Source organism: Jannaschia sp. Os4 (genome assembly GCF_016820245.1).
Lineage (GTDB): Bacteria > Pseudomonadota > Alphaproteobacteria > Rhodobacterales > Rhodobacteraceae > Jannaschia.
The window spans coordinates 54,952-165,421 of the sequence record NZ_JAFCAR010000004.1 but is presented as its reverse complement, the minus strand read 5'-3'; the positions used below and the strand labels follow the sequence as shown (position 1 = coordinate 165,421).

103 protein-coding genes and 5 tRNA genes (2 of these 108 running past the window's edge) are annotated in these 110,470 nt (G+C 72.2%); 64 read left to right on the top strand and 44 right to left on the bottom strand.

Going from position 1 to position 110,470, the window contains the following annotated elements; genetic code table 11:
• Positions 1 to 3,154, top strand: the 3' portion of a protein-coding gene (putA, locus tag JQC91_RS09705) for a bifunctional proline dehydrogenase/L-glutamate gamma-semialdehyde dehydrogenase PutA (protein ID WP_203286632.1). 173 nt of this gene lie to the left of the window's left edge; only the last 3,154 of its 3,327 coding nucleotides appear in the window; its start codon lies beyond the left edge, outside the window; its stop codon occupies positions 3,152 to 3,154.
• Between the two features lie 38 nt (positions 3,155 to 3,192).
• Here the strand turns inward: putA and JQC91_RS09700 are convergent.
• Positions 3,193 to 3,282: transfer RNA gene (locus JQC91_RS09700), tRNA-Ser, on the bottom strand.
• Positions 3,283 to 3,417: 135 nt separating this feature from the next.
• On the opposite strand from JQC91_RS09700, the gene JQC91_RS09695 reads away from it, so the two are divergent.
• The 7 genes from JQC91_RS09695 (at position 3,418) to mdoH (ending at position 12,741) form a co-directional block, all read left to right on the top strand.
• Positions 3,418 to 3,900, top strand: a complete 483-nt coding sequence (locus JQC91_RS09695; RefSeq protein ID WP_203286631.1) for a DUF302 domain-containing protein — start codon at positions 3,418 to 3,420, stop codon at positions 3,898 to 3,900.
• A 25-nt stretch (positions 3,901 to 3,925) separates the two neighbouring features.
• Positions 3,926 to 5,521 (top strand): thiamine pyrophosphate-binding protein, encoded by a 1,596-nt coding sequence (locus tag JQC91_RS09690; RefSeq protein ID WP_203286630.1) that lies wholly within the window; start codon positions 3,926 to 3,928, stop codon positions 5,519 to 5,521.
• Positions 5,508 to 6,686: a CaiB/BaiF CoA-transferase family protein gene (locus tag JQC91_RS09685; protein ID WP_203286629.1), complete on the top strand. Its 1,179-nt coding sequence runs from the start codon at positions 5,508 to 5,510 to the stop codon at positions 6,684 to 6,686. The genes JQC91_RS09690 and JQC91_RS09685 overlap by 14 nt, the downstream gene beginning before the upstream one ends.
• A 170-nt stretch (positions 6,687 to 6,856) precedes the next feature.
• Positions 6,857 to 8,212 carry a tetratricopeptide repeat protein gene (locus tag JQC91_RS09680; protein WP_203286628.1) on the top strand — a complete coding sequence of 452 codons (1,356 nt, stop codon included), beginning with the start codon at positions 6,857 to 6,859 and terminating at the stop codon, positions 8,210 to 8,212.
• Positions 8,213 to 8,219: 7 nt separating this feature from the next.
• The gene (locus JQC91_RS09675) at positions 8,220 to 9,443 is read left to right on the top strand and encodes an OpgC domain-containing protein (RefSeq protein WP_203286627.1); all 1,224 of its coding nucleotides are present in this window, start codon (positions 8,220 to 8,222) and stop codon (positions 9,441 to 9,443) included.
• Positions 9,440 to 10,933: a glucan biosynthesis protein G gene (locus JQC91_RS09670; RefSeq protein WP_203286626.1), complete on the top strand. Its 1,494-nt coding sequence runs from the start codon at positions 9,440 to 9,442 to the stop codon at positions 10,931 to 10,933. The genes JQC91_RS09675 and JQC91_RS09670 overlap by 4 nt, the downstream gene beginning before the upstream one ends.
• Positions 10,921 to 12,741, top strand: a complete 1,821-nt coding sequence (gene mdoH, locus JQC91_RS09665) for a glucans biosynthesis glucosyltransferase MdoH (RefSeq protein ID WP_343069945.1) — start codon at positions 10,921 to 10,923, stop codon at positions 12,739 to 12,741. The genes JQC91_RS09670 and mdoH overlap by 13 nt, the downstream gene beginning before the upstream one ends.
• Position 12,742: 1 nt before the next feature.
• On the opposite strand, the gene JQC91_RS09660 is transcribed toward mdoH, so the two are convergent.
• Both JQC91_RS09660 and JQC91_RS09655 read right to left on the bottom strand, forming a co-directional pair.
• On the bottom strand, positions 12,743 to 13,384 hold the full coding sequence (locus JQC91_RS09660; RefSeq protein WP_275296999.1) for a response regulator transcription factor: 642 nt from the start codon (positions 13,382 to 13,384) through the stop codon (positions 12,743 to 12,745).
• Positions 13,371 to 14,762 (bottom strand): cache domain-containing protein, encoded by a 1,392-nt coding sequence (locus tag JQC91_RS09655; protein WP_203286625.1) that lies wholly within the window; start codon positions 14,760 to 14,762, stop codon positions 13,371 to 13,373. The genes JQC91_RS09660 and JQC91_RS09655 overlap by 14 nt, the downstream gene beginning before the upstream one ends.
• 172 nt (positions 14,763 to 14,934) lie before the next feature.
• Here JQC91_RS09655 and JQC91_RS09650 point away from each other — a divergent pair, with 172 nt between their 5' ends.
• From JQC91_RS09650 to JQC91_RS09620, 7 genes are all read left to right on the top strand, one after another.
• Entirely contained in the window at positions 14,935 to 16,020 is a 1,086-nt protein-coding gene (locus tag JQC91_RS09650; RefSeq protein ID WP_203286624.1) for a TRAP transporter substrate-binding protein, read from the top strand.
• 102 nt (positions 16,021 to 16,122) lie between these two features.
• A complete protein-coding gene (locus JQC91_RS09645) occupies positions 16,123 to 17,058 on the top strand; it encodes a TRAP transporter small permease subunit (protein ID WP_203286623.1) in 936 nt (311 codons plus the stop codon).
• Between the two features lie 42 nt (positions 17,059 to 17,100).
• The gene (locus tag JQC91_RS09640) at positions 17,101 to 19,458 is read left to right on the top strand and encodes a TRAP transporter large permease subunit (protein WP_203286622.1); all 2,358 of its coding nucleotides are present in this window, start codon (positions 17,101 to 17,103) and stop codon (positions 19,456 to 19,458) included.
• Positions 19,459 to 19,588: 130 nt separating this feature from the next.
• Positions 19,589 to 19,951: a hypothetical protein gene (locus JQC91_RS09635; protein ID WP_203286621.1), complete on the top strand. Its 363-nt coding sequence runs from the start codon at positions 19,589 to 19,591 to the stop codon at positions 19,949 to 19,951.
• Positions 19,952 to 19,983: 32 nt separating this feature from the next.
• Positions 19,984 to 20,742 carry a DUF533 domain-containing protein gene (locus JQC91_RS09630; RefSeq protein ID WP_203286620.1) on the top strand — a complete coding sequence of 253 codons (759 nt, stop codon included), beginning with the start codon at positions 19,984 to 19,986 and terminating at the stop codon, positions 20,740 to 20,742.
• Between the two features lie 61 nt (positions 20,743 to 20,803).
• Complete coding sequence (locus tag JQC91_RS09625) at positions 20,804 to 21,307, top strand: peptidylprolyl isomerase (protein WP_203286619.1); 504 nt, start codon at positions 20,804 to 20,806, stop codon at positions 21,305 to 21,307.
• The gene (locus JQC91_RS09620) at positions 21,300 to 21,851 is read left to right on the top strand and encodes a peptidylprolyl isomerase (protein ID WP_203286618.1); all 552 of its coding nucleotides are present in this window, start codon (positions 21,300 to 21,302) and stop codon (positions 21,849 to 21,851) included. Before JQC91_RS09625 ends, JQC91_RS09620 begins: the two co-directional genes overlap by 8 nt.
• A gap of 33 nt (positions 21,852 to 21,884) precedes the next feature.
• Here the strand turns inward: JQC91_RS09620 and JQC91_RS09615 are convergent, their stop codons facing one another.
• Together JQC91_RS09615 and tyrS are read right to left on the bottom strand one after the other, a co-directional pair.
• Positions 21,885 to 22,085: a hypothetical protein gene (locus JQC91_RS09615; RefSeq protein ID WP_203286617.1), complete on the bottom strand. Its 201-nt coding sequence runs from the start codon at positions 22,083 to 22,085 to the stop codon at positions 21,885 to 21,887.
• 64 nt (positions 22,086 to 22,149) lie between these two features.
• On the bottom strand, positions 22,150 to 23,403 hold the full coding sequence (gene tyrS / locus JQC91_RS09610; RefSeq protein WP_203286616.1) for a tyrosine--tRNA ligase: 1,254 nt from the start codon (positions 23,401 to 23,403) through the stop codon (positions 22,150 to 22,152).
• Positions 23,404 to 23,459: 56 nt separating this feature from the next.
• Between tyrS and JQC91_RS09605 the strand changes: the two genes are divergently transcribed.
• The 4 genes from JQC91_RS09605 to pgi are packed head-to-tail and all read left to right on the top strand — an operon-like array spanning position 23,460 to position 28,386.
• Positions 23,460 to 24,629, top strand: a complete 1,170-nt coding sequence (locus JQC91_RS09605; protein WP_203286615.1) for an anhydro-N-acetylmuramic acid kinase — start codon at positions 23,460 to 23,462, stop codon at positions 24,627 to 24,629.
• A gap of 39 nt (positions 24,630 to 24,668) precedes the next feature.
• Positions 24,669 to 26,117, top strand: coding sequence for a glucose-6-phosphate dehydrogenase (gene zwf / locus JQC91_RS09600; RefSeq protein WP_203286614.1), 1,449 nt, complete (start codon positions 24,669 to 24,671; stop codon positions 26,115 to 26,117).
• Positions 26,114 to 26,782 (top strand): 6-phosphogluconolactonase, encoded by a 669-nt coding sequence (pgl, locus tag JQC91_RS09595; protein ID WP_203286613.1) that lies wholly within the window; start codon positions 26,114 to 26,116, stop codon positions 26,780 to 26,782. Before zwf ends, pgl begins: the two co-directional genes overlap by 4 nt.
• A complete protein-coding gene (gene pgi, locus JQC91_RS09590; protein ID WP_203286612.1) occupies positions 26,779 to 28,386 on the top strand; it encodes a glucose-6-phosphate isomerase in 1,608 nt (535 codons plus the stop codon). Before pgl ends, pgi begins: the two co-directional genes overlap by 4 nt.
• Positions 28,387 to 28,438: 52 nt before the next feature.
• Here pgi and JQC91_RS09585 read toward each other — a convergent pair whose 3' ends face one another.
• Positions 28,439 to 28,918 carry a thioesterase family protein gene (locus JQC91_RS09585; RefSeq protein ID WP_203286611.1) on the bottom strand — a complete coding sequence of 160 codons (480 nt, stop codon included), beginning with the start codon at positions 28,916 to 28,918 and terminating at the stop codon, positions 28,439 to 28,441.
• Positions 28,919 to 28,957: 39 nt separating this feature from the next.
• A tRNA-Gly gene (locus tag JQC91_RS09580) sits at positions 28,958 to 29,031 on the bottom strand.
• 114 nt (positions 29,032 to 29,145) lie between these two features.
• Between JQC91_RS09580 and JQC91_RS09575 the strand changes: the two genes are divergently transcribed.
• Positions 29,146 to 30,093: a L,D-transpeptidase gene (locus tag JQC91_RS09575; protein ID WP_203286610.1), complete on the top strand. Its 948-nt coding sequence runs from the start codon at positions 29,146 to 29,148 to the stop codon at positions 30,091 to 30,093.
• The gene (locus JQC91_RS09570; protein WP_203286609.1) at positions 30,090 to 30,896 is read left to right on the top strand and encodes an extensin family protein; all 807 of its coding nucleotides are present in this window, start codon (positions 30,090 to 30,092) and stop codon (positions 30,894 to 30,896) included. The genes JQC91_RS09575 and JQC91_RS09570 overlap by 4 nt, the downstream gene beginning before the upstream one ends.
• Before the next feature lie 17 nt (positions 30,897 to 30,913).
• On the opposite strand, the gene JQC91_RS09565 is transcribed toward JQC91_RS09570, so the two are convergent.
• Together JQC91_RS09565 and JQC91_RS09560 are read right to left on the bottom strand one after the other, a co-directional pair.
• A tRNA-Asn gene (locus tag JQC91_RS09565) sits at positions 30,914 to 30,988 on the bottom strand.
• A gap of 61 nt (positions 30,989 to 31,049) precedes the next feature.
• On the bottom strand, positions 31,050 to 31,937 hold the full coding sequence (locus tag JQC91_RS09560) for an MBL fold metallo-hydrolase (protein WP_203286608.1): 888 nt from the start codon (positions 31,935 to 31,937) through the stop codon (positions 31,050 to 31,052).
• Between JQC91_RS09560 and JQC91_RS09555 the strand changes: the two genes are divergently transcribed.
• Entirely contained in the window at positions 31,936 to 33,174 is a 1,239-nt protein-coding gene (locus JQC91_RS09555) for an ATP-binding protein (protein WP_203286607.1), read from the top strand. The two genes, JQC91_RS09560 and JQC91_RS09555, sit on opposite strands and share 2 nt — an antisense overlap.
• Before the next feature lie 4 nt (positions 33,175 to 33,178).
• On the opposite strand, the gene JQC91_RS09550 is transcribed toward JQC91_RS09555, so the two are convergent.
• Positions 33,179 to 33,254, bottom strand: a tRNA-Ile gene (locus JQC91_RS09550).
• Positions 33,255 to 33,388: 134 nt separating this feature from the next.
• Between JQC91_RS09550 and purM the strand changes: the two genes are divergently transcribed.
• From purM to rnd, 3 genes are all read left to right on the top strand, one after another.
• Positions 33,389 to 34,450, top strand: a complete 1,062-nt coding sequence (gene purM / locus JQC91_RS09545; protein WP_203286606.1) for a phosphoribosylformylglycinamidine cyclo-ligase — start codon at positions 33,389 to 33,391, stop codon at positions 34,448 to 34,450.
• Positions 34,447 to 35,028: a phosphoribosylglycinamide formyltransferase gene (gene purN / locus JQC91_RS09540; RefSeq protein WP_343069942.1), complete on the top strand. Its 582-nt coding sequence runs from the start codon at positions 34,447 to 34,449 to the stop codon at positions 35,026 to 35,028. Before purM ends, purN begins: the two co-directional genes overlap by 4 nt.
• Before the next feature lie 72 nt (positions 35,029 to 35,100).
• Positions 35,101 to 36,258 (top strand): ribonuclease D, encoded by a 1,158-nt coding sequence (gene rnd / locus JQC91_RS09535; RefSeq protein WP_203287498.1) that lies wholly within the window; start codon positions 35,101 to 35,103, stop codon positions 36,256 to 36,258.
• Between the two features lie 18 nt (positions 36,259 to 36,276).
• Here the strand turns inward: rnd and JQC91_RS09530 are convergent, their stop codons facing one another.
• Positions 36,277 to 36,723 (bottom strand): hypothetical protein, encoded by a 447-nt coding sequence (locus JQC91_RS09530; RefSeq protein ID WP_203286605.1) that lies wholly within the window; start codon positions 36,721 to 36,723, stop codon positions 36,277 to 36,279.
• 108 nt (positions 36,724 to 36,831) lie between these two features.
• On the opposite strand from JQC91_RS09530, the gene JQC91_RS09525 reads away from it, so the two are divergent.
• A complete protein-coding gene (locus JQC91_RS09525) occupies positions 36,832 to 37,239 on the top strand; it encodes a SufE family protein (RefSeq protein ID WP_203286604.1) in 408 nt (135 codons plus the stop codon).
• Between the two features lie 163 nt (positions 37,240 to 37,402).
• On the opposite strand, the gene JQC91_RS09520 is transcribed toward JQC91_RS09525, so the two are convergent.
• Positions 37,403 to 38,299 carry a LysR family transcriptional regulator gene (locus tag JQC91_RS09520; protein ID WP_203286603.1) on the bottom strand — a complete coding sequence of 299 codons (897 nt, stop codon included), beginning with the start codon at positions 38,297 to 38,299 and terminating at the stop codon, positions 37,403 to 37,405.
• Between the two features lie 126 nt (positions 38,300 to 38,425).
• On the opposite strand from JQC91_RS09520, the gene JQC91_RS09515 reads away from it, so the two are divergent.
• Positions 38,426 to 41,833: an indolepyruvate ferredoxin oxidoreductase family protein gene (locus JQC91_RS09515; RefSeq protein ID WP_203286602.1), complete on the top strand. Its 3,408-nt coding sequence runs from the start codon at positions 38,426 to 38,428 to the stop codon at positions 41,831 to 41,833.
• 65 nt (positions 41,834 to 41,898) lie between these two features.
• Here the strand turns inward: JQC91_RS09515 and JQC91_RS09510 are convergent, their stop codons facing one another.
• The gene (locus JQC91_RS09510; RefSeq protein WP_203286601.1) at positions 41,899 to 42,135 is read right to left on the bottom strand and encodes a sulfurtransferase TusA family protein; all 237 of its coding nucleotides are present in this window, start codon (positions 42,133 to 42,135) and stop codon (positions 41,899 to 41,901) included.
• A gap of 35 nt (positions 42,136 to 42,170) precedes the next feature.
• On the opposite strand from JQC91_RS09510, the gene JQC91_RS09505 reads away from it, so the two are divergent.
• The gene (locus JQC91_RS09505) at positions 42,171 to 43,400 is read left to right on the top strand and encodes a hypothetical protein (RefSeq protein WP_203286600.1); all 1,230 of its coding nucleotides are present in this window, start codon (positions 42,171 to 42,173) and stop codon (positions 43,398 to 43,400) included.
• Positions 43,397 to 44,785: a cytochrome P450 gene (locus tag JQC91_RS09500; RefSeq protein ID WP_203286599.1), complete on the top strand. Its 1,389-nt coding sequence runs from the start codon at positions 43,397 to 43,399 to the stop codon at positions 44,783 to 44,785. The genes JQC91_RS09505 and JQC91_RS09500 overlap by 4 nt, the downstream gene beginning before the upstream one ends.
• Here the strand turns inward: JQC91_RS09500 and JQC91_RS09495 are convergent.
• From JQC91_RS09495 to JQC91_RS09485, 3 genes are all read right to left on the bottom strand, one after another.
• Positions 44,770 to 45,948: an ammonium transporter gene (locus JQC91_RS09495; protein ID WP_203286598.1), complete on the bottom strand. Its 1,179-nt coding sequence runs from the start codon at positions 45,946 to 45,948 to the stop codon at positions 44,770 to 44,772. The genes JQC91_RS09500 and JQC91_RS09495 overlap by 16 nt on opposite strands.
• 149 nt (positions 45,949 to 46,097) lie before the next feature.
• Entirely contained in the window at positions 46,098 to 46,700 is a 603-nt protein-coding gene (locus JQC91_RS09490; RefSeq protein WP_203286597.1) for a nucleotidyltransferase family protein, read from the bottom strand.
• A 45-nt stretch (positions 46,701 to 46,745) separates the two neighbouring features.
• The gene (locus tag JQC91_RS09485; protein ID WP_203286596.1) at positions 46,746 to 49,172 is read right to left on the bottom strand and encodes an FAD-dependent oxidoreductase; all 2,427 of its coding nucleotides are present in this window, start codon (positions 49,170 to 49,172) and stop codon (positions 46,746 to 46,748) included.
• 153 nt (positions 49,173 to 49,325) lie between these two features.
• On the opposite strand from JQC91_RS09485, the gene JQC91_RS09480 reads away from it, so the two are divergent.
• Positions 49,326 to 49,799, top strand: a complete 474-nt coding sequence (locus JQC91_RS09480) for a DUF1203 domain-containing protein (protein ID WP_203286595.1) — start codon at positions 49,326 to 49,328, stop codon at positions 49,797 to 49,799.
• Positions 49,796 to 50,611 (top strand): PfkB family carbohydrate kinase, encoded by an 816-nt coding sequence (locus tag JQC91_RS09475; RefSeq protein WP_203286594.1) that lies wholly within the window; start codon positions 49,796 to 49,798, stop codon positions 50,609 to 50,611. Before JQC91_RS09480 ends, JQC91_RS09475 begins: the two co-directional genes overlap by 4 nt.
• A 1-nt stretch (position 50,612) precedes the next feature.
• Here JQC91_RS09475 and JQC91_RS09470 read toward each other — a convergent pair whose 3' ends face one another.
• Complete coding sequence (locus tag JQC91_RS09470) at positions 50,613 to 51,218, bottom strand: 3'-5' exonuclease (protein WP_343069940.1); 606 nt, start codon at positions 51,216 to 51,218, stop codon at positions 50,613 to 50,615.
• 322 nt (positions 51,219 to 51,540) lie between these two features.
• Positions 51,541 to 51,630: transfer RNA gene (locus tag JQC91_RS09465), tRNA-Ser, on the bottom strand.
• A 152-nt stretch (positions 51,631 to 51,782) separates the two neighbouring features.
• Between JQC91_RS09465 and JQC91_RS09460 the strand changes: the two genes are divergently transcribed.
• The 9 genes from JQC91_RS09460 (at position 51,783) to JQC91_RS09420 (ending at position 59,154) form a co-directional block, all read left to right on the top strand.
• The gene (locus JQC91_RS09460) at positions 51,783 to 52,655 is read left to right on the top strand and encodes a DUF2059 domain-containing protein (protein ID WP_203286593.1); all 873 of its coding nucleotides are present in this window, start codon (positions 51,783 to 51,785) and stop codon (positions 52,653 to 52,655) included.
• Between the two features lie 175 nt (positions 52,656 to 52,830).
• Positions 52,831 to 53,616 (top strand): 50S ribosomal protein L21, encoded by a 786-nt coding sequence (locus JQC91_RS09455; protein WP_238941464.1) that lies wholly within the window; start codon positions 52,831 to 52,833, stop codon positions 53,614 to 53,616.
• A gap of 21 nt (positions 53,617 to 53,637) precedes the next feature.
• Entirely contained in the window at positions 53,638 to 53,907 is a 270-nt protein-coding gene (gene rpmA / locus JQC91_RS09450) for a 50S ribosomal protein L27 (RefSeq protein ID WP_203286592.1), read from the top strand.
• Between the two features lie 100 nt (positions 53,908 to 54,007).
• Positions 54,008 to 54,511 carry a GNAT family N-acetyltransferase gene (locus tag JQC91_RS09445; protein ID WP_203286591.1) on the top strand — a complete coding sequence of 168 codons (504 nt, stop codon included), beginning with the start codon at positions 54,008 to 54,010 and terminating at the stop codon, positions 54,509 to 54,511.
• Complete coding sequence (locus JQC91_RS09440; protein WP_203286590.1) at positions 54,508 to 55,107, top strand: LysE family translocator; 600 nt, start codon at positions 54,508 to 54,510, stop codon at positions 55,105 to 55,107. The genes JQC91_RS09445 and JQC91_RS09440 overlap by 4 nt, the downstream gene beginning before the upstream one ends.
• Positions 55,104 to 55,667: a GNAT family N-acetyltransferase gene (locus JQC91_RS09435; protein WP_203286589.1), complete on the top strand. Its 564-nt coding sequence runs from the start codon at positions 55,104 to 55,106 to the stop codon at positions 55,665 to 55,667. Before JQC91_RS09440 ends, JQC91_RS09435 begins: the two co-directional genes overlap by 4 nt.
• 118 nt (positions 55,668 to 55,785) lie before the next feature.
• A complete protein-coding gene (gene obgE, locus JQC91_RS09430; RefSeq protein WP_203286588.1) occupies positions 55,786 to 56,814 on the top strand; it encodes a GTPase ObgE in 1,029 nt (342 codons plus the stop codon).
• Positions 56,799 to 57,896, top strand: coding sequence for a glutamate 5-kinase (proB, locus tag JQC91_RS09425; RefSeq protein WP_203286587.1), 1,098 nt, complete (start codon positions 56,799 to 56,801; stop codon positions 57,894 to 57,896). Before obgE ends, proB begins: the two co-directional genes overlap by 16 nt.
• Positions 57,897 to 57,900: 4 nt before the next feature.
• Positions 57,901 to 59,154: a glutamate-5-semialdehyde dehydrogenase gene (locus tag JQC91_RS09420; protein ID WP_203286586.1), complete on the top strand. Its 1,254-nt coding sequence runs from the start codon at positions 57,901 to 57,903 to the stop codon at positions 59,152 to 59,154.
• 2 nt (positions 59,155 to 59,156) lie between these two features.
• On the opposite strand, the gene JQC91_RS09415 is transcribed toward JQC91_RS09420, so the two are convergent.
• On the bottom strand, positions 59,157 to 59,537 hold the full coding sequence (locus JQC91_RS09415; protein WP_203286585.1) for a hypothetical protein: 381 nt from the start codon (positions 59,535 to 59,537) through the stop codon (positions 59,157 to 59,159).
• A 176-nt stretch (positions 59,538 to 59,713) separates the two neighbouring features.
• Here JQC91_RS09415 and JQC91_RS09410 point away from each other — a divergent pair, with 176 nt between their 5' ends.
• The 11 genes from JQC91_RS09410 to JQC91_RS09360 all read left to right on the top strand — a co-directional run bounded on the left by JQC91_RS09410 (position 59,714) and on the right by JQC91_RS09360 (position 70,190).
• Positions 59,714 to 60,733, top strand: coding sequence for an ATP-binding protein (locus tag JQC91_RS09410; protein ID WP_203286584.1), 1,020 nt, complete (start codon positions 59,714 to 59,716; stop codon positions 60,731 to 60,733).
• Positions 60,734 to 60,873: 140 nt separating this feature from the next.
• On the top strand, positions 60,874 to 61,908 hold the full coding sequence (locus JQC91_RS09405) for a substrate-binding domain-containing protein (RefSeq protein ID WP_203286583.1): 1,035 nt from the start codon (positions 60,874 to 60,876) through the stop codon (positions 61,906 to 61,908).
• A 70-nt stretch (positions 61,909 to 61,978) separates the two neighbouring features.
• Positions 61,979 to 63,445 (top strand): phosphate ABC transporter permease subunit PstC, encoded by a 1,467-nt coding sequence (gene pstC / locus JQC91_RS09400; RefSeq protein WP_203286582.1) that lies wholly within the window; start codon positions 61,979 to 61,981, stop codon positions 63,443 to 63,445.
• Positions 63,442 to 64,767, top strand: a complete 1,326-nt coding sequence (gene pstA / locus JQC91_RS09395) for a phosphate ABC transporter permease PstA (RefSeq protein WP_203286581.1) — start codon at positions 63,442 to 63,444, stop codon at positions 64,765 to 64,767. The genes pstC and pstA overlap by 4 nt, the downstream gene beginning before the upstream one ends.
• A 4-nt stretch (positions 64,768 to 64,771) precedes the next feature.
• Positions 64,772 to 65,569, top strand: coding sequence for a phosphate ABC transporter ATP-binding protein PstB (pstB, locus tag JQC91_RS09390; RefSeq protein ID WP_203286580.1), 798 nt, complete (start codon positions 64,772 to 64,774; stop codon positions 65,567 to 65,569).
• A 5-nt stretch (positions 65,570 to 65,574) separates the two neighbouring features.
• Positions 65,575 to 66,294, top strand: coding sequence for a phosphate signaling complex protein PhoU (gene phoU, locus JQC91_RS09385; RefSeq protein WP_203287492.1), 720 nt, complete (start codon positions 65,575 to 65,577; stop codon positions 66,292 to 66,294).
• Positions 66,291 to 66,977: a phosphate regulon transcriptional regulator PhoB gene (phoB, locus tag JQC91_RS09380; protein ID WP_203286579.1), complete on the top strand. Its 687-nt coding sequence runs from the start codon at positions 66,291 to 66,293 to the stop codon at positions 66,975 to 66,977. Before phoU ends, phoB begins: the two co-directional genes overlap by 4 nt.
• A gap of 118 nt (positions 66,978 to 67,095) precedes the next feature.
• A complete protein-coding gene (gene ltnD, locus JQC91_RS09375) occupies positions 67,096 to 67,974 on the top strand; it encodes an L-threonate dehydrogenase (RefSeq protein WP_238941463.1) in 879 nt (292 codons plus the stop codon).
• Positions 67,971 to 68,609: an aldolase gene (locus JQC91_RS09370; protein WP_203286577.1), complete on the top strand. Its 639-nt coding sequence runs from the start codon at positions 67,971 to 67,973 to the stop codon at positions 68,607 to 68,609. The genes ltnD and JQC91_RS09370 overlap by 4 nt, the downstream gene beginning before the upstream one ends.
• A 12-nt stretch (positions 68,610 to 68,621) precedes the next feature.
• Positions 68,622 to 69,350 carry a TIM barrel protein gene (locus JQC91_RS09365; protein ID WP_203286576.1) on the top strand — a complete coding sequence of 243 codons (729 nt, stop codon included), beginning with the start codon at positions 68,622 to 68,624 and terminating at the stop codon, positions 69,348 to 69,350.
• Positions 69,351 to 69,422: 72 nt separating this feature from the next.
• On the top strand, positions 69,423 to 70,190 hold the full coding sequence (locus JQC91_RS09360) for a LuxR family transcriptional regulator (RefSeq protein WP_203286575.1): 768 nt from the start codon (positions 69,423 to 69,425) through the stop codon (positions 70,188 to 70,190).
• 229 nt (positions 70,191 to 70,419) lie between these two features.
• Here JQC91_RS09360 and tsf read toward each other — a convergent pair whose 3' ends face one another.
• Positions 70,420 to 71,295 carry a translation elongation factor Ts gene (gene tsf / locus JQC91_RS09355; RefSeq protein ID WP_203286574.1) on the bottom strand — a complete coding sequence of 292 codons (876 nt, stop codon included), beginning with the start codon at positions 71,293 to 71,295 and terminating at the stop codon, positions 70,420 to 70,422.
• A 75-nt stretch (positions 71,296 to 71,370) separates the two neighbouring features.
• Entirely contained in the window at positions 71,371 to 72,273 is a 903-nt protein-coding gene (gene rpsB, locus JQC91_RS09350; RefSeq protein ID WP_203286573.1) for a 30S ribosomal protein S2, read from the bottom strand.
• A 209-nt stretch (positions 72,274 to 72,482) separates the two neighbouring features.
• Between rpsB and yghX the strand changes: the two genes are divergently transcribed.
• Positions 72,483 to 73,385: a YghX family hydrolase gene (gene yghX / locus JQC91_RS09345; RefSeq protein WP_203286572.1), complete on the top strand. Its 903-nt coding sequence runs from the start codon at positions 72,483 to 72,485 to the stop codon at positions 73,383 to 73,385.
• A 53-nt stretch (positions 73,386 to 73,438) separates the two neighbouring features.
• Here the strand turns inward: yghX and JQC91_RS09340 are convergent, their stop codons facing one another.
• From JQC91_RS09340 to trkA, 5 genes are all read right to left on the bottom strand, one after another.
• Entirely contained in the window at positions 73,439 to 74,005 is a 567-nt protein-coding gene (locus tag JQC91_RS09340; protein ID WP_203286571.1) for a YSC84-related protein, read from the bottom strand.
• Between the two features lie 152 nt (positions 74,006 to 74,157).
• The gene (gene hflX / locus JQC91_RS09335) at positions 74,158 to 75,531 is read right to left on the bottom strand and encodes a GTPase HflX (protein ID WP_203286570.1); all 1,374 of its coding nucleotides are present in this window, start codon (positions 75,529 to 75,531) and stop codon (positions 74,158 to 74,160) included.
• A 34-nt stretch (positions 75,532 to 75,565) separates the two neighbouring features.
• A complete protein-coding gene (gene hfq / locus JQC91_RS09330) occupies positions 75,566 to 75,829 on the bottom strand; it encodes an RNA chaperone Hfq (RefSeq protein ID WP_203286569.1) in 264 nt (87 codons plus the stop codon).
• Positions 75,830 to 75,978: 149 nt separating this feature from the next.
• Positions 75,979 to 77,505, bottom strand: coding sequence for a potassium transporter TrkG (locus tag JQC91_RS09325; RefSeq protein WP_203286568.1), 1,527 nt, complete (start codon positions 77,503 to 77,505; stop codon positions 75,979 to 75,981).
• Positions 77,505 to 78,887 (bottom strand): Trk system potassium transporter TrkA, encoded by a 1,383-nt coding sequence (gene trkA, locus JQC91_RS09320; protein WP_203286567.1) that lies wholly within the window; start codon positions 78,885 to 78,887, stop codon positions 77,505 to 77,507. Before trkA ends, JQC91_RS09325 begins: the two co-directional genes overlap by 1 nt.
• A 232-nt stretch (positions 78,888 to 79,119) precedes the next feature.
• Between trkA and JQC91_RS09315 the strand changes: the two genes are divergently transcribed.
• Entirely contained in the window at positions 79,120 to 79,524 is a 405-nt protein-coding gene (locus JQC91_RS09315) for a hypothetical protein (protein WP_203286566.1), read from the top strand.
• Between the two features lie 41 nt (positions 79,525 to 79,565).
• On the opposite strand, the gene JQC91_RS09310 is transcribed toward JQC91_RS09315, so the two are convergent.
• The 5 genes from JQC91_RS09310 to dusB form a co-directional block, all read right to left on the bottom strand.
• The gene (locus tag JQC91_RS09310; protein ID WP_203286565.1) at positions 79,566 to 80,969 is read right to left on the bottom strand and encodes a sigma-54 dependent transcriptional regulator; all 1,404 of its coding nucleotides are present in this window, start codon (positions 80,967 to 80,969) and stop codon (positions 79,566 to 79,568) included.
• A gap of 21 nt (positions 80,970 to 80,990) precedes the next feature.
• The gene (locus JQC91_RS09305) at positions 80,991 to 83,225 is read right to left on the bottom strand and encodes a PAS domain-containing sensor histidine kinase (RefSeq protein WP_203286564.1); all 2,235 of its coding nucleotides are present in this window, start codon (positions 83,223 to 83,225) and stop codon (positions 80,991 to 80,993) included.
• Positions 83,226 to 83,313: 88 nt separating this feature from the next.
• Positions 83,314 to 84,666, bottom strand: a complete 1,353-nt coding sequence (locus JQC91_RS09300; protein WP_203286563.1) for a response regulator — start codon at positions 84,664 to 84,666, stop codon at positions 83,314 to 83,316.
• Entirely contained in the window at positions 84,667 to 85,731 is a 1,065-nt protein-coding gene (locus JQC91_RS09295; RefSeq protein WP_203286562.1) for an ATP-binding protein, read from the bottom strand. It abuts the gene before it with no gap.
• A complete protein-coding gene (gene dusB / locus JQC91_RS09290) occupies positions 85,728 to 86,714 on the bottom strand; it encodes a tRNA dihydrouridine synthase DusB (RefSeq protein ID WP_203286561.1) in 987 nt (328 codons plus the stop codon). The genes JQC91_RS09295 and dusB overlap by 4 nt, the downstream gene beginning before the upstream one ends.
• A 169-nt stretch (positions 86,715 to 86,883) precedes the next feature.
• On the opposite strand from dusB, the gene JQC91_RS09285 reads away from it, so the two are divergent.
• Genes JQC91_RS09285 through JQC91_RS09275 form a run of 3 tightly spaced genes read left to right on the top strand, consistent with a single transcriptional unit; the run spans position 86,884 to position 88,945 of the window.
• Entirely contained in the window at positions 86,884 to 87,996 is a 1,113-nt protein-coding gene (locus JQC91_RS09285; protein WP_203286560.1) for a bifunctional 2-C-methyl-D-erythritol 4-phosphate cytidylyltransferase/2-C-methyl-D-erythritol 2,4-cyclodiphosphate synthase, read from the top strand.
• Entirely contained in the window at positions 87,996 to 88,478 is a 483-nt protein-coding gene (locus tag JQC91_RS09280; protein WP_203287490.1) for a phosphatidylglycerophosphatase A, read from the top strand. The genes JQC91_RS09285 and JQC91_RS09280 overlap by 1 nt, the downstream gene beginning before the upstream one ends.
• A complete protein-coding gene (locus tag JQC91_RS09275; RefSeq protein WP_203286559.1) occupies positions 88,475 to 88,945 on the top strand; it encodes a CinA family protein in 471 nt (156 codons plus the stop codon). The genes JQC91_RS09280 and JQC91_RS09275 overlap by 4 nt, the downstream gene beginning before the upstream one ends.
• Here the strand turns inward: JQC91_RS09275 and JQC91_RS09270 are convergent.
• Positions 88,918 to 90,165 (bottom strand): MmgE/PrpD family protein, encoded by a 1,248-nt coding sequence (locus JQC91_RS09270; RefSeq protein ID WP_203286558.1) that lies wholly within the window; start codon positions 90,163 to 90,165, stop codon positions 88,918 to 88,920. The genes JQC91_RS09275 and JQC91_RS09270 overlap by 28 nt on opposite strands.
• Positions 90,162 to 90,617, bottom strand: a complete 456-nt coding sequence (locus tag JQC91_RS09265) for a type II toxin-antitoxin system RatA family toxin (protein ID WP_203286557.1) — start codon at positions 90,615 to 90,617, stop codon at positions 90,162 to 90,164. The genes JQC91_RS09270 and JQC91_RS09265 overlap by 4 nt, the downstream gene beginning before the upstream one ends.
• 83 nt (positions 90,618 to 90,700) lie before the next feature.
• Between JQC91_RS09265 and hpt the strand changes: the two genes are divergently transcribed.
• Positions 90,701 to 91,240: a hypoxanthine phosphoribosyltransferase gene (gene hpt / locus JQC91_RS09260; RefSeq protein ID WP_203286556.1), complete on the top strand. Its 540-nt coding sequence runs from the start codon at positions 90,701 to 90,703 to the stop codon at positions 91,238 to 91,240.
• Between the two features lie 9 nt (positions 91,241 to 91,249).
• On the opposite strand, the gene JQC91_RS09255 is transcribed toward hpt, so the two are convergent.
• From JQC91_RS09255 to JQC91_RS09230, 6 genes are all read right to left on the bottom strand, one after another.
• On the bottom strand, positions 91,250 to 92,878 hold the full coding sequence (locus JQC91_RS09255) for a hypothetical protein (protein ID WP_203286555.1): 1,629 nt from the start codon (positions 92,876 to 92,878) through the stop codon (positions 91,250 to 91,252).
• Positions 92,879 to 92,958: 80 nt separating this feature from the next.
• Positions 92,959 to 94,077, bottom strand: a complete 1,119-nt coding sequence (gene ugpC / locus JQC91_RS09250) for a sn-glycerol-3-phosphate ABC transporter ATP-binding protein UgpC (protein ID WP_203286554.1) — start codon at positions 94,075 to 94,077, stop codon at positions 92,959 to 92,961.
• Between the two features lie 75 nt (positions 94,078 to 94,152).
• Complete coding sequence (locus JQC91_RS09245; RefSeq protein WP_203286553.1) at positions 94,153 to 95,802, bottom strand: alpha-glucosidase; 1,650 nt, start codon at positions 95,800 to 95,802, stop codon at positions 94,153 to 94,155.
• A 9-nt stretch (positions 95,803 to 95,811) separates the two neighbouring features.
• Entirely contained in the window at positions 95,812 to 97,014 is a 1,203-nt protein-coding gene (locus JQC91_RS09240; RefSeq protein ID WP_203286552.1) for a carbohydrate ABC transporter permease, read from the bottom strand.
• Positions 97,014 to 97,994 (bottom strand): sugar ABC transporter permease, encoded by a 981-nt coding sequence (locus tag JQC91_RS09235; RefSeq protein WP_203286551.1) that lies wholly within the window; start codon positions 97,992 to 97,994, stop codon positions 97,014 to 97,016. Before JQC91_RS09235 ends, JQC91_RS09240 begins: the two co-directional genes overlap by 1 nt.
• Positions 97,995 to 98,125: 131 nt before the next feature.
• Positions 98,126 to 99,481, bottom strand: a complete 1,356-nt coding sequence (locus JQC91_RS09230; RefSeq protein ID WP_238941461.1) for an ABC transporter substrate-binding protein — start codon at positions 99,479 to 99,481, stop codon at positions 98,126 to 98,128.
• 238 nt (positions 99,482 to 99,719) lie between these two features.
• Between JQC91_RS09230 and JQC91_RS09225 the strand changes: the two genes are divergently transcribed.
• The 7 genes from JQC91_RS09225 to JQC91_RS09195 all read left to right on the top strand — a co-directional run bounded on the left by JQC91_RS09225 (position 99,720) and on the right by JQC91_RS09195 (position 105,867).
• Positions 99,720 to 100,757 carry a substrate-binding domain-containing protein gene (locus JQC91_RS09225; protein WP_343069939.1) on the top strand — a complete coding sequence of 346 codons (1,038 nt, stop codon included), beginning with the start codon at positions 99,720 to 99,722 and terminating at the stop codon, positions 100,755 to 100,757.
• 101 nt (positions 100,758 to 100,858) lie between these two features.
• Positions 100,859 to 102,226, top strand: coding sequence for a GH1 family beta-glucosidase (locus JQC91_RS09220; RefSeq protein WP_203286550.1), 1,368 nt, complete (start codon positions 100,859 to 100,861; stop codon positions 102,224 to 102,226).
• Positions 102,227 to 102,240: 14 nt separating this feature from the next.
• Positions 102,241 to 103,215: a glucokinase gene (locus tag JQC91_RS09215; protein ID WP_203286549.1), complete on the top strand. Its 975-nt coding sequence runs from the start codon at positions 102,241 to 102,243 to the stop codon at positions 103,213 to 103,215.
• A 51-nt stretch (positions 103,216 to 103,266) separates the two neighbouring features.
• Entirely contained in the window at positions 103,267 to 103,650 is a 384-nt protein-coding gene (locus JQC91_RS09210; RefSeq protein ID WP_203286548.1) for a response regulator, read from the top strand.
• Entirely contained in the window at positions 103,647 to 105,071 is a 1,425-nt protein-coding gene (locus tag JQC91_RS09205; protein WP_203286547.1) for an ATP-binding protein, read from the top strand. The genes JQC91_RS09210 and JQC91_RS09205 overlap by 4 nt, the downstream gene beginning before the upstream one ends.
• Positions 105,068 to 105,502, top strand: coding sequence for a hypothetical protein (locus JQC91_RS09200; RefSeq protein ID WP_203286546.1), 435 nt, complete (start codon positions 105,068 to 105,070; stop codon positions 105,500 to 105,502). The genes JQC91_RS09205 and JQC91_RS09200 overlap by 4 nt, the downstream gene beginning before the upstream one ends.
• The gene (locus JQC91_RS09195) at positions 105,499 to 105,867 is read left to right on the top strand and encodes a hypothetical protein (protein WP_203286545.1); all 369 of its coding nucleotides are present in this window, start codon (positions 105,499 to 105,501) and stop codon (positions 105,865 to 105,867) included. The genes JQC91_RS09200 and JQC91_RS09195 overlap by 4 nt, the downstream gene beginning before the upstream one ends.
• Here JQC91_RS09195 and JQC91_RS09190 read toward each other — a convergent pair.
• From JQC91_RS09190 to JQC91_RS09170, 5 genes are all read right to left on the bottom strand, one after another.
• Positions 105,840 to 107,657, bottom strand: coding sequence for an ABC transporter ATP-binding protein/permease (locus JQC91_RS09190; protein WP_203286544.1), 1,818 nt, complete (start codon positions 107,655 to 107,657; stop codon positions 105,840 to 105,842). The genes JQC91_RS09195 and JQC91_RS09190 overlap by 28 nt on opposite strands.
• 7 nt (positions 107,658 to 107,664) lie before the next feature.
• Complete coding sequence (locus JQC91_RS09185; protein ID WP_203286543.1) at positions 107,665 to 108,936, bottom strand: LysM peptidoglycan-binding domain-containing protein; 1,272 nt, start codon at positions 108,934 to 108,936, stop codon at positions 107,665 to 107,667.
• Between the two features lie 121 nt (positions 108,937 to 109,057).
• On the bottom strand, positions 109,058 to 109,525 hold the full coding sequence (locus JQC91_RS09180) for a host attachment family protein (protein ID WP_203286542.1): 468 nt from the start codon (positions 109,523 to 109,525) through the stop codon (positions 109,058 to 109,060).
• Positions 109,522 to 109,863 carry a hypothetical protein gene (locus JQC91_RS09175; RefSeq protein WP_203286541.1) on the bottom strand — a complete coding sequence of 114 codons (342 nt, stop codon included), beginning with the start codon at positions 109,861 to 109,863 and terminating at the stop codon, positions 109,522 to 109,524. The genes JQC91_RS09180 and JQC91_RS09175 overlap by 4 nt, the downstream gene beginning before the upstream one ends.
• A gap of 107 nt (positions 109,864 to 109,970) precedes the next feature.
• Positions 109,971 to 110,470, bottom strand: the 3' portion of a protein-coding gene (locus JQC91_RS09170; RefSeq protein ID WP_203286540.1) for a superoxide dismutase. 100 nt of this gene lie beyond the right edge of the window; 500 of the gene's 600 nt are visible here — the last part of the coding sequence; its start codon lies beyond the right edge, outside the window; the stop codon is at positions 109,971 to 109,973.

Below are 110,470 nucleotides of genomic sequence, written 5' to 3'. Positions count from 1 at the left end.
GACCGGGTTGATGGAGTCCTTCCTCGCCGAGTACGGCCTCTCCACCTCCGAGGGGCTCGCGCTGATGTGCCTCGCGGAGGCGCTGCTGCGCGTCCCGGACGCGCCGACGGTGGACGCGCTGATCGCCGACAAGGTGGCCGGCGGCGACTGGGCCGCGCATTTCGGGCACTCCGCCTCGCGGCTGGTGAACGCCTCGACCCTGGGCCTCGCGCTCACGGGCCGCGTGCTCGGCACGGAGGAGGCGAGGGGCACGCTGAACGGCGCGGCGCGGCGGCTCGGGCAGCCGGTGATCCGCGCCGCGACCCGGCGCGCGATGCGCGAGATGGGGACCCAGTTCGTGCTGGGCGAGGACATCGGCGCCGCGCTTCGGCGCGCGCGCCCGGACGTGGCGAGGGGCGTGACCCACAGCTACGACATGCTGGGCGAGGCGGCGATGACGCAGGCCGACGCCGACGCCTTCCGCGCGGCCTACGAGGCGGCGATCGACGCGCTGGCGGACGAGGGAGAGGGCGAGGTCGACCGCCGCCCCGGCATTTCGGTCAAGCTCTCCGCACTCCACCCCCGCTACGAGGCGTCCCAGCGCGACCGCGTGATGGCGGAGCTCGCGCCGATCCTCGCCGACCTCGCCGCGCGCGCCGCGGCCGCGAAGATCGGGCTGATGGTCGACGCGGAGGAGGCGGATCGCCTCGACCTGTCGCTCGACGTGATCGACGCGGCGCTGAGCGATCCCCGCCTCGCCGGATGGGCGGGGTTCGGCGTGGTGGTGCAGGCCTACGGCAAGCGCGCCCTGCCGGTGATCGACTGGCTCGAGGCGCGGGCGAAGGGCCGCCGCATCTGCGTGCGCCTCGTGAAGGGCGCCTACTGGGACGCGGAGATCAAGCGCGCCCAGGTCGAGGGCCTGCCGGGCTTCCCCGTGTTCACGCGGAAGGCCGCGACGGACGTGTCCTACCTCGCCTGCGCGCGCCGCCTCTTGGCCGCCCCGGGCCTCTATCCGCAATTCGCCACCCACAACGCGCACAGCATGGTCGCGATCCATCGCATGGCGCGGGAGGCCGGGCGGACCGACTGGGAGTTCCAGCGCCTCCACGGGATGGGCGAGGCGATGCACGCCACCGCCCGCGCGCGGTGGGGCACCCGCCTGCGGGTCTACGCCCCCGTGGGCCGCCACCGCGACCTGCTCGCCTACCTCGTGCGGCGGCTGCTCGAGAACGGGGCCAACTCGTCCTTCGTGAACAAGGTCTCGGACCCGGACGTCCCGCCGGAGGAGGTCGTCGCCGACCCCTTCGGCCCGGCCGCCGTCCCGGCGCGCGGCATCGCGTCGCCCGCCGACCTGTTCGGGGCGCGCCGCAACTCGCGCGGGTGGGACCTGCACGACCCCTCCGACCTCGCGGCGCTGGAGGCCGCGCGCGCGCCCCATCGCGCCGCGACATGGGCCGCCGGACCTATCCTCGCGGCCGGGTCGGACGCGGCGGCGGGCGACGCCGCCACGCCGGTCGAGAACCCCGCCGACCCGTCGGACGCCGTCGGGACGGTCCGCCCCGCCACGGTGGCCGAGGTGGACGCCGCCTTCGCCGCGGCGGCCCCGTGGGACGCGCCCGCCGCGGCGCGCGCCGACGTGCTGCGGCGCGCGGCCGACCTCTACGAGGCGGGCTCGGGCGAGGCCTTCGCGCTGCTCGCGCGCGAGGCCGGCAAGGGCCTGAAGGACGCCGTGGCCGAGATGCGCGAGGCGGTCGACTTCCTGCGCTACTACGCGGATCACGCGACGGACGAGGGCGCGCCCCTCGGCACCGTCGCCTGCATCTCCCCGTGGAACTTCCCGCTGGCGATCTTCACGGGCCAGATCGCGGGCGCGCTGGCCGCCGGCAACGCCGTGCTCGCCAAGCCCGCCGAGCCGACGCCCCTGATCGCCGCGTTCGCCACGCGCCTGCTCCACGAGGCGGGGGTGCCGCGCGCCGCGCTGCAGCTCCTCCCCGGCGGACCGGAGGTCGGCGCGGCCCTCACCGGCGACCCCCGGCTGGCGGGCACCGCCTTCACCGGCTCCACCCCGACGGCGAAGATCATCGACCGCGCGATGGCCGGGGCCGCGCCGCTCGCCCCCCTCGTGGCCGAGACCGGCGGCATCAACGCGATGGTCGTGGACAGCACCGCGCTGCCGGAGCAGGTGGTGCGCGACCTGCTCGCCTCCGCGTTCCAGTCGGCGGGCCAACGCTGCTCGGCGGCGCGGATCGTCTACCTGCAGGAGGACGTGGCGCCCGGCATCCTCGAGATGCTGACGGGGGCGATGCGCGAGCTGCGCATGGGCGACCCGTGGGACGAGGCCACGGATGTCGGACCGATCATCACCGCCGCCGCCCGCGCGGACATCGCCGCCCATGTCGAGCGCGCCGCGGCCGAAGGGCGCCTTATCGCGCGCCACCCCGGCAGCGGGCCGGGCCACGCGCTCGCCCCCGCGATCCTGCGGGTGGAGGGCATCGCGGAGGTGGAGCGCGAGGTGTTCGGCCCGGTCCTGCACGTCGCGACCTTTCCCGCGGGCGGGCTCGACGCGGTCGTCGACGCCGTCAACGCGCGGGGCTTCGGGCTCACCTTCGGGCTCCACAGCCGGATCGAGCGGGTCGCCCGGCGGGTGGCGGAGCGGGCGCGGGTGGGGAACGTCTACGTCAACCGCAATCAGATCGGCGCCGTCGTCGGCAGCCAGCCCTTCGGCGGCGAGGCGCGGTCCGGCACCGGACCCAAGGCCGGCGGTCCGGCCTACGTCGCCCGGTTCCGCAAGGGCGTCCACTTCCGGCCCGAAACCGGCGCGCTGCCCGGCCCGACCGGGGAGCGGAACCACCTCTCCCGTCACCCGCGCGGCCCCGTGCTGTGCCTCGGCCCGGGCGCGGCGGCGGCGGAGCGGCAGGTCGAGGTCGTGCGCGCGGCGGGCGGCGTCCCGGTCCTGCCGTCCGGATCGATCCCGGACGACGTGGCCGCGGTGGCGTGGTGGGGCGACGCAGCGGGCGCACGCGCCGCACGCGCGGAGCTCGCCGGCCGGACGGGGCCCATCGTGCCGTGGATGACCGATCCGGGCCTCGCGCTGTCCACGGTGGAGCGCCACGTCTGCACCGACACGACGGCGGCGGGCGGCAACGCGACGCTTCTGGGGGCGGAGGGCCGCTAGGCGTCCCGCGCCCCCATGCGGTCCCTTCGGAAGGGGGGTGGCGGAGAGGAAGGGATTCGAACCCTCGAGACGGTTTCCCGCCTACACACTTTCCAGGCGTGCGCCTTCGACCACTCGGCCACCTCTCCGCGGGCGGGGTTAGCCGAGGGGGGCGGGGGCCGCAAGGGTGGGGATCGGCCCGCGCGGACGGCGATCGCGGAGGCGTGACGGGACATCCACGCGCGGCCGGGGCAGGGAGGGCGCGTCCCCACACGAGGTCCGCCATGCTCCGCCCGCTCGCCCTCCTGCTCTCGCTCGCCGCCGCGCCCCTCGCCGCGCAGGAGGTGGCCGACATGGCACCGCGCGACGGATGGGTCGTGCGCGACCTCCGGCTGGGCTTCGACGAGGCCGTCGACGCGGTTAGGGACGCGGCGAGGGCGGCGGGGCTGGCGGTCGTCACGCAGGCCGGTCCGACCGGCGCCGCCGCGGCGCGCGGGATCGAGATCCCCGGCAACCGCGCGCTCGGCCTCTACAACAACGACTTCGCCGTCCGGCTCCTGCGCCTCTCGACCCCCGCGATGATCGAGGCGCCGCTGCGCGTCTACGTGACCGAGGACGCGGACGGCGACGCGACCGTCTCCCACGTGATCCCGTCCGTCCGCCTCGCGCCCTACCGGGAGGACAGCGCGGACCCGGCGGCCTTCGATGCCGTGGCGGCCGAGCTCGACGCCGCCTTCGCCGCCGTGATGGCGGGCCTCGACGGCTGAGCCGCCGCCGCCTAGGAACGCCGCCATGAGAGCCGCCGACATCGTCGCCCGCCGCCTCCGGGCCGCCGGCGTGACCCGCGCCTACGGCATGCCCGGCGGCGAGGTGCTGACCCTCCTCGACGCCCTGCGCGCCGAAGGCATCGAGTTCGTCCTCTGCCACCACGAGACCGCGGGCGGCTTCATGGCCGAGGGCGGCCACCACATGGACGGCGCGCCCGCCGTCCTGCTGGCCACCGTCGGCCCCGGCATCGCCAACGCCTTCAACTTCGTCGCCAACGCGCAGCAGGACCGGGTGCCGGTCATCGTGCTGACCGGCTGCGTCGATCCGGTGGACGCGGCGACCTACACCCATCAGGTCTTCGACCACCGCGCGGCCTTCGGCCCCGTCTGCAAGGCGACCTTCACCCTCGAGCCCGGCGCGGCGGCGGTGCAGGTCGACCGCGCGGTCCGCATCGCCACCGGCCCGCGCCCCGGCCCCGTCCTGATCGACGTGCCGATCTCGGCGGCCGAGGCCGAGGTCGGGGGCGAGGCCCTCGTCCTGCCCGCGCCCGCCACGCCCACCGCCGCCCCGGACGCGCTGGCGACCGCGCGGGAATGGGTTTTGAAGGCCGAGCGCCCGATCGTCCTCGCCGGGCTGGACGCGCTCCGCGATGGCGCGGGCGACGCGCTCCGCGCCTTCTGCGAGGCGACGGGCGCGCCGCTGGTCACGACCTACAAGGGCAAGGGCCTCGTCCCGGAGGACCACTCGCGCGTCCTCGGCGGCGCGGGGCTGTCGCCCTTGGCGGACGGGCACCTGCTGCCGCTCTTCCGGCAGGCCGACTGCGTGCTCCTCGCGGGCTACGACCCGATCGAGATGCGGACCGGCTGGCGCGACGTCTGGGATCCCGCGCGCCAGCGGGTGATCGACGTCTGCGCCGCCCCCAACGACCACGGGATGCACGCCGCCGGCCTCGAGATCGTGGCCGACACCGCCGCGACGTTGACCGCGCTGACGCCCGAAGCCGCGCGCGAGGCGTGGCCGGACGGAGAACCGGAGGCCGTCCGCGATGCCCTCGCGGACGCCTTCGCGCCCGAGGGCTGGGGACCGGGCGCGGCCATCGCCGCCGCCCGCGCGGCCTGTCCGGAGGGCACGGTCGTCACGGTCGATTCCGGCGCGCACCGCATCCTGTTGTCCCAGCAATGGGCCTGCGACGGGTCGGGGCAGATGCTACAGTCCACGGGGCTCTGCACGATGGGCTGCGCGTTGCCGCTCGCCATCGGGGCCAAGCGCGCCGCGCCCGACAGTCCCGTGGTCGGGTTCATGGGCGACGCCGGCTTCCTGATGTGCACGGGCGAGCTGGCCTCGGCGGCCGCGCTCGGCGCGCCGGTCGTGTTCGTCGTCTTCGTCGACGCCTCCCTCGCGCTGATCGAGAAGAAGCAGCGCGGGATGCAGTTGGCGAACGTCGGCGTCGAGCTCGCACGGCACGACTACGCCCGCATCGCCGAGGGGTTCGGCGGGCGCGGCGCGACCGTGTCGGACGCCGCGGGGATGGAGGCGGCGGTGCGCGACGCGCTGGCCGCCGACACCTTCACCGTAATTGCCGTCGAGATCGACCGGAGGGCCTACGATGGCCGCATCTGAGGGACCGCTCGCCGGGGTGAAGGTCCTGGACCTGTCCCGCATCCTCGCGGGGCCGACCTGCACGCAGCTTCTCGGCGACCTGGGCGCGAGCGTGCTCAAGGTCGAGAACCCGCGCACCGGGGGCGACGACACCCGGCAGTGGGGTCCGCCCTTCGTGAAGGACGGCGCGCAGGACACTGACCTGTCAGCTTATTTCATGTCGGCGAACCGCAACAAGCGGTCCATCCCCGTCGACATCGCGAGTGCCGACGGGCAGGCCACCCTGCGCCGCCTCGCGGGGATGGCGGACATCCTCATCGAGAACTTCAAGCCGGGCGGGCTGGAGAAGCACGGCCTCGGCTGGGAGTCGGTGCACGCGCTGAACCCGCGCCTCGTCTACTGCTCCATCTCCGGCTACGGGCAGACGGGGCCGAACCGCGACCGTCCCGGCTACGACCTCGTCGCGCAGGCCTTCGGGGGCATCATGTCGCTGACGGGCCCGGTCGAGGGGCCGCCGATGAAGGTGGGCGTCGGCATCGCGGACGTGATGTGCGGGATGTATGCGACGGTCGGCATCCTCGCTGCGCTGCGGCATGCGGAGGCCACCGGCGAAGGCCAGCGGATCGACCTCGCGTTGGTGGACAGCCAGGTGGCGTGGACGATCAACGAGGGGGTGGCGACGCGGCTGACCGGCGAGGCGCCGCAGCGGCGGGGGAACGAGCATCCCTCCATCGTGCCCTACGCGCTCTATCCGACGGCGGACGGGCACGTGGTCGTCGCGGTCGGCAACGACGCGCAGTTCCGCCGGTTCTGCGGGGCCATCGGGCTGTCGGGCGCGCCCGACGACCCGCGCTTCGCGACGAACCCGGCCCGGCTGGAGAACCGCGACGCGCTGACGCCGCTGGTGGAGGGGGCGATGTCGCGCCTCGCGACCGACGCGGCGATGGCCGCCATCGACGCGGCGGGCGTCACGGTGGGGCCGGTCCAGACCATGCCGCAGGTCTTCGCGTCCGAGCAGGCGCGGGCGCGGGGCCTCTGCCTCGACATGGAGGCGGACGGCGCGACCCTGCCGCTGATCGGCAACCCGCTCCACCTGTCGCGGACGCCCGTGACCTACCGCCATCCGCCGCCGCGCTTCGGCGCGGACGCCGACCGGCTCGAGCGCGACGACCCGTTCGAGGAGTGACGCGCCTCCGGGCAGGGATGCCCAACCTGCGGGCGCGTCGGCGGAAACCCACCGGACCCCTCACGAATTGGGCGGATCGCCTCACATGGCCGTGACGTGCGCGTCCGCCCCCGTAGGCGCAGGGGGCGGGGGCCGCTAAGCCGGAAGGCGACTCAGACCGGGACCGTGCCATGACCGACCTCTTCGACCAGCCGCTCGCCTTCGCCGACCCTGCGGCGCGCGGCGCGTGGAACGCGACGGCGATGGCGTTCCTCGCGCACGGGGCATCGGCCCCGACGCATCTGGGCGAGTTGCTGATCCATGCGCCCGAGGCGGCCGGGCCGCAGGCGCTGAAGTCGCTGTTCCTCTACCTGCTAGGGCGCCGCGAGACGGTGGCGCAGGCGCGCGACGCGCTGGCGCGGGCGCGGCGCTTCGGCCCGTCCGATCCCCGCGAGGCGGCGCTGATCGAGGCGGCGGGCCATGCCCTCGCGGGCAACGCGACGCGCGCGGTGGAGGCGCTGGAGCGATGGCTCGCCACCCATCCGGGCGACATGCTCCTGCTCAAGCTCTCGCACGCGATCCGCTTCACGCTGGGCGACGCGGCGGGGATGCGCGCGTCGCTGGACCGGGCGGCGGGGGCCTATGGCGACGACCATCCGGGCACCGGCTACTTCCTCGGCTGCCGCGCCTTCGCGCTGGAGGAGACGGGCGACTACGCCGCGGCGCAGGCGGCGGGCCGTGCCGCGCTGGAACGGGCGCCGGACGATGCGTGGGGCCTGCACGCGGTGGCCCACGTGCACGACATGACGGGCAACGCGGAGGGCGGCCTCGACTGGCTGTCGGGCCGCGAGGCGGCGTGGAGCCACTGCAACAACTTCCGCTTCCACGTCTGGTGGCACAAGGCGCTGATGCTGGTGGACACCGGCGCGCTGGATGCGGCGCTGGCGCTCTACGACGCGCAGGTTCGCGCCGAGCGGACGGACGACTGGCGCGACATCTCGAACGCGACCTCGCTGCTGATGCGGCTGGAGCTGGAGGGCATGGGCGTCGGCGACCGCTGGGTCGAACTCGCCGACCTCTGCGAGAAGCGGACCGAGGACGGCTGCCTGATCTTCGCGGACCTGCACTACCTGCTGGCGTTGACCGGCGGGCGGCGCGAGGCGGCGACGGCGCGAATGATGGGCCGTCTGGCCCGCGACGCGGCCGAGGAGCGCAACGAGACGCAGGCGCGCATGGCCGTCCCCGGCATGGACGCCGCCGCCGGGCTGGAGGCGTTCGGGGACGGGCAGTGGTCCTTCGCCTTCGACGCGCTGCGCGCGGCGCGGTCCGACCTGCGCCTCGCGGGCGGCAGCCACGCGCAGCGTGACGTGTTCCAGCGGATGTGCATCGACGCGGGCCTGCGGGCCGGGCGCTTGGACGAGGCGGAGGGGGTGCTGCTGGACCGCACGCGCCAGCGCGGCCATCTCGACGCCTACGCCAGCGTGCGCCACGACCTGATCGCGCAGGCCCGCCGCGAGGCTTGCGCGGCGCTGCCGGCTGCCGAATAGGGCGCGCATGGCGATCACCGCAGACTTCCCCGTCGCCGCGCCCGCGGCGGCCGCGCCCGTGGCGACGGTGCGCGACCCCCGGCTCGACGTGTTCCGGGGGCTGGCGATGTTCATCATCCTGCTCGCGCACACGCCGGGCAACGCGTGGACGCTCTGGATCCCGGCGCGCTGGGGCTTCTCGGACGCCACCGAGATCTTCGTGTTCTGCTCGGGCATGGCGTCGGCCATCGCCTTCGGGCGGACCTTTGACCGGGCGGGCTGGGCGCTGGGGACGGCGCGGGTGGGCTATCGCTGCTGGCAGGTCTACTGGGCGCATATCGGGCTGTTCATGGCGACGCTCGCGCTGACCATCGCCCTGACCGAGAGCGGGCTGGGGACGCGCAACTACTGGGGGCAGTTGAACCTGTGGCCGGTGATCGTGGACGGCGAGAACTGGACCAACGACGGCATCATCCTCGCGCTGATGACGCTGCGCTACGTGCCGAACTACTTTGACATCCTGCCGATGTACCTCGTCGTCTTGGCGATGATGCCCGCCTTCGTCGCCTTGGCGCGGTGGTGGTTCCCGGCGGCGGCGGCGGCCTCGGTGGCGGTCTGGCTGCTGGCGCAGGACGCGCTGGTGACGTGGGCGGGGGTGCCGGGCTGGCACCTCGCGCTGCCCGCCGAGCCGTGGACGGAGCGGACGTGGTTCTTCAACCCGTTCGGGTGGCAACTCATCTTCTTCACGGGCTTCTCGTTCATGGCGGGCTGGCTGCCCAAGCCGCCGGTCGCCGCGTGGCTGATCGCGCTCTGCGTGGTCGTGGTGGGGGTCAACGTCCTCTACTCCAACGTCGGGGTGCGGGTGCTGGACCTCGAGTTCGCGAAGGACTGGCGCGAGGCGAACCGGGCGTGGTTCGACAAGTCCGACTTCGGCCCGCTGCGCTACCTCCACTTCCTCGCCTTGGGCTACCTCGCGTGGGCGGCATGCGGCGTGGGCGGACGGCGCCTGATCGCCTTGGCCGAGGGCGCGGGGCGCGTGGCCATCCGCTGGATCACCAAGGTGGGGCAGCAGTCGCTCGCGATCTTCGTGTTCTCGATGGCGCTGGCGCGGTTCAACGGGTTCGTGCTGGACGTGATCGGGCGGAACGCAGCGACGTGGGCGCTGGTGAACCTTTCGGGCTTCGCGCTCCTGATCGGGGTCGCCTACCTCTGCGGCTGGTTCAAGTCGCAGCCGTGGCGGGCGAAGCGATGAGGCGGCGGGACTTCCTCGCGGTCGTGGCCGCCGCGGGCGCGGCCCCCACGCTCGCGCGCGCCGCGCCCGGCGAGGGCGAGCCGTTCGACGCGGGGCTGCCCGAGCGGGTCGCCCGCGACCTCGCAGAGCGCCCGTTCGAGCCCGCGCCGCTGATCCCGCAGGCGTGGCGGGACATGACCTACGACGAGTACCGCACCCTCTGGTTCGACGGGCGCCACGCGCTCTGGACCGGGGAGGACACGCCGTTCCGCGTCGACTTCTTCCACCCCGGCCTCTATTTCCCGCGTCCCGTGGCGGTGTCGGCGGTGCGCGACGGCGTCGCGGTGCCGGTGCCGTTCGAGCTCGACTGGTTCGACCGCACGGACATGGCGCCCGACCTGCCGGTGGACGAGACGCTGGGCTACTCGGGGCTGCGCCTGCGCGGGCCGCTGGACCGGCCGGACATCCCGACCGAGTTCGCGGTGTTCCAAGGGGCGAGCTACTTCCGCGGCCACGGGCAGGGGCAGGTCTACGGCCTCTCGGCGCGGGGCCTCGCGCTGCGGACGGCGGACGAGGGGGGCGAGGAGTTCCCGGAGTTCACGCGCTTCTGGCTGGAGCCGGGGGAGGGGCACGTCGTCGTGCACGCGCTGCTCGACGGGCCGTCGACCGCGGGGGCCTACCGGATCAAGGTGACGCCGGGCGAGGCCACCGAGATGGAGGTGGAGGCGGTGCTGTTCCCGCGCGTCGACCTCGACCACGTTGGCATCGCGCCGCTGACGTCGATGTTCCTCTACGACGCGACGGACCGGACGCGGTTCGACGACTTCCGCCCGGCGGTGCACGACAGCGATGGGCTGCTGGTGTGGAACGGGATGGGCGAGCTGCTGTGGCGTCCGCTCAAGAACCCGCGGACGCTGCAGATCAGCGCCTTCGTGGACGAGGATCCGAAGGGCTTCGGCCTGATGCAGCGGGCGAGCCGGCTGGGCGAGTTCAACGACCTCGAGGCGGATTACCACCGCCGCCCCTCGCTCTGGGTTGAGCCGGGCGAGGGCTGGGGCACGGGGCACGTGCGGCTGGTCGAGATCCCGGCGGACCAGGAGATCTACGACAACGTCGTCGCCTACTGGCGCCCGCGGGCGGTGATCCCGGCAGGGGGCGAGCACCGGATGACCTACCGCCTGTCGTGGGGCGGCGAGCCGGCGACGCGCGAGGTGGCGCACGTGCGCGACACGGCGATGGGTCTCACCTTCGCGGGGGACCGGCGTCTGGCAGTGATCGACTTCGCGGACCATCCGGCGCTGGCGGGGGACCTGTCGGACGTGACGGTGCACGTCTCGTCCAACCGGGCGGAGGTGTCCGAGGGCGTCCTGCAGAGGAACCCCGAGACGGGCGGCGCGCGGCTGGCCTTCTCCTTCGATCCCGGCACCCGCAACGCCGTGGAGCTGCGCGCGCAGCTGCTGCGGGGCGGGGAGGCGGCGTCGGAGGTCTGGCTCTACCGGTGGACCACGTGAGCATGCCGCCCGAGGCGCCGCTCGCCTATCCGGCGCAGGACTTCGCCCGCCCGTTCCACGACGACGCGGCGCCGGGGCACGTGGCCGGCTGGGGCACGAGGGCGTGGCGGGCGGCGATCCTGCTGCCCGCGCTCCTCTCGACGGGCGTGCTGCTCTGGGCCGTCCTCGCGCGCTTCGACGCGGACGGGACGACCGCGATGGAGGTGGCGCTCGCCGCGTTGATGGCGGCGGGCGTGTTCTGGATCGCGCTGTCGCTGGCGACGGCCACGGCCGGCGCGGTGGCCATCGCGCGGGACCGGCCCCGGCGGGATGCGCGGGCGGACAAGCTGGACGTCGCGCTGCTCATGCCGATCTACGAGGAGGCGCCGTGGGACTGCTTCGGCAACGCGGCCGCCATGCTGGAGGCGCTGAGGGGGGCGGCCACCCCGCACCGTTTCACCCTCTACGTCCTATCCGACACGCGCGATCCCGGACGCGCCGCGCAGGAGGAGATCGCCTTCGCCGCCCTCGCCGAGCGCCTCCCGCAGCTGCACTACCGCAGACGTGCGGAGAACGCGGACGCCAAGGTGGGCAACCTGCACGACTGGGTGACGCGCTGGGGTGGGGCGCATGACGCGATGCTGGTGCTCGACGCCGACAGCCTGATGTCGGCGCGCGCCATCGTCGGACTGACCGACGCGCTGTCCCGCGACCCCGGCGCGGGGCTGGTGCAGTCCTTTCCGCAGCTGATCGGCGCGCGCACGCTCTTCGCCCGGGCGCAGGCCTTCGCCAACACGGTCTACGGGGCCGCCTTGGCCGAGGGGCTGGCGCGCTGGACGGGGGGCGAGGGCAACTACTGGGGCCACAACGCGGTGATCCGGACGCGGGCCTTCGCGGCCTCGGCGGGGCTGCCGCGCGTGGGCCGCGCGCGGCGCGCGATCCTGTCCCACGACTTCGTTGAGGCGGGGCTGCTGCGGCGCGCGGGTTGGGCGGTGCGGTTCCTGCCGCGCGTCGGCGGCTCCTACGAGGAGACGCCGCCGACGCTCGTGGACCACTGCCTGCGGGACCGCCGCTGGTGCGAGGGCAACCTCCAGCATCTCGGCCTGCTGGGCGTCCGGGGGATGCACGCGGTGTCGCGCTTCCACCTGCTGCAGGGCGCGGCGGGCTACCTGCTGTCGCCGCTGTGGTTCGCGCTCCTGCTACTCTGGACGCTGTCGGGCGCGGGCGCGGAGCGCTCGGTCTGGTCCTACTTCAACCCGACGGACCCGACGCGCCCCGTCTGGCCCGAGATGGCGCCGGTGGACCACGTGACCATCATGCTCGCGCTCTACGGGATGCTGCTCGCGCCCAAGCTGGTCGGCACGCTCGCCACCCTCCTGACGGTGCCCGCCGCCCGCCTCGGAGGACGGCTCCGCCTCGTGGGGTCGGTGGTGGTCGAGACGGCGCTGTCGGTGCTGTTCGCGCCGATCCTCATGGTGCAGCAGACGCTCGCGGTGGCGCGCGTGGCGCTCGGGCTGCGCGGGGGCTGGACGCCGCAACGGCGCGACGGCGCGCCGGACGGCTGGGAGATGCTGCTCCGGTTCCACGCGGTCGAGACCGCGCTCGGCGTCGCGATGCTGTGCGGGATCGCCGCGGGCGCCGCGTCGCCGTGGCTCCTGCCGGTGGCCGCCAGCCTCGCGCTGGCGGTGCCGCTGTCGCGGCTGGGCGCGGTGGGCGCACAGGGTTGGCTGGCGACGCCGCAGGACCTGCGCGAGCCGACGGTCCGGCGCATGGCGCGGGAGCGGGCGGCGGAGCTGCGGACGCGGATCGGGGGCGTCCCGGCCGAATGACCTAGCGCCGCAGGCCCGTCCCCTGCAGCACCCCGTGCTCCATCGCGTAGCGCGTCAGACCGGCGGTCGAGGAGATTCCCAGCTTGCGCTTGAGGTTCTTGCGGTGCGTCTCGACCGTGTGCACCGAGATGTCCAAGGCCGCCGCCACCTCCTTGTTGGACCGCCCTTGGGCGAGGTGCAGCAGGATCGTCTGCTCGCGCGAGGTCAGGGGCTCGGCCCCGCCATCCTCGGGCTCCACGCCCGGGCAGAGGTAGCGTCCGCCGCCCATCACGACGTCGATGGCGCGCCGGATCTCGTCCATGTCCTGGTCCTTGAGGCAATAGCCCGCCGCGCCGTGGCGCAGGGCGGTCGCCACGTATTCCGGCGTGTCGTGCATCGACAGGATCAGGACGCGCATCCCCGGATGGCGGTCGCGCAGCATCTCGGTCGCGGAGAGGCCGTCGACCTTGGGCATGTTGAGGTCCAGCAGCACGAGGTCCGGCGCGAGCGTCCCCGCCATCGCGAGCGCCTCGGCCCCGTCGCCCGCGACGCCGACCACGGCGAGGTCGTCATAGGTCTCGAGGAGGGCGCGGATGCCCTCCGCGACCATCGGGTGGTCGTCGCAGATCAGCACGCGGACGGGGTTCGGATCACTCGGCGGCAAGGGCGGTCTCCTCCGGGGCGAGAAGGTGGGTGAGGGGGACGGTCGCCTCGACCTGCGTGCCGCGCCCGCCGGGGCCGGGCCCGAGCGAGAGGGTGCCGCCCAGCTGCTCGATCCGCTCGGCCATGTTGCGCAGGCCGAGGCCCGCCGCGCCGCCGCCGATCCCGCGCCCGTCGTCGACGATGCGGAGCGTGCCGCCGGCGCGGTGGCCGAAGAGCTCCACCTCGACGCGGCTCGCCCCGGCGTGGCGCTCGACGTTCGTCAGCGCCTCCTGCGCGATGCGGTAGAGGGCGGTCTTCGACTCGATGTCGAGCCGGTTGCGGAACACGACCGTGGCGAAGTCCACCGCGATCCCGGTCCGGGCGGCGAACCCTTCGCACAGCGCCTTGAGCGCGGGGCCGAGCCCGAGGTCGTCGAGCACGCCGGGGCGCAGGTCGTGGGAGATGCGCCGCACCTCCGCGATGGCCTCCTGCAGGCCCTCGACCGCCTCGCCGACGGCGCTCGCCGCGCGCGGCTCGACCTCCCCGGCGAGGCGGCGGGCGAGGTCCAGCTTGAACCGCACGGCGACGAGCAGTTGGCTGATCCCGTCGTGGAGTTCGCGCGCGACGCGCCCGCGCTCCTCCTCCTGGGTGTCGAGGACGCGCTGGGTGAGCGCCTTGAGCTTCGCGTCCGCCAGCCGCCGCTCGCGCACGGTGATCCAGAAGCCGGAGGCGAAGACCAGCAGTAGCGCCGCGCCCGTCACTGCGCCGACCGTCAGGAACGTGTCGCGGACCCTGTCGCGCAGTTCGGCCCGCGCGGTGGCCGCGGTGGCGATGACGTCGTCGAGAAACACGCCCGTGCCGATGGCCCACCGCCAGTCCTGCAACCCCACCACGTAGGACAGGATCGTCGCCTCCTCGCCGGTGGACGGCTTGCGCCACGTGTAGGTGTGGTAGCCGGCCCCGTCGCGGGCGCGGTCGATGAGCGCGTCCGTCACGGGGATCCCGTCCGCGTCGCGCAGGCCCGACCAGTCGCGCCCGATCAGCCACGTCTGCCGCGGGGCCACGAGGTTGGTGCCGTCGTAGTCGTAGACGAAGAAGAACCCGTCCTCCCCGTAGACCATCGCCGAGAGGATCTGCGTGACGCGCAGCTTCGCCGCCTCGTCGTCGGGCGAGGCGTTGCCGTAGATCGTCACGAAGGCGGAGCGCGCGAGCTGCACGTAGTTGCGCAGCTCCTCGCGCTTGGCGGCCACCGTGGCGCGCTCCAGCGCGGCGATCTCGCGCTCGGCCACGCGGCCCGCCTGCCACGTCACGAGCACCGCGATCAGCGCGCCCGCCAGCACGAGGGGGGCGGCGGCGAGCAGAAGCAGCTTGGTGCCGTAGGACGGGCGGGGCAGGGGCATCGCGCGGTACCCTACAGGCGGCGCCGGCGTGCGACGAGGGGGCGCGGCCTACCCGGTATCGGGTATTTGACACCCCCGACGGGGCCCTTAGGGTCCGCGCACGCCTCGCAAGGGGTTCGCCGCCACGGTCGGGAGGACTGGGCGGTCGCAAAAACGAACAGGGGAGGGGATCATGGACCGTCGTTCATTCCTCAAGAACGCTTCTCTCGGCGGCGCCGCCGCCGCCACCACGGCCGCCCTGGCCGCGCCCGCCTACGCGCAGGGCAACCGGACGCTGACGATGGTGACGACGTGGGGCCGCGGCCTCGCGGGCGTGCACGATTCGGCCCAGCGCGTGGCCGACATCATCACCACCATGTCGGACGGCGCGCTGACCGTGGACCTGAAGGCCGCGGGCGAGCTCGTCGGCGCGTTCGAGGTGTTCGACGCCGTGACCTCCGGCCAAGCCGACATGTACCACGGCGCGGACTACTACTTCGTGGGCCAGCACCCGGGCTACGCCTTCTTCACCGCCGTGCCGTTCGGCATGACGGCGCAGGAGTTGGTGAACTGGTACTACCACGACGGCGGCATGGAGCAGCACGACGAGCTGGGCCAGATCTTCGGCCTCAAGTCGTTCCTCGCCGGCAACACGGGCGCCCAGGCGGGCGGCTGGTTCCGCAACGAGATCAACGGACCCGAGGACTTCCAAGGCCTCAAGTTCCGCATGCCCGGCCTCGGCGGCCAGGCGCTCGGCAAGATGGGCGCGTCCGTGCAGAACCTGCCCGGCTCCGAGGTATACCAGGCGCTGTCCTCGGGCGCGATCGACGGCACCGAATGGATCGGTCCGTGGGCCGACGAGAAGGCCGGCTTCCAGGAGATCACGAAGACCTACTACACCGCCGGCTTCCACGAGCCGGGCGCGGGCCTGTCGCTCGCGACCAACCGCGAGGTCTTCGAGTCGCTGACCCCGGCGCAGCAGGCCATCATCGAGCATGCCGCCGCCGCCACGCACCAGTGGAACCTCGCGCAGTTCCTGTCCGAGAACGGCGCCGCGCTGCAGCGCCTGCAGCAGGCCGGCGTCCAGCTCCGCGAGTTCCCGGACTCGGTCTGGGACGCGATGGGCCAGGCCGCCGCAGAGACGCTGGACGAGAACATGGGCGACGACCTCTTCGCCGCCATCCGCGAGTCGGCCATGACGTCCATGCGCTCCTCCTCCGGCTGGCTCACCCGCTCGGAGGGCGCCTACCGCGCCCAGCGCGATCGGGTCATGGGCTGAGGCACGGCGGGGCCGCCCCGGACGGGGCGGCCCCTTCGCCGACGATGCGTCCCCGCTTCCGGGGGCGCATCCTTCCGACAGCGGGCACCGCGAGGGGGACGCATGCTCGAAGGACTGATCTGGACGCTGCAGCAGATCGTGCTCGCACCCGTGCACGTCGTGCAGGCCGTCATCAACGCGCCCTCGTGGCTGGCGTGGCTCGCCGGGTTCGAACGGGACACGCCCGAGGCGACGCTGGAAGCCAAGCAGTCGCTCATGCGCTTCGTCTACTACGGCGCGAGCGCGGAACTGCTGTTCGTCGTGCTCGTGACCGTCGCCGTGCTGACCGTGGTCGGCGGCTTCAAGCGCGACTTCCTCTGGGGCGTCGTGCGCGGCTCCGAGTTCGTCCTCAACTGGATCGGGCGGATCGCTGCCTGGGCGGGCCTCGTGATGGTCCTGCAGCAGATCATGATCGTCTTCCTCCAGCGCATCTTCCGCGTCTCGGAGATCTCCATCGGGCCGTTCGGCAGCGCGTTCACCAAGGACCTGTCGTGGTACTCAGAGGAGCTGAAGCTCTACAACGCGATGATCGTCTGCCTCTGCGTGGCGTGGACCTTCATCCAAGGGGGCCACGTGCGCGTAGACCTCGTCTACTCCGCCGTGTCGCACCGCACCAAGCGCGCCATCGACATGGCCGGGAGCCTGCTCTTCATGGTGCCCGCGCTCGTGCTGATCTGGCTCTACTCGTGGTTCTTCCTTTGGCGGCACCTGATCGTGCCGAACCCGTCGGCGTCCGAGCCGCTGGAGCGCCTTGAGATGAAGGCGCGCGCGCTGCGGTGGAACGTGGAGACCATCGGCTTCAGCCCGAACGGCTTCGACGCCTACTTCCTGTTCAAGCTGCTGATCGTGCTCTTCACGGCGACGGCGCTGATGCAGGCCTTCGTGTTCTTCTGGCGCTCGTGGCTCGAGTTCCGGGAAGGGGAGCTGTCCGCCGGGCGCTACCTCGACCGCGACATCCTCGGCGACGAGACCGCAGAGACCGCCGCGCAGGCGCACTGAACGACGACCGGCGCCGGGGACGCGCCTGAGGGGGGAGACGCAATGCCATTCGGCTTGGACGGGATCGAGGTCGGCCTCATCATCGTGTTCCTGTGCCTCTTCGGAGGCATCATGTCCGGCTTCCCGGTGGCCTTCGCCATCGGCGGGGCGGGGGTCATCTCCTTCGGGATCATCGCGGCGCTCGACAGCGCGGGCCTCCTCATCCACCAGGCGATCGACACATCGTCCGCCGAGTACGCGGCCCTCCTCGCCGAGGGCGTGGCGCGCGACGCGATCTCCACCTTCCGCTACCCCGAGCTCCCACGGGTCGAGGAGGCGCTGTTCCCCGGCGGGTGGGAGCAGGCGCTCGACCGCAACATCGCCTTCATCGTGAACCGGATGAACGAACGGGTCATCGCGGGCCAGTCCATCGAGACGCTGCTCGCCGTGCTGATGTTCGTGATGATGGGCATCACCTTGGAGCGCTCCAAGATCGCCGAGGATCTCCTCACGACGATGGCGCGGGTGTTCGGCCCGCTGCCCGGCGGCCTCGCGGTGTCCATCGTGATCGTGGGCGCGTTCCTCGCCGCCTCGACGGGGATCGTGGGCGCGACCGTCGTGACCATGGGCCTGCTCGCGCTGCCCACGATGCTGCGGAACGGCTACTCGCCCGAACTTTCCACCGGCGTGATCGCCGCGTCCGGCACCTTGGGCCAGATCATCCCGCCCTCCATCGTGATCGTGCTGCTCGGAACGCTCGCGGGGGACATCTACTCCACCGCGCAGGAGAACCGCGCGCAGCTCGTGGGCTGCTCGGACGCGCTGACCTATCTCGGCGAGCCCGCCGTGGTCTCGGTCGGCACCCTGTTCCAAGCCGCGTTGCTGCCGGGCATCTTCCTCGCGGGCCTCTACGGCGCCTACGCGTTCGGCTACGCGCTCCTGCGGCCGCACAAGGCCCCGCCGGTCGTGATGGACGGGACCGCAGGCTCCACCATCACGCGCAACGACGCCGTCGTCTGGTTCCTCGCCGTCCCGGCGGCGATCATCGGCGGCGCGATCGCGCTCGGCCTCGTGGACGTGATCGGGTCGCAGTCCGCCGTCGTGTCCTCCTTCTCCATCGCCTCGGAGAGCGCGTCGCTCCGGACCAACGTCTCGCCCGCCTGCGCAGCCGCGATGATCGAGTTGCACGGGCAGGCCGCGTGGGACGCGGCGGTGCTGCAGCAGTCGGTGATCGACGCCGCCGGCGGCGTTCAGGCGGCGCGGGAGCTGACGGCCGAGGAGCTGGCCGAGGCCCGCGCGCTGGCTGTCGCCACGGCGGCGCCAATCGGGACGGGCATCGCCACCCTGTTCCTCGGGCTGGGCCTCGTGCTGTCGGTCGCGCGCGGCGTGAACACGCTCAAGGACGGGCGTCCCCTGGCCATCGGCGCGGCGGGCATCGCGCTGGCCTTCCTGATCGACTGGGCGCTCATCACGCCGACCACGACCTCGGGCGCGACCTTCGTACTGATGGCGATCCCGATGGCCTTGGTCGTCGTCGGCCTCTGGCCGGGCCTGACGCGGCTCGCCGAGAACGAGCTGCTGCGCGTGGTCTTCCCGCCGCTCGTGCTGATCGTCGCGGTGCTGGGCTCCATCCTCGGGGGGATCACCAATCCGACGCCGGCCGCCGCGCTGGGGGCGGGGGGCGCGATCATGCTCGCGGCCTACCGCAAGCTCTCGGACGAGGGGCGCGGGGGGCGCTGGATCCTGCTGGCGTCGCTGGCGCTCGTGATCATGCTGCTCATCGGCATCAACTTCGACCTCCGCACGGGGCTCGAGACGACGACCACGGCGGACGTGATCGCGCTCGTGATCGCGCAGATCGCCTATCACGCGGCATTCATCGGCCTGCTCTACGCCTGCTGGGTGCTGCTGCGGACCGGCGTGCTCGGGCCGGTGGTGCGCGAGACGGCCAAGGTCACGTCGATGGTGTTCACCATCCTGATCGGCTCGCAGCTCCTGAACCTCGTGCTGATCTCCTTCGGGGGCGAGCACTACATCCAAGAGTTCCTGCGCAGCTTCGACAACATCTACACGGTGTTCCTCGTGGTGATGCTGGTGCTGTTCGTGCTCGGCTTCGTGCTCGACTTCCTCGAGATCATCTACATCGTGATCCCCATCGTCGGCCCCGTGATCTACGGCGGCGAGCTGGACCCGAAATGGGTGACGATCATGGTCGCGGTGAACCTCCAGACGTCGTTCCTCACCCCGCCCTTCGGCTTCGCGCTGTTCTACCTGAGGGGGGTGGCGCCGAAGGAGGTGACCACCGGCCACATCTACCGCGGCGTCATCCCGTTCGTGCTGATCCAAGTGGTCGGGCTGGCGATCCTGTGGTGGTTCCCGTCGATCGTGACGATCGTGCCGGACCTGCTGCCGAACAACTAGCGCGGCGCGTCCCACTCGAGGCGTCGGCCCCGGGACCTGCGTCCCGGGGCCGCACTGGCGCCACAATCGCCGCCCATCGTTTCCCGACCGGCAATCCCGCCGCGTCCAGAATCGCTTGGAGGGCCTTCCGATGCGTGCCCTGTCCGACCCCGTCGTCCCACGCCGGATCATCGCGGCGCTCATCCTCTGCTACGGCGCGGGCGCCGGCTGGGTGATGGTGGACCAGGTGGTCAACGGCGTTCCCCGCCCGCCGCTCTCGATGGTCCTGCTCGCCGCGGCCTTCGGCCTCTCGAAGATCGCGATCGGCGGCGCACTCTGGACGGGGCGGATCGCGGCGTGGCCCGTGGCCCTCGTCCTCGCCGGTCTCCTCGTGCTGCAGGTCAACGCCCCCGCGGACGCGAGCCTCGCCATCGACGCGCTCTCCCTCGCGGTCGCGACCGGCCTCGCGATCGCGCTGCTCCGTCACAACCGGCGCAACCCCGAGCCCGCGTAGGCGTTCCTCTCCCGACCAACGGGAGAACGTCCATGTCACTCAAGCGGATGGCCATGAAGATGGCCCTCGCCTACGCCGCCGCGAAGGGCGTCCAGGCGTTTCGGAACAACGGCGGGCTGTCGGGCCTCAAGCGCTCCATCGGCCAGATGCAGGGCGGCGCGCAGAACGCGTCCTCCGGAATACAGGGCCGCGTCGGCGGCACCGGCACCACGACGGGCGGCCTCGGGAGCCTGCTGGGCGGGCTGTCGTCAGGCGGCGCGGCGGGCGGTAGCGGCCTCGGCGGCCTGCTCGGCGCGCTGGGCGGGCAGGGCTCGACCGTCGGCGGCGGGATGTCCGGGGGCGGCATGGGCGGCCTGCTCGGCGGCCTCGCCGCGATGGCGGGCGGCTCCGCGGCGCTGGGCTCGGACGCGGACATGGCGCAGCACGCCGAGGCCGGTCCGTCCGACGAGGCGACGGCGGGCGTGATGATCCGGGCCATGGCCCAAGCCGTGCGCGCCGACGGCGAGATCGACGCGCAGGAGCGGCAGGTCCTGATGGAGCTCCTCGACGACGCGAACGATCCCGGCGACCGGGAGGCCGTGGAGGCCGCGCTGAACGAGCCGATCGACCCGGAGGGGCTGGCCCGCGACGTCCCCGCCGGGCACGAGGCCGAGGTCTACGCCGCCGCCCTCACCGCGATCGACCCCGACCGCGCGCCGGAGCGCGAGTTCCTGTCCCGCTTCGCGTCCGCGCTCGACATGCGTCCCTCCGAGGTGCGCCAGCTCCACGAGGCGCAGGGCAAGCCGGTCTGAGGTTTTCCTCCGGCGCCCGGCGGGCTACCTCCGCCGGGCACCCCACAGGCAGGAGGCCCCCATGGCCGACATCAAGGACCCCGAGAACACCATCCTGATGGAGCTCTCGACCGGCGGCACCGTGACGATCGAGCTGCTGCCCGACATCGCGCCCGGTCACACCGACCGTATGAAGGAGCTCGCGCGCGAGGGCGCCTATGACGGGGTGGTGTTCCACCGGGTCATCGACGGCTTCATGGCCCAGACCGGGGACGTGGAGCACGGCAAGGAAGGCGGCAACATGGGCCGCGCGGGCACCGGCGGGTCGTCCAAGCCGAACCTGAAGGCCGAGTTCTCCGGCATCCCCCACGACCGCGGCACGCTGGGCGCGGCCCGCTCGCAGAACCCGGACTCGGCCAACAGCCAGTTCTTCATCAACTTCTCGGACAACCACTTCCTGAACCGGCAGTACACGGTCTACGGGCGGGTGATCGACGGGATGGAGCACGTGGACGCGATCACCCGCGGCGAGCCGCCCGCGAACCCCGACAAGATGGTCAGCGTGAAGGTGGCCGCCGATGCGTAGCCTCCTCCTTTCCGGCATCTTCGCCGCCTTGGCCGCGCCCGCGTGGGCGATGGGCCTCTCGATCACCGTCGACGGCGAGGCGCAGGGCACGATCCTGATCGACCTGTTCGAGGACGTGGCCCCGCAGCATGTCGAGCGGATCACGGCGCTCGCCAACGAGGGCGCCTATGACGGCGTCGTGTTCCACCGCGTCATCGACGGGTTCATGGCCCAGACCGGGGACGTCGAGTTCGGCCGCCTCGGGGGCGACATGCGCCGTGCGGGAACGGGCGCCTCCGACCTTCCGAACCTGCCGGCCGAGTTCTCCGACCGTACGTTCGACCGCGGCATCGTAGGGATGGCCCGCGCGGCCGACCCGGACTCGGCCAACAGCCAGTTCTTCATCATGTTCGCGCCCGGCCCGTTCCTCGACGGCCAGTACACGATCGTGGGCGAGGTCACCGAGGGCATGGACGTGGTCGACGCGATCAAGCGCGGCACGGGCGGCAACGGGGCGGTCACGGGCCAGCCCGACGTCATGGAGACGGTCGCCGTCGTGGAATGAGGGGCAGGGGGCGCCGCGGCGCCCCCGCCCGCGTCAGTCGGCGGGCACCACGGGGGTGTTGATGCCCGGCTGCACGGTCGCCGCGTCGTCGCGCGGGGACTCGCCGTCGGAGATCAGGAAGAACATCATCGCGCCGAGGAAGATCAGCGCGAGGATCACGCCCCCCGCCATGCCGATGAGCGGCCCGGCGTGCCGCTTCTCCTGCTTTTCGATGTCGGTGTTCGGGGCGCTCATGGGACGCTCCTCGTGGTGGTTGCGGTTCCGGAGAGGGAACGACTCCCGCCCCCCCTCCGTTCCGTCACTCGCCCAGACGGACCAGAGCGTGCCGTTTCTTGCCGGCCGACAGGCGCAGGGGCTCGGCAAGGTCGGCATCGGTCAGCACGCGCCCCGCGTCGGTCACCGCGTCCTCGCCCATGCGCGCCCCGCCCTCGGCGATGAGCCGCTTGGCCTCCTTGCCGGACTTGGCCAGCCCCGCGCGCACGATCACCTGCACGATGGACACGCCCGCCGCCGCCTCCTCCGGGGCGAGGGTCAGCGTCGGCAGGTCGTCGCCCGCGCCTCCCCGCTCGAACACCGCCTTAGCCGTCTCGGCGGCGCCCTTCGCCGCGTCCTCGCCATGCAGGAGCGCCGTCACCTCGTGGGCCAGCCGCGCCTTCGCCTCGTTGATCTCGGCGCCCTGCAGCGCGCCGAGCCGGTCGCACTCGTCGACCGGCACCTCGGTGTAGAGCTTCAGGAAGCGGCCCACGTCGGCATCCGCCGTGTTCCGCCAGAACTGCCAGAACTCGTAGGGGCTGAGCAGGTCCGCATTCAGCCATACGGCCCCCGACTGCGACTTGCCCATCTTCTTGCCGTCCGCCGTCGTCAGCAGCGGCGAGGTCAGGCCGAACACTTGGTCGTCCATGATCCGGCGGGTCAGGTCGATCCCGTTGACGATGTTCCCCCACTGGTCCGACCCGCCCATCTGCAGCAGGCAGCCGTGACGGCGGTGCAGCTCCATGAAGTCGTAGGCCTGCAGGATCATGTAGTTGAACTCGAGGAAGGACAGCGACTGCTCGCGGTCCAGCCGGGACTTCACGCTCTCGAAGGCCAGCATCCGGTTGACCGAGAAGTGGCGGCCGACGTCGCGCAGGAACTCGAGGTAGTTCAGGCCGTCGAGCCACTCCGCATTGTTCGACATGATCGCGTCGGACGCGCCGTCGCCGAAGCTCACGTAATGCGAGAACACCTCGCGGATGCCCGCGATGTTCGCGTCGATCTGCGCGGGCGTCAGCAGGGGCCGCTCGTCCGCGCGGAACGAGGGATCGCCCACCTTGGTCGTGCCCCCGCCCATCAGCACGATCGGCTTGCCGCCGGTCCTCTGCAGCCAGCGCAGCATCATGATCTGGATCAGCGAGCCCACGTGCAGCGAGGACGCCGTCGCGTCGAAGCCGATGTAGCCGGGCACCACGCCGGCCATCAGGGCCTCGTCCAGCCCTTGCAGGTCGGTGCAGTCGGCCAGATACCCGCGCTCGACCATCACGTGCAGGAAGTCGGATCTGGGCGTGTAGGTCATGGCGTCGCTCCTCGTGAGGGCGCCGGGATAGCGAAGGGGCTGGGGGAGGGGAAGCCATGAGGCTCAGGGTCGTGGGCGCGATGTCCGGCACCTCGCTCGACGGGGTCGACGCGGCCGTCCTCGAGACGGACGGCGAGGCGATCCTCGGGCTCGGGCGCTCGGCCTATCGCCCCTACGCGGAGGCGGAGCGCGCGATCCTGCGCGCGGCGCTCGGGACATGGCCGGGCGACCCGGCGGCGGAGGCCGCCGCGCGCGTGGTCGAGGACGCGCACGCGGACCTCCTCGCCGACCTCAAGGGCGACGCGCTCGCCGTCCACGGCCAGACCCTCGCGCACGACCCCGGCGGCCGCGGCACCCATCAGGCGCTCGACGGAGCGGCGCTCGCCACGCGCCTCGACCGGCCCGTCGTGTGGGACTTCCGCTCGGCCGACGTGAGCCTCGGCGGAGAGGGCGCACCGCTGGCGCCAGCCTACCACCATGCCTGCGTCCGCCATGCGGGGATCGCCGAGCCGGTCGCCATCCTGAACCTCGGCGGCGTCGGCAACCTCACATGGATCGACCCGGCGCGGGACGTGGCCGACGCGGGGGCGCTGCTGGCCTTCGACACCGGCCCGGCGAACGCCCCCATCGACGACCTCGCGCAGGACTGGCTGGGCGAGCCCTACGACCGCGACGGCTGGCTGGCGCGCGAGGGCGAGGCCGACGAGGCCCTCGCCGCCGCCATCCTGCGCCATCCCTACTTCTTCCGGGTGCCCCCCAAGTCGCTCGACCGCGACGCGTGGCGGGAGCGCGGGGCCGATATCGACGACCTGCCGCCCTCCCATGCCGCCGCCACGTGGGTGCGGGTGATCGCGCTCTCGGTCGCGCACGGCCTCTCGCAATGCCCCGCCATGCCGGCGCGCGTCCTCGTCGCGGGCGGCGGGCGGCGGAACCCGGCGATCATGGACGCGCTGCGGGCGGCGTGCCCCTGCGCCGTCGACCCGATCGAGTCCGTGGGCCTCGACGGGGACATGCTTGAGGCGCAGGCCTTCGCCTTCCTCGCGGTCCGCGTCCTGCGCGGCCTGCCGACGTCGTTCCCCGGCACCACGGGCGTGGCCGCCCCCGTCGCGGGCGGGATCGTCAGCGACCCGCAAGGCGCGCTCGACACCGTCCGGGCGCGGGCTCGACACAACGCTCGACATGGGCGGGGGAGGGGGGTATCGCGCGGGGCGAGTGGAACCCGTTAGCGGTAACGCCGGGTTCTGGTCCAGCACACCGGAGGCCCGATGCCCGCCCGCACCATCCCCGTCGACGACTTCGACCTGATCCTGTTCGGCGCGACCGGCGACCTCGCCAAGCGCAAGATCATCCCATCGCTCTTCCGGCGCTTCGTCGCCGGGCAGGCACCCGAGAGCGCGCAGCTCATCGGCGCGGCCCGCTCGGACCTGTCGGACGACGAGTTCCGCAAGCTCGTCCGCGAGGCGCTGGAGGAGTTCGTGCCGGCCGGGCTCCGGGAGAAGGGGCAGGTCGACGCCTTCGCGGCGAACTGCGCCTACGTCGCGATCGACGCGAAGGGCGACGGCGGGTGGAAGGAGCTCTGCAAGAAGGTCCGGCCCGGCGTGATCCACGCCTTCTACTTCTCCGTCGGACCCGCGCTCTTCCGCGACCTCGCCACGCGGCTCAAGGCCAACGGCCTGACCGAGGGCGAGGCCCGCCTCGTGGTCGAGAAGCCGTTCGGCCACGACCTCGCCTCGGCGAAGGAGCTGAACGACCACCTCGCCGAGTCCTTCCGCGAGGACCAGATCTACCGGATCGACCACTTCCTCGGGAAGGAGACGGTCCAGAACCTGATGGCGATCCGCTTCGCCAACGTCCTGTTCGAGCCCCTCTGGAACGAGCGCTACGTCGACCACGTCCAGATCACCGTGGCCGAGGAGCTCGGCGTGGAGGGGCGCGGCGGGTACTACGACAAGTCGGGCGCCATGCGGGACATGGTGCAGAACCACCTAATGCAGCTGCTCTGCCTGACGGCGATGGAGCCGCCGACGCGGTTCGAGCCCGACATGCTGCGCGACGAGAAGCTCAAGGTGATCCGCGCGCTCGACCCCGTGGAGCCCGAGCACGTCGTGCGCGGCCAGTACAAGGCGGGGCCGGACGGGGCATCCTACCGCGAGGACGCGGAAGCGCCCGACAGCACGACCGAATCCTTCGTCGCCATGAAGGTCGGCATCTCGAACTGGCGGTGGGCGCACACGCCCTTCTACCTTCGGACGGGCAAGCGGATGGCCAAGCGCCACTCCGAGATCGTCATCCAGTTCAAGGACGCGCCCCACTCGATCTTCGAGCGCGACAACGGCGCGCGCCCCAACGCGCTGGTGATCCGCCTTCAGCCGGACGAGGGGATCGACCTCGCCGTGACCGTCAAGGAGCCGGGGCCGGGCGGCATGCGCCTGACCACCGCGCCGCTGGACATGACATTCGCGGACGCCTTGGGCGAGGACGCGATGCCCGACGCCTACGAGCGCCTGATCATGGACGTGATCCGCGGCAACCAGACCCTGTTCATGCGCGGCGACGAGGTGGAGGCCGCGTGGAAGTGGACCGATCCGATCATCGACGCATGGGAGGGCCAGCGCCCCCACCAATACGCCCAAGGCTCGTCCGGGCCGGAGGAGGCGATGATGCTGGTCCACGCCGACGGACGCCGCTGGCGCGACCTGGGGGACGGGGAATGAAGCTCCGCACGTATCCCGACCGCGAGATGCAGGCGATGGCGCTCGCCGACGTGTTGGCCTCCGCGCTCAAGAACTGCCTGCTGGTCCACGATCACGCCTCGTTCTGCGTCCCCGGCGGCTCCACCCCGGGCGAGACCTTCGCGCTGCTCGCGGACGCCGACCTCGAATGGGAGCGCGTGCACGTCTTCCTCAACGACGAGCGCTGGGTGCCGGAGGACCATGCCCGGTCCAACACCAAGCTGCTGCGCGAGACGCTGCTGACCGGGCGCGCCGCCGCCGCCACCCTCGTGCCGATGGTGAACGACGCGCCCACGCCCAAGGAGGGCGCGTCCCGCCTCGCCGCGGGCCTCGACGGGGAGTTGCCGATCTCGCTGCTGCTGCTCGGCATGGGCGGCGACATGCACACCGCCTCGCTCTTCCCCGGCGAGCCCGCCACCAAGGCCGCGCTGGCCGACGACGCGCCCCGCCTGATGGGCGTCCACCCCGAGGGGCAGGAGCCGCGCATCACCCTCACCGCGCCCGTGCTGAAGGGCGCGATGGAGACCCACGTCCTCATCACCGGGGACGAGAAGCGGGCCGCGTTGGAGCGCGCGCAGGGGATGGACCCCCTCGACGCGCCCATCGCGGCGTTCCTGAGAAACGCGGAGGTGCACTGGGCCCCATGACCGACCACGACTTCTGGGAGGGCGTGCGCGCCCTGCGGGCCGTCGAGACCCGCCCGATCCGCGACCTGCTGGGGCGCGACAACCGCATGGGCCGCTTCGCCGTCTCGCTGGGGCGGATGACCTTCGACTTCTCCAAGACGTCGATCACTCACGAGGCGCTCGACAGGCTGCTCGACCTCGCCGCCCCCGTGCCCGCCCGCCGGGACGCCATGTTCCGGGGCGAGGCGATCAACGAGATTGAGGGCCGCGCCGTGCTGCACACCGCGCTGCGCGCGGGACCGGACGCCCGCATGACCGTCGACGGCTCGGACGTCATGCCCGACGTGCGCGAGACGCTGAAGCGAATGCGCGCCTTCGCCGACGCGGTGCGGACGGGCGAGGTCAAGGGGCAGGGCGGCAAGATCACCGACGTGGTCAACATCGGCATCGGCGGCTCCGACCTCGGCCCCGCGATGGCGGTGCGCGCGCTGGCTCCCTACCACGACGGGCCGCGCTGCCACTTCGTGTCGAACGTGGACGGGGCGGACTGGGCCGACACGGCCAAGGGGCTCGACCCGCGAAAGACGCTCGTGATCGTCGCCTCCAAGACCTTCACCACCACCGAGACCATGACCAACGCCAAGACGGCGTGGGACTGGATGGCGAGGAAGGTGAAGGACCCGGCGGCGCAGTTCGCGGCGCTTTCCTCCGCCGCCGACAAGACCAGCGAGTGGGGCATCCCCGAGGAGCGGGTGTTCGGCTTCGAGGACTGGGTCGGCGGGCGCTACTCCATGTGGGGGCCGATCGGCCTGTCGCTGATGCTCGCCATCGGGCCGGACGGGTTCGACGACATGCTCGCGGGGGCGCGGGCGATGGACGACCACTTCCGCGAGGCCCCGCTCGCGCGGAACATGCCGGTCCTGCTGGCGCTCGTCGGCATCTGGCACCACCAGGTGCGGGGCTACCCGACCCGCGCCGTGCTGCCCTACGACGACCGGCTCGCGCGGCTGCCGGCCTACCTCCAGCAACTGGAGATGGAGAGCAACGGCAAGGGCGTGACCATGGACGGGGCGCCGCTCGAAGGCCCCGCCGGACCCGTCGTCTGGGGCGAGCCGGGCACCAATGGCCAGCACGCCTTCTACCAGCTCATCCACCAGGGCCGCACGCCGGTCCCCTGCGAGTTCATGGTCGCCGCCGAGGGGCACGAGCCCGCCCTCGACCACCACCACCGGCTGCTCATCGCCAACTGCCTCGCCCAGTCCGAGGCGCTGATGAAGGGCCGCACCCACGCCGAGGCGAAGGACATGCTAGCGGGCAAGTTCACCGGCGACGAGCTGGAGCGGCAGGCCGCCCACCGCGTGTTCCCCGGCGACCGGCCCTCGACCACGCTGGTCTACCCGAAGCTCGATCCCCGCACGCTGGGCGCGATCGTCGCCCTCTACGAGCACCGCGTGTTCTGCGAGGGCGCGATGCTGGGGATCAACAGCTTCGACCAGTGGGGCGTCGAGCTGGGCAAGGAACTGGCCAAGTCGCTGGAGCCGCTGGTCGAGGGCGGAGACGCGGCGGGCAAGGACGCCTCGACGCGGCTGCTGCTCGGGAAGCTGCGTGGGATGCGCGATCGGTGATCGGCACTGCGGGGCCCGCCCGACGCGGGGTGGGCCTCACCAAGCCCGCCGATCACCCTGTCGCATCCTCCGCCCCGTCCCGCTCCGCGAAGGCCCGCACGTAGGCCTCCGGCAGCGGCTTCTTCGTCACGAAGTCTGGCTCCATCAGCACGATCACGGCCCCGCCCGTGGCGCAGTGATGCCCGCCGGACCACACCTGATACTCCATCGCCCACGACGTCCGGCGATAGGCGACGGTCCGCGCCGCGACGACGTAGACGTCCTCCAGATGCAGGGGACGGTGGTAGTCCACCTCCACCCGTTTCAGCACCAGCACCGGGCGGTCCGCCGCGCCCGCGTAGTCGCTGATCCCATAGGCCCGCAGGTAGGCGATCCGCACCGTCTCGAACCACGACAGGTAGACCGCGTTGTTCACGTGATCGAGCACGTCGAGTTCGTGGAACCGCACCCGATCGGCCTGACCGAAGGCGAAGGGTTCCGGCACGCCCGCGGCGCGGAGGGCGGGGAGGTCGAGCGGTCTCAGGAGGTCCATGCGGTCCCCTCGGGTCGTGGCGGAGATGGGGATCGGCGGTGGAGCGGGTAACGGGAATCGAACCCGTAACTTAAGCTTGGGAAGCTCGCGTGATACCTTTTCACCATACCCGCGCGCACCGATGCGGCGGAGATAGACGCGCGCGGGGACGGGCGCAAGCGGGCGCGGGGAAACCCGGACGGGGGGCGGGGCGTTGGTCGCGCACCGCAACCTGCACGAGATTTCACATGCGCCTGTTCGCCGCCCTCCTCCTCGCCGCATCGCCCGCCGCCGCGCTTACGCCGGAGGACATCCGCTCCGCCGCCTTCGACGGGGAGGCGCTCTCCGAAGGGCAGTCCGGCCTCGCCTTCGCCACCCAGGTGCTGCTCGACCGCGCGGGCGTCTCGCCCGGCGTGATCGACGGCTACGACGGGGGCATGACCGAGACCGCGCTGCGCGCCTTCGAGCGCCGCGAAGGGTTCGAGGTCGACGGCCAGCTGGATCTGGAGGTCTGGGAGGCGCTGGGCGGCCCGTCGATGGAGCCTGCGGTGCAGGACTACACCATCACCGAGGAGGACGTCTCCGGCATCGCGTCGGACGGCCTCCCCGACGACTACGCCGAGCTGGCCGAGCGCGATGCCATCCCCCACACCTCCGTCGCCGAGCGGCTGGCCGAGCGGTTCCACATGGACGAGGACGTGCTGCGCGCGCTCAACGACGGTACATCCTTCGAGGCGGGCCAGACGATCACCGTCGCCGCCCCCGGCGACCGTACGGAGGGCGAGGTGACCCGCATCGCCGTCCGCAAGGCCGATGGGCGCGTCGACGCGATGGACGCGGACGGCGCCATCCTCGCGAGCTACCCGGCCGCGATCGGCTCGCAGCAGACGCCCTCGCCCTCGGGCACGGTCGAGGTGGTGGCCGTGGCGATGGACCCGACCTACTCCTACCGCCCGGACGTCAACTTCCAGCAGGGCGACAACGCGGAGCCGCTGACGCTGCCGCCCGGCCCGAACGGGCCCGTGGGCGCGGTGTGGATCGACCTCTCGAAGGAGACCTACGGCATCCACGGCACCCCCGAGCCGGCGTCGCTGTTCCAGGAGGCGAGCCATGGCTGCGTCCGCCTGACGAACTGGGACGCGGAGGAGCTCGCGTTCATGGTGTCCCAAGGGGTCACGGTGGAGTTCGTCGAGTGAGGGCCGCGGCCCTCGTCCTCCTGCTCGCCACGCCCGCATGGGCGCAGGTCGACGGCTCCGTCGCGCCGGAGCCGCGCCCCGCGGACCTGTCCGGCGACGTCGCGGAGGATCCGTCCCTCGACGGGTCGGACGGCGCGGAGGCGGCGGAGGACGACACGCCCGCCGCCGACGCCTCCGACGGGATCGCGGCAGGGGCCGAGGCCACCCGGGACGCCGCGCCGATCCGCGAGACTCTCGCCCTCTCGGACGAGGCGTACGCGACCTGCCTCGCCGCGCTCGACGAGATCGGTGCGACCTATTCCGAGGTCGATCCGATCGTCGCCGCGAATGACCCCGACTGCGGCATCCTCCGCCCCGTCGAGCTCTCCGAGGTGCTGCCGGGAATCGCCTTCGAGCCGGCGAACCCGCTTCGCTGCGATGCAGCATTGGCAACGGCCCGCTGGACCCGCGACTTCGTCCTCCCGGCGACCGAGCGGGTTGGGCGCGGCGACCTGACGGCAATCGGCCACGCCGCGACCTATGTCTGCCGCCGCCGCAACAACCAGCCCGACGGCAAGCCGTCCGAGCACAGCTTCGGCAACGCGGTGGACGTGATCTCCTTCTCCTTCTCGGAGGGCGAGCCCATCGCCATCATGCCGCGCGAGCGCGACGGCACCTTGGCCGAGGCGTTCCAAGACGCCGTGCGTGCATCCGCCTGCATGGAGTTCACCACCGTGCTCGGCCCGGGCTCGGACGAGTATCACGACGACCACCTGCACCTCGACATGGTCGAGCGCGACGGCGGCTTCCGCCTGTGCCAGTGATCGTCAGGAGGGGAGGATGGCTCCGGCGGCAGGGATCGAACCTGCGACCAATTGATTAACAGTCAACTGCTCTACCGCTGAGCTACGCCGGAACACCGGGGGCGCGGATAGCGCCGCCCGAAGGACCGCGCAAGGGGGCGTGGGCGGGTTTCGTCACGCGCGACGCCACCGTGCCCCGAGGCCCACGCCCGGCACCGCTTCGACCCGGCCCGCCTCCCGGAGGTGGATCAGGTGCGCGAGCACGTTGCGCGCCGCCGCGGGGTGAAGGGCAGGGGCCACGTCGGCGTAGATCGCGCCGACCAGACCCTCCACCGTGTCGTGCGCGGCCAAGGCGTCCAGCACCTGCCGCTCCCGCGCGCGGCGGTGGTCCCGAAGAGCGCGGCACCGCGCCGCGAGGTCGGGCACGGCCCCGCCGTGGCCCGGCAGCGCCGTGATGGCGCCGAGCGCCTCCATGCGGTCGAGGGACGCCATGAACTGGCCGAGGTCGCCGTCCGGCGGCGAGATCATCGTCGAGGCCCAGCCCATCACCACGTCTCCCGTGAACGCGACCTTCCGGTCGGGCCAGTGCAGCGCGATGTGCGAGGCCATGTGGCCGGGGGTCCACAGTGCCCGCAGCGCGGTCGCCCCGAACCGTATCTCCGCCCCGTCCGCCACGGGCTCGTCGGGGGCGAAGCCGTCGTCCACGCCCTCGCCCCCGCCGATCCCCGCCAGCGCCCGCATCGTCGACGAGCGTCCGGCCTCCGGCGGCCCGAAGGCGAGGACCGGCGCGCCGACCGCGTCCCCGAGGGGCCGCGCGCCGGGGGAATGGTCGAGATGCGGATGCGTGACAACGACGGCCGCCACCCGCATGCCCTCCACGGCCGCGAGGAGCGCGGCGCGATGCTCCGGCAGGTCCGGCCCCGGATCGACGACCACGGCTTCGCCCGCGTCGTGGAGCACGTAGGCGTTCGTCCCCGCCTCCGTCATCGGCGACGGGTTCGGGCAGAGCACGCGCCGGACGCCGCTTCCCACCTCCTCCGGCGCGCCGTAGCGTGGGGGCATGGCGTTCTCCCTCAAGCGATACATGCCGCGCAGCTTCTACGCCCGCGCCGCGCTGATCCTGCTCACCCCGGTCATCGTGCTCCAGATCGCCGTGGGCTTCGCCTTCCTGCAGCGCCATTTCGAGGATGTCACGGCGCAGATGACGCGGAACATGGCGCGCGACATGCGGCTCGCCCGCGCGGACCCGGGCGTGGCGGAGGGCTTGGGGATCACGCTCGGGTCGGGACCGGTCGAGCCGGGGCGCCGCTTCTACGACCTTTCGGGACGGGCCCTGATCCGCGAACTGCACGAGCAGTTCGAGGACCTCGTCGCCGTGGACCTGTCCTCCGACCGGCGGCGGGTGGAGGCGGGGTTCGCGGACGGCGTGACGATGTCCTTCCGCCGCAACGCCGTGACGCCGTCGAACCCGCACCAGCTGCTCGTGCTGATGGTGATCGTGGGGCTCCTGATGAGCACGGTCTCCATCCTGTTCATGCGCGGGCAGATCCGCCCGATCCGCCGCCTCGCCCGCGCGGCCGAGGCCTTCGGGCGCGGCGAGGCGGTCGAGTTCAAGCCCACCGGCGCGACGGAGGTGCGCGCGGCGGGCCACGCCTTCCTCGACATGCGCGCGCGCATCGAGCGGCACATCGACCAGAGGACCCTCCTGCTCTCGGGCGTGAGCCACGACCTGCGGACGCCGCTGACGCGGATGAAGCTGGAGCTGTCGATGATGGACGGGGAGGAGGCCGAGGCCCTCGGGCGGGACGTGGCCGCGATGGAGCGGATCATCGACACCTTCCTCGACTTCTCCCGCTCGGACGCGACGGACGCGCGGGTGGAGGCGGACGTCACCGCGCTGGTGCGCGAGGCCGCCGAGATGGCCGCCCCCGGGGGCGGGGCGACCGTCCGTGGCGATCCGCTCCGCGCGCCGGTCCGACCCGAGGGCATCCGCCGCGCGGTCGCGAACCTCGTCGGGAACGCGCTGCGGCACGGCACGCGCGCCGACGTCCGGGTGGAGGCGCGGGATCGGTCGGTCTCCATCGTCGTGGAGGACGACGGCCCCGGCATCCCGGAGGCGCAGCGCGAGGCGGTCACGCGCCCCTTCGCCCGGCTCGACGCGGCCCGGACGAATACGCGCGGGAACGTGGGGCTGGGCCTGTCGATCGTGCGCGACGTCGCCCGGGCGCATGGCGGCTCGCTCAGGCTGGGGGAGGCGACGGGGGGCGGGCTGCGCGCGGAGATCGTGCTGCCGCGCTGAGGGGTGGTAGGCCCGGCAGGATTCGAACCTGCAACCAAAGCGTTATGAGCGCTCTGCTCTAACCGTTGAGCTACAGGCCCCCTGCGGGACCGCCGGCCCCGCCGTGCGGGGATGCCGCGCCGGGCGTGCGGAGGTCAAGCGCCGGCGGCGTCGCGCGCATTGCTAGACTCGCCCCGATCCGCCCGCTACCGGACCCCCGACGACGGAGGGGCGCATGGCGGACGAGGACGCGAAGACGGGGCAGGGCCTGACCTACGCCGAGGCGGGCGTGGACATCGAGGCGGGGGACGCCTTGGTCGACCGCATCGGCCCCGCGGCCAAGGCAACGGACCGGCCCGGCACGATGGGCGGGATCGGCGGCTTCGGTGCGCTGTTCGACCCCAAGGCGGCGGGCTACGACGACCCGATCCTCGTGGCGGCGACCGACGGGGTGGGCACCAAGCTGCGGATCGCGCTCGACACCGGGCGGCTCGACGGGCTGGGGCAGGATCTCGTGGCGATGTGCGTCAACGACCTCGTCTGCCAAGGGGCCGAGCCGCTGTTCTTCCTCGACTACATGGCGACGGGCCGCCTCGACGGCGACGTGGCCGCCCGCGTGGTCGAGGGGATCGCGCGGGCCTGTGCCGCCTCCGGCTGCGCGCTGATCGGCGGCGAGACGGCGGAGATGCCGGGGATGTACGCGGCGGGCGACCTCGACCTCGCGGGCTTCGCGGTGGGCGCGGTGGAGCGGGGCGCGCAGTTGCCCGCAGGCGTCGCGCCGGGGGACGTGATCCTCGGGCTGGCCTCGGACGGGGTGCATTCCAACGGCTTCTCGCTGGTCCGCAAGGTGGCCGAGCGCGCGGGGCTAGGCTGGGACGACCCGTCGCCGTTCTCGGACGGCACGCTGGGCGAAGCGCTCTGCACGCCCACGCGGCTCTACGTCAGGCCCGTGCTGGACGCGCTACGGGGCGGGGGCGTGCACGCGCTCGCCCACGTCACCGGCGGCGGCCTGCCCGGCAACGTGCCGCGCGTCCTGCCCGAGGGCTGCGGCGCCAAGATCGACCTCGGGGCGTGGACGCCGCCGCCGGTCTTCGCGTGGCTGCGCGAGGCGGGCGGCATCGCCGAGGCCGAGATGCTGCGCGCGTTCAACTGCGGCGTGGGCATGGTGCTGGTGGTCGCGCCCGACCGCGCCGAGGCGGTGGCCACCGCGCTGGCCGACGCAGGCGAGGACGTGTCCGCGTTGGGCCGCGTGACCGAGGGCGCGGGCTTCGGGATGACGGGGCGCCTGTCGGCGTGAGGGTCGCCGTCCTGATCTCGGGCGGCGGGTCGAACATGGAGACGCTGGTCCGCTCCATGACGGGCGACCACCCGGCCCGCCCGGTGCTCGTCCTGTCGAACCGGCCGGGGGCCGGCGGCCTCGCCAAGGCCGAGGCGCTGGGGGTGCCGACGGCCGTGGTCGACCACACGGCCCATCCCGACCGGGAGTCGTTCGAGGGCGCGCTGGACGAGGCGCTCCGGGCGGCAAACCCCGACCTCATCGCGCTCGCGGGCTTCATGCGGATCCTCACGCCGGGCTTCGTGCGCGGCTGGGCGGGCCGGATGCTCAACGTCCATCCCTCGCTCCTGCCCAAGTATCCGGGCCTCCACACCCATGCCCGCGCGCTCGCCGCCGGGGATGCCGAGGCGGGCTGCACCGTCCACGAGGTGACGGGCGAGCTGGACGCCGGACCGATCCGCGGGCAGGCGCGCGTGCCCGTCTTGCCGGGCGACACGCCCGACACGCTGGCCGCGCGCGTCCTCGAGCGGGAGCACGCGCTCTACCCGGCGGTGCTGCGCCGCGTGGCGGAGGGCACACCCGGCGTCCTCCACCTCTAGGCCCGCTTTTCCATGCGCGGGGCATGGGATAAGGCCCCCGGACGTGGAAAGGACCCGAACTTGGCCGACGACATCCCGACCCTGACGACGACCGACGCGCTGGCCGCCTTCTGCGCCCGCGCCGCCGCGCACGACTACGTGACCGTCGACACCGAGTTCCTGCGCGAACGGACCTACTACGCTAAGCTCTGCCTCGTGCAGCTGGCCGTGCCCGGCGACGGGCCGGAGGACGCGGTGCTGGTGGATCCGCTGGTGGAGGGGCTGGACCTGTCCCCGCTCTGGGCGCTGATGGCCGACGAGGGCGTGACCAAGGTGTTCCACGCCGCGCGACAGGACCTCGAGATCTTCTGGACCGACGGCTCCGTCATCCCCGCGCCGCTGTTCGACACGCAGGTGGCGGCCATGGTTTGCGGCTTCGGCGAGCAGGTCGGCTACGAGACGTTGGTGCGCAAGATCGCGAAGGGCAGCGTCGACAAGTCGTCGCGCTTCACCGACTGGTCCCGCCGCCCGCTGTCCGACGCCCAGAAACGCTATGCGCTGGCGGACGTCACGCATCTCCGGGTGGTCTACGATTCCCTGCGCGAGCAGTTGGCCCGGAACGGGCGCACCGCGTGGCTGGAGGAGGAGATGGCCGTCCTGCGCGACCCCGCCACCTACGAGGTGCAGCCCGAGGACGCATGGAAGCGGCTGAAGATGCGGAACCCGACCCCGCGCTTCGTCGCGGTGGCCGCGGAACTGGCCGCGTTCCGCGAGCATCACGCCCAGACGCGCAACGTTCCGCGCAGCCGCGTGTTCAAGGACGACGCCCTGCTGGAGCTGGCCTCGAACAAGCCGAAGGACGACGCGGAACTGGGCAAGTCCCGCCTCCTGCTGCGGGAGGCACGGAAAGGCGACGTGGCGAAGGGCATCCTCGAGGCCGTCGCCCGGGCCGAGGCGGTGCCGAAGGAATCGCTTCCCAAGCCGCCGCGCCCCAAGGCGCGCGACCAGATCAACGCGGCGCTGGCCGACCTCCTCCGCGTCCTGCTCAAGGCCAAGGCCGAGGAGGCGGGGGTCGCGCAGAAGCTGATCGCGACGGCCTCCGACCTCGACGACATCGCGGCGGGCGCGCGGGACGGCGACTGGAACCGCGGCTGGCGGGCCGAGGTGTTCGGGGCCGATGCGCTTCGGCTCTGCGAGGGGCGGATCGCGCTGGCTTGCGAGGGGCACAAGGTCCGCATCGTCCCGCTCTGACGGCGGGACGGGGCGGCGTCAGCGGCTGACGACCCGCTGGTTCCGCGCGCCTTGGACCGCGATGCGGCGCACCCCGGCGAGCGTCTGGTCCGAGAGGAACGTGCCGGCCAGCACTTCGCGCGAGGGCTGCGTCCCCTGCGGCTGCGGCGCCGGGGGCGGGAGGAGCTGGAACTCCAGAACGTAGGTCGATCCGTCCTCCGACGGCACCGGCACGAGCTCGGCGTCCCAGAAGCCCTGCGTCGGGGGCAGGCCGACGGTGGAGACGATCGCCCCGCCCGGTGCCTGGTCGACCTGCAGCGAGACGACTTGGTCCACGAGCGGTATCTGCGGCGCGGCGCGCTCGGTCGGGGCCGCGCGAACCTCGCGGTCGCCGCCGAACCAGTTGAGCGGGTTCAGGCGGCTGCCGCCCAGACCGCAGCCCGACAGGACCAGCGCGGTGGCGGTGATGGCGGCGATGGTGCGCATGGAATCCCTCCCTGGTCGCGACCGGGCCTAGCCGCTCGCCGCCCCTCTGGGAAGGTGGACGCCGCCCATGCGCCGACATACGTGGGCGGCAGGCGACAGGAGGCGGTGATGGCGCGCGACGAGTTCGAGGAGTTGGTCGAGACGTTCGAGTTCCTCGACGACTGGGAGGACCGCTATCGCCACGTCATCGACATGGGCAAGGCGTTCCCGCCATTGGACGACGCGCTGAAGGTACCGGCCACCAAGGTGGACGGCTGTGCCAGCCAAGTCTGGCTGTACCCGCGCGTCGAGGGGGGGACGTTCGACTTCGCGGGCGAGTCGGACGCGATGATCGTGCGGGGCCTGATCGCCGTGCTCCACGCGCTCTATGCCGGTCGGCCCGTGGCGGAGATCGGCGCGGTCGACGCGGCGGCGGAACTGCGACGGCTCGGCCTCGACGAGCACCTGTCCTCGCAGCGCTCGAACGGGGTGCGCGCCATGGTGCAGCGCATCCGCGAGGTGGCCGCGACGGCCTGAGGAAAAAAGAAAGGCCGGACGCGACGGTCCGGCCCAGTCCAACAGGGAGGTGAGGGTGCCCATGCGGGCCGCCCTCGCTTGCGGAATTAGTGGGCGACGTGGGCGCTCTCAAGGCAAAACCTGAACCGTTCGGTGCAACCCGGCCATGCGGCGTGCGCATGGCTCATCCCGAGGCGCGGGCCTTCCGGTAGGCCACGACCTCCTCGAGGACGAAGTCCCGGAACGCCTCGACCCGGCGCGAGCCGCGCAACTCCTCCGGGTAGGCGAGGAACACGGGCACGGGGTTCGACTCCACCTCCGGCAGGACGCGGATCAACTGGTGGAAGTCCTGCTCGAGGTAGTCGGGGAGCACCCCGATGCCGAGGTCGCCGAGGACGCCCTGCAGCACGCCGAAGTAGTTGTTCACCGTCAGCAGGCGCGGGATGTTCTGCGACATGATCTCCTGCACGAGCGTCTGTCCGGCCGAGACTTGGGTGCTGTCGGGGGACTGGCAGATGATACGGTGCAGGGCGAGGTCCGCCATGTTCCGGGGCGTCCCGTTCGCCTCGAGGTAGGCGGGTGACGCGAAGAGGCACATGCGGATGTCCATCAGCCGCTTGCGCACGAGGTCGGCTTGGCTCGGTTCCTTCATGCGGATGGCGACGTCGGCCTCGCGCATCGGCAGGTCGAGCACCCGCTCCTCCAGCATGAGGTCGAGCTTGAGGTCGGGGTAGAGGGCGTAGAGCTTCGACAGGCGGGGCGCGAGCCAGATCGATCCGAAGCCGATCGTCGTGGTAACGCGGAGGTTGCCGAACACCTCCTCCTCGCTGTCGCGGATGCGCGCGGTGGCAGCGTCGAGCCGCTTGTTCATCGCCCGCGTCGCGTCGAACAGCAGCTCCCCCTGCTCGGTCAGGATCAGGCCCCGCGCGTGGCGGTGGAACAGGGTCACGCCCAGCCCCTCCTCGAGCGACTTGATCTGGCGCGACACCGCTGACTGCGACAGGTGCAGGACGTCGCCCGCGTGGGTCAGCGACCCGGCGTCGGCGACCGCATGGAAGATGCGTAGCTTGTCCCAGTCCATGCGAGTCTCCTGCCGGAGCGCGGCCCCTAGCATGGGCGCCCCGTCCGTGCATCATCGGGATGCGACGAATGTCCGCTTCCCTAGGTCAGCATTGTTGACCTATATACGCACCGGGAGGACGATCAGATGCGTCACGACGTAAGTCTTTCGGACCGTTACGACCTGTCGAAGGGGCAGGTGCTTCTGAACGGCACGCAGGCGCTCGTCCGCCTGATGCTGATGCAGAAGCACCGCGACGCTGCCGCCGGGCTGAACACGGCCGGGCTCGTGGCCGGCTATCGCGGCTCGCCCTTGGGCAACGTCGACCTCGAGATGGCGCGCCGCCGCAAGCAGCTCGAGGAGAACGACGTCAAGTTCCGCGAGGCGCTCAACGAGGACCTCGCAGCCACGATGCACTGGGGCGCGCAGCAGGCCGAGCTGCGGGGCGAGGGGCTCTACGACGGGGTGTTCGGCCTCTGGTACGGCAAGGGGCCGGGCGTGGACCGCTCGGGCGACGTGATGCGGCACGTCAACATGGCGGGCACGTCGCGGCACGGCGGCGTCCTCATGGCGATGGGGGACGACCATACCGGCGAGTCCTCGACCACCTGCCACCAGTCGGACTGGGCGCTGATCGACGTGCACATGCCCGTCCTGTCGCCCGCCGGCGTGCAGGAGATCATGGATTTTGGCCTCTACGGCTGGGCGCTGTCGCGCTACTCGGGCCTCTGGGTCGGCCTCAAGACGATGAAGGACACCATCGAGGTCACCTCCGTCGTGGACGGGCGCCCCGACCGCATGTCCTTCGTGGAGCCGTCGGACTTCGACATGCCCGAGGGCGGGCTGAACATCCGCCTCAACGACCACTGGATCCCGCAGGAGGAGCGCCTGCTGGAGCACAAGCGCTGGGCGGCGGAGGCCTTCGCGCGGGCCAACCGGCTCGACAGGCGGGTCCACGGCAAGCCGGGCGCCAAGATCGGGTTCGTGAGCCACGGCAAGAACTGGCTCGACCTCGTGCATGCCATGTCGCTCTTGGGGCTCGACGACGCGGAATGTGAGCGCCTCGGCATCACGACCTACAAGGTCGCGCAGACATGGCCGATGGACATGGAGTCCATGCACGACTGGGCCGAGGGGCTCGACCTGATCGTGGTGGTCGAGGAGAAGCGCAAGCTGCTGGAAGTGCAGATCAAGGAGGCGATCTTCCACGACCGCGCGGGCCGCCGCGTCTGGGGCTACGAGGACGGCGACGGCAACGTCCTGTTCCCGCAGCACTACGCGCTCGACCCGAACCTCATCGCGCTCAAGCTAGGCGAGATCCTCAAGCGCGAGGGACGCGGCACCGACCGGATCGAGGTGGGGTTGCGCAAGACGATGGAGGCGCGCCGCGCCGACAACGCCTCCGAGGTGGCCAGCCGCACCGCGTGGTTCTGCTCGGGCTGCCCGCACAACACCTCGACGAAGGTGCCCGAGGGCGCGCGCGCGGGGGCGGGCATCGGCTGCCACGTGATGGCGCTGTGGATGGGGCGGAACACCGAGGGCTACACCCACATGGGCGCCGAGGGCGTGAACTGGGTGGGCGAGTCGCTCTTCTCCAAGCGCAAGCACACGTTCCAGAACCTCGGCGAAGGCACCTACAACCACTCCGGCAACCTCGCCATCCGGGCGGCCTTGGCCGCCGGGACGAACATCACCTACAAAATCCTCTTCAACGACGCCGTCGCCATGACCGGCGGGCAGCCCAACGAGGGCGGGCTGACGCCGGACCGTATCGCGCGCGAGCTCAAGGCGATGGGCGTGGAGGAACTGCGCGTCGTCTACGACGACAAGGAGGACGTGGACCGGTCCGCCTTCCCGGCGGGCCTGACCTTCCATCCGCGCGACGAATTGATGAACGTCCAGAAGGAGCTGCAGGAGGTCGAGGGCGTGTCGGTCATCCTCTACATCCAGACCTGCGCCGCCGAGAAGCGCCGCCGCCGCAAGAAAGGGACGTTCCCCGACCCCGACCGGCGCATCTTCATCAACACCGACGTCTGCGAGGGCTGCGGCGACTGCGGGGTGCAGTCGAACTGCGTCTCGCTCGTCCCGGTCGAGACCGCGTTCGGCACCAAGCGGGCGGTGGACCAGTCGTCCTGCAACAAGGACTACAGCTGCCTCAAGGGGTTCTGCCCGTCCTTCGTCTCCGTCGAGGGGGCCAAGCTGAAGAAGGCGGCGACGGCCTCCATCGAGATCGGCACGTTGCCCGAACCCACGCTGCCCGCCATCGACGGGACGTGGAACGTCGTCGTCACCGGCGTCGGCGGCACGGGCGTCATCACGATCGGCGCGGTGTCCGCGATGGCGGCCCATCTCGACGGCAAGGCGGCGGGCCTGATGGAGATGGCGGGCCTCGCCCAGAAGGGCGGGGCGGTCGCGCTGCACCTGCGCATCGCGGAGCGGCCCGAGGACATCTCGGCCATCCGCGTCGCCTTGGGCGAAGCCGACGCCCTCATCGGCGGCGACCTCGTCGTGAGCGCGGGGGCCAAGACGCTAGGCCTGACCTCCACCGGGCGCACCGGCGCGGTGGTCAACGCCCACGAGATAGTCACCGGCGACTTCACCCGCGACGCGGACTTCAAGCTCCCCGCCGACCGCCTCGCGCTTTCGCTACAGGCGCGGCTGCGCGACCGGCTGGTGATGTTCGATGCCTCCAAGCTGGCCGAGCGGCTGCTCGGGGACACGATCTTCTCCAACATGACGATCCTCGGCGCCGCGTGGCAGTCGGGCCTCGTGCCGCTGTCGGAGGAGGCGATCCTCAAGGCGGTGGAGATGAACGGCGCCGCCGTCGAGCGCAACCAGCAGGCGTTCCAGTACGGCCGGTGGGCCGTCGCGAACCCCGAGGCGGCGGCGAAGGTGCTGGAGGACGACACCGTCGTGCCGCTGCCCGAGACGCTGGACGGCAAGATCGCCACGCGGGTGGCGCACCTCACGGCCTACCAGTCGGCGGCCTATGCGCGGCGCTACACCGCCCTGCTGGACGGGATCGCGGACGACCGGCTGCGCGAGGCCGTGGCGAAGGGCTATCACAAGCTGCTCGCCTACAAGGACGAGTACGAGGTGGCGCGGCTCCACCGGGAGACGCGGGCCAAGGTGGCCGCCGCCTTCGACGGCGACCTCAGGGTGTCCTACCACCTCGCCCCGCCCATGATCTCCAAGACCGGCCCGGACGGGCGCCCGCAGAAGCGCCGGTTCGGCCCGTGGATCGAGCGGATGTGGCCCCTCTTGGCGAAGGCCAAGGGCCTGCGCGGCACGCCGCTGGACCCGTTCGGTCGCACCGCGGAGCGTCGGATGGAGCGCGCCCTGATCGCGCAGTACGAGGCGGACATGGCCGAGGTGCTGCCCGCCGCGAACGCCGACACGATGGACGCGGTAGTCGCGCTGGCGGAGCTGCCGCTTAAGATCCGCGGCTTCGGGCCCGTAAAGGAGGCGAACGAGCGCGACGCGGCCAAGCGGCGGGAGGAGCTTCTGGCCGTCATCCGCGCGGGTGGCGCGGAGACGCGTACGGCGGCGGAATGATGGGGTAGGGGGGGCGAACGCCCACGCGCCGGTCGATGACCCATGCTTCGTGGCTTTTGCCCACCCTACGCCTTCCGCACGTAGAACGCCGTCCCCTCCGCCCCGAGGAACGCGTGCCCCCCCTCGACGCAGAAATGCGGCACGTCGACATGCGCCGCGGGGTCGTCGGCGAGCAGCCGCACGACCGCGCCCGGCTCCACCCCCTGCATCCGCTTGCGCAGCCGCAACACGGGCAGGGGGCAGAGCAGCCCGAGGGCGTCCACCTCCAGCGCCACCTCGCTTTCGCCAAAGTCCTGCGTCATGCTTCCTCAACCTTTCCGCGCCTCGGGCCAGTGACATGACCTTCCGCCGCCGCGTCCTCTACATCCCGGGCTACGACCCGTTCCACCCCCGACGCTACCGCGAGCTCTATCGCCGCGAGGGGGCGGAGCAGGCCCGCCTGTCGGGCTACCAGATCGAGCAGCGGCGCGGGCCGACGCCCTATTCGTGGGACGTCGAGAGCGTGCAGGACGGCGCGCACGTCCACGCGCAGGTGGAGGTGCTGGTCTGGTCCGACATAGTTTCGCGCAGCATGGCCCGGTCGATCCCGGCTACCTACGCCCAACTGGTGCGGACGGCGTGGGCCTATGTCGCCTCGGGCGCGCTCGCCCGCCTGATGCGGCTGCGGAAGGGACCGGTGATCGCCGCGCTCTACCCGATCGTCGCGCTCCTGCTCCAAGCGGTGATCGCCGTCGGCGCGGGCGTGCTCGCGGCGTGGGCCGTGCCGCAGGTGCTGCCCCAAGCACCGCACCTCGCGCTCGCCGGCGGGATCGGCGTCGCGGTCGCGTGGGCGCTCCTGCGGCTGTTCCAGCGGGCCGACCGCAAGACGTTCACCCACTACCTCATGCACGACTACGCCTTCACCGCCCACTGGGGCGGGGCCTACCCCGTGGTGCTGGAGGCGCGCCTCGCCGCGTTCCGCGAGACGATCCGCGCCGCCCTCGACGGGGACTGGGACGAGGTGCTGGTCGTCGGCCACTCCTCGGGCGCGCATCTCGGCATCTCCGTCCTCGCCGACCTCCTGCGCGACGGCGTGGAGCCGGAGGGGCGGCTGTCCTTCCTGTCCCTCGGGCAGGTCGTGCCGATGGTCTCCTTCCTTCCCGGAGCGGACCGGCTGCGCGCGGACCTCGAGGTGATGGGCGGGCAGGCCGCCATCCCGTGGATCGACGTCACCGCCCCCGGCGACGGCTGCGCCTTCGCGCTGTGCGACCCGGTCGCGGTCTCAGGGCTCGCGCCCGAGCGGCAGACCGGCCCGCTGGTCATCTCGGCGGCCTTCACCAAGACTCTTTCCGACGCCAAGCAGCGCGAGCTGCGCCGCCGCTACTTCCGCCTCCATTTCCAATACCTCTGCGCCTTCGACGCCCTGCCGGGGCAGGAGGACGACTACGACTACTTCCGCATCACGGCCGGGCCGCGGACCTTGGGCGACCGCTTCGCCGCGCGGGCCCCCAGCCCGTCGCGCCTCACCGCCCCGGTGAACCGCCACACCTCGACCGCGGCGCCCCGCGCGGCCGTCGCGGCGGAATGAGGGCGCCCAAGCCCGCCTCCCGCGAGGGGCGGCGCGGCTGGCTGCGCTACGCCCGCCTCTTCCGGCAGGACATCCTGAGCGCGCAGCCCGTGCGCCTGTACCGCGCGTGGATGGCCGAGTTCCGGACGCCCTTCTTCCGCTCCTACCTGTGCAACGACCCGGCGCTGATCGAACTCATCCTGAAGGAGCGGCCCGACGACTTCCCCAAGTCCGACCGCATCCGCGAGGGGCTGGCCCCGCTCCTCGGCGAGAGCGTGTTCGTCACCAACGGCGAGACGTGGAAGCGCCAGCGCCGCATCATCGACCCGGCCTTCGGGCGCGGGCGCCTGCGCGAGGCCTTCCCCGCGATGGTCGAGGCGGCGGACGCCCTCGCCGACCGCCTCCGCGCCGGTCCCCAAGAGGTCGAGGAGATCGCGTCGCGCGCCGCCGCCGACGTCATCTTCCGCACCCTGTTCTCCGTCCCCATCGAGGACGCCCTCGCGGCGGCCGTGTTCCGCGAGTTCCGGGCCTACCAGCGCACCCAGCCCCTGCTGAATGTCGCGGCGCTGCTCCCGCTCCCGGCGTGGCTCCCGCGGCCCCACGCCCGCGCCACCCTGCGCGCCGCCGCGGCCATCCGCACGGCCATCGCGGCCCTCGTCGAGCGCCGCGCCGCCGAGATCGCGGCGGGCACCGCGTCCGACGACCTCGCCACCAAGATCATGACCTTCCCCGACCCCGTGACCGGCGCGCGCTTCACCCCCGCCGAGATGGTGGACCAGGTGGCGATCTTCTTCCTCGCGGGCCACGAGACGTCGGCGTCGACGCTCGCGTGGTCGCTCTACCTCCTCGCGGCCCACCCCGAGGCGCAGGCCCGCGTGGCCGCCGAGGCGCGGCCCTTCACCGGCGCCTTCTCCGACCTCTCGAAGCTCCCCTTCACCCGGGACGTGGTGCGCGAGACGCTCCGCCTCTACCCGCCCGTGCCGATGATGGTCCGCGAGGCGACCCGCGACGAGCCCGTCCGCGACCGCGTGGCCCGGCGCGGGGCGCAGATGGTCCTCTCGCCATGGCACCTGCACCGCCACGAGCGCCTCTGGGACGACCCGGACGGCTTCGATCCCGACCGCTGGTCCACCGAGGCGGCCAAGGAGAGCGCGCGCCGTGCCTACATGCCCTTCAGCGCGGGCCCGCGGGTCTGCCCCGGCGCGGGCTTCGCGATGGCGGAGGGCGTCCTGCTCCTGTCCCGGATCGTCGCCGGGTGGCGGCTGGAGCCGATCGCCACGCCCGTTCCGGTCGCCCACCTGACGGTCCGGGCGAAGGACGGGATCCATCTGACCCTCTCCGAACGCGAAGGGGCGCCCGAAGGCGTCCCCCGCACGACCCGCGACGCGGATCAGCCGTTGGTGTAGGCCTGCTCGCCGTGGATGGCGAGGTCGAGGCCCTCCTGCTCCACGTCCTTCGAGACGCGGATCGGGAACACCGCCTTGACGACGAAGACGATCACGGTGGTCGTCACGAGCGTCCAGAGACCTACGACGACGATCCCGCCGACTTGGCTCAGCCACGCGCCGTGGCCGAACACCGCGATCATCACGATCCCGAACATCCCGCCCACGCCGTGGACCGCGAACACGTCGAGCGTGTCGTCGATCTTGAGGAGGTTGCGGATGAGGTTCACCGCCTCTTGGCACAGCACGCCGGCGATGGCGCCGATGATCAGCGCCTCGACCGGGCCGACCGAGCCGGAGGCGGGGGTGATCGAGGCGAGGCCCGCGATGGTGCCGGTGACGATGCCCACTAGGGAGGCCTTGCCGTAGCGGAACCGCTCCCACAGCGCCCACGTCAGCGAGGCCGTCGCGGCGGAGATATGCGTGACGGTCAGCGCCATCGCGGCACCGCCGTCGGCCGCGAGTTGGCTGCCGCCGTTGAAGCCGAACCAGCCCACCCAGAGCATGGACGCGCCGATCATCACGTAGCCGGGGTTGTGCGGCGGCTTGGTCTTGTCGCCGCGCGGGCCGAGGATCACGGAGACGATGATCGCGGCGAGGCCGGCCGTCTCGTGGACGACGAGGCCACCGGCGAAGTCGTTGACCGCCACGGGGAAGAGCGCGCCCTCGCCGCCCGCGAGCAGGCCGCCGCCCCAGATCCAGTGTGCCACGGGGGCGTAGCAGATCAGCATCCAGAGGCCCGAGAAGGCCAGCACGAAGCCGAAGCCCACCCGCTCGACGTAGGCGCCGACGATCAATGCGGGGGTGATGACCGCGAAGGTCATCTGGAAGGCGAAGAACAGAACCTCGGGGATGGTGCCCGCAAGGTCGTCGGCGGTGACGCCCGCGAGGAACATCTTGTCGAGGCCCCCCCACCAGAGGCCGTCGCCGCCGAATGCGATGGAGTAGCCGAAGGCGAGCCAGAGCACGCTCATCAGGCAGGCGATGGCGTAGCAGTGCATGAACACGCTCAGCACGTTCCGGCTGCGGACGAGGCCGCCGTAGAAGAGCGCGAGGCCCGGCAATGTCATGAACAGGACCAGCGCCGTGGCGACGATGATCCAGGCGGTGTCTGCACCGACCATGTGGTGTCCCTCCGATGGAATCCGTTTTTCCCCGCGCGGGTGATGGCGAACCCGCCCCGCATGGGGAACGGGCGCCGTGGCCGGAGGGCGCCGCTTTTCCAGGCGGTTCGCGGAATGCCGCGGCACGGGGCGGGGACGAGAAGCTTCGCCTAGGAATTGGGCGGTTTGGAATCCGCCGCGCGCCGCATCGCGCGCCATGCCGCCCAGTCCTCGGGCGTGTCGAGGTCGGTCAGGGCCGCGCGCGCGGGGAGGGCAACGGGATGGGCGCCGTGCCGCGCGATCACCGCCCGCGCGCCCACGTCGCCGATCAGCGCGGCGAGTTCGGGGAATAGGCTGCGGGCGAAGGTGACGGGCTGGCCCGGCGTCCCGTCGGCGGCGGTGGCGCGCAGGATCGGAGCGTCGGCGCGCGTCCACGCGGCGGCCATCGCGGAAAGTTCGGGCGCCCCGATCCCCGGCATGTCGGCGAGGTGGACGGTCGCCGCGTCCCGCGTGACGGCGGCGATCCCGGCGGCGAGGGAGGCGGACATCGGCCCATCCACTTCGACGATGCGGACGGGCGCGTCCGCGAGCCACGCGCGGCGGGGCGAGGCGGGCGGCAGGGTGACGACCACCTCGGGCGCCGCCCGGAGCGCGGCGCGGACGGCGCGCAGGATCAGCGGCGTGCCGTCGATCTCTTCCAGCAGCTTGTCGGCGCCGCGCATCCGAGTGGCGCGGCCGGCGGCGAGGACGAGGATCGAGGGGACGGGGCGCATGGGGGCGGTGTAGCACGCCCCCGCCCTGCGGGGACGCTGGGCCTTTCAGCCCCGCAGGCGGGCCATGTTGGCGTCGAAGAGCGGCGCGGTCTGGAGGCGCGCGTCGAGCCGTTCGCCCAGCAGCTCCACCGACCACGGACCGTCGCTGTCGGCGACCTCCTTGGCGACGTAGCCCATCGCCATGCTCACCCCCGAATGGTGCGCGAAGCCGCCGGAGGTGACCCAGCCCACCACGTCGTCGCCGTGGAAGATCGGCTCGTCGCCCATGACGTCCGCGTCGCGGGCCTGCACGACGAAGGAGCGCAGGCGGCGCTGGCCGCCCTCGGCGCGGCGGGCGAGGCCGGCCTGCTTGCCGACGAAGTCGGCGTCCTTGGACCACGCGACGAAGCGGTCGAGCCCGGCCTCGACGGCGTCGTAGATGGGGCGGAACTCCCGTGCCCAGCCGCCGAAGTTCTTCTCGAGCCGCATGGCGTTGAGGGCGCGCAGCCCGAAGGGCTTCAGCCCCAGCGGCTCGCCCGCGCGCAGCAGCAGCTCGAACACCGAGCGCTGGTATTCGGGCTTCATCCACAGCTCGTAGCCGAGGTCGCCCGTGAAGCTGACGCGGCCGACGAGGCAGGGGGCCATCCCGACGTCCATGCGGCGCACGGCCATGAAGCGGAAGGCGTCGTTGGAGACGTCCTCGGCGGTGACGGCGGCGAGCAGGTCGCGCGCCTTGGGTCCGGCGATGGAGAGGCCGACGAGGCCGAGGCCCGCAACCTCGAGCGTGACGGAGCCGTCGTCGGGCAGGAACCGCTCGAACCAGCGGGCGTAGAACACCTCGGCTATGCCGGAGCCCGCGAGGAACCACTCCTCCTCGGACAGGCAGGCGACGGTGAGGTCGCCCTGCAGCATCCCGTCCTCCTTGAGCATCGGCGCCAGCGCCATGCGGCCCGGAGCGGGCAGCTTGCAGGCGAGCACGCGGTCGAGGAAGGCGCGGGCGCCGGGGCCGCGGACGAAGAACTTGGAGAAGCCCGACGTCTCCATGACGCCCACGGCCTCGCGGCAGGCGCGGACCTCGGCGGCCACGTGGTCGAAGTCTGTCGAGCGGCGCCACGAGAACACGTCGCGCGTGTCGTCGGGCGAGAACCACAGCGGCGCCTCCAGCCCCCACGAGTCGCCCATCCGCGCACCCAAGGACAGCATCCGGTCGTAGATCGGCGTCGTCTTGTGGGGCCGCGCCGCCGTCAGCTCCTCGTTGGGGAACTTGATCGAGAAGCGGCGGGCGTAGTTCTCCTGCACCTTGGGGTTGGTGTAGGACATCGTCGCCCAGTCGCCGTAGCGCGCCACGTCCATGGCCCAGACGTCGTGGCCGGGATCGCCCTCGATGATCCAGTTGGCGAGGCAGAGGCCCACGCCGCCCCCTTGGGAGAAGCCCGCCATGACGCCGCAGGCGGACCACATGCCGTCCATGCCCCGGATCGGGCCGACCAGCGGGTTGCCGTCGGGGGCGAATGTGAAGGGGCCGTTGATGATCTGCTTGATGCCCGCGTTCTGGAAGGCGGGGAAGTGCTCGAAGCCGACCTCCAGCGACGGTGCGATGCGGTCGATGTCGGGCTGCAGCAGCTCGTGCCCGAAGTCCCACGGCGTCTCTCGCTCGGACCACGGGACGCAGGCCTTCTCGTAGGTGCCCATGAGCATCCCGCCGCGCTCCTGGCGCAGATACAGCTCCCCGTCGAAGTCGACGGCGTGGATGACCTCCTTGCCGGTCGCGGCATTGATCTCGGCCACCTCGGGCATGTCCTCGGTCAGCAGGTACATGTGCTCCATGGCAAGCACGGGCAGTTCCAGCCCGACCATGCGGCCCACCTCGCGCGCCCACAGGCCGCCCGCGTTGACGACGTGGTCGCAGCGCACCTCGCCCTTGTTGGTGGTGACGACCCAGCCGCCGACGCGGGCCTTCTGGATGCTCTCGACCTTGGTGTGGGTCTCGATCGCCGCGCCCAGCTTCCGCGCCGACTTGGCGTAGGCGTAGGTGACGCCGGAGGGGTCGAGATGGCCGTCGACCACGGTCCGCAGCGCGCCCACGAACTTGGACGGATCCATGAGCGGGAACGCCTCGGCGGCCTCCTCGGACGTGATCACCTCGGCCTCGATGCCCTGATACAGGCCCTTGGCCGCGATCCCCTTGAGCCAGTCGAACCGCGCCTCGGTCGCCGCCAGCATCACGCCCCCGGTCATGTGGAAGCCGGTGGCCTGCCCGGACAGCTCCTCGATCTCGCGGTAGAGGTCAATCGTGTACTTCTGCAGCTTGGCCACGTTGGGGTCGCCGTTGATCGTATGGCAGCCCCCCGCCGCGTGCCACGTCGACCCGCTCGTCAACTCGTCCCGCTCGAGCAGGAGCACGTCCGTCCAGCCGCCCTTGGCGAGGTGGTAGAGCACGGAGCAGCCCACCACGCCCCCTCCGATGACGACGACGCGCGCGGTGTCCTGCATGATCCCGGTCCTCCCTTTGCGCCGAACCTACGGAGCGGGCGCGGCGCCGTTTCCCCCGAATGCGACCATGCCGGTCGCGTTTGGCGCAAGCTCCGGGTCGGGGCAGGGGGCGCGGGCGCGCTAGACCGTCCACATCGCCCGAGGAGAGACCCCATGCGCTACGACCCCCTTCCCACCGACCTCGTCCGCGCGTGGCGCGCGGGCGGCCCGGACGCCAACGGCCAAGCGCCCAAGCGCGCGACCTCCGACGGCGACGGCGTGCCCTGCCGCCATTGCCTGCGCGACGTGCCCCAGGGGCGCGACTACCTGATCCTCGCGCACCGGCCCTTCGGCGCGCCGCAGCCCTATGCGGAGGTCGGGCCGATCTTCGTCTGCGCCGAGGACTGCGCGGCGTGGGAGGGCGACGGCGTGCCACCGGTGCTGACGACGTCGCCGGACTACCTGATCAAGGGCTACTCGGCGGACGAGCGGATCGCCTACGGCACCGGCGCGGTGGTGGCGGCCGCGGGCATCGACGCGGCCATCGCGGCGCGGTTCGACGACCCGCGCGTGGCCTTCGTCGATGTCCGCTCGGCGCGCAACAACTGCTTCCAGACGCGGGTGCGGCGGCCTACCAACGCCGCATGAACACCGTCCTCGTCACCGGCATCGCCGTCCTCGACCACGTCCACCGGATGGCGGCGCTGCCCGAGGGCGGGCGCAAGCACCGCTCCACCGCCTTCGCCGAGGTGGTGGGCGGCTGCGCGGCGATCGCGGCGCTGGCTGTCGCGCGGCTGGGCGGGCAGGCGATCCTCGCCACCCGCCTCGGCGACGACGGGCCGGGCCGCGCCATCCGCGACGCGCTGGAAGCCGAGGGCGTGGACCTCGGCCCCACCGTCACGCGGGGCACGACCCCCATCTCCTCCGTCATGGTCGACGATTCCGGAGAGCGCATGATCGTCAACTTCCCCGGCGCGGGGCTGGCGGACGCGCCCGGCCCGCTGCCCGGGGCGGACGCGATCCTCACCGACACCCGCTGGGGCGGCGTCCACGCGATGGCGCACGCCCGGCGCCTCGGCGTCCCCGGCCTGCTCGACGGCGAGCCGCCCACCGATCCCGAGGCCGCCCGCCTCGCCACGCACGTGGTGTTCTCCGCCCCCGGCCTCGCGGCCTTCCCCGGCGGCCTCGACGCCGTCCCCGGCGAGGCCGCCGTCACCGACGGAGCGCGGGGCTGCCGCTGGCGCGACGGGGACTGGATGGCACCGCCCGCGGTGGAGGTCGTCGACACGCTCGGCGCGGGCGACGTGTGGCACGGCGCCTTCGCGCTGGCCCTCGCCGAGGGCACGGGCCGCGCCGCCGCCACCCGCTTCGCCAACGCCGCGGGGTCCGCGAAATGCGCGAACGGCGGGGGCGGGCTCGGCGCACCCACGCGGACGCAGGTCGAGGCGCTCCTCGCCTAGTTCACACGTCCATCTCCAGTTGCTCGGCCCGCCAGCGCAGCGCCGGGATCGTCCCCAGCCGCTTCTCCGCCGCCAGCACGACCTGCGCCGCCGCCCGCGCGTCCTCGCCCGCGTCGTGATGCCGGAACGTGAGCCCCAGCGCGCGCTTCAGGTTCGCCAGCCCGTGCCCGCCGCCTGCGCCCTTGAGTTCAGGGAACGCCTTGCGCGCGATCTGCACCGAGTCGGACCACCGCCCGTCCACCGACCGCAGCCCGTGGGACCGGCACGCGGCGTCGAACGCCCGCTGGTCGAAGCGCGAATGCTGCACCAGCGGGTGGCGCTCCATGGCGTCGCGCACGACCTCCAGCGCCTCGGGGAAGCGCGGGGCCCCCCGCACGTCCGACGGCACGATGCCATGCACCCGCACGTTGCCCGGGTCGAACCGCCCTCGCGGATCCACGAGCATCGAGAACGTCTCCACCGTCCCGTCCCCGACGAAGGCGAGGCCGATCTGGCAGATGCTGCCGTCCTTGCGGTTCGCCGTCTCCACGTCGACGGCCACGAAGCGGAACCGGCCCTCGGGCGGGGCGGTCAGGTGGGCGGCGGTGCGGCGCAGCAGGTCGGACACGGACGGGCCTTCGACGTTTACGGTCCGTTCCTCTACGGCATCGCCCCCGCCGAGGGCCAGAGGGGGGAGGGGCGGCCATCCGGGCGGCCCGGCCCGCCCCGCGTGGCGCGGTCGCCCCGGGGTGGACCTGTGGGGTTCGTGCCACAGCGGCGACGGACCGCACGGGGCGGGGGGAGGCCCGTCCTGCGCGGGATCGCGCCGGGGCCGCCCGCTCCACGGCCGCTCGACCGTCGCGGGAGCGGATGCGTCACGCGCTCGACCTCCGGTTGAGCGGCGGCGGACGGCGCCCCAAGGGCGCGATCCTTTGATGCAAAGGGGAAAGTGGCGGAGAGACAGGGATTCGAACCCTGGGAAGGCTTGCACCCTCACCGGTTTTCGAAACCGGCCCGTTCGACCACTCCGGCACCTCTCCGCGGGCCTGTGGCACGGCGCGGCCTCTACGACCCCGCGCCGGTGAGCGCAAGTCCGCCGCCACCCGTCGCGCTGCTTCCTGCGGAGGCGCCGTTGCAATCCGCCGGAGGCCGGGCAGGAATAGCGGCGGGGGACAGTACGGGAGAGGGAAAGATGACCCACAAGGGCTTGGTTCTCGCGGCCATACTAGGGGCGACCGCCATGGGCGGGCCCGCGATGGCGGAACGCGACGCGACGATGGGCGCGACGGTCACGGCGGTGGCCTTGGAGACGGAGACCTTCGCCGAACTCGCGGAATGGACGCAGATCGGCCCGCTGGTGCAGATCGTCGCGACCGAGGGGGCGCGCCACGGCATCGGGCTGGAGAAGTCGCTCTTCCCGGGACGCGGTGGCGCGGAATGGGCCGAGCTCGTGTCCCGCATCCAGTCGCCCGACCGGCTGCGCGGCATGCTGCTCGACACCGTCCAGCAGGCGGTGCGCGACGCCGACCTCGACGCGATCCACGACTTCTACGGCTCGGCTCTCGGCCAGCGCATCGCCGCACGCGAGGTGGAGGCCCGGCGCATGATGCTCGACGCGAAGGTCGAGCAGGGCGCCATGGACGCCGCCGCCAAGCCGCGCGGGGACGACGTCCGCGCGGGCCAGATCGACGAGCTGATCGACGCGCTCGACCTCGTGACCGCGAACGTCTCGGGCGGCCTCAACGCCAACTTCGCCTTCTACCAAGGCCTAGGCGACGGCGGCGCGATGAAGTCCCGCATGACCGAGTCGGAGCTGCTCGCGATGGTATGGGGGCAGGAGGACGACATCCGCCGCGCCACCAGCCAGTGGCTCAAGGCCCACCTGACCCTCGCCTACGCCCCGCTCGCGGACGACGAGCTCGACGCCTACATCGACTTCGCCCGCACGCCCGAGGGCAAGCGCTACTCGGCGGCGATGTTCGAGGGGTTCGGCGAGGTGTTCGAGGCCACCTCCTACGAGCTCGGCCGCGCGGCGGCCGAGTTCATGGGGCGGCAGGACATCTGACCTCCGCTTGACAGCCTATGGGCCGCATGCGAATGGCCCCCACCCGGCCGCAGGCGACCCCTGCGGCCGGTCCATTTCATCCACCGCCCCGAGCAGGGGCGCGCGGCCCGAGGCACCCAAACGCCCCGACGACGATCGGGGGGCCACAGGGCGCGGAGAAAGACGGGAGAGGGCGATGACCTTCGCCATCATGAAGACCGGCGGCAAGCAGTACCGGGTGGCCCCCGGCGACGTGCTGCGCGTCGAGCGGCTGGCCGCACAGGCCGGCGACAAGGTGCAGTTCAACGACGTCGTGATGCTGGGCGGCGAGTCCGTGCAGGTCGGCTCGCCCACCGTGGCCGGCGCCGCCGTGCAGGCCGACGTGATCGACCAGATCCGCGGCGACAAGGTGATCCACTTCGTCAAGCGCCGCCGCAAGCACTCGTCCAAGCGGACCAAGGGCCACCGCCAGCACCTGACGCTGGTGCGGATCACCGACATCCTCGCCTCCGGCGCGGACGAGTCGGGCGTGACCGCCGCGGTTGGTTCGGGCTCGGTCAAGGACTTCGTGGTCCAGGCCGCGACGGCCACCGCCGCCGCCACCATGGTCGCCCCCAACGTCGGCAAGCCCGAGGGCAAGCCTGCGAAGCCGGCCAAGACCGTCGCGAAGGCCGAGGCCAAGGCGCCGACCGCCACCGCCGAGCCGAAGGAGATCGCCGAGGACGTGGACGCCGCGGGCACCCGCCCGTCCAACCTCCTGACCGAGGCGCGGAACGGACAGCCGGACGACCTGAAGAAGATCTCGGGCGTCGGCCCCAAGCTGGAGGGCCTCCTCCACGCGAACGGCGTGTTCCACTTCGACCAGATCGCCGCTTGGGGTCCGGACGAGATCGCCTACATGGACGACAAGCTGTCCTTCAAGGGCCGCATCGAGCGCGACAACTGGATCGAGCAGGCGACCACCTTCGCCGCCGACTCCTGATCAGACCGGAGGAGAGACCCAATGGCACACAAGAAGGCAGGCGGCTCCAGCCGCAACGGCCGCGACTCCGCCGGGCGCCGCCTCGGCGTCAAGCTCTACGGCGGCCAAGCCGCCATCGCGGGCAACATCATCGTCCGCCAGCGCGGCACGCGCTGGTATCCGGGCGTCGGCGTCGGCATGGGCAAGGACCACACGCTCTTCGCCACGCAGGACGGCGCCGTGACGTTCCGCAAGGGCTTCAAGGGCCGCACGTTCATCGACGTGATGCCCGCGGCGGCCGCCGCCGAGTAACGCCGACCTCATAGGTCACACCCGGAGGGGGTCGGCATCGCCGGCCCCCTTCGTCGTTTCACCGCCCCGCCCGCCGGGGCCCCGTCCCCGGGAGGGTCCGATGACCCGACCACCCCGCGCCCCCCGCCTCGCGTTCCGCGCGCTCCGCCCCTCGGACGCGCCCGACATCGTGCGCCACATCTCCGACGACGCGGTCTGGCCGTGGCTGACCCGCGTGCCGCACCCCTACGCCACCGCCGACGCGGAGGCCTTCATCGCCCTCTTCTCCGATCCCGCCAAGCGGACCTGGGTCGTCGAGCGCGACGGTGCCTTCGTCGGCGTGGTCAGCCACGGGGGCGAGCTGGGCTACTGGATCGCCCGCCCGCACTGGGGCCGGGGCTACGCGACCGAGGCCGCGACCGCGCTGCTCGCGGACCACTTCGCGGCCTCGGACGCCCCGGTGCCCTCGGGATACCACGCGGGCAACGACCGCTCGGCCCGCGTGCTGGCCAAGCTGGGCTTCCGCCCCACCGGCGCCGTGGTCGAGACCGAGACCGCGCGCGGCGACACCGTGCCGATTCACAAGGTGGTCCTGTCCCGCGCCGACTGGGAGGCGCGGGCATGAGCGTCGCGATCCTCCCCTTCGCCGCCTTCGCGGCCAGCCAGGTCGGCACGCCCGGCCCCGCGAACTTGGCGCTCATGGCGACCGGCGCGGCCTACGGCCTGCGCGCGGCGTGGCCCTTCGTCCTCGGCGTGGCGCTGGGCAAGCAGCTGATCATCTGGCCCCTCGGCTTCGGCCTCTTCGAACTCGCGCAGGCCGCGCCGCTCATGTTCGAGGCGCTGAAATGGGCCGCCGCCGCCTACATCGTCTGGCTCGCGTGGAAGGTGGCCAACCTCCGGTTGGGCGAGCCGCGCGCCGGGCAGGCGCCGGGCTTCCTCGCGGGGCTGGTCGTCCACCCCCTGAACCCCAAGGCGTGGGCCATGATCACCGGCGGCTTCACCGCCTTCACCGCGCCGGGCACCTCCGCCCTCGAGGCGACCGCCACCATCGCCGCGATCCTCCTCGCGCTGCAGCTGGTGCTCCACCCGCTCTGGACCGCCGGGGGCGCGCTCGTCGCCGCGAGGCTGCGCGGCCGCCCGGCCGAGCGATGGCTCATGTGGACCCTCGCCGCCCTCACCGTCGCATCCGTCCTCTTCGTCCTGATCGGAGGTCCCGCATGACCCCGCAACTCGCGCCCGTCCGCCACGACCCGACGCCGCCCGCGCAGGCGACGATCCCGACCGCCCGCCTGTCCCTGCGGCCGATGCGCCGCTCCGACCAAGGGCTCATCGAGCAGTGGGCCTCCGACCGCCGGGTCGCCGAGGCGACGACCATGATCCCCCACCCGCTGCCCCCCGGCACCTCGGACGCCTTCGTGACCCGCGTGCTGTCGGGCGACAACGACGAGGTCGTCTGGGTCATGGACGCGACCGAGGCGGGCCTCGCCGAGCTCGTGGGGCTGATCGGCCTCACGCCCATGGACCGCGGGCAGGCCGAGATCGGCTACTGGGTCGCCCCCGTCGTCTGGACCAAGGGCCTCGCCACCGAGGCCGTCCGCGCCCTCATGGAGGCCAACCCGCTCGACAACCGGCAGGTCTTCGGCAGCGTCTTCCAAGACAACCCCGCCTCCGCGCGGGTGCTGACGAACGCGGGCTTCGACTACATCGGCGACGCCGAGGCCTTCTGCGTGTCCCGCGGCGCGATCGTCCCGCAATGGACCTACATGCGCCAGATGGGCTGAGGACGGGGGGCCGGGCGGCGATCCCGATTCCCCCATCCTGCCCGCTACGCTCGTCCCGAGCGGACGCTCGATCAACCCCCATCTTGAGGCCCCGCCCGCCGGGGCGTAGGGCCATGCCATGAAGTTCCTCGATCTCGCCAAGGTCTACATCCGCTCCGGCGCCGGCGGGAACGGCGCGGTCTCGTTCCGCCGCGAGAAGTACATCGAGTATGGCGGCCCCGACGGCGGCAACGGCGGGCGCGGCGGCGACGTCGTGGTCGAGGCGGTCGAGGGCCTAAACACGCTCATCGACTTCCGCTACCAGCAGCACTTCTTCGCCAAGAACGGGCAGGGCGGCATGAGCCGCCAGCGCACCGGCAAGGACGGCGACGACATCGTGCTCAAGGTTCCCGTCGGCACCGAGGTGCTCGACGAGGACCAGGAGACCGTGCTCGCCGACCTGACCGAGGTGGGGCAGGTCGTGACCTTGGCCAAGGGCGGCAACGGCGGCTTCGGCAATCTGCACTTCACGTCGTCCACCAACCGCGCCCCGCGTCGGGCGAATCCCGGCCAAGCCGGCGTGGACCGCACGATCTGGCTGCGCCTCAAGCTGATCGCGGACGTGGGCCTGCTCGGCCTGCCCAACGCGGGAAAGTCGACCTTCCTCGCCGCCACGTCGAACGCCCGCCCCAAGATCGCGGACTACCCGTTCACCACGCTCGTCCCCAACCTCGGGGTCGTCGGCGTCGATGGGAAGGAGTTCGTCGTGGCCGACATCCCCGGCCTGATCGAGGGCGCCTCCGAGGGCCGCGGCATCGGCGATCGCTTCCTCGGCCACGTCGAGCGCTGCGGCGCGCTGCTGCACCTCGTCGACGGCACCTCCGCCGACGTCGTGGCCGACTGGCGGACCGTGATCACGGAGCTCGAGGCCTATGGCGGCGGCCTCAACGACAAGCCCCGCCTCACCGTGCTCAACAAGACCGACGCGCTCACCGACGACGATGCTGCAGCGCAGCAACAAGCGTTGTCAAAGGCTTGCGGAACGAAGGTGATGTCGATGTCGGGCGTCTCCGGCGATGGCGTCACCGAGGTGCTGCGCGCCCTCCACCGCATGATCCGCCCCGACGAGGCGCCCGAGGAGGGCGACGGCCCGTGGTCGCCCGTCTGACGGAGGCCCGCCGGGTCGTCGTCAAGATCGGCTCCGCCCTCCTCGTCCGGCCCGACGGCACCGTGCGCGCCGACTGGCTGGCGGGGTTGGCCGCCGACCTCGCGTGGCTCCGGAGGCAGGAGACGGAGGTGATCGTCGTCTCCTCCGGCTCCATCGCGCTCGGGCGCACGGTCCTCGGCCTCGCCCCGCCGCTCTCGCTGGAACAGTCGCAAGCCGCGGCCGCCGTTGGACAAATCCGCCTCGCCCAAGCCTACCAGGACGCGCTCGCGCCCGCGATCACCTGCGCGCAGGTCCTCCTAACCTTGGACGACAGCCGCGACCGCCGCCGCTACCTCAACATGCGCGCGACCTTTGAGACGATGCTGTCCTTGGGGGTCGTGCCCATCGCCAACGAGAACGACACCATCGCGACCGACGAGATCCGCTGGGGCGACAACGACCGCCTCGCCGCGCAGGTGGCGGCCATGGCGGGGGCGGACCTCTGCGTCCTGCTATCCGACGTGGACGGCCTCTACACCGCCAACCCCATGCTCGATCCGTCGGCCGAGCGGCTCGGGACCGTGGAGAGCATCACCCCCGCCATCGAGGCGATGGCCGGGGAGGGGGTCTCGGGCGTCTCCAAGGGCGGCATGGTCACCAAGGTCCTCGCCGCCAAGACCGCGACGGAGGCGGGCTGCGCGCTCGTCATCACCAAGGGTGACGTTCCCCGCCCGCTCAAGGCGTTGCAGGACGGTGCGAACGCGACGTGGTTCGCCGCCGCCGACGACCCGCGCACGGCCCGCAAGCGCTGGATCGCGGCGATGCCGCCCAAGGGCACGGTCCGCATCGACGCGGGCGCGGAGGCGGCGCTGCGCGCGGGCCGCTCGCTCCTGCCCGCCGGGGTGACGGGCATATCGGGCGAGTTCGGGCGCGGCGATCCCGTCGCCGTCGAGGGCGCGACCCGCCTCGGCGTCGGGCTGACCCGCTACACGGCGGAGGAGGCGCGCGCGATCCTGGGCCGCCGCAGCGCTGACATCCCGGCGCTGCTGGGCTATCCGGGGCGCGCCGCCCTGATCCACCGCGACGACCTCGCCACGGAGTGACGCCATGAAGGACATCCAAGACGCCGCCGTCCTGATGGACGAGATGGGCCGCCGCGCCCGCGCCGCCTCGACCGCCCTCGCCGTCGCGACCGCCGAGCGCAAGCACGCCGCCCTCATCGGCGCGGCCGAGGCGCTGTGGTCCTCCCGCGCGGAGGTGATCGAGGCCAACGGGCGCGACATGGCGTTCGGGGAATCCAAGGGCCTGTCGGCCGCGATGATGGACCGTCTGCGGCTGGACGAAGACCGCATCCGCGGGATCGTCGACAGCCTCCGCGCCATCGCCGAGCAGCCCGACCCCGTGGGCGAGACCATCGCCGAATGGGACCGCCCCAACGGGCTTCGCATCCGCCGCGTCCGCACGCCGCTCGGCGTGATCGGCGTGATCTTCGAGAGCCGCCCGAACGTGACCGCCGACGCCGCCGCGCTGTGCCTGAAGTCCGGCAACGCGGTGATCCTGCGCGCGGGGTCCGAGGCGCTGCATTCCGCGACCGCGATCCACGCCGCCATCGCCAAGGGCCTGCGCGACGCGAACCTGCCCGAGGACGCGGTCCAACTGGTGCCGACGCGCGACCGCGCGATGGTGCAGGCGATGCTGACGGCCACGGAGTTCATCGACGTGATCGTGCCACGCGGGGGCAGGGGCCTCGTGGGCCTCGTCCAGCGCGAGGCACGTGTGCCGGTCTTCGCCCATCTCGAGGGGATCGTGCACGTCTACGTCGACCGCTCCGCCGACCCGGAGATGGCCAAGCGCATCGTCCTGAACGCCAAGACCCGGCGCACCGGCATCTGCGGCGCCGCCGAGTGCCTGCTGATCCACCGCGACGTGGCCGAGGGTCTGGGGCAGGATCTCGTGGACGCGCTGTCCGAGGCGGGCGTGGAGGTCCATGCCGAGGGGCTGCGCGCCGCCAAGGCGGCCACGGCGGAGGACTGGGGGACGGAGTTCCTCGACATGGTGATCGCGGCGCGGGTCGTGGACGACGTGGACGCGGCGATCGATCACATCCGCCGCCACGGGAGCCAGCACACCGACTGCATCATCGCCGAGGACGCCGCCGCCGTGGACCGCTTCTTCGAGCGGGTGGACAGCGCGATCGTGATGCACAACGCCTCGACCCAGTTCGCGGACGGGGGCGAGTTCGGGATGGGCGCGGAGATCGGCATCGCCACGGGCAAGATGCACGCGCGCGGGCCGGTCGGGGCCGAGCAGCTGACCTCGTTCAAGTATCTCGTGGAGGGCGGCGGGGCGGTCCGTCCGTGACGTCAGCCCGCCATCAAGCGGGGCGGGCGGCCGAGCGGGACCACGTCGACGGCGAGGTCGGGCGCGGCATCGACGACGTCGCGGCGCAGCACCTCCTCGTCGGGGCAGTCCTCGACCACCACCACGAGCCGCCCCGCGAACCGCGCCCGGCGGAGCCGCTTCGCGACCTCCACCGCGTCGTGGCCGCGCGCCACGGCCGGCGTCACGACCGCCGGGACGCGCCGGAGCCGGTCGGCGGTCAGGTCGCCGATCTCCGCCGCGCTGGCCCCGCCGCACACCGCGCCGAAGAGGCGGTGGACGACCGAGCCGCGCTCGGTGTCACGCAATCCGATGGTGACGATCTCCGCCCCCCCGGAGGGGATCGTGCCCTTCGCCTCGGTCATCGTACTGTCCCCCGACCGTCACGGCGGACGGCCTCGCAGGGTGCCGGCCCGAACCCACCCGGACGGCCACCTTGCAGATTTCGTAACACGGACAAGCGTTTCCTGATAGGTGCGAAAGCGTCGCGCCGCAGTCGCGCGGAGGTTGCGCCACGTGCGCGGATCACCGGGGCCCACCCGTGGCCCTGAAGGTGGTGGGCGCGGTGCTCGACGCGCTGTCGGACGCGGCGCTCCTGCTCGGTCCGGACGGGCGCGTGGCCGTGGCGAACGCGCCCGCCCAAGCCCGCTTCGGCGTCTGGATCGTGGGCCAGTCCTATGTCAGCGCGCTGCGCCAGCCGCCGATCCTGTCGCTCGTGGACGGCTGCTTCGCCCACGGCGCGGGCGGCGCGGTGGAGGTTACCCATGTCGCGGAAGGGGTCGAGAGCCGCCTCCGCCTCCAGCTCACGCCCCTCGTCCTGGACCGCGGGCTGCACGCCCTGCTGGTCTTCCGCGACGTCTCGGCGGCAAAGCGGGACGAGGCGCTCCAGAGCGCCTTCGTCGCCAACGTCAGCCACGAGCTGAAGACCCCGCTGACGGCGATCCTCGGCTTCATCGACACGCTGGAGGGACCGGCGCGGGACGACGCCGGAGGGCGCGCGCGGTTCCTCGGGCTGATGCGGCGCGAGGCGGAGCGGATGAGCCGCCTCGTCGCGGACCTGATGTCCTTGGCCCGCGTCGAGGCGCAGGCGGCACGGCGCCCCACCGCGCGGCTCGACTGGGCGGAGGTCGTGCGCGGGGCCGCCGAGCCCTTGGAGGACAGGATGGCCGTGGAGATGCGGCTGGGCGGTCCGGCGTGGGTGCGGGGGGATGCGGACCAGCTGGTGCAGGTGGCCACGAACCTCCTCGAGAATGCGCTGCGCTACGGCGGCGGGGCGGCGGAGGTCGCGCTGGACCACGTCGCGCGGGAGCCGGTGCTGCGCGGCCCCGCGTGGCGCATGACGGTGCGGGACAGGGGGCCGGGCATCGCGCCCGAGCACGTGCCCCGCCTCACGGACCGCTTCTACCGCGTCGACGCGCACCGCTCGCGCGCGGCGGGCGGCACGGGGCTGGGCCTCGCCATCGTCAAGCACATCGTGACCCGCCACCGGGGGCGCCTGCGGATCGACAGCGCGCTGGGGCGCGGCACGTCCGTCGCGGTGCTGCTGCCGGACGCGTCCTGACGCCACGTCAGGGCCGGAGGGAACCCCGACTGTCACAAAACCGATACCCAACCGTCACAAAGGGTCGACGCGCGCGACCTAGCTGGCCCGCGAGATCGCCCAGGGGGGGCGGTCACAGACGTCTCGACAGGAGTGCATCCATGTCCTTCACCCGCCTCGCCATCTCCGGCCTCGCGATCTGCGCCGCGTCCGCCGCCGGCGCCCAATCCCGCGATCAGGTCCAAGTGGCCGGGTCCTCGACGGTCCTGCCCTACGCCGCCATCGTGGCCGAGGCCTTCGGCGAGAACACCGACTTCCCGACCCCGGTCGTCGAGTCGGGCGGCTCGTCCGCGGGCCTCAAGCGCTTCTGCGAGGGCGTGGGCGAGAACACGATCGACATCGCGAACGCCTCCCGCCAGATCCGCGACGGCGAGCGCGAGGTCTGCGCCGCCAACGGCGTGACCGACATCGTCGAGGTCCGCATCGGCTACGACGGCATCGTCTTCGCCTCGCAGCAGTCCGGCCCGGCCTTCACGGAGTTCGAGCCGTCCGACTGGTACCTCGCCATGGCCGCCGAGATCCCCGGCGAGGACGGCACGATGGCCGCCAACCCGAACGTCACGTGGGCCGACGTCCGCGACGGGCTGCCCGAGGTCGGGATCGCGGCCTTCATCCCCGGCACCAAGCACGGCACGCGCGAGGTCTTCGAGGAGAAGGTGCTGCTCGTGGGCTGCGAGGAGACCGGTGCGATGGAGCGCATGATGGCCGCCGGCATGGACGAGGACGCGGCCGAGGACGCCTGCATGTCGGTCCGCTCGGACGGGCGCGCGGTCGACATCGACGGCGACTACACCGAGACGCTGGCGCGGATCGACTCGAACCCCGAGGGCGTAGGGGTGTTCGGCCTCGCGTTCTACGAGAACAACACCGACAAGCTGAAGGTCGCGACGATGGGCGGCGTGGCCCCCTCGACCGAGACGATCGCGTCCGGCGAGTACCCCGTCTCGCGCCCGCTCTTCTTCTACATCAAGAAGGCGCATATCGGCGTGATCCCCGGCCTCAAGGAGTTCGCGACCTTCTTCGTGGCCGACGAGCTGGCGGGCCCGTCCGGGCCGCTCGCGCAGTACGGCCTCGTCTCCGACCCCGAACTGGCCGCCACGCAGGCGGCGGTGGCCGACGAGACGGTGATGAACTGACCGGACGCCGCGCCGTCCATCCTGCGACCGGGCCGTCACGGCCCGGTCGATCCGCTTCCGGGATCGATCCATGCCGACCATCTGGCTCTTCGCTATCGTCCTCGTCACGGGCCTCGCGGGCTTCGCGCTCGCGCGGGGCAGGGCGGTCGCCTCCGCCGGGGGCGACACGCGCGTCATGCACTCCCGCCCGCTCTACCACGGGCTCAACGGCCTGCTGACGGCGATGCTGCCCGCGCTGGGGCTGCTCGTCGCGTGGCTGATCCTGCAGCCGGTCCTGCTCGACCGCGCCGTGGTGGGCGCCATCCCTCCCGAGGTGCTGGAGGACGGGGCGGCCCGCTCCCTCGTGATGGCGGACGTGCGGCGGGTGGCGGACGGGCTCGACGCGGCCATCGCGGCCGGGGTCGCCACGCCCGAGGGCCTCGCCGCGCTCACCGCCGAGGACGACGTGCGCGGGCTGCTCGGCCAGGCGGGCGTGGCGCTCGGCTCGGACGTCTCGCCCTACGTGCTGGAGGCGGCGCGGGACATGCGCGCGACCGCGGCCACGCTGCGCGTCGTGATGTGGGTCGCGGTGCTCGCCGTCCTCGCCATCGGGCTGGGCGTGGCGCTCAAGCGGTCCCACGCCGACTACCGGGCGCGCAACTTCGTCGAGCGGGGGGTGCTCGTCCTCCTCGTCGCCGCCGCCTCCATCGCGGTGCTCACGACGGTGGGGATCGTCGCCTCCATGCTGTTCGAGACGGTCAACTTCTTCTCGCAATACCCCGCCTCCTCCTTCTTCTTCTCGACCAACTGGGACCCGTCCTTCTCGGGCCGGGGCGGGGGGTCGGAGCTGGGCATCGTGCCGCTGCTCTGGGGCACGCTCTACATCTCGTTCATCGCGCTCCTCGTGGCGGTCCCGGTGGGCCTCCTCGCCGCGATCTACCTCAGCGAGTTCGCGTCCAAGCGGATGCGCTCGGTCGCCAAGCCGGTGATCGAGGTGCTCGCGGGCATCCCGACCATCGTCTACGGCCTCTTCGCGCTGATCACCGTCGGCCCGCTGCTGCGCGACGCCATCGCCTCGCCGCTGGGCTTGGGCAACTCGGCCTCGTCGGTGATGACCGCGGGGCTGGTGATGGGGATCATGCTGATCCCCTTCGTGTCCTCCCTCTCCGACGACATCATCAACGCGGTGCCGCAGGCGATGCGCGACGGCTCGTTCGGGCTGGGCGCCACCCATGCCGAGACCATCCGGCAGGTGATCCTCCCCGCCGCGCTGCCGGGCATCGTGGGCGCGGTCCTGCTCGCCGCCTCGCGCGCCATCGGCGAGACGATGATCGTGGTCCTCGGGGCAGGGGCGGCGGCCAAGCTCTCGCTCAACCCCTTCGAGGCGATGACCACGGTGACCGTGAAGATCGTCAGCCAGCTCACCGGCGACACCGACTTCGCCTCGCCGGAGACGCTCGTGGCCTTCGCGCTGGGCCTGACGCTCTTCGTGATCACGCTCGGGCTGAACGTCCTCGCCCTCTACATCGTCCGCACCTACCGGGAGCAGTACGAATGACCGACGCCACCGCATCGGGCGCCCCGGCGACCGCGCCCGCCAACTCGCTCATGGCCCCCGACGCCCGCACCGCGAGGCGCAACGCGGCGGAGAAGCGGTTCCGGGCCTACGGGCTCGGGGCCATCGCGGTCGCCTTCGGCGCCTTGGTCGTGCTGCTCCTCTCTATCCTGTCGAACGGGCTCGGCGCGTTCACGCAGGCCAAGCTATCCTTCCCCGTCACCCTGCAGGCCGAGCAGGTGGCCGAGGCGGAGGGCGCGCTCCTCAAGACCTCCGCCTACAAGGCGATGCTGCAGGAGGCGCTGGCGGCATACCTCGCGGAGCAGGGGACCGACGTGGACGCCGAGGTGGCGATCTCGCTCCTGTCGGACGAGGCGGCCGCCACGTTGCGGGAGTTCGCCCTCGCAAACGCCGACCGCTACGGCGAGCCGGTGCCCTTCACGATCCTCGCCAACGGGCGCATCGACGGCTTCTTCAAGGGCCGGGTCACCTACGAGAGCGCGGAGCTGGACCGCAACGTCTCGCCCGAGCAGCTCCGCGCCGCCGAATCCCTGCGCGACGCGGGCGTGCTGACCGCGGGGTTCAACTGGAGCTTCATCACCGCGCCGGACGCCTCAGACAACCGGGTCGAGGCGGCGGGCCTCGGCGTGGCGATGCTGGGCTCGCTCTACATGATGCTCGTCGTGCTCGTGCTGGCCCTGCCCATCGGCGTGGCCGCCAGCATCTACCTCGAGGAGTTCGCCCCGCAGAACCGGCTGACGGACCTGATCGAGGTGAACATCTCCAACCTCGCCGCGGTGCCGTCGATCGTGTTCGGCATCCTCGGCCTCGCCATCTTCATCAACTGGGCCGGCCTGCCCCAGTCGGCGCCCATCGTCGGCGGCCTCGTGCTGACCCTGATGACGCTGCCCACGATCATCATCGCCACCCGCGCCGCGCTCAAGGCGGTGCCGCCGTCCATCCGGGACGCGGCCCTCGGCCTCGGCGCGTCGAAGATGCAGAGCGTGTTCCACCACGTCCTCCCCTTGGCGATGCCGGGCATCTTGACGGGGACGATCATCGGGTTGGCGCAGGCGCTGGGCGAGACCGCGCCGCTGCTGCTGATCGGGATGGTGGCCTTCGTGCGCGAGTATCCGGACGCGCCGCCCGAGGGGCTGTTCGACCCGGCCTCCGCGCTGCCCGTCCAGATCTACAACTGGACGCAGCGCGCCGATCCCGGCTTCTTCGAGCGGGCGTCCGGCGCGATCATCGTCCTGCTGCTGTTCCTGCTGGTCATGAACCTGACCGCGATTTTCCTGAGGCGCCGCTTCGAGCGGCGATGGTAAGCCGATGAACGACATGCGACTCACCGAGAGGGTGCGGACCGAGATGGCCACGAAGATGCAGGCGCGCGGCGTGGACGTGCACTACGGCGACACCCACGCGATCAAGGACGTGTCGATCGACATCCCCGACCGGACCGTCACAGCCTTCATCGGCCCGTCGGGCTGCGGCAAGTCGACCTTCCTGCGCTGCCTGAACCGGATGAACGACACCATCCCGATCGCGCGGGTCACGGGCGACATCACCTTGGACGGCGAGGACGTCTACGACCGGCGCGTCGATCCGGTGCAGCTGCGTGCCAAGGTCGGCATGGTGTTCCAGAAGCCGAACCCGTTTCCCAAGTCGATCTACGACAACGTGGCCTACGGCCCCCGCATCCACGGCCTGTCGCGCAACAAGGCCGAGCTTGACGGCATCGTCGAGCAGTCGCTCCGCCGCGCCGCCCTCTGGGACGAGGCGAAGGACCGGCTCGATCAGCCGGGCACCGGCCTGTCGGGCGGGCAGCAGCAGCGCCTGTGCATCGCGCGCGCCGTCGCCACCTCGCCCGAGGTGCTGCTGATGGACGAGCCGTGCTCGGCCCTCGACCCCATCGCCACGGGGCAGGTGGAGGAACTGATCGACGAATTGCGGCAGAACTTCACCGTGGTGATCGTCACCCACTCCATGCAGCAGGCCGCCCGCGTGAGCCAGCGCACGGCCTTCTTTCACCTCGGGAACCTCGTCGAATACGGGGAGACCGGGCAGATCTTCACCCAGCCCGAGGATCCCCGGACCGAATCCTACATCTCGGGGCGCATCGGATGAGCGACATGATCGGCAGCCGCCACATCGTCTCGGCCTTCGACCGGGATCTGGAAGCGATCCAAGCCATGCTCATGAAGATGGGCGGGCAGGTCGAGGCCGCCATCGGCGAGGCCATCGAGGCCCTCGCCACGCAGGACGCCGAGCGCGCGCTCCTCGTCCGGCGGGGCGACAAGGAGATCGACCGCATGGAGCAGCGGGTGAACGAGGAGGCCGCGCGCGTCATCGCGCTGCGCCAGCCCATCGCCACGGACCTCCGCACGGTGCTCACGGTGTTCCGCATCTCCGCCGCCCTCGAGCGGATCGGCGACTACGCGAAGAACATCGCGAAACGCACTGAGATCATTATGGACCTCCACCCCGTCGACGGCGCGGCACCGTCGCTCCGGCGGATGGGCCGGCTGGTGCAGGCGATGCTGAAGGACACGCTCGACGCCTACATCCAGCGCGATGCCGACCTCGCCCAGGATGTGTGGGCGCGCGACGTGGAGGTGGACCAGATGTATGACGGCCTGTTCCGCGAGTACCTCACCCACATGATGGAGGATCCGCGCAACATCACCGCCTGCATGCACCTGCACTTCATGGCTAAGAACATCGAGCGGATGGGCGACCTCTGCACCGCCGTGGCCGAGCAGGTGATCTACCTCGTGACGGGCGAGCTGCCCGACGACGACCGGCCCAAGGCGGACATGACCAGCCGTCCGGAGGCGGGGCAGGGCGCATGAGCGCCCCCACGGTCCTCGTGGTCGAGGACGAGCCGTCGCAGCGCGAGGTGCTCGTCTACAACCTCGAGGCCGAGGGCTACGACGTGCTCTCCGCCGACGCGGGCGACGCCGCATGGGAGATGGCGCGCGACGAGGGGCCGGACCTGATCCTGCTCGACTGGATGCTGCCCGAGGTGTCCGGGATCGAGGTCTGCCGCCGCATCAAGGCCGCGCCCGAGACCCGCGCGATCCCCGTGGTGATGATCTCCGCCCGCGCCGAGGAGTTGGACCGCGTCCGCGGCCTCGAGACCGGCGCAGACGACTACGTGGTCAAGCCGTATTCCGTGCCCGAGCTCATGGCCCGCATCCGGACCCAGTTGCGCCGCGTCCGTCCGGCGAGCGTCGGCGCGACGCTTGAGCACGGCGACGTCAGCCTCGACGCCGAGACGCATCGCGTCACGCGCGCCGGCACGGAGATCCACCTCGGCCCGACGGAGTTCCGGCTGCTCTCGACCTTCCTCGAACGCCCCGGACGGGTCTGGTCGCGCGAGCAGCTGCTCGACCGCGTCTGGGGCCGCGACATCCATGTCGACACGCGGACCGTCGACGTCCACGTGGGACGGCTCCGCAAGGCACTGCGCAACGCGACCGGCGAGGACGATCCGATCCGCACCGTGCGCGGAGCGGGCTACGCGCTGGGGTAGGCCCCCCTCGCCGACGGACGGATATGTGTCCTGTAAGCGGAATTATGTAATCGACTGGCGTGGCTTGACCGCGCCGGTGCCCCCCCGCACACCCACGCCACCACGCATGGAGGTACGCATGGACGTCGCGGTGATCGGTTTGGGTTCCATGGGCTACGGCATGGCCGCGTCCCTGCTGCGCGCGGGCCACCGCGTCTGGGGCCGCGACGTGAACGCGAACGCCTCCGCGCGCTTCCTCGGCGAAGGCGGCCAGCCCGGCGACGTGCCGTGGGCCGACCTCGACGCCGTGGTCCTCGTGGTCCTGACCGGCGCGCAGACCGAGGCCGTGCTCTACGGCGACGACGGCATCGCGCCCAAGCTGTCGAACGCGGTCGTCCTCGCCTGCGCCACCATGTCCGCCGCGCAGGCCCGCGGCATTGCCGCCCGCCTGCCGGACGGACTCCACTACCTCGACGCCCCGATCTCGGGCGGCGCGGCCAAGGCGGCCTCGGGCGAGCTGTCGATCATGGCCTCCGGCGCGCGCGCGGCCTTCGACGCGGCGCGCCCCGTGCTCGACGCCTGCGCGGCCACGGTGTTCGACCTCGGCGACGCGCCGGGCACGGGCAGCGCGATGAAGTCCGTCAACCAGTTGCTGGCCGGCGTTCACATCGCGGCGATGGCCGAGGCGATCACCTTCGGGATCAGCCAAGGCATCGACCCGGACACCTTCCTGCGCGTGATCCCGCATTGCGCGGGCACCTCGTGGATGCTGGAGAACCGCGCGCCGCACGTGGCCGAGAGCGACTACGAACCCCGCTCCGCCGTCGACATCTGGCCTAAGGACCTCGGCATCGTGCTCGACGCGGCCCGCGGATCGGGCTTCGGCGCGCCCCTCGCGGCGGCCGCGATGCAGCAGTTCCTCGCCGCCAGCGGCTCCGGCCTCGGGCGCGAGGACGACGCGGCGGTGGCGAAGGTCTATGCGCGCAACGCCGGCCTCCGTCTTCCCGGCGATCCATGACGGACCTGCGCGAACGGCTGTGCATCTTGGCACGGTCACTTTACGATCGCGGCCTAACCCACGGATCGACTGGGAATATCTCCGCGCGTACGCCGGATGGCGGCCTGCTCGTCTCGCCCACGGGCAGCAGCTTCGGACGCCTCGACCCGGCGCGCCTGTCGCGCTTCGACGACGCCGGAAACCACGTCGACGGCGACCCGCCGACCAAGGAGATGCCGCTCCACGCCGCCTTCTACGAGACGCGCGGAACCGCGAACGCCGTCGTCCACCTCCATCCCGCCCACTCCGTCGCGCTCTCCCTCCTGCCCGCGCAGGATGAGGCCGACTGGCTCCCGGCGCTCACGCCCTACGCGGTGATGAAGCTCGGCCGGGTCCAGCTCCTCCCGGTGTTCCTGCCCGGCGACCCGGCGATGGGCGACGCGGTGCGCGGGCTCGCGGGGCGGCGCTCGGCCGTCATGCTCGCCCATCACGGCCCCGTCGTCGCGGGAAGCAGCCCCGAGGCCGCCTGCGACGCCATCGAGGAGCTGGAGGCGACGGCCCGCCTCGCCCTGCTCACCCACGGGATGGGCGCGCGCGCCTTGGACCCGCAGACCGTCGCGCGCGTCGCGGCCAAGTTCGACGTCGATCTCGGATAAGGGAGCCTTGCCATGATCCTCTCCGCCAACACCGGCTTCCTCTACGCGGACCTTCCCTTCCTCGACCGGATCGCCGCGGCGGCCTCCGACGGGTTCCACGCCGTCGAGTTCCACGACGAATGGCGTCACGAGGCCGAGGACGACCTGCGCGCGGCCCTGCGCGGCGCGGGCCTGCCGGTCATCGGCCTCAACGCGGCGATGGACGACGGGGGACGGGCCGCGGGGCCCGACCGCGCGGCCGCGCGGGCGGATGTCGACGCGGCCCTCTCGATGGCGCGCGCCCTCGGGGCCAAGGCGGTGCATGTCCTCGCCGGCCACCACGAACCGACGCCCGAGGCGATGGACGCCTACGCGGACACGCTGCGCCATGCCACGGCGGGCGACGGGCCGACGATCCTGATCGAGCCGCTCTCGCGCACGGCGAAGCCCGTCTATCCCCTGCGGCGGATCGCGGAGGCGGCGGAGATGATCGAGCGGGTCGGATCGCCGCGGCTGCGCGCCATGTTCGACCTGTTCCACGTCGCGCAGGAGGGGGACGACCCCGTCGTGACGTTCCGCGCGCATCGCGACCGCATCGGGCACGTGCAGGTGGCGCACCCGCGAACGCGCCACGAGCCCGAGGCCCCTGCCCTCGCCGCGCTCGCGGCGGCGGGATGGCAGGGTGCGTTCGGCTGCGAGTACGTCCCGGCGGGCGGGACGCGGGCGGGCCTCGGCTGGCGGGACGCATTGGCGCAAGGGTGAGGCTGCGGCGATGGGTGTGGACATGGCCACCACGCCTGCGGCATCCCTGACGCGAGGAGAGAGGCGGCGGCTATGAAGCTCGACAGGGCCGACCTGCTCGCCGTCATGGCGGCGGAGACGATCGAGGCGGCGTGGGACATCCACGCGGCCCGGATGGCGGGATACGGCTTCGACAAGCTCCTCTACGCCGCGACCAAGTTCCGGGACGGGTCCAACCTCGGCCACCTGGAGGACGCGCTCGTCCTCACGACCCACGACGAGGCGTTCACCCGCGCCTACGTCCAAGGGGGGATGTTCCGCCACGCGCCGCTGGTCCGGTGGTCGATCGACAACGTCGGGATCCTGTCCTTCTCCACGATCCTAGAGAAGGCCAAGGCGGGCGAGTACGGCCCCGAGGAGCAGCGCATCCTCGCCTTCAACGCGCAGCACGGGGTGCGGCACGGCTTCGGCGTCGCCTTCGCGCGCCCGACCTTCCGGCACGGCGCCGGAATCGGGCTGGGCACCACGTCGATGGACCAGGCAGAGGTGGACGCGCTCCTCGCGGAGCACGGGGACGACCTGCTCCTCGCGAACAACACGCTCCATCTCGCGGTCAGCGCCCTGCCCCGGCGCGGCCTTCTGACCGCGCGCCAGCGCGAGGCGCTGCGCTACGTCGCCGAGGGCAAGGCGGCCCGCGACGTGAGCACGCTGATGGGCGTCTCCGTCTCCATGGTCGAGAAGCACCTGCGCGACGGGCGCGAGCGCCTGAACGTCGAGACGACGGCGCAGGCCGTGGCCAAGGCCGCGCTCCAGAACCAGGTCCTGTGGTATCCGGACCACGACGTGACCGGCGCGTCCTGAACCCGTGCGGATGGCGGGGTGAGGAATTCCGCAGTGCCCCCCGCCGACCGCTCGTGCGAACCTCCGAGGGCCTCCGGGAACATCGGCAATTTGGCCGCGGAGTCGGGCGGGCGGGACGCATCCGGCGGGTTAGGCCGGGCGACCCCGCCTGCCGCCCCACCTCTTCCTCCGGACGAGAAGAGGCCCCCGCCGCGGCTGCGGCGGGGGCCTCCTTTCCGGGTCGCGGCGATCAGCCCTGCGCGGCCTTGGCGACCTCGGCGGCGAAGTCCTCCTTGACCACCTCGATGCCCTCGCCGACCTCGAGGCGGACGTAGCCCGTGATCTCGACGCCCGCGTCCTTGGCCGCTTGGCCCACGGTCACGTCCGGGTTCACGACGAACTGCTGGTTCACCAGCGTGACCTCGGCCATGTACTTCTTCATCCGGCCCTCGATCATCTTCTCGATGACCTGCTCCGGCTTGCCCGACTCGCGCGCGATGTCGATCTGGACCTGACGCTCCTTGTCGACGATCGCCTGATCCAGCTCCGCCTCGTTCAGCGCGGCCGGGTTGGTCGCGGCGATGTGCATCGCGATCTGCTTGCCGAGCGCCGTGTCCTCGCCCGACAGCGCGACGAGCACGCCGATCTTGCCCATGTCGGGTGCGGCGGCGTTGTGCACATAGGACACGACCGACCCGCCCGAGAGCTTGGCCATGCGCCGGACGGACATGTTCTCGCCGATGGTGGCGATCTTGTCGGTCACGGTGTCCTGCACGGACTTGCCGCCCATGTCCGCGCTCATCAGCGCGTCGGTGTCGTCCACGTCCAGCGCGGCGCGCGCGATGCCGGCGACCATCGACTGGAAGTCGGCGTTCTTCGCCACGAAGTCCGTCTCCGAGTTCACCTCGACCGCGACGCCCGTGCCGTTCATCACCGTGACGGCCACGAGGCCCTCGGCGGCGGTGCGGCCCGACTTCTTGGCGGCCTTGGCGAGGCCCTTGGTGCGCAGCCAGTCCACGGCCGCGTCGATGTCGCCGTCGGTCTCGGTCAGCGCCTTCTTGGCGTCCATCATGCCCGCGCCGGTCTGGTCGCGGAGTTGCTTCACTTGAGCGGCGGTGATGGCCATCGGCTCACTCCTTGGATGAATGGGTCAGGGGCCGCGCGGAGCGTCTCCGCGCGGCAGGGTCGGACGGACCGCCGGTCAGGCGGTCGTGTCCTCGGGCGTCTCGGCGGGGTTCTCGATCCCGTCCGCGCCGGCGGCGGGCTGCGCCTGCTCGGCCGGCGGCTGCGCGTCCGTGCGCTCCGCGTCCGCGGGCGGGATGTCCACGTCCGGGTTCTCGGCCGCGCCCGGATCGACCACGCCCTCCTCGTCCATGCCTTCCTCGAACTCGCCGAGGTCGACGCCCGCCGCGCCCAGCTGGGCGGTCATGCCGTCCAGCGCCGCGCGGGCCACGAGGTCGCAGTAGAGCGCGATGGCGCGCGCCGCGTCGTCGTTGCCGGGGATCACGTAGTCCACGCCCTCGGGGGACGCGTTCGAGTCGACCACCGCGACGACCGGGATGCCGAGCTTCTTGGCCTCGGCGATCGCGAGGTCCTCCTTGTTGACGTCGATGACGAACAACAGGTCGGGCAGGCCGCCCATCTCGCGGATGCCGCCCAGCGAAGCCTGCAGCTTCGTCTGGTCGCGCTCCATCCCGAGGCGCTCCTTCTTGGTCAGGCCCTCGCCGCCCTCCTCCATCTTCTCGTCGATGGAGCGCAGGCGCTGGATCGAGTTCGAGACCGTCTTCCAGTTGGTGAGCGTGCCGCCCAGCCAGCGGTGGTTCATGTAGTACTGCGCGCAACGCTCGGCGGCGTCGGCGACGGGCTTCTGCGCCTGCCGCTTGGTGCCGACGAACAGGATGCGGCCGCCCTTGGCGGCGGTCTCGCGCACGGCCGTGAGCGCCTGCTCCAGCATCGGGACCGTCTGGGTCAGGTCCATGATGTGGATCCCGTTCTTGGCGCCGTAGATGTACGACCCCATGCGGGGGTTCCAGCGCTGCGTCTGGTGGCCGAAGTGGACGCCCGCTTCGAGAAGCTGGCGCAGGGAGAAATCGGGCAGAGCCATCTGCGACGTTCCTTTTCCGGTTTGTGCCTCGGCGGGGGATCATTCCCCAGATGGGAAAACCGGTGGACCGTCCGGGGATGTCTCCCCCAGGGGCCCGCCCCCGCCTGCGAAGTGACGCGCAGCTAGGCCGGATGCAGGCGGGGCGCAAGGGGGCGCTGGCCGGACGGGGCCGCCGCGTTACGTCCTGCCCCAGCGGAGGGAGACCCGACATGAGCACGCCCGAGCGCCGGCTGACGGCCGCCGACTTCGACCAGGACCTCTTGGACCTCTACGACTACTACGCCCACGGGCGCATCTCGAAGCGCGAGTTCCTCGACCGGGCGGGCAAGTGGGCCGTCGGCGGCCTGACCGCCGCCGCGATCCTCGGGACGCTCGCGCCGAACTACGCGCTCGCACAGCAGGTCGCTGAGGACGACGACGACATCGTGGGCGAGGACATCACCTACGCCAGCCCCGACGGCACCGGCGAGATCACCGCCTATCTCGTGCGCCCCGCCGAGACGGACCCCGAGCGCCCGCCCGCCGCGATCCTCGTCGTCCACGAGAACCGCGGCCTGAACCCCTACATCCGCGACGTCGTGCGCCGTCTGGCCAAAGCCGGGTTCGTGGCGATGGGGCCCGACGGGCTGTCGTCGCTCGGCGGCTACCCCGGCACGGACGACGAGGGGCGCACCATGCAGCGCAGCCTAGACCAAGAGGCGTTGCTCAACGACTTCTTCGCCGGGTTCGAGCACCTCGCCGCGCTGGAGGGGACGAACGGCAAGGTCGGCGCGACGGGCTTCTGCTACGGCGGCGGCGTGGTGAACCGGCTGGCGGCGGCCTATCCCGAGATGGCGGCGGGGGTGCCCTTCTACGGCTCCATGCCCGCCGAGATCGTCCCGTCGATCGAGGCGCCGCTGATGTTCCAGCTCGCCGCGCTGGACCAGCGCATCAACGCGATGTGGCCCGACTTCCAGAAGGCGCTGGAGGAGAACGACAAGCGCTACGAGGCGCACATCTACCCGGGCGTGAACCACGGCTTCCACAACGACACCACGCCCCGCTACGACGAGGCGGCCGCCCGCCTCGCGGAGGAGCGGATGGTGGCGTGGTTCAGGACCTACCTCGCCTGAGGGCGCGCGCGCCGGACTGCGCGCGGCCCGCTCAGGGTCCGGTCAGGGCCCGCTCAGGGGATGATGCGCGTGTACTTCTGCCCGTCGATGGACGCGCCCGCGATCAGGCCGGCCTGGCCGAACACCATGGCGATCACCGGCGTGGTCAGCGCGGTCGTGTCCGTGGTCAGCGTCCCGCCCTCGGCCTTGAGCGCGTACTTGAGGTCCGCGCCCGCCGTCCAGCCGGGGGCCGCGCGGAAGTCCGACAGCGCCGCCGGTGTCATGAAGAACAGGGCCTGCGAGTACTGCTGCGCGCCCAGCTGGAACCCGAAGGAGGCGTTGGCGACCGAGTAGTAGTCCACGGTCGCGCCCTGCACCTTCAGCGCGCCGTTGCCGTAGGCCCCGCCGAGGCCGATCGTGGCCTCCGTCACCAAGGGCAGCATCAGCATGCCGGTCGAGCGCTCGGCCACGGGCCGGGCCTCGGGGACGTTGGAGAACATGAAGCGCGTCGCCTCGTCGACGCGCGCCTCGATGCGCTGCGGGCCGGCGGAGCCGATCCCGTTGCCGCATGCGGCGAGGGCGGGCGCGCAGAGCGCGGCGGAGCCGGCCGCGAGGATGCGGCGGCGCGTGATCTGGGTCATGATGCGTCTCGATATCTGTGCCTCGCGCCGGGGTCGTGCCGCCCCGTTCGCCCCCGCAGAGTGCCCCCCGGATCCCCCGTCCGTCCACCCGGCGGCCCGATCCCCGCCGGACCGTGGCCCGCAGGCCCGCTTTGTGGCGGGAATGCGGCGGCTCAGGCCAAGGGGTCGTAGGGACCGGTCCGGTCCTCCGGCCCCGTCCCGCCCACGTCGCCGCCGAACTCCGGGAACGTCCGCGCGAAGCGCGCCGCCTGCCGCGCGGTCCACGCGACCCGCAGCTCCAGCCCGCCCTCGCCCGCGCCCTCGCCCGTGACGGCACCCACCTCGTGGAGCCAAGCGCGCGCCCGGCCCGCGTCGAACGGCAGCGTCAGCGCGACCTCCGTGACCTCCTCGGTCAGCTCCTCCGCCACGCGGGACAGGAAGGCGTCCAGCCCCTCCCCCGTGAGCGCCGAGCCGAGATAGACGTCCCCGTCCCGCGCGGCGCGGTTCTCGACCGCCTCCCGCGCGGTCCCCTCCAGCGCGTCGGCCTTGTTCCACAGCTCCAGCCGCACCACGTCCTCGCGCACGCCCAGCTCCTCGAGGATGGTCTCGACGTCGCGCGCCTGCGCCTCCGCCTCCGGGTGGCTGACGTCGCGCACGTGCACGATCAGGTCCGCCTCCAGCACCTCCTCCAAGGTGGCGCGGAAGGCCGCGACCAGCTGCGTCGGCAGGTCCGAGATGAAGCCCACCGTGTCCGACAGGATCACGTCCGTGTCGTGCGGCAGCTTCACCGCCCGCATCGTCGGGTCCAGCGTGGCGAAGAGCATGTCCTTCGCCATCACTTCCGCGCCGGTCAGGCGGTTGAACAGCGTCGACTTGCCCGCGTTCGTGTAGCCCACAAGGGCCACCACCGGATACGGCACCTTGGCGCGGGCCGCGCGGTGCAGCTCCCGCGTGCGCGTCACCTTCTCCAGCTGGCGGCGGATGCGGACCATCTGCTCGTCGATGGCGCGGCGGTCCGCCTCGATCTGCGTCTCGCCCGGCCCGCCGACGAAGCCCCCTGCCCCGCCCGATCCGCCGCGCTGCCGCTCGAGGTGCGTCCACGCCTTCACCAGCCGCGTCCGCTGATAGCTGAGCGCCGCGAGGTCGACCTGCAGCACGCCCTCCCGCGTGGCCGCCCGGTCGCCGAAGATCTCGAGGATCAGGCCGGTACGGTCCAGCACCTTCACCTTCCACTCCCGCTCGAGGTTGCGCTGCTGCACGGGCGTCACCGGCCCGTCCACCATAACCACGTCGATCCCCTCGGCCTCCAGCCGGGGCGCGACCTCCTCCAGCTTGCCGCGGTTGAACAGGTGGCCCGGATGCGGCTGCGGCAGGCGCACCACGTCGGCCCACGCCACCTCGAGGTCGGGCAGCGCCGCCGCCAAGGACACCGCCTCGGCCAAGGCCAGCTTGGGATCGCGCCCGGACCGGTCCGCCCCGCGCGTGTCGGGATGCAGCACGACGGCGCGCGTCACGCGCGCGCCGGCATCGAAGAACTTCTCTTTCATGGAGACCCTACCGTTCCGAGGGTCCGGGGTTCCGTTACCCCTCGCCCTCGGCCTTCTCGCCGCCCGTGGGACCGCCATCGTAGAGGCTGATCGGCTGGGACGGCATGACCGTGGAGATCGCGCTCTTGTAGACGAGCTGGGACTGGCCGTCCCGGCGCAGGAGCACGCAGAAGTTGTCGAACCACGTGATGACGCCCTGCAGCTTCACGCCGTTGATCAGGAAGATCGTGACGGGGATCTTCTCCCGCCGGACGTGGTTCAGGAACGCGTCCTGGAGGTTCTGCTTGTCTGAGGCCATCGTCCCGGTCCTTGTCGCGGCCTCCCGCGACGACGGGCGGGGGCGGATTCTTTGTTGACCCGGTGTGTCGAGACTCCCCCGCGCGAAGGAAAGCGCCACCGGGCGGATGGAGGGGCGACTGTGCCGTTCCCGTCACGGATTCCGCGCCGTCAGCGCCAGAAGGCGGGGTTGAACAGCGCGATCAGCGCCAAGGCCTCCAGCCGCCCCAGCACCATCGCCACTGCGAACACGCCCTGCGCCGCCGCCGGCAGGTCGCCCAGCCGCGCCGCCGCGATCCCCGCCGCGTCGACCAGCGGCCCGCAGGTCGCAAGCGCCGCCACCGCCAGCACGGCCGCCGCCTCGAACGAAACCCCCGTCGCCGTGAACGCCATCACCGCGCCCGCGAGCGACAGCGCGAAGAGCATGAAGAAGATCCACGCCGCCTCGATCCCCGCCCGCGACAGGCGCCGCGCGCCCGCCCCGTGCCCGCCCGCCGCCGACGGGTGCACCAACAGGTCCATCTCCCGCCGCCCGTGGGCGTAGAGCGCGTAGATGCGCAGCAGCTTCACGCCCCCCGCCGTGGTCGCCACCCCGCCACCGAACAGCGCCAGCCCCATCAGCAGCACCGCCGGGCTCTCCAGCCCGGACCAGCCGCGCGCCAAGCTCCATTCCGCGCTGACGAAGCCGGCCGTCGTGAGGAAGGACAGCGCCGTGAACGCCGCCCCCCAGAGCGCGCCCGCCGCCGCGCGCAAGGTGCCCATCCCGCTCACCTCGTAGCTTCCGAGCCAGTGGCGCGCGAACAGGATCAGCGCCGTGGCGAGGACCACCACGAAGGCGAGGCGCGCCTCGCGGTCCTCCGCCATCCCCCGGATGCGCCGCCGGTGCAGGTCGGTCGCGAAGGCCCGCCGCGTGACGGCGAAGATCAGGAAGGCCGCGACGGCGAACTCCGCGAGGAGGCCGCCCGACGCGATGGCGACCCCGCCCGTGATCCCGGAGGTCGAGAGCGTCGACATCGCGTGAATCGCCGCGACCGTGGGATCGGTGCCGATCAGCGACAGCAGCAGCCAGAGCGACAGGGTCAGGCCGACGTAGATCGGCCCCAAGGTCCGCACGGCCCGCCCGACGCGGGCGCGCGCGTCGACCTCGCCGCTGCCGTCCCGCCCGACCCGCAGGCGCGCGCCGCCGGGGGCCAGCACCTCGAACCCGCCTAGCGACAGCGGCGCGAGGATCGCGGCCGCCGCGATCCAGACGAGCAGGCCGCCCTGCCACGCCACGAGCGCGCGCCACAGGTGGATGGTGCGCGTGAACTCGACATCCGCGAAGAGCGAGCCGCCGGTGGTGGTCGCCGCCGCGATCATCTCGACCCAGAGCGGCCCGAGCCCCGCCTCGGGGCGCAGCTCCATCACCGGCAGCGCCGCCGCGAGCGGCAGCAACGCGAAGGCCACCACCAGCGAGACGAGCTGGCCCCGCACCTCCAGCTCCGCGCGCCGCGCCGTGGCGAGGCCGAGAAGGCCGAACCCCGCCCCGAGGAGGATCGCCCAGTAGAAGAACGCGCGCGCCTCCTCGTGCCGGTCGTTGACCAGCGCGTGGGACATCGGCAGCAGCATCGACGCCGTCAGCACCAGCCCCGCGAGCACCGCCAGCGGCAGCCGCCGCTCGGGCGCGGCCCCCGCCCGGCCCCGCGCGGCGTCCGCCATCAGAAGAAGTCCACCTGCACCTGCATCAGGCGCTCGACCTCCGGCACGTCCGCCGACAGGGCGAAGAGCGCGACCGTGTCGCCCTCGTCGATCCGGGTGTCGCCGCGCGGGCGGACGTAGGTGCCGTCGCGCTTGAGCACCCCGCCCACCAGCGCGCCCTCCGGGAACTCGATGTCCGAGATGCGCTGGCCCGTCATCGGCGAGGTCGTGAGCACCTGCGCCTCGATGATCTCGCCCTCGGCGTCGCCCAGCGAGTAGACCGTCCGCACCCGCCCGTGCCGGACGTGGCGCAGGATCGACGACACCGTGGTCTGCCGCGGGTTGATGTAGGCGTCGATGTTGAGCGGCCCCATCAGCGGCGTCAGCGTCGGGTCGTTGATCAGCGCGATCGTCTTGCGGCAGCCGTTCGCCTTGGCCCGCACGGCGGCCAGCATGTTGGTCTTGTCGTCGTCCGTGACGCACAGGACGCTGTCGGCGCGGTCGACCGACGCCTCCCGCAGGAGCTCCATGTCGAGGCCGTCGCCCTGCAGCACGATGGTCCGCTCCAAGGTCTCGGCCGCCAGCTCGGCGCAGCGGCGGTTCTTCTCGATCACCTTGGCCCGGATGCGCTCGGGCGCGTCCTCCAGCGCACGCGCGACGGCGAGGCCGACGTTGCCGCCGCCGACGATCACGACCCGCTCCTGCTTGCGGACGGTCTTGCCGAAGATCTCCTGCGTGCGCCCCACGTCGTCCGTGTGGGTGAACACGTAGATCGAGTCGCCCGCGTAGAGTTGGTCCCCCGGCTCCGGCGCGAAGAGGCGCCCGCGGGGGCGGCGCACGGCCACCACCACCGCGCGCAGCGTGCTGAACAGCTCGGAGAGCTGCCGCAGCGGCGTGTTGAGCACCGGGCAGTCCTCGTCGAGCCGCAGCCCGATCACCTGCGCCGTGCCGTCCATGAAGCTCTCGGTGTCGAACGCCTCCGGCGCGCGCAGGCGGCGCAGGGCGGCCGCGGCCACCTCCCGCTCCGGCGAGATCACGACGTCGATGGGCATGTGCTCGCGGCGGTAGAGGTCGGCGTTGATCGCCTCGAGGTAGGACTGCGCCCGCAGGCGCGCGATCTTCCGCGGGACCGTGAAGACGGAGTGTGCGACCTGGCAGGTCACCATGTTCACCTCGTCCGAATGGGTCGCCGCGATCAGCATGTCCGCGTCCTCCGCGCCCGCGTCGCGCAGGACGTTCGGATAGGAGGCGAACCCGGTGATCCCCTGCACGTCCAGCGAGTCCGTCGCCCGCGCCACGAGGTCGGCGTCGTTGTCGACGACCGTGACGTCGTTGCGCTCGCCCGAGAGGTGGCGCGCGATCTGCCAGCCGACCTGGCCCGCGCCGCAGATGATGACCTTCATGGGGTGCCTTCGGACCGCCTCCGGAGAGAACGAGGCGTAGGCGCGGGGGGCGGGTCGGTCAAGCGCGGCGGCCGCGGGCCGCGGCTCCGTCAGCCCGCGGATCTTTCGTTAACCGAAGGTGAACGGGGCTGGGCGCACCGCGCGTATGCACGATGTATGTACGGGGGGTGCACAGGGGGCGCCCCCAGCGTACGGTGCTCGGATGACACGGAAAATACCCCTTGCCCTCGCCGTGCTCGCCCTCGCCGCCTGCGCCGGGGGCAGCGCGACCGTCTGGCTCAAGCCCGGCGTCGAGACCGGCGTCGCCTTCCGCGAGGAAGCCGCCTGCCGCGCCGAGGCGCGCCGCCTTGCGCCCGTCGACCGCCGCATCTCGACCGCGCCGTCGATCACGCTGGGCGTCGGGCTAAACCGCTGCTCCGGCAACGTTTGCATCGGCGCGGGCACGGCCCGCGACGTGTTCGACGCCGACCGGAACGAGCCGCGCCGCGACCAAGCCTTCGGGGCCTGCATGGGCCGCGCGGGCTACGCGCTGACCTCCCTGCCCCGCTGCCGGGGCGCGGTCACGCCGCTCGCGACTCACCCCTTCGACACGCGCGGCGTCTGCGTCGCCGCTGACGGCACCTTGGCCGCGCCGTAGAAGGGGCGGCGGCCTCGGCCCGCCGCCCCGTTCATCTTCCGTTAGGCGTCCTCCGCCTCCAGCCGCGCGACCCGCGCGCCGCCCCGGGCCGCCGTGACGACGCCCAGCGACTTCAGCTTCCGGTGCAGCGCGCTGCGCTCCATGCCGACGAAGGCCGCCGTCCGGGAGATGTTGCCGCCGAAGCGGTTGATCTGCGTCATCAGGTACTGCCGCTCGAACAGCTCCCGCGCGTCGCGCAGCGGCAGCGAGGCGAGGCTGCCGGGCAGCGCCATCTCGCCCCCGTCCGCCGCGCCGTCGCCCGGCCCCGGCAGTTCCGCCGGCTCGATCGGCCCCGTCCCGTCGCCGAGGATCAGCACCCGCTCGATCACGTTGCGCAGCTGGCGCACGTTGCCCGGCCACGTCATCGTCTGCAGCAGGGCCTTGGTCTCGTCCGACAGCTCCCGCTGCGGCAGGCCCTGCGACTTGTTGAGCAGGCCGATGAAGTGGTCCGCCAGCAGCGGGATGTCCTCGCGCCGCTGCTCCAGCGACGGCACCGCGATCGGCACCACGTTGAGCCGGTGATAGAGCTCCTCGCGGAACCGGCCCGCCCGGATCTCCGCCTGAAGGTCGCGCGTGGTGCTGGAGATCACGCGCAGGTCGACGCGCACCTTCTCGTGCCCGCCCACGCGGGTGAAGGCCTGCTCGACCAGCACGCGCAGGATCTTCGACTGCGTGCCGACCGGCATGTCGGCGACTTCGTCGAAGTAGATCACCCCCTCGTGCGCCTGCTCCAGCAGCCCCGGCTCGATGCCCTTCTCGGGGGATTCCTTGCCGAACAGCACGGTCTCCATCCGGTCCGGCTCGATGGAGGCCGAGGAGACGGTCACGAAGGGCCCCTTCGCCCGGTTCGAGTTCGCGTGGATGTAGCGCGCGGCCACCTCCTTGCCCGCCCCGGCGGCGCCGGTCAGCATGACCCGCCCGTTGGAGTTCATCACCTTCTTGAGGTTGCCCGTCAGCGTCCGGAACGCGGGTGCGGCGCCGACCATCTCGGCGGAGACGGCATCCTTGCGGCGCAGCTCGGTGTTCTCGCGGCGCAGCTTGGCCGTCTCCATCGCGCGGCCCACCACGACCATCAGCTGGTCGATGTTGAACGGCTTCTCGACGTAGTCGTAGGCGCCCTGCTTGATCGCGGCGACCGCGATCTCGATGGTGCCGTGCCCGGAGATGATGATGATCGGGATGTCCGGCTGCTCGCGGCGGACGGTCTTGAGGATGTCGATCCCGTCCATTTCCGAGTCCTTGAGCCAGATGTCGAGGATCATCAGCGCGGGCGGATCCTCCCGCACCTGATCCATGCATTCCGTCGAGTTGCCCGCCGTGCGGCAGGTGTAGCCCTCGTCCTCAAGGATGTCGGAGATGAGGGACCGGATGTCGGCCTCGTCGTCCGTGATCAGAATGTCGCCCATGTGACTGCTCTCCCTCGATACTTATCCAGTTGCGAGGGGCAGGCGGATCACCGCCTCGGCCCCCTTGTGCTCGTTCGACCCGACGGGGTCGGCGTCGCGGAGGTCCAGCGTGCCGCCGTGCTCCTCGACGATCTTCTTGACGATGGGCAGGCCGAGCCCGGTGCCCTTGTCGCGCGTGGTGACGTACGGCTCGAACAGCCGCGCGCGGTCGGTCGGCAGGCCGATGCCGGTGTCGGCGATGCGGACGAGGGCGGCCTCGTCCTCCACCTCCATCGTGACGGTGACCCGCCGCTCGAACCCGTCCCCGTGCCGCTCGACGCGGGTCTCGATCGCCTCGCCCGCGTTCTTGATGAGGTTCGTGAACGCCTGCCCCAGCATCGTCTGGTCGAAGAGGCCCTCGACCGGCGCCCGCGGGAGGTCCGCGACGAGCTCCGTCGGCTCCAGCGCGGGCCGCTGCAGGGTGATGACGTCGCGCAGCAGCTGCGCGAGGTCCGTGTCGCGGCGCTCCGGCTCGGGCATGCGGGCGAACTTGGAGAACTCGTCGACGATCCGGCGCAGGTCCTCGGTCTGGCGCACGATCACATCCGCGAGGTCGCCAAGCTTCGCCGCGCTCTCCTCGGGCAGCTCGCGCCCGAAGCGGCGCTTGATGCGCCCGGCCGAGAGCTGGATCGGGGTAAGCGGGTTCTTGATCTCGTGTGCGATGCGCCGCGCCACGTCGCCCCACGCCGCCATGCGCTGCGCGGAGACGAGGTCCGAGACGTCGTCGAACGCCACCACGTAGCCCTCGATCCCGTCGGTCCCCTCGCGGGTGGTGATGCGCACGAGCAGCGTCTCCAGCGCGCCCTCGCGGACGAGGCGGGCCTCCTCCTGCAGGGTGTCGCGGTTCTCGTCGCGCAGGCGGTCGAAGAGGTCGGCGAACTCCGGCACGACCTCGGCCAAGGTGCGCCCGTACTGGCGCGTCGCCTCCGCCCCGAGCAGCGTCTGCGCCGAGCGGTTCATGAAGTCGACGCGGCCCTCTGGGTCGAGGCCCACGACGCCCGCGGTGACGGAGGTCAGCACGGAATCGAAGAGGCGGCGGCGGCGCTCGGTCTGCACGTTCGTCTCGACCAGCGCGTCGCGCTGGCCCTTCAGCTGATGGGTCATCTGGTTGAAGACGCGGCCCAGCGTGGCGATCTCGTCGTCGCCCGCCTCCTCGCGCACCCGGACGTCGAGGTCGCCCTGCCCCACCCGGTGCGCCGCGCTGGCGAGGCGGCCGACGGGCCGCGCCAGCCGCTCCGCGAACCAGACGCCTGCCCACGTCGCGGCGAGAATCAGGATCAGCGCGAAGCCGAGATAGAGAAGGCCGAACTCGAACAGGAGCCGCCCGCGGTTGTCCTCGAGCTGCTGATAGAGGCGCGCCGTCTCTTGGGTCTCGTCGAGCAGGCGGAGGATCTCGCCGTCCACGGTGCGCGTCACGTAGAGGAACCGGTCCGCGTAGGCCGAGAGCCGCATGAGCGCGCGGAACTCGTCGATGGCGTCGTCCTCGATCAGCACCACGTCGCCGGCCCGCGCCTGCGCGATCTGCGCCTCGGTCACGGGCTCGAAGTCGAAGAGGTAGGAGCGGTCGCCCCGCGCCCGGATCGCGCCGGTCCCGTCGATGACGAACGCCTCCGCCAGACCCCGCTGGACGAGGTCCTGGCCCTGCGAGAGCAGTTGCCGCAGGTCGCCGTCGTTGATGAAGAACTGCGCCTGCCGCGCGAGGTTGAGGTAGCCCGCCAGCCCGCGCGCATCCTCCACGAGGTCGTCGCGATGCTCCTGCGCGTAGGCCTGCGCGGCCTCGACCGAGTTGCCGAGGGCGCCGCGCACGCGCTCGGAGAACCAGCCCTCGAGGCCGAAGTTGATGACCACCGTGGAGAACACCGCCACGAGGATGGTGGGCAGCAGCGCGATCCCCGCGAACACCCCCGTCAGCCGCAGGTGGAGGCGCGAGCCCGCCGACTCGGCGCGGCGGGCGAGCACCATGCGGACGAGGCGCGACAGCACCATGGACGCGACGATCAGGATGTAGATCAGGTCGAGGAGCAGCACCGCGCGCAGCGCGTCCGCCGAGCCGCCCGCGCCGCGCAGGCCGAGCACCACGAAGGTGGTGACGACGAGGACCGGCGCCGTGACGATGAGCGCGATGGCCAACGCCGTCTGCGACCGGCGCGAGAGGCGACCGGCGAAGAGACGCGACAGCCGCGCGCCCCAAGGCGAGGTGAGTGCAGGCGCGCGCATGGGCGGCGCTCCGTCCGATGATTCCTGTCCGCAGGGGCTGGTCTTGACCGCCGGGTTGTTCCCGATCCGCAACGCCCCTGTGACGTGCCTACATCAGTCGGCGCCGCCTTGTCACTACGATGTCCAGATCCGTGATCTTCTTGCGCAAGGTATTGCGGTTGATGCCGAGGAGGTCGGCGCATTTCGCCTGGTTCCCGCCGGTCGCGTCGAGCGCGATCTCGATCAGCGGGATCTCCAAGTCCTTGAGAACACGCTGATATAGTCCCGGTGCGGGCAATTGCCCGCCATGCAGGTCGAAGGTCCGGCGCAGGTGGCGGCCCACCGCCTGCCGCAGGCCCTCGCCGCCGATCTCGGCGGAATCCGGCCGGGTGGCAGGGCCAAGCACGGCCTCGACCTCCGGGGCGGAGATCTCCTCGGCGGACGACGTCGCCACGAGGCGGCGGACCGCGTTCTCGAGCTGCCGCACGTTGCCCGGCCACGGATGGGCGCGGATGCGCGACATCGCGTCGTCGGAGAGGCGGCGGACGGGGCCGCCCGCGCGCTCCTCGCGGGCGAGGAAGTGCTGCGCGAGGAGCGGGATGTCGTCGACCCGCTCGCGGAGGGCGGGGACGTCGAGCTGCGCGCCGGCGAGGCGCCAGTAGAGGTCCGAGCGGAAGCCGTCGATCCCGTCGAGGCCGCGCTGCGACGTCGCCATGACGCGCGCATGCCCCTCGTCCACGGCGTCGAGCATCCGGACCACCCGGCCCTGCGTCTCGGCGTCGAGATCGCCCACCTCGTCGAAGAGCAGCGTGCCCCCCTTCGCCTCCGCGAGCACGCGGGCCGGCCCGTCGAAGCCCGCGAGCTCGGCCGCGCCCGCCACCACGAACGGCATGGACCGGCGGTCGCCGAAGTCGTGGAGCGCGCGGGCGATGAGCGACTTGCCCGTCCCGCTCTCGCCCGTGATCATCACCGGCAGGTCCGTGTTCATCACCCGTGCCACAAGGCGGTAGAGAGACTGCATCGCCTGCGTGCGCCCGACCAACGGCAGGTCGTCGCCGGGCAGCGGCTCGGGCGCTTGGGCCGGGGCGGGCGTCCGGCGCCGCTGCTCGAGTCCGCGGCGCACACGCTTCATCAGATCCGGCAGGTCGAAGGGCTTGGGCAGGTAGTCGAACGCCTCGGCCTCGGCGGCTTGGATGGCGGTCATGATCGTGTTCTGCGCCGAGATCACGATGACCGGCATGTCCGGCCGCTTCGACCCGATCTCGGGCAGCGTCTCGAGGCCGTTGCCGTCCGGCATGACGACGTCCGAGATCACGAGGTCGCCCTTCCCCTCGTCCACCCATCGCATGAGCGTCACCAGGGACGCGGTCGCGTGGACCTTGCAGCCCGCGCGCGTCAGCGCCTGCGTCAGCACCGTGCGGATCGTGCGGTCGTCGTCCGCGACGAGGATGGTCCCGTCCATTCAGCCCTCTCCCTTGTCGGTCTCGTCCTTGGCCGCCAGCGGCAGCGAGATGCGGAACACGGTGCGTCCCGGCACCGAATCCACCGCGATCAGCCCGTCGTGCTCGGCCACGATCTTGGCCACGAGCGCGAGGCCCAGCCCCGTCCCGTTCTCGCGGCCCGACACGAAGGGCTCGAACAGGTTGGCCGCGATCTCGGGCGCGATGCCCGGCCCGTCGTCGGCGATCTCCACCTGCACGGGCGCGGCGGCACGGGCCCCGTCGGCCCGGCGCACGCGAAGGGTGCCGTCGTAGAACGTCCGGATCGTGATCCGCCCGTCCTGCGCCCCCACCTGCGCCGCGTTCTTCAGCAGGTTCAGCACGACCTGTGCCAGCTGGTCCGGATCGATCCAGACCGGGGGCAGCGACGGATCGTAAGCCTCGCGGAGTGTCATGTGAGAGGCGAACCCGACCATCGCGGACCGCCGCGCGCGGTCGAGCACGTCGTGCACGTTGACGGCGCGGCGCTGGGGCGGGCGGAGGTTGCCGAACTGCTCGACCTGCTCCAGCAGCTTCACGATCCGCCGCGACTCGACGACGATCAGGTCCGTCAGCTCGCGGTCCTCCTCCGACAGGTTCATGTCGAGGAGCTGCGCCGCGCCCGTGATCCCGGCGAGCGGGTTCTTGATCTCGTGGGCCAGCATCTCGGCCATCCCGATGGCGGAGCGCGCGGCGGAGCGGGACGAGCGGGCGCGGTCGAGGCGGCCCGCGATCTCGCGCGGCGACAGCAGCAGGAGGACGTCCTCGCCATTCAGCGCGAGGTGCACCTCGCAGCGTATGGCCGGCGCGGGGCCCACCCGCAGGTCGGTGTCGTGCAGCGTCAGCGGCGCGCCTTGGCGGCGGACGCGGGCCGTGGCGACGTCGAGGCCGCCCTCGATCTGGACGAGGGACGGAAGATGCAGGCCCGAGAGCGCCCTGCCGGAGCGGTTGAGGAACCCCTCGGCCGCGGCATTGAGGTCGGCGACCTCGTCCCGTGCGTCGAGCACGATCACCGGCACCGGGAGGGCCTGCCAGTGCGGGTCGCTCATGCCGCCTCCGCCACGTTCAGGGCATCGGGAAGCAGGCGGGCCACGGCGTCCGGCGGCGCGGTGAGGACCTCGCGGCGCAGGGCGGGCGGCGTGCCGGCCCGGTCCATCGCCCAGCCGAGGTGCTTGCGGGCGACGCGCCCGCCGAGCGCGGGGCCGTAGAACGCCAGCATGGCGGCGTGGTGGCCCGCGACCATCGCGGCCCAAGCGCCGCCTGCCGGGATGCGCGGGGCCGGGCCGTGCCCGAGGGCATGCGCCACCGCCGCGGGCAGCCACGGCCGCCCTTGGGCGCCCCGTCCCACCATCACCCCGGCCGCTCCCGAGGCCGCGAGGGCCGCACGCGCGCTCGTGGCGTCCACGACGTCGCCATTGACGAGCACGGGGACGGAAACCGCCTCCGCGATGGCGCGCACGGCGGACCAGTCGGCGGCCCCCTTGTAGAACTGGCACCGCGTGCGCGCGTGGATCGTGAGCATCCGGATCCCCGCCGCCTCGGCGCGGACCGCCAAGGCGGCGGTGTCGCGGCTGTCGTCGTCCCATCCGAGGCGGGTCTTCAGCGTGACGGGGACGTCCACCGCCCCCACCACCGCCTCGATCAGCCGCAGCGCGTGGTCGTGGTCCCGCAGGAGGGCGGAGCCGGACAGGCCGCCCGTCACCTTCTTCGCCGGGCAGCCCATGTTGATGTCGATCAGAGGCGCGCCGCGATCGACGAGGATGCGCGCCGCCTCGGCCATCCATCGCGCCTCGCGCCCGGCGATCTGCACGGAGGTCAGGCCCTTGCCGATGCCGAGTTCGGCGCGGTCGCGGACGGAGGGCTTCGCCTCGACCATCTCCTGGCTCGCCACCATCTCGGAGACGACGAGGCCCGCGCCGAACGATTGCACGAGGTCGCGGGTCGGGCGGTCGGTGATCCCCGCCATGGGGGCCAGCGCCACCGGGGTGGTCATCCCGAGGGCGGCGAGGCCCGGATGCAGCGCGCGAGTCATGGACGTCCTCCTAGGGCGGGGGGCGGGGCATGGCCCGCCTGCGGAGCGGGCAGCTATCCCAATCGGGAGGCGTCTGCACATATTTTGTGCAATCAATGCGACCCCTGCCCGTCCTGTTGCCACCGGAGGCGTCTGGCCCTACCCCCCGGACAACCTGAGGGAGTGTTGGATGGACGTCGCCGTCCTGATCGTCGCCGCCGGACGCGGAACGCGGGCGGGCGGCGCGCCGAAGCAGTGGCGCGCGGTGGCGGGCCGCCCCGTCCTGTCCCATGCGCTCGCGGCCTTCGACGGGATAGCCTCCGAGGTCGTGGTCGCCATCCACCCCGACGACCGCGCGCTCGCCCGGGCGGCGGCACCCGGAGCAGTCCTGGTCGAGGGCGGGGCGAGCCGCGACGCCAGCGTCGCCGCCGGCCTCGCCGCCGTGACCGCCCCGCGCGTGCTGATCCACGACGCGGCGCGCGCCACCGTGCCCCGCGCCGTCATCGAGCGCGTGGTCGCCGCGCTCGACCACGGTCCCGCCGCCGCGCCCGCCCTGAAGATTACGGACGCGCTCTGGCGGGGGGACGACATAGTCGAGGGGACGCAGGCGCGGGAGGGCCTCTGGCGGGCGCAAACGCCTCAAGGGTTCCACACGGACGCGATCCGGGCGGCGCACGCGGCCCACCCCGGCGGGGCGGCGGACGACGTGGAGGTGGCCCGCGCCGCGGGGTTGACCGTCCGCATCGTCGAGGGCGACGAGCGCAACATCAAGATCACCACGGCCGGGGACTTCGCCCGGGCCGAGGCGCTGCTGGGAGGGTCCGGGATGGACGTTAGGGTGGGCAACGGGTTCGACGTGCACCGCTTCGGGCCGGGGGACCATGCGATGCTCTGCGGCGTGGCGGTCCCGCACGACCGCGGGCTGCAGGGCCATTCCGACGCCGACGTCGGGCTGCACGTCTTGGCGGACGCGCTCTACGGCGCGATGGCCGAGGGCGACATCGGGCGGCACTTCCCGCCCTCCGACCCGCGATGGAAGGGCGAGCCGTCGGAGACGTTCCTACGCCATGCCGCCGACCTCGCGCGGGCGAAGGGCTGGCGGATCGGCAACCTCGACGTCACGCTGATCTGCGAGCGCCCGAAGGTCGGCCCCCACGCGGAGGCGATGCGCGCAGAGGTCGCGCGCATCGCCGACGTGGACGTCGCGCGGGTCAGCGTGAAGGCGACCACCACCGAACGCCTCGGCTTCGCGGGGCGCGAGGAGGGGATCGCGGCGCAGGCCACGGCCACGGTGCTGCGATGATCGCCCGCGCGGTCGCCACCGTGGGCTACGTCGGCCTGCTCCGGCCCGCGCCGGGCACGTGGGGCTCCTTGGCGGCCCTGCCCCTTGGCTGGGTGGCGATGCAGGCCGGGCCGGTCACGTTCGCCCTCCTGATCGCCGTCGCGTTCGGCCTCGGCCTCTGGGCCACGGGCGCCGCGACGGACGCGGCGAACCCCGACCCCGGCGAGGTGGTGATCGACGAGCTCGTCGGCCAGTGGATCGCGCTCCTCCCCCTCGCCTACGGCGCGGCGCGCGCGGGCGTGCCGGTCCACGCCCTGTGGCCCGGCTGGATCGCGGCCTTTCTGCTCTTCCGCCTGTTCGACATCTGGAAGCCCGGCCCCGTCGGCTGGGCCGACCGGCGGCACGGGCCGCTGGGCGTAATGCTGGACGACGTCGCCGCGGGCGTGCTGGCCGCACTGGGGGTGCTCGCGCTCGCGGCGCTCGCGCACGGGGTGGTGCGATGAGCGCGCTGCACGACGTCGCGCGGTCGAAGGGGCTGGTCCTCGCCACCGCCGAATCCTGCACCGGCGGGATGCTGGCCGCCGCGCTGACGGACCCCGCGGGCGCCTCCGACGTGTTCGGCTGGGGGGTCGTGACCTACTCCGACGACGCGAAGGTGGCCCTGCTCGGCGTCACCCGCGCGAGCCTGCGCGACCACGGCGCCGTGTCCGAGGAGGTGGCCGCCGAGATGGCGACCGGGGCGCGCTCCCGGTCGGGCGCGCACATCGCCGCGTCGATCACGGGGATTGCCGGGCCGGGCGGGTCGGAGTTCAAGCCCGAGGGACGCGTGTGCTTCGGCGTGGCCGACGCGCGGGGGGTCCAGGTGCAGACGGTGGAGTTCGGAGCCTTGGGCCGCGACGCGGTGCGGCGTGCCGCGCGGGACCACGCGCTCGGGCTGCTCGCTCAGGCCGCGGAGAGCGCGCCCGCGTAGCCGCGCAGGTCGCCTTGGTCCACGATCGCGGCGAGGGCGTCCGCCCGCTCGCCGATCAGCGCGCGCGCCTTGGCGCGGACGCGGTCCGCGCGAGCCTCCAGCGGCTGCGGGTCGGACAGGTCGAACGCGGTCGCGCGCCCGTCGATGGAGATCCGGGCGGCGGTGTCGGCAAGCGCGTCGTCCGTCCGGACCGTGACGCGCCGACGGGCCGCGACGAGGGCGGGGTCGGTCGCCAAGGCGTCGGAGAAGGTGTCCAGCGCCGCCGTGTCATGGCCCGCGGCCCGCAGGGCGAGCGCGTGGCGGAACGAGAACTTCGCCGCCAGCCCCGTGGCTGGGTCCGGCTGCGCGCAGACCTTGAGCCAGCGCGGGTGCGTGGTGACCGTGATGGGTGCGGCGGGGTCGGCCCCGTCCGCGAGGGCCAGCGCGAGCGCCTCCAGCGGCGCGTGGAGGCCGTGGCAGCAGGCGTGGAGCTTGTGGGCGACGGCGTGGAAGCGGGCCTCCCCGGGGATGGGGGCGCCCTCGCCCGCGTGGGTCGGGCCGAAGCCCTGCGGCCCGTCGAGCGCGTCGTCGGCAGAGGTCGCGCCGAGGGCGGCGAGGCGGGCGCACTCGACCCCGCTTTGGGCGGCGATGCCCGCGTTGAGGGGCTTTCCCATCGTGCCGAACTGCGCCTTCGATCCCGCCGCGCGGCTGGCCGTCAGGCCGAGCGCGTGCCGCGTGGCGGCCTCGTCCAGCCCGGCGGCATGGCAGGCCGCGATGCAGGCTCCGAACGCCCCGGACGTTGCGGTCTGGTGGAACCCCGCCTGATAGTGGGCGCGCCCAAGCCAGACGCCCATCCGCACCGCCGCCTCCGCCCCGGCGAAGCAGGCCCGCTCGAACGTCGTCCACCCGGCCCCCTGCGCCTGCGCGGCGGCGAGGGCCGCCGGGACGACGACGGTCGACACGTGGCCGATGTGGTCGAAATGCGTGTCGTCGTAGTCGAGCGCATGGCCGGTGGTCGCGTTGGCGAGGGCGGCCTGCGCGGGGATCGCGTCCGGTCCGCCGACCACCGCGCAGAGGCCGGGCGCGTCCGCCGCCGCCTGGGCCGCCCGCGCGACCGGCTCCCCTGCCCCTGCGATGGCGCAGGCCGCCCAGTCGAGGAGCGAGAGGCGGAGGACGGCCCGGTCACGGTCGCCGTAGGCAAGCGCCCGGCAGGCGAGCAGCGCGTCGGCGATGCGCGTCACGCGGCGGAGGACCCGTAGAGCTTGCGGGCGCGGGTCTCGAAGGCGCCGATGGTCCGGCGCATCGCCTCGTCGAACACCGCGCCGATGACGCGGCGCAGGATCGGGTTGCGGAACTCGAAGTCGATCCAGAACCGCACCTCGCAGCCCTCGGCGTGGTCCTTGAACGACCATTCGGACTTCAGGTGGCGGAACGGGCCGTCGATGTACTCGGTCTCGATGCGCCGCTGTCCCGGGTAGAGTGAGACGCGGCTGCCGAAGGATTCGCGGAAGCCCTTGAAGCCCACGATGAGGTCCGCCTCCATCACCTCGTGATCGCCCATGTCCTTGCGGGACCGGATGCGCGCGGCGGCCGTCCACGGCAGGAACTCGGGGTAGCGGGCGACGTCCGCGACCAGATCGTACATCTGCGCGGGCGTGTAGGGCAGGACGCGGGTCTCGTCGATGCGGGGCATGGGCTCTCCCTTGCTTCGCGGGGGTGTGGCGTGGCAACGCGCGGGGCGCAAGATCGGTCCGCCGGTCGCACATGGGGGGCCGGATGCCGCAGGACTACACCATCGAGCAGATGATCAGCGCCAAGCGCATCTCCGCGCGGATCGAGGAGCTCGCGCGCGAGATCGAGGCCACCTACGCGGGGACGGACAAGCTCGTGGTCGTCGGGCTGCTGCGCGGCTCCTTCGTGTTCATCGCCGACCTCGTGCGGGAGCTGGACCTGCCGGTGGAGGTCGATTTCCTCGAGGCGTCCTCCTACGGCGACGCCATGGAGAGCAGCCGCGAGGTGCGCATCCTCAAGGACCTGCGGGGCGAGATCGGCGGGCGCGACGTCCTCGTCGTCGAGGACATCGTCGACACGGGCCACACGCTGCACCACGTCACGAACCTGCTGCGGTCGCGGTCGCCCGCGCGGCTCGAGACGATCGCGCTGCTCGACAAGCCGACGCGGCGCGAGGTCGACGTCAGGGCGACGTGGACCGGGTTCGAGATCCCGGACGCCTTCGTGGTGGGCTACGGGATCGACTACGCGCAGCGGAACCGGAACCTGCCCTTTATCGGCGCGGTGCAGATCACCGGGGGCTAGGCCCCCGCGCTAGTGCCCTGGCCCTTGCATCTGGAGCCGGGCGTGGCGGAGCGCGCGCAGATCATCCTCGGCGATCTTCACCTTGGCGTCGGGTCCGTCCTCCTTCGGGAGCGCGCCCAGCTGCTTGAAGAACGAGGTCAGCAGCGCGGCCGTGATCGCGATGCCGCAGACCGCCTTCAGGACCTTCGGCACCGCGGCGAGGAGGACGCCGTGATACGCGTTCGGGGTGTAGGCCTCGATCACGGCGGTCGCCGTCGGCAGCAGCATGTAGGCGGCCACCACGATGACCGCCGCCTTGAGGAAGCCGCCGAGGACGCGGTGCGGCCGGGAGATGTAGCGCGGCAGCACGAAGGGGACCGCGAGCGCGACGCCCATCGCCACGTAGAGCCACATCTGGTGCTCCACCGCGACGAGGTCGATCTGCAGGTAGTCGACCACGGCCGCATCGCTCTGGAGCACCTGCCACTGGAGGTATGCGGCGCCGAACGCGGCCAGCCCGAGCGCGCGCATCACGAGCCAGTCGGCCGCCGCGTAGGCGCCCATCATCGGGCCGATCGCGGGGATGGACAGGTCGCGGGCGTGGGCCTTCTTGCGGACCCGGCGCGGCGCCTCGGCCTCCGCGCGGACCATCTCCTCGCCCGTCGGGCCGTCGTACTTCCGGCGGAGCACCTCGGGCGCCTCGAGGATGACGAAGGCGGCGCTCGGCATCAGGGCGACGGTGCCGATGCCGAACACCGCGAGGCCGAGCAGCAGGCCGGGACCGGACACGAGCGCCTGCATGGCCCCGGCGATCGCCGCGCCGGGCGCGCCGCCGGCGACGATCTCGGCGGCCACCGCCTCGGCGACGGGCGCGAGCGCGAAGGTCGCGGCCATGGTCGCCGGGAAGGTGGCCCACCACTGCAGCCCGAACCAGTGATACCAGCGCGACGGGGCCGACACGAAGCGCGGCATCGTGCGCCCGACGAGGAGCGTCAGCGACAGCGCCGCGAGCACGCGGAGCGCGATCCCGATGCTCCCCTCCTGGGCGAACGGGCCGAGGAAGAGCGCGCCGATCGCGATCGCCTGCCCGGCCCCGACGAGGGCCAGGACGACGAGGTGGAAGCGCAGCGCGAGCGTGCGGGGCGCCGGCGGCGTGACCCGCGCTTCGCCGATGGCCGCGAGGGCGAGGATCGCCGTCGCCGACAGCGCGACCGTCCCCGCGAGACGGAAGGCCTCGAACGTCTCGGTCCCGGACAGGTCGGCGACGCCCGCCGACGCGGCCCCGATCCCGAGCGCGGCCGCCGGGACCATCGACGCCACGAGGACGAGCGCCATCGCCGCGATCCATCCGAGGGCGTTGCGCGGGCGAGCGACGAACCGCGGCGTGAGCGGCGGCAGCGCGAGGATCGCCCCCGGCAGGAGGGCGAGGCCGAAGCCCATGATCAGGGCGAGGTGCCCGGCGGGATCGCTCCACGCGCCCGCGACGTCGAGCACGTGGCGCATCATCGCCGCCATCGGCCCCGACAGGCCGAGGCCCGCCGCCACGAGCGCGAGGCGGTGCAGCGTCGTCCACGGACCGGTCCGGGGATCGGTCGCGGGATCGGGCGCCACGAGGGGCGCGTCGGCGACGGCATCGCTGCGGCGGGCTTTGACGGACATGGCGGACTCCCGGTTACGGGAGCCCGGCTAGAGCCCGATTGCGGCTGCGTTCGGGCGCGCGCGGGGTGCGCGCGCGGCCCTTACCGGTACCGCAGCGAGCGCCCGTCCTTGAAGATGTGGACCTTGGCCGGGTCCGCGGTGATCCGCACGGCGTTCCCCCGCAGGCCGGTGTGGACGCCCGGCAGCTTGGCGATCACGAGGTCGTCCTGCTCCGACGCCCGCGCGAAGTAGAGCAGCGTGACCTCCCCGAGGTTCTCCGACACGTCGATCCTGCCCTCGTAGGCGAAGTCCGCGCCGTCCGTGCGGATCGCGTCCTCGGGGCGGATGCCGACGTTGACGCGGGCGCCCATGTCCTCCGGCGTCGACGGGACCGAGGAGGTGATCGTGCCGCCGCCCGCATCGACCTTCACGGTCGTGGTCTCGCCGGTCCCGACGATCTCGCCGGGCAGGAGGTTCATCGCGGGCGAGCCGATGAAGCGCGCGACGAACTCGCTGTTGGGCGTCTCGTAGAGTTCCAGGGGCGCGCCCACCTGCGCGATGGAGTACTTGTGACCGTTGTCCTTGAGCGCGTCGAGCACAACGATCCGGGAGGCGAGGGTCATCGCCTCCACCTGGTCGTGGGTGACGTAGATCATGGTCGAGTCGGGCATCTGCTCCTTGAGCTGCGCGATCTCGATCCGGGTGCGGACTCGCAGCGCCGCGTCGAGGTTCGAGAGCGGCTCGTCGAAGAGGTAGACCTTCGGATCGCGCACGATGGCGCGCCCGATGGCGACGCGCTGGCGCTGGCCGCCCGACAGCGCCTTGGGCAGGCGGTCGAGGTACTCGGTCAGGTCCAGCTTCTGCGCGGCCGCGTTGACGGCGGCGTCGACCTCCGCCTTGGGCATCTTCGCGAGGTTCAGGGCGAAGGCCATGTTCTCGCGGACCGTCATGTGCGGGTAGAGCGCGTAGGACTGGAACACCATCGCGATGCCCCGCTCCGAGGGCGGGATGTCGTTGACCACCTGCCCGTCGATCTCGAGCGTGCCGCCCGAGATCCGCTCGAGCCCCGCGATCATGCGCAGCAGCGTGGACTTGCCGCAGCCGGACGGGCCGACGAACACGATCAGCTCGCCCGTGGTGATGTCGAGGTCGATGTCCTTCAGGACCTCCACCTCGCCCCCGTAGACCTTCGAGACGTCGGTCAGCTTCAGGTTCGCCATGTCCCCTCCCCTTCGGCGCCTCCGCGCCCGTTGGTCGTTCGCCGCGCCCCCTCCCTCGGGACGCGGTCGCGCGCGTCACACGGCGCGCAGTAGCGTGTAGTGCCACGGCCCGAGGTGGATGCCGCCGAAGTGGCCCCCTTCCCCCGGCTCCGAGGCGCCGATGTCCTCGATCGCGCGCCATTCGCCCTCGGGCGGATGGACGCTGACCTCGGCGCCGCCGAGGTTGAACGCGCAGAAGATGCGCTCCCCGTCGGCCTCGCGGACGAAGGACAGCATGTCGCCATCCGCGCGGAGGCCGGTCTGGTCGCCCTCCTGCAGCGCGTGGGACGACGTCCGCAGCCCGATGACCGCGCGGTAGTGGTGCAGCAGCGCGTCCTCGCGCTCCTCCTGCAGCGAGACCGCGTTCCCGAGATGCTCGGCGGCGACGGGGAGCCACGGCTTGGCCTCCGAGAAGCCGCCGTTGGTGTTCGAGGCCTCCCAGACCATCGGGGTGCGGCAGCCGTCGCGGCCCGCGAACTCGGGCCAGAACTCGATGCCGTAGGGATCCTGCAGGTCCTCGAAGGACAGGCGCGCCTCCGACAGTCCCAGCTCCTCGCCTTGGTAGAGGCAGACGGAGCCGCGCAGGGCGTGGATCAGCGTCGCGTAGCAGCGCGCGCCCTGCTCGCACAGGCCCCAGCGGGTGACGTGCCGCTGCACGTCGTGGTTGGAGAAGGCCCAGCAGGGCCAGCCGTCCGGCGCGACCTCCTCCAGCCGTTCGAACACCTCCGCCACGCGGGCGGCGGTGAGCGGGTCGGCGGCGAGGAAGTCGAAGGCGTAGCACATCTGCACGCCGGTCCCGGCCTTGGTGTACTGGCCGAGAAGCTCCATCCCGAGCTGGGCGTCGCCCACCTCGCCCACTGCGCAGGCGCCGTACTCGTCGAGCAGGAGGCGGAACCGCTTGAGGAAGCCGAGGTTCTCGGGCCGGTTCTTGGAGAACAGGTGCTCCTGATGGTTGTAGGGATTCACCGCGGGCGCGATCTTGGCGTTGCGCCGCTCGGGCGGGAGCGCCGGATTGTCGCGCAGCTCGTCGTCCACGAAGTAGAAGTTGATCGTGTCGAGGCGGAAGCCGTCCACCCCCCGCTCCAGCCAGAAGCGCGTCACGTCCAGCACCGCGTCCTGGACGTCCGGGTTGTGGAAGTTCAGGTCCGGCTGCGACGTGAGGAAGGCGTGGTAGTAGTATTGCTGCCGCCGCACGTCCCACTGCCAGCCGGTTCCGCCGAAGATCGACAGCCAGTTGTTCGGCGGCGTGCCGTCGGGCTTCGGGTCGGCCCAGACGAACCAGTCGCTCTTCGGGTTGTCGCGGGAGGTCCGGCTCTCCTGGAACCACGGATGCTGGTCGGACGTGTGCGACAGCACGAGGTCGATCATGACCTTCACGCCGAGCCCGTGGGCCTTCGCCACCAGCGCGTCGAAGTCGTCCAAGGTGCCGAACATCGGATCGACGTCGCGGTAGTCGCTGACGTCGTAGCCGAAGTCCTTCATCGGCGACGTGAAGAACGGGCTGATCCAGATCGCGTCCACGCCGAGCGAGGCGACGTAGTCGAGCCGCTCCGTGATCCCGGCGAGGTCGCCGACGCCGTCCCCGGTGCTGTCCTGATAGGAGCGCGGGTAGATCTGGTAGATCACGCCGCCGCGCCACCAGTTCGGGTCGGCGGCGGGCTGGAGCTGTTCTGCGGTCGCGGTCATTCGGGATCCTTACTTCACGGAGCCTGCGAGGAGGCCGCGCACGAGGTAGCGTTGCATCGTGAAGAAGACGAGCAGCGGCACCGCGATGGAGACGAAGGCCGCCCCCGCGAGGATGCCCCAGTCGCCGCCGCGCGACCCCAGGAGGTCGTCCGCGATCTTCCGCGTCATCACCATCGCCGCGTCTCCGTCGGGCAGGAAAACCTTGGCCACGAGCAGGTCGTTCCACGTCCACAGGAACTGGAAGATGGCGAAGGAGGCGAGCGCCGGGAACGAGAGCGGCAGGATCACCTTGGTGAAGATCTGGAACTCGGTCGCCCCGTCCACCCGCGCGTTCTCGATGATGTCGCGCGGCAGGCCGACCATGTAGTTGCGCAGCAGGTAGATCGCGAGCGGCAGGCCGAAGCCCGTATGCGCGAGCCAGACGCCCACGAAGCTCCGCCCCTCATAGTCTCCAACCCAAAGGTCGCTGGTTTCGTTGAAGATGGCGTCTGGATCAAAGAGCCAGTTCAGAAAGCTCGCCGTCTGCGTATGAAACGACAGCAGCGGCACCAAGGCAAGCTGCAGCGGCACGACGAGCAGGCCGACGACGAGCGCGATGAGCACGCCGCGCAGCGGGAACTCCATCCATGCCAGTGCGTAGGCCGCGAAGGCCGCCACGAGGATCGGGATGATGGTCGCGGGGATCGTCACCGTAAGCGTGTTGATGAACGCCTGCGCCATCCCGCCCGCGCCCAGCACTGTGTCGTAGTTCTCCAACGTGAAGTCGGGCGGCGTCTCCGCGAGGAAGTAGATGCGCTGCCCGCGCCCGTCCGGCTCCTCGGGCGTGCGGAACTCGTAGTCGCCGTTCGCCTGCATCGTCAGCGTCTCGCCGTCCCCGAGGTCCGCCACCGTGCCGACGGGGAACTCGCCCGGCGCGCGTCCGCGGACCCCGAAGGCCGAGAGCGAGCCGGTCGCCCCCGCCTCGTCGAAGATGTTCCCCGTGACGACGAAGGCGTCCCCGTCGGGCACGCCTTCCGCCCCCGCACGCGCGCGGTAGGACTGCTCGGTCGCGAAGGGCGCGAGCCACCAGCCCGAGGCCGAGATCGCGTCGCGGTCCCGGAAGGACGAGACGAGCAGGCCGACCGTCGGGATGATCCAGAGCAGGACCATCGCGACGACCGCGATGTTGACCGCCCAGCCGAGCGACGACTTGGTTCCGGCGATGTTGTCCATCAGCGCATCTCCTTCCGCGCCTGGATGATGTTCCAGACCATGACCGGCGTGACGATCAGCATGATGACGAAGGCCACCGCCGTGGCGCGCCCGTCGTCGCGGAACATGAACTCGAACATGTATGAGGGCAGGATCTGGGTGCCGAAGTTGCCCCCGGTCATAGTGTAGACGATGTCGAAGATCTTGAGCACGAGGATCGTGATCGTCGTCCAGACCACCACGATGGTCGGCATGATCTGCGGCACCTTGATCTTGAAGAAGATGTCGAGCGGCTTGGCCCCGTCGACGATGGCGGCCTCCACCGTCTCCTCGGGGATGCCGCGCAGCGCGGCCGACAGGATCACCATGGCGAAGCCGGTCTGGATCCAGATCAGGATGAACATCAGGAAGAAGTTGTTCCAGAACGGGATCTGCATCGGGTCGATCGGGTCGGCGTCGAAGGCCCACGCGCGGAAGGCGTTGACGATCCCGATGTCGGCGTCGTTGGCGTAGACGAACTTCCAGATCAGCGAGGCGCCCACGAACGAGATCGCCATCGGCATGAAGATCAGCGACTTGGCGATGTTGCCCCAAGACAAGCGGTCGGTCAGCTGGGCCGCGATCAGACCGAAGAAGGTCGCGCCGGCGGGGACGACGATGGCCCAGAGGATGTTGTTCAGCACGGCCTGCCGGAACTCGCCGTCCGAGAAGAGCCACATGTAGTTGCCCAAGCCCACGAACTCGTCCGGGTTGCGCCCGTAGAGAGAGCGGATGAACGAGCCCACCACCGGGTAGGCGAGGTAGAGGCCGAGCGCGGCGAAGGCCGGGAAGATGAACAGCCACGGGCGGACCATGTTGGCGCGATTGATGTTGCGCCCCGCGTTCGGGCCCTTGGCCGGGAAGATGAACCGGTCGAGCACGAGGTTCGACAGGTAGAAGTAGCCGACGCAGCCGCCCACCCCCAGCACGATGGTGATCAGTCCCTGCAGGACGGGTGGCATGGTCGCTCCTCCCCAAGTTCGCCTCGCGGCGGGACCCCCGCGCCGGTCCGCGGCGCGGCCTCCGTGGGCCCCTCGGTGCGACGGGGGCACGCCATGCGCGCCCCCGTCAATGGTCTAGTGGGCCGGTCGGCTCACTTGATGGCGTCCCAGCGCTCCTGGATGCCGGCCGCGACCTCCTCGGCCGAGGCGCCGGTGGTGTAGTCCACCATGCCCGTCCAGAAGGCGCCCGCGCCGATCTCGCCGGGCATCAGGTCCGAGCCGTCGAAGCGGAACGTGGTCGCGCCTTGGATGATCTCCGCTTGGCCGCGCAGCGCGTCGTCCGCGTAGAGGTCGGCGTTCACGCCGCCATGCGCCGTCAGGAACCCGCCCTGCGTCATCCACGCCTCGTGCGCGATCGGCAGCTTGAGGAACTCGATGAACGCGTTGGCCGTGTCCGACGGGTTGGTGATCGAGAACAGCGTCCCGGCGCCGAGAACGGGCGAGCCGAGGTCCTGCCCCTCGAAGGCGGGGAAGTAGAAGAAGTCCACGTCCTCGCCCACCTCGGTGCCCTCGGGGAAGAAGGCCGGGATGAAGGACGCCTGGCGGTGCATGTAGCACGCGGGCGGCACCTCGAAGAGGCCGTTCGGGCTGTCGCGGAAGTCCGTGGACGCCGCGGTCTCGCCGCCGCCGGCCACGTAGTCCTCGTTGCGGGCGAACTGGCCGTAGGCCTCGATCGCGCCGATCACCTCGGGGCTGTCGAAGGAAAGCTCGTTGGCCACCCACGCGTCGTAGACCTCGGGGGGCTGGGTGCGGAGCATCATGTCCTCCACCCAGTCGGTCGCCGGCCAGCCGGTCGCCGCGCCCGAGCCGAGGCCGATGCACCACGGGGTGCCCCCGTCCTCGACGATCTGGTCGGAGAGCGCGATCAGCTCCTCCATCGTCTCGGGGATCTCGTAGTCGTTCTCCTCGAACGCCTCCGGGACGTACCAGACCAGCGACTTCAGATCGACGCGGTAGAACATGCCGAACAGCTCGTCCTCGCCGGACGCGTTCGCGTAGGTGCCGAGGTCGACCCACGACTGGCCGGCGGCGAAGTTCTCCGCGACGAACTCCGAGGTGCCCTCGGGCAGCGGCGAGAGCTGGCCGCGCGCGGCCATGTCGGCGGCGAGGCCCGGCTGCGGGAACACCGCGAGGTTCGGGGCCGAGCCCGCCTCGGCGGCGATCACGATGTCCTGCTCGAACGAATCGGAGCCGGAATACTCGGCCTCGGCGCCCGTGGCCTCGGCGAACAGCGCGACGACCGCGTCGAACTTGGCCTTCTCGTCGCCGGTCCACGGGCCGGTGATCGACAGGGACTGGCCGGACAGGTCGGTGTTCGCCGCGAACTCGTCGTAGGCGGTCCAGTCGTAGTCGCCCGAGCCCGGCTCGATCGGCAGGTGCCCGCCCGCGAACGCGGCTCCGGACATGAGCGCGATGGCGGCGGCGCCACCCATCAGGTTCTTCATCATTTCTCCTCCCAGCGGCCCGTTGATCGGGTCCGTCTCGTCGTTCCTAGCGCGCAACGGCGGGCCGGTCCCGCCCCAAAGCGCTTTGGTGACGACATCCCTGCCAGTGCTCCCCCGACCGAGTCAACGCGAAGCGTCGAAGCCCGCCCCCGGCGCGATGCGACCTGAACGCGCACTTGCCCGGGTCGCGCCGCACGGGCCAAGGTCCGGTCGTGTCGAACCGGTTCGGGAGGGCCGCGCCATGTCGATGACCCTTCGCGAGTTCGCCGAGCTCGTCGGCCTGTCGCCGACCACCGTGAGCCGCGCGCTCGGCGGCTACCCGGAGGTGCGCGAGGAGACGCGGAGGCGCGTCCAGAAGGCCGCGATTGACCACGGGTACCGGCCCAACCGCCGGGCCGCCGCCTTGGCGACGGGACGCTCCATGGCCATCGGCCACGTCATCCCGCAGTCCATCGGCCACGAGACGGTCAACCCGATCTTCGCCGACTTCACCGCGGGCGCGGGCGAGGTCTACGCCAGCGCCGGCTACGACATGCTGATGACGACCGTCCCGGACGACGGGACGGCCGCCTACGAGCGGCTGGCGCAGTCGGGCGCGGTCGACGGGTTCATCGTCCACGGCCCGCGGATCGATGACGCGCGGATCGGCATCCTGCAGTCCTTGGGCCTGCCCTTCGTGGTGCACGGGCGCGCGTCGGGCGCGGTCCGGCCCTACGATCACGTCGACGTCGAGAACCGCCGGGCCTTCGTCCGCCTCACCGAGCACCTGATCGGCCTGGGACACCGGCGGATCGGCCTCGTGAACGGCTTGGAGGACATGGACTTCGCGCATCGCCGCCGCGACGGGTTCGACGCGGCCATGGCGGCTGCGGGCCTGCAGGTCGACCCGGCCCACCGCGCCGCCGCCGAGATGACGGAGCCGCTGGGCTACGCCGCCGCGGCGCGGATGCTCGACGGGCCGAGCCCGCCCACCGGCCTCGTCGTCGCGTCGGTCCTCGCCGCCGTCGGGGTGCGGCGCGCCATCGCGGCCCGCGGGCTGCGCATCGGCGCGGACGTCTCGGTCGCCATCTTCGACGACGTCCTCAGCTACATCGGCAACGAGCCCGACGACCGCGAGGCCCCGCCCTTCACCGCCACCCGGTCCTCCGTGCGGGCGGCCGGACGGCGCTGCGCCGAGCTGCTGATCGCCCGGATCGCGGCCCCGGACCGCCCGATCGTCGCGGAGGTCTGGGACTGCCCGCTGGTCCTAGGCCGCTCGACGGGGCCCGCCCCCGCCTGAGGCGGGGATGCGCCACTCCGCGAAGAACGCCCCTCCCCTCGCTTCCCCCTCCCCCGGGGCCTCGCGCTAGGGGTCGCCGCGGGACAGAGGTGGGATTCGCCATGAAGGACTATCAGCAGCCGTCGCCGGACCTCGCGTCGGAGACCGCCCCGACGGAGTTCTCCGTCGCGCGCAGCGACTTCCCCGAGGGGTTCGTCTTCTCGACGGCGACGAGCGCCTACCAGATCGAGGGCCACGCCTTCGGCGGCGCAGGCGAGACGCACTGGGACGCCTTCGCCCGCCAGCCCGGCAAGGTGCACCTGCAGCAGCACGGCGCCGTGGCCTGCGACCACTACCACCGCTGGGAGGAGGATCTCGACCTCATCCGCGACGTCGGGCTGGACGCCTACCGCTTCTCCACCTCGTGGGCGCGGGTGATGCCCGACGGCGTGACGCTCAACCCCGAGGGGCTCGATTTCTACGACCGCCTCGTCGACGGCTTGCTGCAGCGCGGCATAAAGCCGATGGCGACCCTCTACCACTGGGAACTGCCGCAGGCCCTGTCGGAGAAGGGAGGCTGGCTGGTCCGCAAGACGCCCGAGGCCTTCGCCCGCTTCACCGACGTGGTGGCCCGCCGCATCGGGGACCGCCTGCACAACGTGGCCCCCGTCAACGAGCCGTGGTGCGTCGCGTGGCTGTCGCATTACCACGGGGCCCACGCGCCGGGCCTCACCGGGCTCGAGAACGGCGTGAGGTCGATGCACAACGTCGCGCTGGCGCACGGCCTCTCGGTCGAGGTGCTGCGCGCGCACGGCGTCCCCGGCGTGGGTGCCGCGTGCAACATGGAGTTCCCGCTCCCCGCCCGCGACACCGACGAGGACCGCGCCGCGGCCCGGCTCTACGACGGCATCTACAACCGCTGGTTCGTGCAGGCGATGACCCGAGGCACCTACCCCGAGGACGTGCTGGAGGGCTTCGCCCCGCACATGCCCGAGGGGTGGGAGAAGGATCTTGAGCGCATCCACGCGCCGCTCGACTGGTTCGGGGTCAACTACTACACCTGCCAGCGCCTCCAGGCGCAGTCCGATCGCTGGCCCTACTACTCGACGGTCCCCGGCCCCCTGCCCAAGACCGACATGGGGTGGGAGATCGCGCCCGAGGGGCTCGAATGGCTGCTGCTGCGCACGGCCGCGGACTTCACCGGGGACACGCCGCTCTACGTCACCGAGTCCGGTATGGCGAACCCCGACGTGCCCGGCCGCGCCGACGTGGAGCGGATCGCCTATCTCGATGGGCACTTCCGCGCGGGCCTGCGCGCCATCGAACGCGGCGCGCCGCTCGCGGGCTACACGGTGTGGTCGCTGATGGACAACTACGAGTGGGCCTTCGGCTACGACAAGCGCTTCGGCATGGTCCATGTCGATTTCGACAGCCAGCGGCGGACGCCGAAGGCGTCGTGGCACGCCCTTGGCAGGATGCTGCGCCGCTGATAGCGCGCACGTCCATGACCGACGCGACCGACCTGCCGCTGTTCCTCGTCGCCGACGTGGGCGGAACGAACACCCGCTGCGCCCTCGCGCGCGGGGCCGAGGTGCAGGCCGAGAGCATCCGGCGCTACCGCAACGACGACTTCGCCGGCCTGCCCACCGTCCTCAAGACCTACCGCGACGCGATGGGCGCGACGCCCGATGGCGCCTGCGTCGCCGTCGCAGGGCCCGTGGCCGACGGCGTCGCGGAGTTGACGAACCGCGACTGGTCCATCGACACGGTCCGTCTGCTGGCGGCCACGGGTGCCCGCGCGGGCGCGATCCTGAACGACCTGCAGGCGCAGGGTCACGCTCTGGGCCATCTCGCCCCCGACGTCTGCGAGACGGTCTGCACCTCCGCCGCGCCCGCGCGCGAGGGGGCGGCCCGGCTGGTGATCGGCGTCGGGACGGGGTTCAACGCGGCGCCCGTGCACGTCACGCCCACGGGACGCGTCGTGCCCCCCTCCGAAGCGGGGCACGCGAACCTCCCCGTGCGCACCGAGGCGGAGCTGCGCCTCCTGACCTTCGTGTCCACCTCCCACGGGTTCCCGTCGGTGGAAGACGTCCTGTCGGGCCGCGGGCTCGAGCAGACCTACCGCTGGCTCGCCTCCGAGGCCGGCGCCTCCGAGGAGCGCTCGGCGGCGGAGATCATGGGGAGCCTCGACACCGATCCCCGCGCGGAGGCGACCGTGCGGCAGGCGGTGCGGATGCTCGGTACGGTCGCGGGCAACCTGAGCCTCATCCACCTGCCCTTCGGCGGCGTCTACATGGTGGGCGGCGTGGCGAGGGCGCTCGGCCCGCACCTCGCGGGGATGGGCTTCGCGGACGCATTCCGGGACAAGGGCCGCTTCGCCGGGTTCATGCAGAACTTCGCGGTCCACCTCGTGACGGACGACCACGCGGCCCTCACGGGATGCGCCGCGCATTTGAACGAGCTCGCCCCGACGGGGTAACCGAATCTTCACGTCCCCCCTCTAGCCCTGACCGGGAGCAGGAGGGACGGCATGACCAACGACCCGATCCGCGTGCTGGCCGTCGACGACAGCCGCACGGTGCGGCGCATGATCGAGCTGACCCTCGAACGGGCGGGGATCCACGCGACCGTGGCCGAGGACGGGATCGACGGCCTCGACCGGCTGGGCGCGATGGACGCGCCGCCCGACGTCGTGATCACCGACATCAACATGCCCCGCCTCGACGGGTTCGGCTTCATCGAGCGCGTGCGCGGGGGAGATCGCCACGCGGACGTGCCCATCCTCGTCCTGACGACGGAGGACGCCCCGGACCTGAAGCGCCGTGCCCGCGCGGCCGGAGCGAAGGGCTGGATCGTGAAGCCCTTCGATCCGCCGCGCCTCGTCGGGGCGCTGCGTGCGGTGGCGGGCCGATGACCGTCTCCGATCCGGCGATGGACGCCCTGAGCGACGACTTCGTCGAGGAGGCCGTCGACCTGCTCGCCGAGGTGGACGCCGCGCGCGTGGCCCTGCGCGACGGCCGGGCGCCGGGCGAGGCCATCGACGCCGCCTTCCGCGCGATACACACGATCAAGGGGGGCGCCGGCCTCGTCGGCCTCGACGAGGTCGCGTCCCATGCCCATGCCTTGGAGGAACGGCTCGCCGCGGTGCGCGGCGGGGAGGCATCGACCGATGGCTTGCACGAGCTGCTCGCGTCGGGGGGCGACGACCTGCGCCGGGCGCTCGCTCCCGACGCTGAGGCGGACCGGCCCGCCTCCACGCCTGCCTTCCGGGTGCGACCGGACCGCGCGGACCGGCTCGCCTCCCTTTCGGCGGACCTCGCGCTGCACGAGGCCGCGCTCCGCCGCGCGCTGCCCCCCGTCCGCTCGGACGACGCCCTCGCGCCGGCTGCCGAACGGCTGCATATCTCCGTGCAGGGCCTGCGCGACGCGGTCATCGACCTCCGCGCCCAGCCCGTCGCGCCGCTGCTGGCGCGTATGGCAGCGCTGGGGCGCGACACCGCGCGCGCACTCGGAAAGACCGTGCGTGTCGACGTCGAGGGCGACGACGTCGAGATCGACGCCGGCATCGTGGAACGTCTCGCCGGTCCGCTCACCCACCTCGTCCGGAACGCCGTCGACCACGGGATCGAGGTGGACCGCGCCGCCGTCGGTAAGCCGTCCGAGGGCCGAATCGTCCTCGGCGCGGTCCAGTCCGGCGATACGGTCGTCATCGAGGTGTCGGATGACGGGCGGGGCATCGACGTGGCGACGCTGCGCGCACGCGCCGGCCCGGAGGCCCCCGCGGCCCCCGCCGGCGGGGACATCCTGTCCCTCGCCGCGCGGCCCGGCCTCTCGACCCGCGACCACGCATCGGGGACGTCCGGGCGCGGCGTGGGGCTGGACGCGGTCATGCGCGAGATCGGCGCCATCGCCGGGGCCTCGGCTCAACTCGAGTCGAGCCCGGGCGTCGGGTGCCGCTTCCGGCTGACGCTGCCGACGACGATCTCCGTCATCGACGGGCTCGTCTGCGAAGCGGGGGGGATGGTCGTCGTGATCCCGCTCGCCGCCGTACGGGGCACCCACCCCGCCGCGGCGGAGCCGGGCCGCCCCGTGATCGAACTCGGCCGGATGCTTCGTCCCGACGCGCCCGCGGGGGATGAGATTGTCGAGCTTGTCGGGCCCGACGCGCCCTTCGTGGGCGTGGACCGCGTGGTCGCCTCGGGCACGTCGGCGGTCCGTCCCCTCCCGGACGCGACGCCGCGACCGGGTTGGATCGCGGGGGGGATCGTGGGCGACGACGGGCGCGTCGGCGTCGTCGTCGATCCGCGCGGCCTCTCCGCGGGCCAAGCCGCATGACCGAGCCCGCGCCCGAGACGAGCCGTCCGCGCTTCGCCCCCGCCCCGCCCGTGCCGCCGCCCTCGACCCATCTGCGCCTGCCCGGCACGCAGACGCGCTACGTCGCCGTCGATCTCGTCGACGAGGTGGTTCCGCTGCCGCCCCTAACCCCGCTGCCGGGTGCGGGCCCGTCGGTCCTCGGCTTCGTCTGGGTCCGGGATCGCATCCGCCTCGTCTGCCGGATCGACGGCGTGGGCGACCCGCTCGCCGCCTCGGGGACGCCGGGCGGGCATCCCCACCTGATCGTGGCGCGCCATCCGCTGCCCTGCGTGCTCGCGACGGGGCGCATCGACCTCGTGGGTTCCGCCGAGGCGGCGGACGCCGACGCCCTCGTGATCGACGCGGGCGCGCTCGAGGCGCTCGCGCGGGGCGAGGCGGTCGTGGCGGCATGACGGATCGTCGCCCCTGCGTCCTGCCCCGTCTCGGCACGACGTTGGCGCGCGAGACGGCGATCCTGTCGGATCGCATGGCCGCGCTCGACGACGCACTGGGCGAGGCGACGTTGGAGCGCGTGGACGACGACCTGATCCGCGCGCTGCAATCCGTCGACGTGGTCCGACAGGGCCTCGGCGACCTGCTCGCCTTCTTCGAGGCGCTCGGCGGCGGGACGGACCCGCGGCACCCCGGCTGCATCGGTCCCGGCCCCGCCTCGGAGCGGGTGCGGCAGGACCGGCTGCGCAGGACGATCGCGGGCGACGCGGCGCCGACGGGGGCGGCTGCGCCTGTCCGTCAGGCCGCCTCGCCCGCGGCCTCCTGACGGCGCCACATGTCCGCGTAGGCCCCCCCGCGGGCGAGGAGCTCCGCGTGGGTCCCGGTCTCGGCGACGATGCCGCCCTCGAGGACCACGATCCGGTCGGCGTCGACCACCGTCGAGAGGCGGTGCGCGATCACGAGCACGCTGCGCCCGCGCGAGAGGGCGCGTAGCTCCGTCTGGATGTCCTGCTCGGTCCGGCTGTCGAGCGCGCTCGTGGCCTCGTCGAGCAGGAGGATGGGCGGGTCCTTGAGCAGCGTGCGCGCGATCCCGACCCGCTGCTTCTCGCCCCCCGACAGCTTGAGCCCGCGCTCTCCCACGGGGGTGTCGTAGCCGTCGGGCAGGTCGTCGACGAAGGAGGCGATGGAGGCGGAGCGGGCGGCGGCGGCGACCTCGTCCGCCCCCGCCTCGGGGCGCCCGTAGGCGATGTTGTAGCCGAGGCTGTCGTTGAAGAGCACCGTGTCCTGGGGCACCACGCCGATCTGCGCGTGTAGGCTGTCGCGGGCCACGGCGCGCACGTCCTGCCCGTCGATCCGGACCGCCCCCCGGTCCACGTCGTAGAACCGGAAGAGCAGCCGCCCTAGGGTCGACTTCCCCGCCCCGGACGGCCCGACCACGGCGACCGTCTGGCCGGGCTCGACCGCGAAGGTCACGCCGCGCAGGATGGGCCGTTGGGGGTCGTAGCCGAACCAGACGTCGTCGAACGCGACGCGCCCTCCATCGACGACGAGCGGCGGCGCGCCGGGCGCGTCGGTCACCTCCAGCGGCTGCTCGAGGAGGCCGAACATCTCGCCCATGTCGACGAGCGCCTGCCTGATCTCGCGATACACCGTGCCGAGGAAGTTCAGCGGCATGGTGATCTGGATCATGTAAGCGTTGACCATGACGAAATCGCCGACGGTCAGCTCGCCCGACGCGACCCCGGCGGCGGCCATCGCCATCACCGCGACCAAGCCGCCGGTGATCAGGAGTGTCTGCCCGAGGTTGAGGAAGGCGAGCGTGTAGGACGTCTTGAGCGCCGCCTTCTCGTAGCCCTCCATCGACTCGTCGTAGCGCGCCGCCTCGCGGGCCTCGGCCCCGAAGTACTTGACCGTCTCGAAGTTCAGGAGGCTGTCGATCGCCTTCTGGTTCGCGTCCGTGTCCCGCGCGTTCATCTCGCGCCGGATGCGGACCCGCCACTCCGTGACCTTGAAGGTGAACGTGACGTAGAGCGCGATCGTCACGGCGACGACGGCGAGGTAGCGCCAATCGAAGACGGCGGCGAGGATCGCGCCGATCAGCAGCAGCTCCAGCACCAGCGGCCCGATCGAGAAGAGCAGGAAGCGGAGCAGGAACTCGACGCCCTTCACCCCGCGCTCGATGATTCGGCTCAGCCCGCCGGTCCGCCGCGACATGTGGTAGCGCATCGAGAGCCGGTGCATGTGCGTGAAGGTCTCGGAGGCGAGGCGCCGGAGCGCGCGCTGGCCGACGGGGGCGAAGAGCACGTCGCGCAGTTGCTGGAAGCCCGTCCCCATCGCCCGCGCGAGGCCGTAGGCCACCGTGAGCCCGATGGCGCCGACGCCCAGCGTCCACGCGGGCGCGACGGTGTCGGGGGCGAGCGTGTCAACCGCCGCCTTGTAGAGGAAGGGCGTCGAGACCGCGACGAGCTTGGCCAGCACGAGCACGGAGAGCGCGGCGACGACGCGCCGCTTCACCCAGCCCTGCCCGTCCGGCCAGAGGTAGGGCGCCACGCGGCGGAGGATGGAGAGCGGGTCCGAGGGCACCTCGGGCGCGTCGCTGGGCGGGAGCGGGGCCATGCGGCGGTCAGCCGTCCCGCACGTCGGACGGGTCCGCGGCGGGTCCGGGCAGCGTGAAGACCTGTCCCGGATAGATCAGGTCCGGGTCGCGGATGAGATCGCGGTTCGCCTCGAAGATCTGGACGAAGCGGCGCCCCGCGCCGTCGCCGAAGTAGCGCTCGGAGATGCCCCAGAGCGTCGAGCCCGGCTGCACCGTCACCACGGTGGTGCCCCCGTCCGCCGCGCCGGAAGCCGGCGGGGCGACGCGCTGGAAGGGAGTCTCGATCCGCGAGGTGACCGCCCCCGTCTCGTCCAGCGCGTCGATCCGCAGCGTGTAGACGCCCTCGTCGACGTCCGGGAGGGGGGAGCGCCACGCCCCGCCCTCGCCGATCCGGGTGGACTGGACCGGGCGGTTGTCGAGATAGATGCGCAGGTCGGTGCGGGTGCCGCCCCGCCCCGCGAGCACGACGTCGCCGGCCGCGTCGTAGGAGATCGCGTCGAGGCCGAGCGCGGGCGCCGGACGTCCCGCCGGGTCACGGGCCACGTCGCCGGGGAACGCGCTGACGCCTTCGGCGTCGATCCGGAAGAGGCGTGGCGTGGTGGGGGCGGTGGTCGCGGCAGGCGTGCCGGGGAGCGTCGCGGCGTCCGGTCCGTCGTCGGGCGCGACCGGAGCCTGCGGCGGCGCGAGCGCGAGGGTCGGCGCGGACTCCGTCGACGGATCGAGCGCCTCGTGGGCTTCGGCGCCCGCGGCCACGGCGGCCGCGGTCGGCGCGACGATGATCGCATCCGATACGGCGGGCGCGGCGGCATCCAGCGTCTCGACGGTCAGGACGCGGGGCGCCTCGGTCGGGGCGAGTTCGGTGAAGGCCACGAAGTCGCCCCGCGCATCCACGGTCGCGCTGCCCACCTCCGCCCCGTCGACCCGCAGCACGATCTCGCTGCCGGCGGGGGCGCGCCCGGCCACGAGCGCGCCCCCGCCCGGCTCGATCCGCACGACGTCGACGGCCGGGGCGGCGGGGTCCGGCGGCGGCGGCGTGGGCGCCGGGTCCATCGTCTCGACCGCCTCCACGGCTTCCACGGTCGTCGCGGGAGTAACGTCGTCGGCGATGACCGCGGGGGGAGCGGCCGCGGGGGCGACGGCGGGGGCCGGGATGTCAGGAGCGGGCGCCGACGCCACGGCGTCACGACGGGGCGCCGGGTCGTCGTCCCGCGTCCAGAGGAACACGGCAAACGCGAGGGCCAACGCGACGGCGAGGCCCACGAGGGCGTAGGCCCTAGACTGGCCCGTGGCTCCGGTCATGTGGATCGTCCCCCGGTGGAATCCGTTCCAGCGGGGTAGCAGCGCCCGGGAGAGGCGTCAAAACGCATGGCTCCCGCCGCCACGGGGGCGACGGGGGCCGGGATCGTCTATTCGGCCCGGTTCAGGCGGCGTGGTCCATCTCGTCGAGCGTGTCGATCAGCACCCGCTCCAGTTCGGCGAGCGGGTGGTTCGTCAGCGTCTTGTCGATCTCCGCGACGACCTTGTCCGCGACCTCCTTGTGCATCTGCTCGCGCACGACGCCGAGCACCTGCGGCGAGGCCACGAGGACGAGGCGGTCGTAGATGCCCTTGTGGGCCATCCGGTAGAGCTTCTCGGCAAGGTCGGCGGCGAAGCGGTCCTTCTGCAGCTCGTGGAAGTCCGTCTCGTCGTAGGCGTAGGTCCGGGGACCGGTGCTCTCGGACTGGCGCCCGCGCCGGTTGGCGGTCTGCTCGCGGTCGGGCGGGTTGTCCTCGTAGTCCTTGTCCACGACCTCGAGATAGGGGTTCTCGTCGTCCGTGCGGTTCACGAGAAAGAGGGACTTCTCGCTGTCGGTGACGACGACGAGGGTGCCGTTGGTCAGCTTGGTCATGAGTTGTCGCTCCGCATCGTCTCGCTGCGCGCGGCGTGGTCGAGCGGCTGGTCGCTGCCCGAGGGGCCCTGCCCCGGCCCTTCGACCTCGCCGGAGGGCGCGACCACCTCGCCCGGCCCGTTGCCGTTGCGGTTGCCGCCCTTGTTCTCCTGCGACTTGCCGAGGCGGGTGACCCCGCGGGCGCCTTGGGTGTTGGCGCGGAGCATCGCGTCGCGGGTGCCCAGCTCGCGGGCGAGGTCGCCGCCGTTGCGGCCTTGGTGGCTGGGGGTGTCGGGCATGTCCTTGAGAAACTCCTCGGTCTCTCGCGTGCCGTCGTTGGATCGGATGCGCTCGGGCATGGAAGCCTCCGTGGTTGCAGGTCGTGCCCCCAACGCCCGGCCCCCGGAGGTGTTCCTGAAACGCGAACGGGCCCCCGCAGGGGCCCGCCGCCGCAAGGATGCCTTCCTCACATGCGCGAGGCGACGTTCTCCCAGTCCACGAGGTTCTCGAGGAAGTTCTTGAGGTAGGCGGGCCGCTTGTTGCGGAAGTCGATGTAGTAGGAATGCTCCCACACGTCGCAGCCGAGCAGCGCGGTCTGGCCGAAGCACAGCGGGTTCACGCCGTTCTCGGTCTTGGTCACCTTGAGCGAGCCGTCGCCGTCCTTCACCAGCCAGCACCAGCCCGAGCCGAACTGGCCCGCGCCGGCGGCTTGGAACTCGTCCTTGAACGCGTCGACGGAGCCGAACGAGTCGGTCAGCGCGCGTTCCAGCTCGGAGGGCATGGAGCGCCCGGTCGGCCCCATCATCTCCCAGAACTGGGTGTGGTTCCAATGCTGCGAGGCGTTGTTGAAGATGCCCGACTGGGCGACCGCGCCCTTGTCGTAGGTTCCCTTGACGATGTCCTCCAGAGAGGCGTTCGCCCACTCGGTCCCCTCGATCAGCTTGTTGCCGTTGTCGACGTAGGCCT

What these genes read in the sequence shown, in the direction of transcription:
- JQC91_RS09490 (WP_203286597.1), bottom strand. Translation starts at nt 46,700, where the DNA reads ATGCGCCCCGTCCCCTCGATCCTCGTCCTCGCCGCCGGCCGCGCCACT.
- JQC91_RS09485 (WP_203286596.1), bottom strand. Translation starts at nt 49,172, where the DNA reads ATGCAGGACACCGCGCGCGTCGTCGTCATCGGAGGGGGCGTGGTGGGC.
- JQC91_RS09255 (WP_203286555.1), bottom strand. Translation starts at nt 92,878, where the DNA reads ATGTCCGTCAAAGCCCGCCGCAGCGATGCCGTCGCCGACGCGCCCCTC.
- hpt (WP_203286556.1), top strand. Translation starts at nt 90,701, where the DNA reads ATGCCGCAGGACTACACCATCGAGCAGATGATCAGCGCCAAGCGCATC.
- ltnD (WP_238941463.1), top strand. Translation starts at nt 67,096, where the DNA reads ATGGACGTCGCGGTGATCGGTTTGGGTTCCATGGGCTACGGCATGGCC.
- JQC91_RS09405 (WP_203286583.1), top strand. Translation starts at nt 60,874, where the DNA reads ATGTCCTTCACCCGCCTCGCCATCTCCGGCCTCGCGATCTGCGCCGCG.
- JQC91_RS09240 (WP_203286552.1), bottom strand. Translation starts at nt 97,014, where the DNA reads ATGGACAACATCGCCGGAACCAAGTCGTCGCTCGGCTGGGCGGTCAAC.
- JQC91_RS09520 (WP_203286603.1), bottom strand. Translation starts at nt 38,299, where the DNA reads ATGGACTGGGACAAGCTACGCATCTTCCATGCGGTCGCCGACGCCGGG.
- JQC91_RS09685 (WP_203286629.1), top strand. Translation starts at nt 5,508, where the DNA reads ATGGCCGCATCTGAGGGACCGCTCGCCGGGGTGAAGGTCCTGGACCTG.
- JQC91_RS09530 (WP_203286605.1), bottom strand. Translation starts at nt 36,723, where the DNA reads ATGCGCACCATCGCCGCCATCACCGCCACCGCGCTGGTCCTGTCGGGC.
- zwf (WP_203286614.1), top strand. Translation starts at nt 24,669, where the DNA reads ATGCCCGCCCGCACCATCCCCGTCGACGACTTCGACCTGATCCTGTTC.
- JQC91_RS09285 (WP_203286560.1), top strand. Translation starts at nt 86,884, where the DNA reads ATGGACGTCGCCGTCCTGATCGTCGCCGCCGGACGCGGAACGCGGGCG.
- JQC91_RS09690 (WP_203286630.1), top strand. Translation starts at nt 3,926, where the DNA reads ATGAGAGCCGCCGACATCGTCGCCCGCCGCCTCCGGGCCGCCGGCGTG.
- hflX (WP_203286570.1), bottom strand. Translation starts at nt 75,531, where the DNA reads ATGAAAGAGAAGTTCTTCGATGCCGGCGCGCGCGTGACGCGCGCCGTC.
- pstC (WP_203286582.1), top strand. Translation starts at nt 61,979, where the DNA reads ATGCCGACCATCTGGCTCTTCGCTATCGTCCTCGTCACGGGCCTCGCG.
- JQC91_RS09210 (WP_203286548.1), top strand. Translation starts at nt 103,267, where the DNA reads ATGACCAACGACCCGATCCGCGTGCTGGCCGTCGACGACAGCCGCACG.
- JQC91_RS09175 (WP_203286541.1), bottom strand. Translation starts at nt 109,863, where the DNA reads ATGCCCGAGCGCATCCGATCCAACGACGGCACGCGAGAGACCGAGGAG.
- JQC91_RS09370 (WP_203286577.1), top strand. Translation starts at nt 67,971, where the DNA reads ATGACGGACCTGCGCGAACGGCTGTGCATCTTGGCACGGTCACTTTAC.
- pstA (WP_203286581.1), top strand. Translation starts at nt 63,442, where the DNA reads ATGACCGACGCCACCGCATCGGGCGCCCCGGCGACCGCGCCCGCCAAC.
- JQC91_RS09325 (WP_203286568.1), bottom strand. Translation starts at nt 77,505, where the DNA reads ATGGCGGACGCCGCGCGGGGCCGGGCGGGGGCCGCGCCCGAGCGGCGG.
- JQC91_RS09295 (WP_203286562.1), bottom strand. Translation starts at nt 85,731, where the DNA reads ATGAGCGACCCGCACTGGCAGGCCCTCCCGGTGCCGGTGATCGTGCTC.
- JQC91_RS09655 (WP_203286625.1), bottom strand. Translation starts at nt 14,762, where the DNA reads ATGCCCCTGCCCCGCCCGTCCTACGGCACCAAGCTGCTTCTGCTCGCC.
- JQC91_RS09605 (WP_203286615.1), top strand. Translation starts at nt 23,460, where the DNA reads ATGAGGCTCAGGGTCGTGGGCGCGATGTCCGGCACCTCGCTCGACGGG.
- rpmA (WP_203286592.1), top strand. Translation starts at nt 53,638, where the DNA reads ATGGCACACAAGAAGGCAGGCGGCTCCAGCCGCAACGGCCGCGACTCC.
- pgi (WP_203286612.1), top strand. Translation starts at nt 26,779, where the DNA reads ATGACCGACCACGACTTCTGGGAGGGCGTGCGCGCCCTGCGGGCCGTC.
- JQC91_RS09340 (WP_203286571.1), bottom strand. Translation starts at nt 74,005, where the DNA reads ATGACCCAGATCACGCGCCGCCGCATCCTCGCGGCCGGCTCCGCCGCG.
- rpsB (WP_203286573.1), bottom strand. Translation starts at nt 72,273, where the DNA reads ATGGCTCTGCCCGATTTCTCCCTGCGCCAGCTTCTCGAAGCGGGCGTC.
- tsf (WP_203286574.1), bottom strand. Translation starts at nt 71,295, where the DNA reads ATGGCCATCACCGCCGCTCAAGTGAAGCAACTCCGCGACCAGACCGGC.
- JQC91_RS09585 (WP_203286611.1), bottom strand. Translation starts at nt 28,918, where the DNA reads ATGGACCTCCTGAGACCGCTCGACCTCCCCGCCCTCCGCGCCGCGGGC.
- JQC91_RS09615 (WP_203286617.1), bottom strand. Translation starts at nt 22,085, where the DNA reads ATGAGCGCCCCGAACACCGACATCGAAAAGCAGGAGAAGCGGCACGCC.
- purM (WP_203286606.1), top strand. Translation starts at nt 33,389, where the DNA reads ATGGCGGACGAGGACGCGAAGACGGGGCAGGGCCTGACCTACGCCGAG.
- ugpC (WP_203286554.1), bottom strand. Translation starts at nt 94,077, where the DNA reads ATGGCGAACCTGAAGCTGACCGACGTCTCGAAGGTCTACGGGGGCGAG.
- JQC91_RS09300 (WP_203286563.1), bottom strand. Translation starts at nt 84,666, where the DNA reads ATGGACGGGACCATCCTCGTCGCGGACGACGACCGCACGATCCGCACG.
- JQC91_RS09265 (WP_203286557.1), bottom strand. Translation starts at nt 90,617, where the DNA reads ATGCCCCGCATCGACGAGACCCGCGTCCTGCCCTACACGCCCGCGCAG.
- JQC91_RS09455 (WP_238941464.1), top strand. Translation starts at nt 52,831, where the DNA reads ATGACCTTCGCCATCATGAAGACCGGCGGCAAGCAGTACCGGGTGGCC.
- JQC91_RS09555 (WP_203286607.1), top strand. Translation starts at nt 31,936, where the DNA reads ATGGCGTTCTCCCTCAAGCGATACATGCCGCGCAGCTTCTACGCCCGC.
- JQC91_RS09205 (WP_203286547.1), top strand. Translation starts at nt 103,647, where the DNA reads ATGACCGTCTCCGATCCGGCGATGGACGCCCTGAGCGACGACTTCGTC.
- JQC91_RS09650 (WP_203286624.1), top strand. Translation starts at nt 14,935, where the DNA reads ATGGACCGTCGTTCATTCCTCAAGAACGCTTCTCTCGGCGGCGCCGCC.
- JQC91_RS09440 (WP_203286590.1), top strand. Translation starts at nt 54,508, where the DNA reads ATGAGCGTCGCGATCCTCCCCTTCGCCGCCTTCGCGGCCAGCCAGGTC.
- JQC91_RS09475 (WP_203286594.1), top strand. Translation starts at nt 49,796, where the DNA reads ATGAACACCGTCCTCGTCACCGGCATCGCCGTCCTCGACCACGTCCAC.
- JQC91_RS09420 (WP_203286586.1), top strand. Translation starts at nt 57,901, where the DNA reads ATGAAGGACATCCAAGACGCCGCCGTCCTGATGGACGAGATGGGCCGC.
- pstB (WP_203286580.1), top strand. Translation starts at nt 64,772, where the DNA reads ATGAACGACATGCGACTCACCGAGAGGGTGCGGACCGAGATGGCCACG.
- JQC91_RS09525 (WP_203286604.1), top strand. Translation starts at nt 36,832, where the DNA reads ATGGCGCGCGACGAGTTCGAGGAGTTGGTCGAGACGTTCGAGTTCCTC.
- JQC91_RS09365 (WP_203286576.1), top strand. Translation starts at nt 68,622, where the DNA reads ATGATCCTCTCCGCCAACACCGGCTTCCTCTACGCGGACCTTCCCTTC.
- JQC91_RS09645 (WP_203286623.1), top strand. Translation starts at nt 16,123, where the DNA reads ATGCTCGAAGGACTGATCTGGACGCTGCAGCAGATCGTGCTCGCACCC.
- JQC91_RS09670 (WP_203286626.1), top strand. Translation starts at nt 9,440, where the DNA reads ATGAGGCGGCGGGACTTCCTCGCGGTCGTGGCCGCCGCGGGCGCGGCC.
- JQC91_RS09275 (WP_203286559.1), top strand. Translation starts at nt 88,475, where the DNA reads ATGAGCGCGCTGCACGACGTCGCGCGGTCGAAGGGGCTGGTCCTCGCC.
- phoU (WP_203287492.1), top strand. Translation starts at nt 65,575, where the DNA reads ATGATCGGCAGCCGCCACATCGTCTCGGCCTTCGACCGGGATCTGGAA.
- JQC91_RS09515 (WP_203286602.1), top strand. Translation starts at nt 38,426, where the DNA reads ATGCGTCACGACGTAAGTCTTTCGGACCGTTACGACCTGTCGAAGGGG.
- JQC91_RS09630 (WP_203286620.1), top strand. Translation starts at nt 19,984, where the DNA reads ATGTCACTCAAGCGGATGGCCATGAAGATGGCCCTCGCCTACGCCGCC.
- hfq (WP_203286569.1), bottom strand. Translation starts at nt 75,829, where the DNA reads ATGGCCTCAGACAAGCAGAACCTCCAGGACGCGTTCCTGAACCACGTC.
- JQC91_RS09460 (WP_203286593.1), top strand. Translation starts at nt 51,783, where the DNA reads ATGACCCACAAGGGCTTGGTTCTCGCGGCCATACTAGGGGCGACCGCC.
- phoB (WP_203286579.1), top strand. Translation starts at nt 66,291, where the DNA reads ATGAGCGCCCCCACGGTCCTCGTGGTCGAGGACGAGCCGTCGCAGCGC.
- JQC91_RS09220 (WP_203286550.1), top strand. Translation starts at nt 100,859, where the DNA reads ATGAAGGACTATCAGCAGCCGTCGCCGGACCTCGCGTCGGAGACCGCC.
- JQC91_RS09225 (WP_343069939.1), top strand. Translation starts at nt 99,720, where the DNA reads ATGTCGATGACCCTTCGCGAGTTCGCCGAGCTCGTCGGCCTGTCGCCG.
- JQC91_RS09415 (WP_203286585.1), bottom strand. Translation starts at nt 59,537, where the DNA reads ATGACCGAGGCGAAGGGCACGATCCCCTCCGGGGGGGCGGAGATCGTC.
- JQC91_RS09635 (WP_203286621.1), top strand. Translation starts at nt 19,589, where the DNA reads ATGCGTGCCCTGTCCGACCCCGTCGTCCCACGCCGGATCATCGCGGCG.
- JQC91_RS09245 (WP_203286553.1), bottom strand. Translation starts at nt 95,802, where the DNA reads ATGACCGCGACCGCAGAACAGCTCCAGCCCGCCGCCGACCCGAACTGG.
- JQC91_RS09495 (WP_203286598.1), bottom strand. Translation starts at nt 45,948, where the DNA reads ATGGTCGGTGCAGACACCGCCTGGATCATCGTCGCCACGGCGCTGGTC.
- JQC91_RS09640 (WP_203286622.1), top strand. Translation starts at nt 17,101, where the DNA reads ATGCCATTCGGCTTGGACGGGATCGAGGTCGGCCTCATCATCGTGTTC.
- JQC91_RS09575 (WP_203286610.1), top strand. Translation starts at nt 29,146, where the DNA reads ATGCGCCTGTTCGCCGCCCTCCTCCTCGCCGCATCGCCCGCCGCCGCG.
- JQC91_RS09185 (WP_203286543.1), bottom strand. Translation starts at nt 108,936, where the DNA reads ATGACCGGAGCCACGGGCCAGTCTAGGGCCTACGCCCTCGTGGGCCTC.
- pgl (WP_203286613.1), top strand. Translation starts at nt 26,114, where the DNA reads ATGAAGCTCCGCACGTATCCCGACCGCGAGATGCAGGCGATGGCGCTC.
- JQC91_RS09680 (WP_203286628.1), top strand. Translation starts at nt 6,857, where the DNA reads ATGACCGACCTCTTCGACCAGCCGCTCGCCTTCGCCGACCCTGCGGCG.
- JQC91_RS09305 (WP_203286564.1), bottom strand. Translation starts at nt 83,225, where the DNA reads ATGCGCGCGCCTGCACTCACCTCGCCTTGGGGCGCGCGGCTGTCGCGT.
- JQC91_RS09180 (WP_203286542.1), bottom strand. Translation starts at nt 109,525, where the DNA reads ATGACCAAGCTGACCAACGGCACCCTCGTCGTCGTCACCGACAGCGAG.
- JQC91_RS09620 (WP_203286618.1), top strand. Translation starts at nt 21,300, where the DNA reads ATGCGTAGCCTCCTCCTTTCCGGCATCTTCGCCGCCTTGGCCGCGCCC.
- JQC91_RS09215 (WP_203286549.1), top strand. Translation starts at nt 102,241, where the DNA reads ATGACCGACGCGACCGACCTGCCGCTGTTCCTCGTCGCCGACGTGGGC.
- tyrS (WP_203286616.1), bottom strand. Translation starts at nt 23,403, where the DNA reads ATGACCTACACGCCCAGATCCGACTTCCTGCACGTGATGGTCGAGCGC.
- obgE (WP_203286588.1), top strand. Translation starts at nt 55,786, where the DNA reads ATGAAGTTCCTCGATCTCGCCAAGGTCTACATCCGCTCCGGCGCCGGC.
- JQC91_RS09505 (WP_203286600.1), top strand. Translation starts at nt 42,171, where the DNA reads ATGACCTTCCGCCGCCGCGTCCTCTACATCCCGGGCTACGACCCGTTC.
- JQC91_RS09200 (WP_203286546.1), top strand. Translation starts at nt 105,068, where the DNA reads ATGACCGAGCCCGCGCCCGAGACGAGCCGTCCGCGCTTCGCCCCCGCC.
- JQC91_RS09360 (WP_203286575.1), top strand. Translation starts at nt 69,423, where the DNA reads ATGAAGCTCGACAGGGCCGACCTGCTCGCCGTCATGGCGGCGGAGACG.
- dusB (WP_203286561.1), bottom strand. Translation starts at nt 86,714, where the DNA reads ATGACTCGCGCGCTGCATCCGGGCCTCGCCGCCCTCGGGATGACCACC.
- JQC91_RS09310 (WP_203286565.1), bottom strand. Translation starts at nt 80,969, where the DNA reads ATGGGCGACATTCTGATCACGGACGACGAGGCCGACATCCGGTCCCTC.
- JQC91_RS09480 (WP_203286595.1), top strand. Translation starts at nt 49,326, where the DNA reads ATGCGCTACGACCCCCTTCCCACCGACCTCGTCCGCGCGTGGCGCGCG.
- JQC91_RS09510 (WP_203286601.1), bottom strand. Translation starts at nt 42,135, where the DNA reads ATGACGCAGGACTTTGGCGAAAGCGAGGTGGCGCTGGAGGTGGACGCC.
- JQC91_RS09435 (WP_203286589.1), top strand. Translation starts at nt 55,104, where the DNA reads ATGACCCCGCAACTCGCGCCCGTCCGCCACGACCCGACGCCGCCCGCG.
- JQC91_RS09675 (WP_203286627.1), top strand. Translation starts at nt 8,220, where the DNA reads ATGGCGATCACCGCAGACTTCCCCGTCGCCGCGCCCGCGGCGGCCGCG.
- JQC91_RS09625 (WP_203286619.1), top strand. Translation starts at nt 20,804, where the DNA reads ATGGCCGACATCAAGGACCCCGAGAACACCATCCTGATGGAGCTCTCG.
- yghX (WP_203286572.1), top strand. Translation starts at nt 72,483, where the DNA reads ATGAGCACGCCCGAGCGCCGGCTGACGGCCGCCGACTTCGACCAGGAC.
- JQC91_RS09190 (WP_203286544.1), bottom strand. Translation starts at nt 107,657, where the DNA reads ATGGCCCCGCTCCCGCCCAGCGACGCGCCCGAGGTGCCCTCGGACCCG.
- trkA (WP_203286567.1), bottom strand. Translation starts at nt 78,887, where the DNA reads ATGAAGGTCATCATCTGCGGCGCGGGCCAGGTCGGCTGGCAGATCGCG.
- JQC91_RS09235 (WP_203286551.1), bottom strand. Translation starts at nt 97,994, where the DNA reads ATGCCACCCGTCCTGCAGGGACTGATCACCATCGTGCTGGGGGTGGGC.
- JQC91_RS09695 (WP_203286631.1), top strand. Translation starts at nt 3,418, where the DNA reads ATGCTCCGCCCGCTCGCCCTCCTGCTCTCGCTCGCCGCCGCGCCCCTC.
- JQC91_RS09230 (WP_238941461.1), bottom strand. Translation starts at nt 99,481, where the DNA reads ATGATGAAGAACCTGATGGGTGGCGCCGCCGCCATCGCGCTCATGTCC.
- JQC91_RS09445 (WP_203286591.1), top strand. Translation starts at nt 54,008, where the DNA reads ATGACCCGACCACCCCGCGCCCCCCGCCTCGCGTTCCGCGCGCTCCGC.
- JQC91_RS09560 (WP_203286608.1), bottom strand. Translation starts at nt 31,937, where the DNA reads ATGCCCCCACGCTACGGCGCGCCGGAGGAGGTGGGAAGCGGCGTCCGG.
- JQC91_RS09195 (WP_203286545.1), top strand. Translation starts at nt 105,499, where the DNA reads ATGACGGATCGTCGCCCCTGCGTCCTGCCCCGTCTCGGCACGACGTTG.
- JQC91_RS09500 (WP_203286599.1), top strand. Translation starts at nt 43,397, where the DNA reads ATGAGGGCGCCCAAGCCCGCCTCCCGCGAGGGGCGGCGCGGCTGGCTG.